Genomic DNA, 114282 nt, shown 5'->3' with positions numbered 1-114282 from the left:
CTCTCCGTGCTGCGGAAGCTGTCCATCCGGGTGCTGCCGAACACCGCCGGCTGCTACACCGCCGGGGAGGCCGTGCTCACCGCCCGGCTGGCCCGTGAGGCGCTGGGCACGGACTGGGTGAAGCTGGAGGTGGTGGCCGACGAGCGGACGCTGCTGCCCGACCCGGTCGAGCTGCTGGACGCCGCCGAGATCCTGGTGGACGACGGCTTCACCGTGCTGCCGTACACCAACGACGACCCGGTCCTGGCCCGGAAGCTGGAGGACGTGGGGTGCGCGGCGGTCATGCCGCTCGGCTCCCCCATCGGCTCGGGCCTGGGCATCCGCAACCCGCACAACTTCCAGCTGATCGCCGAGCATGCCGGCGTCCCGGTGATCCTGGACGCCGGCGCCGGGACCGCCTCGGACGCGGCGCTCGCGATGGAGCTCGGCTGCTCGGCCGTGATGCTCGCCTCGGCGGTGACCCGGGCCCAGGAGCCCGAGCTGATGGCCGCCGCGATGCGGCACGCGGTGGAGGGCGGGCGGTTCGCGTACCGGGCCGGGCGCATCCCGCGCCGCCACTTCGCGGAGGCGTCCTCGCCGACGGCCGGGCGGGCGGTGCTCGATCCGGAGCGGCCGGCTTTCTGACACGCGCCTGTCACGGCTCGGCTGCAGTACTGCCCCGGGTTCGCTCCGCCGCGGCGGGCCTGTCCGCGGCGGCTCGTAGACTCGCATGGTGGATACGACCCTCCAGGACCCCCTCGTCGGGCAGCTGCTCGACGGCCGATACCGCGTCGATGCCCGCATCGCCGTGGGCGGCATGGCCACGGTCTACCGGGCCATGGACATGCGGCTCGACCGGGTGCTCGCCCTCAAGGTGATGCACCTGGCGCTGGCGACCGACGCCTCGTTCGTCGAGCGCTTCATCCGCGAGGCCAAGTCGGTGGCGCACCTCGCCCACCCCAATGTGGTCGGGGTCTTCGACCAGGGCGCCCAGGGTCAGTACGTCTACCTCGCCATGGAGTACGTCGCCGGGTGCACCCTGCGCGACGTGCTGAGCGAGCGCGGCGCGCTCGCGCCGCGGGCCGCGCTGGACATCCTGGAATCGGTCCTCGCCGCCCTCGGTGCGGCGCACCGGGCGGGCTTCGTGCACCGCGACATGAAGCCGGAGAACGTGCTGATCGGGGACGACGGCCGGGTCAAGGTCGCCGACTTCGGTCTGGTCCGGGCCGTGGGCTCGGTGACGAACACCACCGGGACGATCCTCGGCACCGTCTCGTACCTCGCCCCGGAGCAGATCGAGCACGGCACGGCGAACACCCGCGCCGATGTGTACGCCTGCGGGGTCGTGCTGTACGAGATGCTGACCGGCGACAAGCCGCGGGACGGGGAGTCCCCCGCCCAGGTCATCTACCAGCATCTGCACGAGGACGTGCCGCCCCCGTCCGCCGCCGTCCCCGGGCTGGCGCCCGAGCTGGACGCGCTGGTGGCGGGCGCGACCGCCCGGGACCCGGAGGCCCGCCCGTTCGACGCGGTGGCGCTCCTCGCCATGGCCCGCCGGGCGCGCGCCGCCCTCACGGACGCGCAGCTCGACGCCGTACCGCCGCAGGCCCGGCCGGAGGCCGCCCCGGGCGGTGGGGCGGAGGGGTCCGACGCGCGGACGACCGTGATCCCCCGGGTGCTGCCGAAGGACCTGGGCACCGCCCACCACACCAGCCGGCTGGAGATGCCCCCGCCCGCGCCGCCGCGGCATCCGCTGCCGCCGCGCCGGAGGGGGCCGCTCGGCGGTCCCCGGCGCGGGCTGCTGGCGGCGGTCCTGGCGGTGCTCGTCGTCCTGGGCGTCGGCGGCGGTGTCTGGTACATCAACTCCGGGCAGTTCACGAAGGTCCCCTCACTGCTCGGCCAGACCGAGAAGACGGCCGGGAAGCGGCTCTCCGACGCGGGCCTGGAGCTGAAGGGGGTGCGGCGGGCCTTCAGCGACACCGTCGACCGGGGCAAGGTGATCAGCAGCGCCCCCGAGTCCGGCGCGCGGATCAGGGGCAACGGCTCGGTCTCGCTCGTCGTCTCCCGCGGCCCCGAGATCATCAAGGTGCCCGATGTCGCGGGCGACCGGCTCGCCGCCGCCAAGCAGCGGCTGACGAAGGCGGGCCTGCTCCCCGGCCTCGTCACCAAGGAGTTCAACGACGACGTGGCGGCCGGTGAGGTGGTGCGCACGGACCCCGAGGCGGGCACCGAGCGCCACCCGGACTCGGCGGTCGCGATCGTCGTCTCCAAGGGCAGCCCCGTCGACGTCCCCGATGTCACCGGGCTCTCCGTCGACGACGCCACCGACACGCTGGCCGACGAGGGCCTGAAGGTGAAGGTGAAGCCCGGCCGGGTGCACTCGCCCGAGGACGAGGGCGACGTCGCCGCGCAGTCACCGGAGGAGGGCGACGAGGCGGCCGAGGGCGACACCGTGACGGTGACGGTCTCCGCGGGGCCGCGCATGATCGACGTGCCGGACGTGGTCGGCAAGGACGTGGGCGACGCCGAGGACGAGCTGAAGGCCGCGGGTTTCGAGGTCAAGGTCGACCGCGGGTTCCTCTCCTTCAGCGACAAGGTCTCCAGCCAGTCCGTGGACGGCGGCGACCGGGCCCCCGAGGGCAGCACCATCACCATCAAGACCAAGGGACTGTAGAGATCCGTATGCGCAACCCAGTCGGCGGCCACGTGCCGGTGGCCGGCGGCCTCGCCAAGGTCGGCCTCCCCTACGCCCGCGAGATGGGCGCCGAGGCCGTCCAGGTCTTCGTGGCCAACCCGCGCGGCTGGGCCACCCCGGCCGGGAATCCGGCGCAGGACGAGCTGTTCCGCGAGCAGTGCGCCGCCGAATCGGTACCGGCGTACGTGCACGCCCCGTATCTGATCAACTTCGGCTCGCACACCCCGGCGACGGTGGAGCGGTCCGTGGAGTCGCTGCGCCACTCGCTGCGCCGGGCCCGGGAGATCGGGGCGCTGGGCCTCGTGGTGCACACGGGGTCGGCGACCGGCGGACGGCCCCGCGAGGAGGCGCTGGCCCAGGTGCGGACGCACATGCGGCCGCTGCTGGACGAGCTGACGCACGACGACGACCCGTTCCTGCTGCTGGAGTCCACCGCCGGGCAGGGGTCCTCGCTCTGCTCACGGACCTGGGACTTCGGCCCGTACTTCGAGGCACTGGACGCCCATCCGAAGCTCGGGGTCTGCCTGGACACCTGCCACATCTTCGCGGCGGGGCACGACCTGGCCGGGCCCGGCGGGATGAAGGAGACGCTGGACCTGCTGGTGGGGACGGTCGGTGAGGGCCGGCTGAAGCTCATCCACGCCAATGACTCCAAGGACGTCTCCGGCGCCCACAAGGACCGGCACGAGAACATCGGCTCGGGCCACATCGGCGAGGAGCCGTTCCGCGAGCTGTTCGCGCACCCGGCCACCGAGGGCGTGCCGCTGGTCATCGAGACCCCTGGCGGCAAGGAGGGTCACGCGGCGGACGTGGCCCGGCTCCAGGCGCTGCGCGACGGCGGCTGATCCGGGTCCGGGTGCCGGTTCAGAGTTCCGGGCCGTCCCCTGGCTCCTCCTGGTAGGAGTAGCGCTGTTCCTTCCAGGGGTCGCCGATGTTGTGATAGCCGCGCTCCTCCCAGAAGCCGCGGCGGTCGGCGGTCATGTATTCGATGCCCCGGACCCACTTGGGCCCTTTCCAGGCGTACAGATGGGGAACGACGAGCCGGAGCGGGAAGCCGTGTTCGGCGGTGAGCAGTTCGCCGCCCTTGTGGGTGGCGAACAGGGTCCGGTCGGAGAGGAAGTCGTCCAGCCTGAGGTTGGAGCTGAAGCCGTATTCGGCCCAGACCATCACATGCGTGACCTGGGGGGCGGGCGGCGCGAGGGCGATCACGTCGCGGGCGAGCACACCGCCCCACTCGGCACCCAGCATGCTGAATTTGGTGACGCAGTGGAGATCGGCGACGACCGAGGAGAACGGCAGTGCCGAGAATTCCTCGTGGTTCCAGCAGCGCTTCTCACCGTCGGCGGTCGCGCCGAAGACACGGAATTCCCAGCGTTCCGGTTTGAACTTGGGGACGGGCCCGTAGTGGGTCACCGGCCACCCGCGCTGCAGCCTTTGGCCCGGCGGAAGCTCGGACTCCTCTGACGCGCGGTGTTCCCGGCTTTCCGGCTGACCCATGACTCCATGGTGACAGACAGGCGGGGGTGGTCGTGACCAGGGCGGAGCCCATTCGGGCAACTCATACTAAGCATGCACTTACTGGACGGTCACCGGGTCCGGTGCGAGGATGCCGCCAACGTGCCCGGTTCACCGTTGGAAGGAGCCTCTGCGATGCAGGGCGACCCCGAGGTCATCGAGTTCCTGAATGAACAGCTGACCGCCGAATTGACTGCGATCAACCAGTACTTCCTGCACGCGAAGATGCAGGACAACTTCGGCTGGACCAAGCTGGCGAAATACACGCGTGCCGAGTCCTTCGACGAGATGAAGCACGCCGAGATCCTGACCGACCGCATTCTCTTCCTCGACGGTCTGCCGAACTACCAGCGGCTGTTCCACGTACGGGTCGGCCAGACGGTCACCGAGATGTTCCAGGCCGACCGGCAGGTCGAGGTCGAGGCGATCGACCGCCTCAAGCGCGGGATCGAGCTGATGCGCAACAAGGGCGACATCACGTCGGCGAACATCTTCGAGTCGATCCTCGCGGACGAGGAGCACCACATCGACTATCTCGACACCCAGCTGGATCTGGTCGAGAAGCTCGGGGAGCCGCTGTACATCGCCCAGCTCATCGAGCAGCCGGAGAGCTGACCGCGCTCAGGCGGCTTCAGGAAGTCCTTCCACCGGGGCGGCCGCGGTGGCGGGCGTCTGCTTCCGCTCCAGGAGGTCGCGGCGCGGGCAGGCACCCCGGCCGAGCATCGCCTGGATGGTACGGACGCAGCCGCCGCAGTCCGTGCCGGCCTTGGAGGCGGAGGCGATCTGGCGGGGCGTGCAGGCCCCGGCCGCCGCATGATCCTTGACCTGCTGCTCCGTAACGCCGAAGCACGAGCAGACGTACATGCGGTTCACCTCCCGGGCGGGGACAGGTCGTGACGCCGCCCCGATGATCGGTGAGGCTAACCTAACCTTACCCGCCGCGGGTGGGTGGCAAAAGCCCGGAACGCCCTGTGGGGCACGGATCACATCGATCCGTGCCCCACAGTCGTACGGTGCGCCTGCCGCGGCCCCTACTGGTCGCGGTACATCTCGGCGACGAGGAAGGCCAGGTCGAGCGACTGGCTGCGGTTGAGCCGGGGGTCGCAGGCCGTCTCGTAACGCTGGTGGAGGTCGTCCACGAAGATCTCGTGGCCGCCGCCGACGCACTCGGTGACGTCGTCGCCGGTCAGCTCGACGTGGATGCCGCCGGGGTGCGTGCCGAGGCCCTTGTGCACCTCGAAGAAGCCCTTGACCTCGTCCAGGACGTCGTCGAAGCGGCGCGTCTTGTGGCCGGAGGCCGCCTCGAAGGTGTTGCCGTGCATCGGGTCGGTCACCCAGGCGACGGTGGCGCCGGAGGCGGTGACCTTCTCGACCAGCTCGGGCAGCTTGTCCCGGACCTTGTCGGCGCCCATGCGGACGATGAACGTCAGCCGGCCGGGCTCGCGCTCGGGGTCGAGGCGCTCGATGTAGCCCAGGGCCTCGTCGACGGTGGTCGTCGGGCCCAGCTTGATCCCGATCGGGTTGCGGACCTTGGAGGCGAACTCGATGTGCGCCCCGTCCATCTGGCGGGTGCGCTCACCGATCCACACCATGTGGCCCGAGGTGTCGTACAGGTGGCCGGTGCGGGAGTCGGTGCGGGTCAGCGCGGTCTCGTAGTCGAGGAGCAGGGCCTCGTGCGAGGCGTAGAACTCGACGGCCTTGAACTCGGCCGGGTCGGTCCCGCACGCCTTCATGAAGTTCAGCGCGTTGTCGATCTCGCGGGCCAGGGCCTCGTAGCGCTGGCCGGACGGGGACGACTTCACGAAGTCCTGGTTCCACGCGTGCACCTGGCGCAGGTCGGCGTAACCGCCGGTGGTGAAGGCGCGCACCAGGTTCAGCGTGGAGGCGGACGCGTGGTACATCCGCTTCAGGCGCTCCGGGTCGGGAACGCGGTCGGCCTCGGTGAAGGCGAAGCCGTTGACGGAGTCGCCGCGGTAGGTCGGCAGGGTCACGCCGTCGCGGGTCTCGGTCGGCTTGGAGCGCGGCTTGGAGTACTGGCCGGCGATCCGGCCGACCTTGACGACGGGCACGGAGGCCGCGTACGTGAGGACGGCGCTCATCTGGAGCAGCGTCTTGAGCTTGGCGCGGATGTGCTCGGCCGAGACGGCGTCGAATGCCTCGGCGCAGTCTCCGCCCTGCAAGAGGAACGCCTCGCCCTTGGCGACGGCTCCCATACGGGCACGCAGCTGGTCGCACTCGCCCGCGAAGACGAGCGGGGGATACGACGCGAGGTCCGCGAGTGCATCGCGCAGGGCCTCGGAGTCGGGGTACTCGGGCTGCTGCGCCGCGGGAAGGTCTCGCCAGGTGTTGCCACCGGCGACGGAGGTATTGGCGTTCACGGTCACGGCGTCCACACTACGGGGTCGCGCGCGCTCACATTCCCGGTTGCCCAGTCACTGAGACGGACGTCTCGGCACGGCCGGTGCGGGGGCTGTCCGGGCGGCCTGCTAACCTCGCGACTTTCGGCGTTGCACAACGTTGGACAAGTGGATATCGAGGGTGGGGACTTGAAGCGGAATCACCGTAGGGACCTCAAGAAGAAACGGCTGCTGTTCGGGGCCGGTGCCGCCGTGGTCGCGACCGCGACGATCGGCACCCTGGCCATGGCCTCGCAGGACCCGGACCCGGGCAACGCCACGGCCGCCTCGCCGTCCGCCGTGCTCCAGGCCCAGTTCGAGGACGCGGCCCGTGAGTTCGACGTACCGCAGAGCGTGCTGATGGCGGTCTCGTACCGGCAGACGCGGTGGGAGAGCCACGACGGCGAGCCGAGCACGAGCGGCGCGTACAACGTCATGGGGCTCACCAGCGTGGCGGCCGGGGACGTGGAGCAGCCGACGGACGCGGAGCGGCTGGCGCACCTCAACATGAGCGGCGACCCGGCCGTCATGAAGCACTTCGACGCCAAGCGGGCGCTGCGGGAGCTGCCGAAGAAGGTGGACACCGACGCCCCCGAGCTCCACACGCTCGACGAGGCGGCGGAGCTCATCGACAAGCCGGCCGGCTCCGTGCAGGAGGACACCGCGCAGAGCATCCGCGCGGGCGCCGCGCTGCTCGCGAAGTACCAGAAGGAAGCGACCGGCTCCCTCTCCGAGGACGCGGGCAAGTGGTACCCCGCGGTGGCGCGCTTCAGCCAGGCGTCGGACACCAAGGGCGCCACGCTCTTCGCCAACCGGGTCTTCGAGTCGGTCAGGAGCGGTGAGAGCGGCGTCACGGCGGACGGCCAGCAGCTGTCGCTGCCCGCGGACCCGTCGGTGACCCCGGTCAAGCCCGCGAAGATGCCGCTGGCGGCGACGAACGCGAGCACCGCCGCGACCCCCACGCCGGAGTGCCCCTCCGGACTGAACTGCGACTTCAGGCCGGCCGGGTACAAGCAGAACAGCACGACCCCGGACGACTTCGGCAATTACAACGAGGCGGACCGCCCGGGCAGCGGCGAGGACATCCGCTACATCGTCATCCACGACACGGAGGGCGGCTACGACGGTTCGCTCGCCACCTTCCAGAACCCGGCCTCCTACGCCAGCGCCCACTATCTGATCCGGGCCAAGGACGGCCTGGTCACCCAGATGGTGCAGACGAAGGACGAGGCGTGGCACGCGGCGAACAAGACCGTGAACATGCACTCGATCGGGATCGAGCACGAGGGCTACGCGATCAAGTCGGGCAGCTGGTACACGGAGCCCCAGTACGAGTCCTCCGCGACGCTCGTGAAGTTCCTCGCCGCCAAGTTCGACATCCCGCTGGACCGTGAGCACATCATCGGCCACGACGAGGTGCCGGGCGTCCTGGACGCCAATGTCGCGTCCCAGCACTGGGACCCGGGCCCCTTCTGGGACTGGAACCACTACATGTCCCTGATCGGTGCTCCGACCGGTGACAGCGGCGCCGGCGGTCCGGTCAGGGCCGGCGAGCTGGTCCGGGTCGTGCCCCCGTTCACCTCGGCCAACCAGCCGGCTCTGACGTACGGCGGCAGCGCGGTCGCCAAGCAGCCCGCGAACTTCGGTTATCTCTACACCTCGGCCTCCACGTCCGCGTCGAAGATCGTCGACCCGTACATGCCGAACGTGAAGGACACCGACGGCCCGAACTGGGGCAACAAGGTGGTCGCCGGCGGCGCGTACGTGGTCGCCGAGTCGAAGGGCGACTGGACCGCGATCTGGTACGGCGGCAAGAAGGCCTGGTTCCAGAATCCGGGCGGCCAGTACACCAGGGCGGTCGCCAAGACCCCGCAGCCGGTGCTGAAGCCCAGGGCCGGCGCGACGTCCATCCCGGTGTACGGGCGTGCCTACCCCGAGGACGCGGCCTACGAGGGCACGGGCGTGCCGGTGCAGACCAAGAACAACGACTCGCTGACGAAGTACAGCATCCCGGCCGGCCAGGCGTACTCCAAGGCCGGTCCGGCGCAGGCGGGCGACTACTGGTTCGCCGGGACGTTCGCGGGCACGGAGGACAACGACCGCACGCTGGTGAAGGGGACCACGAACCTCTTCTACCCGATCCGCTACAACCACCGCATCGCCTGGGTCAAGGCGAGCGACGTGCAGGAGGCGAGCAGTACCGCCCCCGCCTCCGCCACCGACCGCTACAACATGATCGGCCGCGACAGCGCCGGCCGGATCTGGCAGTACCAGGGCACCGGCAGCGCCTCCTCGCCGTACTACCGCCGCTACCAGGCGGGCTACGGCTGGGGCAGCTACACCGCGATGACCGCCATGACCGCGCTGCGCGCGGACGGCACGGGCGACTTCGTGGCCCGCGACAAGGACGGCGTCCTCTGGTACTACCGGGGCAGCGGCAACCCGGACAAGCCGTACATGGCCCGGCTCAAGGTCGGCAGCGGCTGGAACCAGTACTCCAGCCTCAACGGCATGCGGGACCTGGACGGTGACGGCAAGGCCGACATGATCGCCCGCAACACCGCCGGGGACATCTACTTCTACAAGGGCACCGGCACCCCGGAGAAGCCCTTCGCCCCCAAGGCGAAGATCGGGTACGGCTGGCAGATCTACGACCAGATCGTCTCCACCGGCGACCTCAACGGCGACGGCAAGGCCGACTTCGTGGCCCGGGACAAGTCCGGGACGCTGTGGATCTACACGGGCACCGGCTCGGCCTCCGCTCCGTACGACAAGCGGGTCAAGATCGGTACCGGCTGGGGCAAGTACAAGCTCCTGCTCGGCCCGAGCGACCTGGACCGTGACGGCCGGGGCGACCTGGTCGGCGTGGACTCGGCCGGGGATTTCTGGTTCTACCACTCCACCGGCAGCGTGACGACCCCGTTCGCGACGAAGTCGCAGGTCGGGAACGGCTGGCAGATCTACGACATGCTGTTCTAGGCGACAGCGGCTCCCGCACACGGGGCCCTTTCCCATCCGGCCGGGTGGGAAAGGGCCCCGTCGTCGTCAGGCGTGGGCTAGGGTACGGGGCATGTTCGCGCACTCGACCCGTAACTGGTGGTGGACCGCTCATCCGGCGGCCCACTGATCGCGCGTACACACTGACGCAGAGGCCGCCCGAGGGGCGGCCTCTTCCGTGTTCACGGGCCGTTCCTCCCAGCTGATTCCCTGGAAGGAACCCGACCCATGAGCTTCGACCGACTCCTGCGCGACGACTGCCCGCCGTTCGCCCTGCTGCGCCGCCGCACCCCCGGCCACGACCACGACACCGTCGAGGTGCTGATCGGCCGGGTGCACGAGGCGGACCGCCTGGCCGACATCCCCGTGGGCGACCGCCCGTCGCTGGCGCTGGTGCCGTTCCGGCAGATCGCGGAACGCGGCTTCGACGTACGCGACGACGGCACCCCGCTGTCGGTCCTCGTCGCGGACGAGACGTACACGATGTCCCTGGACGAGGCGCTGGACGCGCTCCCCCGCCATGAAGTCCGGGTGGAAGACGGGGAGTTCGACGTCAGCGACGAGGCGTACGCCGACACCGTGCGGCGCGTGATCGAGGACGAGATCGGCCGGGGCGAGGGCGCGAACTTCGTGATCCGGCGGACGTTCCGGGGCCGGATCGACGGCTTCGGCCGGGCGGACGCGCTGGCCCTGTTCCGGCGGCTGCTGGCGGGCGAGCGGGGCGCGTACTGGACGTTCGTCGTGCACACCGGGGATCGCGTGCTGGTCGGTGCCAGTCCCGAGGTGCATGTGCGGATGTCCGGCGGGACCGTCGTGATGAACCCCATCAGCGGCACCTACCGCTACCCCGCCGAGGGGCCCACCCCCGAGAGCCTGCTCGCCTTCCTCGGCGACCGCAAGGAGACCGAGGAGCTCTCCATGGTGGTCGACGAGGAGCTGAAGATGATGTGCACGGTCGGCGACATGGGCGGTGTGGTGATCGGCCCGCGCCTCAAGGAGATGGCCCATCTCGCGCACACCGAATACGAGTTGCGCGGACGCTCCTCGCTGGACGTACGGGAGGTGCTGAAGGAGACCATGTTCGCGGCGACCGTCACCGGCTCCCCCGTGCAGAACGCCTGCCGGGTCATCGAGCGGTACGAGGACGGCGGGCGCGGCTACTACGCGGGCGCGCTGGCCCTGCTGCGCCGGGAGGCCGACGGCAGCCAGACCCTGGACTCGCCGATCCTGATCCGGACCGCCGACATCGACGCGGACGGCACGCTGCGGGTGCCGGTCGGGGCCACCCTGGTCCGCCACTCCGAGCCGGAGAGCGAGGTCGCCGAGACCCACGCCAAGGCGGCCGGTGTCCTCGCCGCCCTCGGTGTCCGCCCGGCCCGCCCCGAGGCGGAGCGGGAGCGGCCCCGGCTGGCCGCCGACCCCCGGGTGCGGGAGGCCCTGGACGCCCGGCGGGACGGGCTCGCCCCGTTCTGGCTGCGGATGCAGGAGCGCGCCGCCGACCGCACCGGCCACGCCCTGGTGGTGGACGGCGAGGACACGTTCACCGCGATGCTCGGGCACCTGCTGCGCGCCTCCGGGCTCGACGTCACCGTGCGTCGCTACGACGAGCCGGGGCTGCGCGAGGCGGTGCGGGCGCACGAGGGCCCCGTGGTGCTCGGTCCCGGCCCGGGGAATCCGGCGGACGCGGCCGACCCGAAGATGCGGCTTCTGCGCGCGATGGCCGCCGAGCTGGTCCGGGACCACCGGCACGGGCTGCTCGGGGTGTGCCTGGGCCATGAGCTGATCGCGGCCGAACTGGGCCTGGAGATCGTCCGCAAGGCGGTGCCGTACCAGGGGGCGCAGACCCGTATCGACCTCTTCGGGCGGCCCGAGACGGTCGGCTTCTACAACAGCTTCACCGCGCGCTGCGACGACTCCGGGGCGGCGGAGCTGGCGGCGCACGGCATCGAGGCGAGCCGGGACGAGGTCTCCGGGGAGCTGCACGCGCTGCGCGGGGCCGGGTTCGCCTCGGTGCAGTTCCACCCGGAGTCGGTGCTGACGCTGCGCGGTGCGGCGATCGTGTCCGAGCTGCTGGCGGGGCTCCCGGTGCGCGGCTAGGCCCTGTCGTCACGTTGCCGTCGTCCGCCCGGCGGACGGGAATGTGACGACAGGCCCAGGGCAGCCGGCGGATCAGGTCCCGGGGCGGGCCGGGACCAGGACGTTGTCGCTGTGGCGGCCGGCCAGGTAGTCGCCGACGTTCTTCACGGTGGTGTCGATGATCTGGCCGACCGCGTCCTCGGTGTAGTACGCCTGGTGCGAGGTGACGATGACGTTCGGGAAAGTCACCAGCCGGGCCAGGGTGTCGTCGTCCACGCCCTCCAGGGACTTGTCCAGGAAGAACAGCCCGGCCTCCGCCTCGTACACGTCGAGTCCGACGCCGAGGAAGCGGCCCGCCCGCAACTCGCCGACCAGGGCCGAGGTGTCGATGAGGCCGCCCCGGCTGGAGTTGACCAGGATCGCGTCGTCCTTCATCAGGGCGAGGGCGTCCTTGTCGATGAGGTGCTGGGTCGCCGGGAGCAGCGGCACGTGCAGGCTGACCAGGTCGGCCTCCGCGAGCAACTGCTCCTTGTCGACGTAGCGCATGCCCAGCTCGACGCAGGCCGGGTTCTCGGCGACGTCCCAGCCGAGCAGCTTCATGCCGAAGCCGTGGGCGATCCGGGTGAACGCCTCGCCGATCTTGCCGGTGCCGACGACACCCACGGTGCGGCCGTGCATGTCGCGGCCGAGGAGCCCGTCGAGCCGGAAGTCGAAATCGCGGGTGCGGCTCGCGGCCCGGATCACCCGGCGGTTGACCGCCATGGCCAGGGTCCAGGCGAACTCAGCGACCGAGTACGGCGAGTAGTACGAGACCCGGGCGACGCGCAGCGCCAGGCGCTCGGCGACGTCCAGGTCGATGTTGTTGAACCCGGTGGAGCGCTGGGCGATCATCTGGGTGCCGCCGGCCGCGAGGGTCTGCAGGACCGCGCCGCCCAGGTCGGCGTTGACGCTGGTGGAGATGACCTCGTAGCCCGCCGCGATGGGGGCGGTGTCCCGGTTGAGGAAGACGTCCAGGCAGCGGACGTCGTGCTTCCCGGCGAACGCCTTCTCGATCAGCGGCTTCTCGTCGGACTGCACTCCGAAGGCCAGGATCTCCACGACGTCTCCCCTGTCTGCGTGCTGGGCGCGGCCGGTCATCGCGAATATACGGCGGCGTACCCCGCCCCGCCGCTCAGGGCCTAAACGTCGTCGAGCCCGCGCTCTATGGCGTAGCGCACCAGCTCGACCCGGTTGTGCAGCTGGAGCTTGCCCAGGGTGTTCTGGACGTGGTTCTGCACGGTCCGGTGCGAGATGACGAGCCGCTCCGCGATCTGCTTGTACGAGAGCCCCTTGGCCACGAGCCGCAGCACCTCGGTCTCCCGGTCGGTCAGCTCCGGGGCCTTCGGCTCGTCGGACGCGGCCGGTGCGGGCTCCGAGGCCAGCCTGCGGTACTCGCCGAGGACCAGTCCGGCCAGCCCCGGGGTGAAGACGGCGTCGCCGGCAGCGGTGCGGCGGACGGCCTCGGTCAGCTCCTGGGTGCTCGCCGACTTCATCAGGTAGCCGGTGGCGCCGGACTTGACCGCCTCCAGGACGTCGGCGTGCTCGCCGCTGGCGGAGAGCACGAGCACCCGCAGCCCGGGCTGGCTGCCGACGAGCTCCTTGCAGACCTGCACCCCGGGCATGCCGGGCAGATTGAGGTCGAGGACCAGGACGTCCGGGGTGACGGCCCCGGCCCGGCGGACCGCCTGGGGCCCGTCGCCCGCGGTGGCCACCACGTCGAAGCCGGCCTCCGTGAGGTCGCGGGCCACGGCGTCGCGCCACATCGGGTGGTCGTCCACCACCATCACTCTGATCGCCGGCTGCCCGGTGCCCTCTTCGTGTGTCGCGCTCATCGGACCGATCCCGCCTTCCCCCGTGAAACCTTAGGAACCTTCAATTCGACCTCGGTGCCCTGTCCCGGCACCGAGATCAGCTCTGCCGTGCCGCCCAGGTCGCGCAGCCGGCCGCGGATCGACAGGGCGACCCCGAGCCGCCCCTCCCCCTCGGCCTGCGCGAGCCGCCCCTCGGGGATGCCGGGGCCGTCGTCCCGGACCGTGACGGCGACCTCGTCCGGCCAGTCCTCCAGCAGGATCCACGCCCGGGCGCCCTCGCCCGCGTGCACCCGGACATTGTCCAGGGCGGCGCCGACCGCGGCCGCCAGCTCCGCCGCCGCGGCGGACGGCAGCAGCACCGGGGCGCCGGGCTCCGCGAAGCTGGTCCTGGACCCGGCGTGCGGGGCGAGGAGCGTCCGCAGATCGGTCTCGCCGCCGTCGCCCGGTTCGTCCTCGTCCGTCTCGACGGTCCGGACGACGGCGCCCTCGGAGGCGTCCTCGGAGAGCCGGGTGGGCGGCACCAGGCCGCTGGAGACCAGGGTGCGCAGGGCGACCTCCTGCTCCCCGGCCATCCGGCCGAGCTCCGCCGCCTCACCGCCGAGCGCGGCGCCGCGCCGCTGGACCATCGCGAGGACCTGGAGCACGCCGTCGTGGATGTCCCGGGCGAGGCGTTCCCGTTCGCGGGTGGCGGCCTCGATCTCCAGGGCGCGGGCGAGGGTGCGCTCACTGGCCCGGGCGACCTCCACCACGTAACCGATGGCGATGGAGGCGACCCAGACCAGCATCACGTTGTGCAGGGTGTCGCGGCTGGGCTCGCCGCGCTCGATGAGGTTGGCGACGGCGACCAGGCTGGAGGCGAAGCCCGCCCAGCGCCAGCCGCCCTTGATCGCGAAGGCCAGCACGGACCCCGCGGTCCAGATGGACGGCAGGGTCGGCCCGTCGACGTGCTGGGCCTGGAAGTCGGCGAGCGGGGTGACCACGATCCCGATGAGGGCGATGGCCAGGTCCGCGCCCAGGAAGCGCTTGGTGCAGGCGGCGGCGCTGCCCACCTTCGGCAGGGTGGCGAGCGTCCAGACGGCCATCAGCGACAGGAAGGCGATCGCTATCCAGGGCCGCTCGTAGTCGTGCCGGGCGAAGGCGGCGAGCAGGACCGCGTAGAGCATCGTCAGCACGCGGTATGCCGTCAGGGCGCGCCACAGCGGCTGTTCCACGGACATCCGGACCACGCGTACGCGTTTGACCATGCTGTTCTCCCCCGTCCCCCGTCGACCGCCGCGCCGTCAGGGCGCGCTGTCGCCGTCCGTCTTCTTCGCGGCCTCGGACCGGCGCTTGGCCTCGTCGGCGATCTGCCGCTTGGCGGCGGTCGCGTAGATGTCGACGTACTCCTGGCCGGAGAGCTTCATGATCTCGTACATCACCTCGTCGGTGACCGAGCGCAGGATGAAGCGGTCGCCGTCCATGCCGTGGTAGCGGCTGAAGTCGAGCGGCTTGCCGATCCGGATGCCGGGCCGCATCAGCTTGGGGATCACCTGGCCGGGCGGCTGGATCTTCTCCGTGTCGATCATCGCGACGGGGATGACCGGCGCCCCGGTGGCCAGCGCGACCCGGGCCAGGCCGCCGGGCTTGCCCCGGTAGAGCCGGCCGTCGGGCGACCGGGTGCCCTCGGGGTAGATGCCGAAGAGGCCGCCGCTCTCGACGACCTGGATGCCCGCCCGGATCGCCGCCTCACCGGCGCCGCGCGCGCCGGAGCGGTCGACGGGGAGCTGACCGACGCCCTTGAAGAACGCGGCGGTGAGCTTGCCCTTCACCCCGGGGGCCGTGAAGTACTCGGCCTTCGCGATGAAGGTCACCTTCCGGTCCAGGACGGCCGGCAGGAAGAAGGAGTCGGAGAACGACAGGTGGTTGCTGGCGAGGATCGCGGGCCCGCGCGCGGGGATGTTCTCCAGGCCCTCCACCCACGGCCTGAAGGCGAGCTTCAGCGACCCGCCGATGGAGAACTTCATAGCGCCGTAGATCAACTCGGATGCCTCCTGTGTGCTGTCCGACAGACCTTAACCCGCCGTGTCCCCCTTCCTCCCGCCTGGCACGGGCGGGTGTCCGCGGCCCGGGCCGCGACGGCCCTGGTCGGTGTCGGCCCGGTCGCGTACGGTGAAGTAATCCTCGCGCATCCCGTACATCTTTCCGAACTCCCTTCCGCTCCCCGCTCGCTCCTCCGCGAGCCTCATGAACAGGAGACCCCGGTGCCGGTCCTTCCCGGAGCCGAGCCGTTCCGCCACGACGGCGGAGAGGTCGGCGTCCTCCTCTGTCACGGATTCACCGGTTCCCCGCAGTCGCTGCGCCCCTGGGCCGACTATCTGGCGGAGCGCGGCCTGACGGTGTCGCTGCCGCTGCTCCCCGGGCACGGCACGCGCTGGCAGGACATGCAGGTCACCGGCTGGCAGGACTGGTACGCGGAGGTGGACCGGGAGCTCCGCGGGCTGCTGGAGCGCTGTGCGCGGGTGTTCGTCTTCGGGCTCTCGATGGGCGGTGCGCTGGCGCTGCGGCTGGCCGCGAAGCACGGGGACGCGGTGAGCGGTCTGGTGCTCGTCAATCCGGCCAACAAGGTGCACGGCCTCGCGGCGCACGCGCTGCCGGTGGTCCGCCATCTGGTGCCGACGACGAAGGGCCTGGTCAGCGACATCGCCCTGGAGGGTGTCGCGGAAGTGGGCTACGACCGGGTGCCGCTGCACGCGGCGCACTCCGTGCGCCGGTTCTTCCGGCTGGTCGACGGCGAGCTGCCGCAGGTCACCCAGCCGCTCCTGCTGCTGCACAGCCCGCAGGACCATGTCGTGCCGCCCGCCGACTCGGCCCGCATCCTGAGCCGGGTCTCCTCGACGGATGTCCGGGAGGTCCTGCTGGAACAGAGCTATCACGTGGCGACGTTGGACCATGATGCGAAGCGGATTTTCGACGAGAGTCATGCGTTCATCGGCCGCCTCGCTCCGAGCGGGATGAATCAGGAGGGGGGTACGTCCGGTGGCTGAGCACGACGCGGAGCGCGCGGGCAGCGAGGAGGAGCGCGAGCCGTTCCCCGTGGAGGGGGCGGCCGTCGCCGACGACGACGGCAAGGGCGCACCGCCCGAAGCACCGGCCGGTGCGGGGGACGGACCGCTGGACGAGGAGGCCGTCTGGCGGGCCATCGTGGAGGGTTACGGGGAGGAGCCGCCGGACCCGCCGGGCGCGCGGCCCTTCCGGTCGGTCGAGGACCTGGCGCTGCCGGACGACGGTCCGCTGACCGCCCCGGCCGCGGACAAGGGGCTCGGCAAGCGGCCGCCCAGGCCGAAGCCGGAGGAGGACCGGCCGCTCGGTGGCTCCGTGGTCTTCGCCCCGGGCGTGGGTCCGCGCGACTACGAGCCGGCCGACCCCGACGCGGCCGCCCCGGGCGGCGGGGACGACGACGAGGGGCACTTCGTGCCGCCGGAGCCGCCGCCGCTGCCGGAGGCCGATGTCACGGCGAAGTTCGCCTGGCTCGCGGTGGTCGGCGGGCCGGTGCTGATGCTCCTCGCGGTGCTGCTGTCCTGGGAGATGACCTGGTGGCTGACGACGGTGTGCGTCGGCGGCTTCCTGGGCGGTTTCGTGACGCTGGTGGCCCGGATGGACTCCGACGAGGACGGCGACGACGACCCGGGCCGGGGCGCGGTGGTCTAGGGGGTGTCTTGTCGATCAGGGCCGACCCGGCCATGATCGGCAAGACGCCCCCTAGGATCTGTCGGCGGGCACCCTCAGCGCGGCCAGCACCGGGCGGTGGTCGGTCGCCGCCCGCAGGTCGGCCTCGCGCACCCCGGTCAGCCCGTCCGGGACCCCGCAGCCGAGGACCTCGACCCCGCCGGTGGCGAAGACGGCGTCGATCCGGCGGCGCGGCTCGTGCGCCGGGAAGGTGTACTCGCCGCCCCGCGGCTCGGTCTCCCAGCAGTCCTGGTAGCGCCCGGCCAGCCGCCGGAAGGCCCGCCCGCTCGGTACGTCGTTGAGGTCACCGGCGATGACGGCGTGCTCCACGCCCAGCGCGTCCACGGTCTCCGTCAGCCGGTCCGTCTGCGCCAGCCGCTCCTGCCGCTGGAGGCTGAGGTGGCAGCTGACCACCCCGACCCGGGCGCCCGCGAACCGGACGACGGCGGTGGCGAAGCCCCGGCGGTGCAGCCCCGGGGTGCGCGGCAGCAGGATGTCCTCGGTGCGCTCGACCGTGGCCCGCAGCGAGCACAGCAGCATCGGCCCGGCGGCGGTGGCGCCCCCGCCGAGGATCACCAGGTCGGTGGCGGCGGCCAGCCGGGCGGCGTACTTGCGCCAGCGGAAGAAGCGCGGCGCCTCCTGGACGAGGACCAGATCGGGGGCGCAGGCGCGGATGACCCGGGCGAGGGCACCGCGGTCGTCGCGCATCGAGCGGATGTTGTAGCTGAGCACGCGGATGACGGCCGAACCGTCCGGCTCGGTGCACGAATCGGGCAGCGACATCGTGGCCATGCCCTCACGATACGGCGGACGCCCGCCGCTCCAGGTCGTGTCCGCGAAGTGTCGTCCGGCCTGCGGGCGGACGACGCCACTTCGCGGACGCTCCCGGGGTGCGACGGGCGTCCGGCGTGCGGATGCGCGGGTGGCTCAGCCCTGGCGGGCCAGGTCCGCGGCCCCCACGAGCCCTGCCTTGCCGCCGAGTTGCGCGGCGAGCACCTGGGCGTGCGGGCGCCACTCGCCACCGATCAGCCAGCGCCGGAACGACTTGCGGATCGGGTCGAGGACGAGCTCGCCCTCGTCCGAGACGCCGCCGCCGACGATGAAGGCCGACGGATCGAACAGCGAGGCCAGGTCGGCGAGTCCGGCGCCGGCCCAGCGGGCCAGCTCGCGGAACGAGTCGATGGCCACCGGGCAGCCCTGGCGGGCGGCCTCGCTGATGTGCTTGCCTTCGATGCCGTCCACCGTGCCGTCGCCGAGCGCCAGCAGGATCGTGGCGTTCTCCGGGGTGGCGTTGGCACGCTGCTTCGCGTACCGCACGAGGGCGCGGCCGGAGGCGTACTGCTCCCAGCAGCCCTGGCTGCCGCAGCCGCAGAGCAGACCGTCCGGGACGACCCGGATGTGGCCGAACTCCGCGGCCACGCCGAAGCGTCCGCGACGCAGCTTGTTGCCGATGATGATGCCGCCGCCGAGGCCGGTGCCCAGCGTGATGCAGATGACGTCGTCGTGACCCTGGCCGGCACCGAAGCGGTATTCGCCCCAGGCGGCGGCGTTGGCGTCGTTCTCCACGACGACGGGCAGGCCGACGCGCTGCTCGACCTTGTCCTTGAGCGGCTCGTGGCGCCAGTTGATGTTGGGCGCGAACAGCACGGTGGCACGCTTGTCGTCCACGTATCCGGCCGCGCCGATGCCGACGGCGTCGACCTGGTGCCCCGCGCTCGCGCCGGAGACCGCCGCCGCGATCGCGTCCACGATGGCTTCGGCCGTCGGCGGGGTCGGCACCTTGAAGGTCGAGAGGATGTGGCCCTCTTCGTCGACCACTCCAGCTGCGATCTTCGTGCCGCCGATATCGACGCCGATGGTGAGTCCCATGAATCCCTCAGTTCCGGTCGAGCCCCGCTGAGGCAACCGTACCCGAGGCCGGGGGCCGCCCTGTCCGGCGCCGGTCAGTCGAGGTCGATGTGTTCGCCGGCGCCGGACCCCTCGTCCCGGGGGCCTTCGGGGCCTTCCGCCTTCTTTTCGGTGCCCGCGGGGTCCCCCGCACCCCGGGTCCAGCGGCCTTCCTGGCCCTGGACCGCAGAGCGGTAGGCGGCGAGCAGTTCGTTGCCGGCCGCCGCGATGTGGTCGAAAACGTCCGGATTGCGCTCGATGACGGGCTCGACGGCCGCCTTGGCCTGCTGGATGACCTGCTGCACGGCTCCCTGGGCGGCCATGCCGAGCAGCGGTGCCTGGAACGAGCCGAGCTTGTCGGCCACCGCGTCGACCAGCTTGCGCAGCTCCTCGGCGGCGGAGCCGGGCGGCGGCCCGTAGGCGGCGCGGCGGCGGGCCTGCTCGGCGGCGAGGTCCTCGGCGCACGCGTCGGCCCAGGCGTCCTCGTCGGCGGGGCGATCGGTGGCTTCGCTCATGACGGACTCCAGGGGCAGCATCGTGGCCGGCGGCCCGGCATACCGGACACGTACCTTCGACGGTACCCGAACGGTGGTACGCCGTTCAGCCCGTCCGGGGCCAGAGCGCGGGATCGGGCGTGAAGCGGACCCGGAGCACGCCGTCGGTGAGGGCGGCGCCGGAGACGGTGCAGCGGCGCAGCGCGGGCTCCAGGGGCACGATGCGGTGGAACGGGCCGACGGTCAGGAGGAGTTCGCCGCCGCGCCGGACGAGCTGGAGGTCCTTCTTGACGGCACCGGGGAGCCGCAGGCACCAGACGAGTATCCCGTCGCCGTCCGGCCCGCCGGCCTCCTCGGTCCACCAGGGGTCCGGGGCCCGGCCGCCCTCCGTGCCGGTGCCGGACACGGCGAGCGCGTTGCCCGCACCCTCCGCGCCGTCCTCGCCGGCCAGGGCCAGGAGGTCGTCGGGGCCCTGCGGATCGCGGCCGAGGTGGGCGATGCGGACCGGGGCCGCCCCCTCGTCCGCCCAGTGGCCGAGGGACTTCTCCTGCTGGGCGGCGAGCGCGGCGAAGAACGGGTCCGGGGAGTGGCCGGGCAGCAGCCGGTTGGCGACCGGCGCCTCGGCGCGCAGCCCGTGCAGGGCGAGGCCGGTGCGGGCGGTGCGCAGGGCCTCGTCGGCGGCGGGTCCGGGCTCGGCGACAAGCCGGAGGGTGGTGGACCGGTCCTCGATCAGCGCCTGGACCTGGGCCAGTTCGGCGTCGCGCCGGGCGGCGGCCTCGTACAGCCACTGGGCGGGCATGGGCACCCCGGCCAGCTGGGCGAGCATCGGGCGCAGGGCGCGGGCGGCCTGGCGCTCCTGGGGCAGCAGCCGGCGCAGATAGCGGCGCAGCTGTTCGGGGAGGGCGAGCAGGCGGAGGGCGTCGCGCAGGGGCGGGAGGTCCACGACGAGGAGGTCGTACGCCTCGGCGGACCAGTCGCCGTGGGCGGCCCGGCGCAGCGCGTGGAGCAGGGCGAGTTCGCCGCTGCCGGGGAGTTCGGTCAGCTCCTCGCCGTCCAGCGGGTTGCCGCCGAGCAGTTCGAGGACGGACGACAACTGCTCCTGGAGGGCCAGGAGTTCGCCGCGGAAGTGGGCGCCGGAGTCGATCCGGACGGACCGCAGCCCGGCGGTGACCGGGGTGGGGGCGGGGGCGTCGGGGAAGCCGGGTATCGGGTCGGCGGAGATCAGCAGGGTGCGGGAGCCGTCGCGGGCCGCGGCGAGCGCGGTGGCCGCCGCGACGGTCGTACGGCCTGCTCCGCCGGGTCCGGTGACCAGGACCGTACGCACGCGCTCAGCCCTTCGGGACGGACTCGACGCGCTTCTTCAGGCCGGCGAGGGCTCGGTCGATGATGACCTTCTCCGCCTTGCGCTTGATCATGCCGAGCATGGGGATCTTGACGTCGACGGTCAGCCGGTAGGTGACCTCGGTGCGGTCGCCGTCGCCGAGGGGGGCGAGCGCGTAGGAGCCGTCGATGGCGCGGAGCATCTGGGACTTGACCAGGGTCCAGCTGACCTCGTAGTCGCCGATCCAGGTGTAGGCGAGGGTGTGGTCGTCCTTGATCGCACCGGCGTCCAGGACGAGCCGGACCTTCTCGGCGCGGCCGTGCTCGTCGGTGCCGAGGACCTCGGCCTCCTTGACCTCGCCGGTCCACTCCGGGTAGCGCTCGAAGTCGGCGATCACACCCATGACGTCGGCCGGCGCCGCCTCGATCGTGATGCTCGAGCTGGTGTGTTCAGCCATCGCTGTGGCCCTCCAGTGCGGTGTACCGGTCCGTCGGCAGGAGCCTGCCGCCAGAAGGCTATCGCGTGTGCCCGGCGACCCGTCCCAGGGTGGGGCGGTTCACCACTCCAGTGCCCAGGGCCGGCCGGTGGAGGCGAAGTGGCCGACGTTCACGCACTCGGTGGCGCCGATCCGCATCCGGCGGGCCAGCGGCTGGTGGACGTGGCCGAAGAGGGAGTAGCGGGGGCGGGTGCGGCGGATGGCGTCGAGCAGGGCCCGGCTGCCGCGCTCGAAGCGGCGCGCCACGGTGTCGTAGACCAGTTCGGGCACCTCGGGCGGGATGTGGGTGCAGAGCACGTCGACCTCGCCGAGCGCCTCGATCTTGGCGGCGTACTCCTCGTCGTCGATCTCGTACGGGGTGCGCATCGGCGTCCGCAGGCCGCCGCCGACGAAGCCGAAGACGCGGCCGCCGATCTCGACCCGCTCGCCGTCCAGGACGGTGGTGCCGGGGGCGGCGTACTCGGGCCAGAGGGCGGGGATGTCGACGTTGCCGTAGGTGGCGTACGTCGGGGTGGGCAGCGCGGCGAACATCTCGGCGTACTGCCGGCGCACCGCTTCGGTGATCGCGGCGTTGCGGTCCACGCCCTGCCAGAGCTGCCGGCCGAAGTCGCGGGCCTCGTCGAAGCGGCGGGCGGTGCGCAGGGCGACGATCCGGTCGGCGTTCTCGACGCCGAAGAGGTCGGGGAAGATGCCGCGCGAGTGGTCGGCGTAATCGAGGAAGAGCACCAGGTCACCGAGGCAGATCAGGGCGTCGGCACCGTCCCCGGCGCGGGCCAGCGCCTCGGTGTTGCCGTGCACGTCGCTGACCACATGGACGCGGGTGTTCGCTCCTGCTCGCATGAAAACAGCCTAGGGCCTGCGCAGAGGCCCCGGACCTGCGGTTACTTCCTGGTGCGTGGATGGGTGGACTACTGTGCGCGAAAGGACGTCCCGATATGTGTGACGCATAAGACATCTGGCCGGGACCCCCTATCCGGAACCGAGTACTGGTGGGTAACGTCCGGGCAGTCCAGTCGTGCTCACCCCACTGAGCACCCGCCATCTTGGACCGCGCCGGTGCGTCACACAGAGCCGTGGCACCGGAGCCCGATGAGGAGCAGCAGTCTTGCGCGAGTTCAGCCTTCCGGCCCTGTACGAGGTCCCCTCGGACGGCAACCTGACGGATCTCATCCGCCGCAATGCCGCTCAGCATCCCGATGTCGCGGTGATGAGCCGCAAAGTGGCGGGCGTCTGGACGGACGTCACCGCCACGCAGTTCCTGGCCGAGGTCCGGTCGGCCGCCAAGGGCCTGATCGCCGCGGGTGTCGAGCCCGGCGACCGGGTCGCCCTGATGTCGCGCACCCGGTACGAGTGGGTGCTGCTGGACTTCGCGATCTGGAGCGCGGGCGCGGTCACCGTGCCGGTGTACGAGACCAGCTCGCCCGAGCAGGTGCAGTGGATCCTCGGTGACTCGGGGGCCGTCGCGGTCCTCGTGGAGAGCGACGTCCACGCCGCCGCCGTGGCCTCCGTGCGCGACCGGCTCCCCGGGCTGCGCCACGTCTGGCAGATCGAGAAGGGCGCCGTCGACACCCTCCGGGCCGGGGGCGAGGGGGTCTCCGAGGAGACCGTGGACCTGCGCAGCGCGGCGGCCCGGGCGGACGACCCGGCCACCATCGTCTACACCTCGGGCACCACGGGCCGCCCCAAGGGCTGCGTCCTGACGCACCGCAGCTTCTTCGCGGAGTGCGGGAACGTGGTGGAGCGCCTGAAACCCCTCTTCCGTACCGGCGAGTGCTCGGTCCTGCTCTTCCTGCCCGCCGCCCATGTCTTCGGGCGGCTGGTCGAGGTCGCCTCGGTGATGGCACCGATCAAGCTCGGCTGCGTCCCGGACATCAAGAACCTCACCGACGAGCTGTCCGCGTTCCGCCCGACGCTGATCCTCGGCGTGCCGCGCGTCTTCGAGAAGGTCTACAACGCCGCGCGCGCCAAGGCGCAGGCCGACGGCAAGGGCAAGATCTTCGACAAGGCCGCCGACACGGCGATCGCCTACAGCCGCGCGCTGGGCACCCCGCAGGGCCCCTCGCTGGGCCTGAAGTTCCGGCACAAGGTCTTCGACCGCCTGGTCTACGGCAAGCTGCGCGCGGTCCTCGGCGGGCGCGGCGAGCACGCGATCTCCGGCGGCGCCCCGCTCGGCGAGCGGCTGGGCCACTTCTACCGGGGCATCGGCTTCACCGTCCTGGAGGGCTACGGCCTGACCGAGTCCTGCGCGGCCACCGCCTTCAACCCGTGGGACCGCCAGAAGATCGGCACGGTCGGCCAGCCGCTCCCCGGTTCCGTGGTGCGCATCGCGGACGACGGCGAGGTGCTGCTCCACGGCGAGCACCTGTTCTCCGGCTACTGGAACAACGAGGCGGCGACGGCCGAGGCGCTGGCGGACGGCTGGTTCCACACCGGGGACATCGGCACGCTGGACGAGGACGGCTACCTCGCGATCACCGGCCGCAAGAAGGAGATCATCGTCACGGCCGGCGGCAAGAACGTCGCGCCCGCCGTCATCGAGGACCGCATCCGCGGCCACGCCCTGGTGGCGGAGTGCATGGTGGTCGGCGACGGGCGGCCCTTCGTGGGGGCGCTGGTGACGCTGGACGAGGAGTTCCTGGGCCACTGGGCCGAGGAGCACGGCAAGCCGGCCGGCTCGACCGCGCTGTCGCTGCGCGACGACCCGGAGCTGAACGCCGAGATCCAGCGCGCGGTGGACGACGGCAACGCGGCGGTCTCCAAGGCCGAGTCCGTACGCAAGTTCCGCATCCTGGGCGCCCAGTTCACCGAGGAGGCGGGCCACATCACGCCCTCGCTGAAGCTGAAGCGGAACGTCGTGGCGAAGGACTTCGCGGACGAGGTGGAGTCGATCTACCGCTCGTGAGGCGTACGTGGACGAGGGGGCCCCGCACCACACCGGTGCCGGGCCCCCTCGTCCACGTATCAGAGCAGTTCCCTCAGCCGCTCCGCGAGCAGGTCCCAGCGCCACTTCTCCTCGACCCAGGCCCGGCCCCGCTCCCCCATGCGCCGCCGCAGCTCCGCGTCGCCCAGCAGCGCGTTGATCCGCTCCGCCGCCGCACCGGGCTCGCCGCCGCGCACCACCCAGCCGGTCTCGCCGTCCAGCACCGCGTCCGGGGCGCCGCCCGAGTCGCCGGCCACCACCGGCAGCCCGGTCGCGGACGCCTCCAGGTACACGATGCCCAGGCCCTCCACGTCGAGGCCGCCGCGCCGGGTCCGGCAGGGCATCGCGAAGACGTCCCCGGCCCCGTAGTGCGCGGGCAGCTCCGACCAGGGCACCGGTCCGGTGAACCGCACGGAGTCGGCCACCCCGGTGCGGGCGGCGAGCCTGCGCAGGTCGTCCTCGTAGGGCCCGCCGCCCACGATCAGCAGGACCGCGTCCGGCTGGGCGGCCAGGATCGCGGGCAGCGCGAGGATCAGGGTGTCCTGGCCCTTGCGGGGCACCAGCCGGGACACGCAGACCACGACCGGCCGTTCGGTGAGCCCGAGCCGGGCCCGGACCCCGTCGCCGCCGGAGTCCGGGCGGAACGTCTTCTCGTCCACCCCGGGGGGCAGCTGCACCATGCGGCCGGCGGCGGCCGGGCTCAGCGCGGCGGCGATCCGGGAGCGGGTGTACTCGCCGAGGTAGGTCAGCGTGTCGGTGCCCTCGCCGATCCGGCGCAGCAGCTGCCGGGACGCGGGCAGCTGTGCCCAGGCCGCCTCGTGGCCGTGCGTCGTGGCGACGAGCCGCCGGGCGCCCGCCTCGCGCAGCGCCGGGCCCATCAGGCCGAGCGGGGCGGCGGCGCCGAACCAGACGGACGAGCAGCCGTGCGCGCGCAGCAGCTCCGTGGCGCGCCGGGTCACGCGCGGGGTCGGCAGCAGCATCGTCGTACGGTCGCGGACGACGGTGAAGGGCTGCTCGGCGTCGAAGGCGGCGGTGGCGGCCGTGCCCTCGGGCCCGCGCTTCCAGGTGGAGGCGTAGACGACGACCCGGTCGGGGTCGAGCCGCAGCGCCATGTTGTGCAGGAACGCCTGGATGCCTCCCGGGCGGGGCGGGAAGTCGTTGGTCACGATCAAGGTCTTGTCCATCGCCGCCGACAGTACCGGGCCCCGGCGGCCGTGCCTGATGGCCCGCGCACAGGGCGTACGGGCATCATGGCTGTTTCGTACGCGGTACAGGACGGGTGAGGGCAGGTCATGACGGGTTCCAGCGGCACGCGTCCGGCGGCCTTCGTGGTGTGGGCGCTCAGCAGGGCGGTGCTGCTGCTCTGGGTGACCAAGGTGGTCACCCCGCCGGGGCTCGATGTGACGAGCGACGTGTCGGTGATCTACCACGGCTGGTCCGAGGTGCTGCGCTCCGGCACCTACCCGCAGTCAGACGTCACCTGGCAGTACCCGCCGGTGGCGGCCCTGGCGATCCTCTCCCCCGCCCTGCTGCCGTTCCTGGACTACGCCACCGCCTTCTTCGTGCTGGCGTTCCTGTGCGACGCGCTGGTCCTGGGGATGCTGCTGCGCGCGAGCGACGGTCCCGGCCGCCGGGCGGCCGGGGTGTGGGTGTGGGTGGCGGGTGTTCCGCTGCTCGGCACGACCGCGTACGCCCGGTACGACGTGATGGTGACGGCGGTGGCGGTGGCGGCACTGCTGGCCGGGCTGCGGCACCCACGGGTGCTGGGGGCGCTGGCCGCGTTCGGGGCGCTGCTGAAGGTGTGGCCGGCGCTGGTGCTGGCCGGGACGGCCCGGGGGCGCGCGACCCGGCTGGCCTGGGGGACGGCGGCGGCGGTGGCGGCCGGGCTGCTGCTGGTGTGCGTGGCGGCGGCGCCGGGCGCGCTGGCGTTCCTCGGCTTCCAGCGGGACCGGGGCACCGAGGTCGAGTCCCTGGGGGCGCTGGTCTTCCATGTGTGGCGGCAGTTCGGCTGGGAGGGCCGGGTGGAGCTGCACTACGGCTCGCTGGAGTTCCTGGGCCCGCACGTGCCGCTGGTGAGCACGCTGGCGCTGGGGCTGAGCGTGGCCGCGTTCGGCTGGCTGCTGCTGTGGCGGCTGCGGGCGCGGACGTTCGGGGTGAGTACGCCGGCGGACGCGGCGTTCACGGCGGTGCTGCTGTTCACCACGACGAGCCGGGTGATCAGCCCGCAGTACATGCTGTGGCTGGTCGGCCTCGCGGCGGTGTGCCTGGTGCTGCGGGAGAGCCGGATGGGGTGGCCGGCCGTGCTGGTGGTGGCGGCCACGGGGGTGACGCAGCTGGAGTTCCCGATCGGCTTCGTCCACGTGGTGACGAGCGACGCGCAGGGCCTGACGCTGATGTTCCTGCGCAACGGACTGCTGGTCGCCGCGTGTGTGCTGGCGGCCGTGCGGCTGTGGCGGGACACGGTGCGGGCCCCGGTCCGCGAGGCGGCGGAGCCCGCGCTCAGCCGAGCCGGTCGCGCAGATACACCCGCCAGCGCGCCGTGAAGTCCTGCGGGGTGGTGCCCAGCACCTCGTGCAGGGCGTCCTCGACCGCCCCGTCGCGCCCGTGGTGGGCGCCCACGGCCCGGTAGAAGGCGAACAGCTTCTCCTCGCCCCAGCGGTCGGCGACGAGCTCGCAGGCCAGCCAGCCGCCCTCGTACGCCTTCGCCAGCCGGTCCGCGTCCCCGGCGAAGGCGAAGTCCTCGTCCTCGGGCAGCCCGGCCGGCAGGTCACCGGCCCGGACCGCGTCGGCCAGCTCGGGGGCGACCTCCTCGGCGGTGCGGTCCCGGTCCCGGTAGGCCGCCCAGTCCGCGAAGCCCTCGGAGAGCCAGGTCGGGGTGGCCGACGAGGTCCGTTTGCGGGTGGCCACATGGGCGGTCTCGTGGGTGAGGACGACGCGCTGCCCGAACCCGCCGAGCAGGGCGTACGCCTCCGGGTTGACGATCACCCGGTCGGCGGGGGCCTTCCCGGTACCGCCGGTCTCGCCGGTGGTGACGGCCGCTATGCCCTTGTAGTTCGAGGCGGGCGACCCGAGCAGCCGGCCCATCTCCGTCACACTGTCGGGCACCAGCACCACCACGCGCCCCGCCCACCGCTCCGGCCAGGCGGCGGAGACCGCGGGCACCGCCTCGTCCGCCGTCGCCGCGATGGCGTCCAGCTCGTCCCGGGTGCGGCCGACGCCCAGGACCAGGCTGTGCTTCCCGCGCACCACCTCGACGTCGCCCTGCTCCCACAGCTGCCCGGCGCTGCCGTCGGCGGCCCGGTCCGCGGTGACGTACCAGCGGCCGTCCGCCGGGTCCCGGGCCAGGTCCACGACCCGGTCGACGGAGACCGGGGCGCTGTCGTAGCCCGCGATCCGGTAGCCGAGCGTGACGTCGGCGGTGACCCGGTCCGCCCCGTGCGGGGTGAGGCGGGTCAGCCGGTACGCCCAGGAGCCGAGCGGCACGTCCGCCAGCCGGGCGATCTCCCGGCGCTGGGCGGTGCGCAGTGCGGTGGCGTCCGGGTCGACGGCGGCGGCGTAGGCGGCCGGATCGTGGTGCAGGACGGCGGCGGCGCGGCGGTCCAGGGTGGCGCGGACGCCCCGGGAGGTGCTGTCGGGCGCCCGGTCGGCCTGGGCGGAGCAGCCGGCGGCGCACAGCAGCGCGGCGAGCACGGCACCCGCCGCGCGCCGCCCGCCACGTATGCGCACCTGTTCGACCACATGACGAGCGTACGGGCTGTCGCCGGGCTCAGACCCGGGTGACCGAGGAGACGGGCATCATCCCGACGGGGTCGTAGCGGACCGGGGCGCCCGGGTACGGGGCGTGGATGACCTGGCCGTTCCCGACGTACATCGCGATGTGGCTGGCGTCCGCCCGGTAGGCGACGAGGTCTCCGGGGCGGGCCTCGGAGAGCGGCACCAGGTGCCCGGCGTACCGCTGCGCCTGCGAGGTCCGGGGCAGGCTCACCCCGGCCTGCGCCCAGGCCCACTGCATCAGACCGGAGCAGTCGAACCCGGAGGGCCCGTTGGCACCCCACACATAGGGCCGGCCGAGCGCCTGCTGTGCGGCCAGGACGGCCGCGGCGGCGCGGGACGAGCCCGCGGGGAGCCCTGTCAGGAGCCCGGCGCCCGGGTCGCGGCCGGCGCGCGAGGCGCGGGACAGGGCGGCCCGCTCGGAGGCCGGCAGCGACTTCAGCAGCTGCCTGGCGCGGGCGAGCTTGCCCTCGACGGTCCGCTTGTGGCGGCTGACGGCCTCCCGGCGGCGCTCCAGGCCGGCCAGCGAGCGGGCGGCCTCGGCCCGGGTCTGGGCGAGCGCCCGCTGGGCCTTGCGCAGCTCGGCGAGGGCGGTGGCCCGGTGGGCGTCGGCCAGGGTGACGGCGGCGGCCCGGTCGAGGTAGCTGTCGGGGTCCGAGGTGAGCAGCAGGGCCAGCGAGGGGTCGATGCCGCCCGCGCGGTACTCCGCCCGGGCCGCCGAGCCCAGCTCCTCGCGCATCCGGTTGATGCGTTCCTGGCCCCGGGCGGCCCGGTCCTGGGCCCGGCTGAACTCGCCGCGCAGCCGGGTCACGTCCTCACCGGCCCTGTTGTACCGCTCGGTGGCGCGCTCGGCCTCGGCGTACAGGCGGTCGACGCGGGCCCCGGCGGACTGGGGGGTGTCCTGCGGCTCGGCGTGCGCGGTGGCGGCGCCGAGCGTCGCGGCGGCGGTCGCGGCCGCCGCCGTCAGGACGGTGGCCCGGGCACCGCGGCCGGTACCTGGCTGTGTGGAACGGCGATGGGATCCCACAGGACGCCGCACTCCCTTCCGCTGCACGCAGACGCGCGCGGCCCCTGCCGCCCGGGCGGGCGGACCGACGTACGGGAGCCGTGACAGCAGGCAGACAGTAACCGCGTGATCACGGAGCGGACAAAGACGCGCCGGACCGGCGGGGGCCACACACAGTGACGCCCCGCCGGTGACCTGTGGTCTCCGGCGGGGCGGGCGTCAGTACGGGGCGCGGTAATTCGCCCGTTCGGGCGCGGTTCAGATGCGCACGGCGGCGTAGATGCTGCCGATGGTGCTCATCGACTCGTAGCGGACGTACGCGCCGGGGTACGGGGCGTGCAGCACCTGGCCGTTGCCCGCGTAGAGACCGACGTGCTCGTTGCCGTTGAAGAAGACCAGGTCGCCGGGGGCGAGCTGGCTGACGCCGATCCGGTGCCCCTGGTTGACCTGGGTGTACGTGGTGCGGGTGATGTTGACGCCGGCCTGGGCGTACGCCCACATGGTCAGGCCCGAGCAGTCGAAGGAGTTGGGGCCGGTGGCCGCGGGCACGTACGGCTTGCCCAGGCGGGTGGCGGCGGCGTTGAGGGCGGCCTTCCCGAGACCGGAGGCGGCGACCTCGTTGCCGAGCTCGACCCGGGTGCCGGCGGCACGGCTCGCGCGGGCCTCGTCCTGGCGGAGCTTCTCGCGCTCGGCGGCGGTGAGGGAGTTGAGCAGCTGGCGCGCCTCGGCCAGCTTCTCCTGCTGCTTCTTCTTCTTCTCACCGAGCGTCTTGCGGACGGAGGCGAGGTCGCTCAGCTTGTCCTGGGCCTCCTTGCGCTGCTGCGCGAGGGCCCGCTGCTTCTCCTGGACCTTCGACAGGGCCTCGGTCTGCTTGGCCGTCAGCTGGTCGAGCGCGGACGCCTGGTCGAGGAAGCTGTCCGGGTCGGAGGAGAGGAACAGCTGCACGGAGGGGTCGATGCCTCCGGAGCGGTACTGCGCGGCGGCGAGGGAACCGAGGCCGGACCGGAGCTGGTTGAGCTCCTCCTGGCCGCGGGCCACCTTGTCCTGGATCGCGCCGATCTGCTTCTCGAGCTTCTCCTGCTTCTCCTTCGCCCCGTTGTACTGCTCGGTGGCCGCTCCGGCCTCCTCGTAGAGCTTGTCGACCTTCGCCTTGACCTCGTTCTTGGTCGGCTTGGGGTCGGCGTGGGCGGCCTGGGAGGACAGGGCGACGGCCGCGGCTGCGGTCGCGGTGAGCACGGTCACACGTGTGCGGCTCGGCTGCTTGGGACGACGGTGGGACGCCACGAAGGCGAGCTCCTTCTTCCTCGAGCCGCCTACCGGATCTGTGGGGGAGGGATCCCCGGCTCCGTGCACGTCACGGACTCGGCGGTTCCTTCGCCGCCACCCCGGGTGGGTGATCGACCGCGCGAAGGTTCGAGGCCCGACCCTAGTGACCATCTTGTGATCAGTTCAAATCCTCACAGGAAAAATCTCGTCACACTCGGCACTTCTTTACCCACACCCCACGGCGTGTAGCGGCGACTTGACGGTCCGTTCCCTGATCTCGGCCGAACTCCCCGCAAGAGGCGCTAAACCCGCGAAAGCCGCTTCAGGAGCAAGGCGGACGCAACGGGCCTGGCCCCCGCCTTCGCCACTCCGTCGGCCACCTCGCGGTCGGTGGAGACCACCACCACGGGCCGCCCCGGCGGCTCCGCGCGCGCCAGTTGGCGGATCAGCTCGTCGGCGGTGACCCCCGGCTTGCTGAACAGCACCCGCACCCCGCGCGGCGGCGCGAGCAGCACCGGGGCGGCCAGCTCCGCCCCGTCGAACACACATGTCATCTCCGCGCCCGTACGGGCCGCGAGGACCGAGAGCCCGCCCAGCAGCCGGAGCCGCTGCTTCTCCAACGGCATCTGCGGATACCCCGTCTTGGTGACGTTGTAGCCGTCCACGATCAGATGGGCCTGCGGCAGCGCCAGGAGCTGGTCGAGCAGTGCCGGGTCGGTCTCCGAAAGGGCCCTGGCCGCGATGTCCTTGGGCGACATCCGGCCGGGCTCCACCGCGTCCACGCTGTCCGCAGGGCGGATCGAGGAGGGTGGCAGCGCCAGTTCGCGCCGCAGCCCGCCGGCCGCTTCGAGCACCGTGTCGAGCAGCAGCCGCAGCCGCATGTCCTCGACCGAGCGCCCCTCCCGGGCCGCCCTGCGACTCGCCTCGACGGACGCCTCGGCCTCCCCGAGCCGCGCCCTCAGCCGCCGGGTCTCGCTCTCCGCGGCGGACACCTGGGCGGCCGTCTCGGCGCGTACGGTCTCGGTCTCGGCCTTGGACCTGCGCACCGCCGCCTCACCGCGCTTGACCTCGCTGAGGGCACTGCGCAGCTTGCGCTGGAGGGAGTCCGCCTCCTTGCGGGCGGCGTCCAGTTCGGCGCGGAGCCGTTCCGTCTCGGTCTTCGTGTGCGCCCGGGCCTCGGCCAGTTCCTCGCGCAGCCGGGCCACTTCGCGCCGGCTCTCCTCGTCGGCCCGCTCGGCGTCCGCGCGCTGGACCTCCTCGCCGGCCGCCGCGACCAGCTTCACCCAGCCGTCGGGGCGCAGCACATACGCCGCCGCCGCCACGTCCACCGGGTCGGCGGCGGCGGGCGGCGCGCCGGACTCCAGGGCGCCCGCCAGCTCCGGCTGGGCCTCCCGCAGCCGGTCACCGATGCGGTGGCGGAACTGCGCGTCGTTCGCCACGGCGGCCGCCATGGCGTTCCCGGCGAACTTGGCGCGCCTGGAGGCCGTGAAGCGGGCGTACTGCCTCAGCTGGGCGGGCAGTTCGGCGACCGTGAGACCACCGAACGCGTCGGACACCAGCGCGACGACCCGGCGCCGTACCCCTTCGGGCAGCGGGCGGTCGAGCGCCTCCACGGCGTCGTCGGCCCCGTCGGCCGACGCGGCGCCGCCCTCGGGCTGCTCCACCATCCGTCACCCCATTGTGTTGTCTCCGCACGGCCCCGTCAGGAGTCGGCACCCGGCCTGTCGACGAGCTCGATCTGGTCCACCGCGTTGCACCAACGACACCGGACCGACTCGATGGTCTCACTGACCACCTCGCGTTCCTCGACGCTCGACTCACCGGCCAGGTCGAGGTGCACGTACTCCACGACCTTCGAGGACCGCGTCACGTCGAAGCGCGTGAGGTTCCCGCAGAGCGTGCAGCGCCAGCGGGTCGTGTCGGTCGGCTGGGGAACGGTCGTCATCGTGCGTCCTCTTTCGTCGAGCCGTGAGCTGCCGGACAAGGGTCTCGCGGTGCGCCGTCGAACTGCGGATGCCCACCCGTCACCCTACGGCCTCGGTGCGTCCGCCCGGCACGGCGAGGCGGTCTGTCCCGTTCGCTCCGTTTGCGTCATGCTCTGTTCATGATCGATCGGCGGGCCGCCGCGGGCAGGCTCCTTCGGGCGGCCACTTCGGGCGGGCCGCCGGTGACGTACGCCCTCATCGCCCTGTGCTGCGCGGTCTTCGTGATCAGCCCGCTCTCCGGTTTCGTCCCGGTGCGCGGCGGGGCCGACGCGCTGCTCGCCGCGCAGGCGGGCTACTTCGAACGGTGGGGCGTGATCCCGAGCGAGCTGTGGGACGGCTCGGCGCACGCGCTGCTCACCCCGTTCACCGCGCTGTTCGTGCACGGCAGCTGGCTGCACCTGCTGGGGAACATGCTGTTCCTCTACGTCTTCGGCGCGATGGCCGAGGAGCGCATGGGGCACACCGAGTTCGCCCTGTTCTACCTGGGCTGCGGTTACCTCGCGCTGCTCGCGTACGCCGCCGCGCACGCCACGTCCGACCAGACGCTCGTCGGTGCGTCGGGGGCGATCTCCGCGGTGCTCGGGGCGTTCCTCTACCTCTTTCCCCGGGCCCGGGTGACCAGCGTCTTCCCGTTCCTGCTGTTCCTGCCGCTGCGCTTCCCCGCGTGGGTGGTGCTGATCTTCTGGTTCGTGCTCCAGTGGCTGGCCGCCGAGGGCGCGGGAAGCGGCCCCGGGGTGGCGTACCTGGCCCACGTCGTCGGCTTCGCGACCGGCTTCCTGTACGCCTGGGGCCGCTACAGGCGCGACGGCAGAGGCCCTAGAGTGAAGGCTCCAGCCACGGCCACCGAGGGAGAAACACAGCCGTGATCACCGCGATCGTGCTCATCAAAACCAGCGTGGACCGGATTCCCGAGATCGCCGAGGCCATCGCCGCGCTGGACAGTGTCAGCGAGGTCTTCTCGGTCACCGGCACCTACGACCTGATCGCCATGGTCCGGGTGGCCAAGCACGACGACCTGGCCGAGGTCATCCCCGGCCGGATCAGCAAGATCCCGGGCGTCGAGGGGACCGACACCCACGTGGCCTTCCGTACGTACTCCCAGCACGACCTGGAGGCCGCGTTCTCCATCGGCCTGGACGCGTAGGGTCGCCGCGCCGCCCGGCCCTCAGATCTGGGCGGCGCCCCGGTCCGGCACGCAACGGCCGTCCTCGGTGCGGTACTTCCAGCGCGCCCCGTCGCTCACCAGCTCCCGGACCGCGCGCAGGAAGCGCTCGACGTGCTCGTCCGGGGTCCCGGCGCCGAAGCTGACCCGGATCGCGTTCAGGGACCGCTCCCCCGGCTCCGCCTCCGGCGCGCCGCACTCCCCCGCCTCACCCGGGTCGCTGCCGAGCAGGGTGCGCACGAGCGGGTGGGCGCAGAAGAGGCCGTCGCGCACCCCGATGCCGTACTCGGCGGAGAGGGCGGCGGCGAAGTGGGAGCTGTTCCAGCCCTCCACCACGAACGAGATCACGCCGACCCTCGGCGCGTCGTCGCCGAACAGCGAGAGCACCTTCACCTCGGGGACCTCGGCCAGCCCCGTCAGGACCTCGGCGACGAGACGCTGCTCGCGGGCGACCAGCCGGTCGAACCCGGCCTCGGTGAGCGCCTTGCAGGCGGAGGCGATGGAGTAGACGCCGATGACGTTGGGCGAGCCGGCCTCGTGCCGGGCGGCCGTGGTGTGCCACTCCACGTCCACGCCGCCGTCCGTGCGCCGGGCCACCGTGCGGGACGCACCGCCGCCCGCCAGGTACGGCTCCGCCTCGCGCAGCCAGTCGGCCCGGCCGGCCAGGACGCCCGAGCCGAACGGGGCGTACAGCTTGTGCCCGGAGAAGGCGACCCAGTCGACGTCCAGCTCCGTGATGTCCACGGGGTGGTGCGGGGCGAGCTGGGCGGCGTCCAGGACGATCCGGGCGCCGTGCGCGTGTGCGGCGGCGGCCAGCTCCCGTACGGGCCACAGCTCGCCGGTCACGTTGGAGGCGCCGGTGACGCAGACCAGCGCGGGGCCGTGGGGCTCCCGGTCCGTGAGGGCCCGCTCCAGCGTGGCGACGGCCTCGGCGGGGGTGCGCGGGGCGTTCAGGTAGGTGACGCGGGCGTCGCGCCAGGGCAGCAGCGAGGCGTGGTGCTCGGTCTCGAAGACGAAGACCTGGCAGTCGGCGGGCAGCGCGGCGGCCAGCAGGTTCAGCGAGTCCGTGGTGGACCGGGTGAAGACCACCTGGTCCTCGGGGCGGCAGCCCAGGAACTCCGCCACGGTGGCCCGGCTGGACTCGAAGAGGTCCGTGGACAGCTGCGAGAGGTACCCGGCGCCGCGGTGCACGCTGCCGTAGTACGGCGCGTAGGCGGCCACGTCGTCCCAGACCCGCTTCAGCGCCGGGGCGCTCGCCGCGTAGTCCAGCGCGGCGTAGCCGACCTCCCCACCGGTGACCAGCGGGACGAGGACATCCTCGCCCAGAACCGGCAGCGGGGCACAGAGGGACTGGTCGGCGGCAACGGTGAAGACAGACATGGCGGACTCCCGTAACAGGCAGGCGAATTCCGCGTACCGGCAGAGACACGGCAGCACGGAGTGAAAGAAAGAGGGGGTGTGCGGAACAGGGCCTGAGGCCCTAACGCATTCGCTTGCTCACAAGAGGCTCCCTGAGGACCAAGGACCCCACGGGTGGACGTCACGCGACGTCGAGGGGTCCGCGCTTGCCACAGACCTCGCTGCCTGCGGCCCGGTCTTCACCCGGGGCACCCCGCCACGGACGGAGGGTTGCCGGACAGCGGGCCGGGGCCGTAGTCGCTGTCACTCATGACCTGCGCAGCATCTTGCCATACGTACGGGAGCGCGCAAGGCGCAGTCCGCGATCCGGACTGCGCCCTGCCTCACACCGACGCGCTCACGCGTTGCTGGCGACGACCCATCTCTCCAGCGCCCGCCCGGCCTCGCCCGAGTCGATGGACTCGGCGGCCTTCGCCATACCGGCCCGGATCTGCTCGGTGAGCGGCGCGTCCCCCGGGTCCAGCGCGACCAGCGCCGCCGCCGAGTTGAGCAGCACGGCGTCCCGTACCGGACCGGTCTCCCCGGCCAGCAGCCGGCGTGCCACATCCGCGTTGTACGAGGCGTCGGCGCCGCGCAGCGCCTCCACCGGGACCAGCTCGACGCCCACGTCGCGCGGGTCGAAGGTGTCCTCGCGGACCACGCCGTCCCGGGCCACCCAGACCCGCGAGGTCGCCGTGGTGGTGAGCTCGTCCAGGCCGTCGTCGCCCCGGAAGACCAGCGCGGAGTTGCCGCGCTCGGCGAGGACGCCCGCGACGATGGGGGCCATGCGCAGATCGGCGACCCCGATCGCCTGGGAGCGCACCCGGGCCGGGTTGGTGAGCGGGCCCAGGATGTTGAACGTGGTGGGCGCGCCCAGCTCCGCACGCGCCTTGGCCGCGTGGCGCAGGGCGGGGTGGAACTTCACCGCGAAGCAGAAGGTGATGCCCGCCTCCTCGGCCACCTCCACGACGCGCCGGGGGGTCAGCTCCAGGTTGACGCCGAGCTTCCCGAGCACGTCGGACGAGCCGCTGGCCGACGAGGAGGCGCGGCTGCCGTGCTTGACGACCTTCGCGCCGGTGCCGGCCACGACGATCGCGGACATCGTGGAGATGTTGACGGTCTTGGCCATGTCGCCCCCGGTGCCGACGATGTCGACGGTGCGGCCGGGGACCTCGATGGTCGTGGCGTGCTCGTACATCGCGCGGACCAGGCCGGAGACCTCGGTGACCGTCTCGCCCTTGGCACGCAGGGCGACCGCGAATCCGGCGATCTGCACATCGGTCGCCTCGCCGCTCATGATGCGGTCCATGGCCCAGGCGGTGGCGTCGGAGCCCAGGTCCTCGCCGCGCAGCAGGGGGGTCAGCACGCCGGGCCAGGAGAAGGCCGCCACGCTGTCGCCGCCGTCCGGGGTCACAACGTTCATGGTCCGCTCCTGGGGTCCACAGCCGATAAGGGATCGGCTCCACCCTATCGAGCCCCCGGGACGGCAAAGAGCCCCGTCCATCGAATGGACGGGGCTCTCGCCGTGGCGATCAGAACGGGTGATCAGTGGTGGCCGTGGCCGCTGGTGATCTCCTTGTACTCCTCGGCGGTGGGCTTGGCGATCTGGCTGCTCTCGCCGTACAGGCTCTTGCTGAGCCGCGCCCGGACCTTGGTGATCCTGGAGACCTTGCGCTCGACACCGTTCTCGTCGACCGTCGGGCCGATCTCGAGCGGCTTGTACTGCTCGTGCGCGGTGAGCGCGTACCGGGCCTCCGGCGACAGCGGCTCGTGGACCTCGACGAACTCACCGTGCGGCAGGCGCTTGATGAGACCCGACTCGCGGCCGTGCAGCACCTTCTCCTTGTCGCGGCGCTGGAGGCCGAGGCAGATCCGCCGGGTCGCGACGAACGCGATGACCGGGCCGACGAAGAAGGCGATACGGACGAACCAGCTGATCGAGTTGAGCGACAGGTGGAAGTGCGTCGCCCAGATGTCGTTGCCGCCACCGATCAGCATGACGAAGTAGATCGTCACCCAGGCGACACCGAGGGCCGTCCGGGTCGGCGCGTTGCGCGGCTTGTCCAGGATGTGGTGCTCGCGCTTGTCGCCGGTGATCCAGGACTCGATGAACGGCCACAGGGCCAGCGCACCGAGCACCACACCGAACAGAACGAGCGGGATGAAGACACCCAGGACCAGCGTGTGGCCCCAGAGGTTGATCTCCCAGCCCGGCATCACTCGGACGAAGCCCTCGGCGAAGCCCATGTACCAGTCCGGCTGGGCGCCCGTGGACACCTGGTCGGGGCGGTACGGGCCGATGGCCCAGATCGGGTTGATCGAGGCGATCGCCGCGACGATCGCGATGAAGCCGAAGACCAGGAAGAAGAACCCGCCGGCCTTCGCCATGTACACCGGCAGCAGGGGCATGCCGACGACGTTCTTGTTGGTCCGTCCGGGACCCGCGAACTGGGTGTGCTTGTGGTAGAAGACCAGGATCAGGTGGCCGACCACGAGCCCGAGCATGATGCCCGGCAGCAGCAGGATGTGGATCGAGTAGAACCTCGCGATGATGTCGCCGCCGGGGAACTCCCCGCCGAACAGGAACATCGAGATGTACGTACCGACGATCGGCGTCGACAGGATCGCGCCCTGGGTGAAGCGGACACCGGTGCCGGAGAGCAGGTCGTCCGGCAGCGAGTAACCGGTGAAGCCGGTGAACATGCCGAGGACGAACAGCAGGAAGCCGAACAGCCAGTTGATCTCGCGCGGCTTGCGGTACGCGCCGGTGAAGAAGACGCGCATCATGTGCACGAACATGCCGGCCAGGAAGATGACCGCGGCCCAGTGGTGGATCTGCCGGACCAGCAGACCACCGCGGACGTCGAAGCTGATGTTCAGCGTCGAGGCGTACGCCTCCGACATCCGGATGCCCTGCATGGGCTCGTACGGGCCGTGGTAGACGACCTCGTTCATGCTCGGGTGGAAGAACAGCGTCAGATACACACCCGTGAGGATGATGATGATGAAGCTGTAGAGGCAGATCTCACCGAGCATGAAGGACCAGTGGTCCGGGAAGATCTTGCGCATGTTGGCCTTGGCGAGGGAGTAGATCCCCAGCCGGCCGTCCGCCCAGTCGGCCACCCGCTCACCGGCGGGCGCCTTGCGGTTGCCCGGCGCGGAGGCGCCGGGTGTGTTCGTCGCAGTACTCATCCGCGCTCCCAGAATGCAGGACCGACGGGCTCTTCGAAGTCACCGAGCGCCTGGAGGTTGCCCTCGCTGTTCACGCCGATCCGCAGCTGCGGGAGGGCGTGGCCGGCCGGACCGAAGATGACGCGGGCGCCGTCGGAGAGGTCGAAGGTGGACTGGTGGCACGGGCAGAGCACGTGGTGCGTCTGCTGCTCGTACAGGCTGATCGGGCAGCCGACGTGCGTGCAGATCTTCGAGAAGGCCACGATGCCCTCGTGCGCCCACTCGCGCTCGCGCTTGTCCTTGATGTCGTCCGGCTCGATGCGGATGATCATCAGGGCGGCCTTGGCGATCTGCGTCTGGAAGTCCTCGTCGTGCTCCTCCAGGCCCTCGGGCATGGCGAAGGTCAGCGAACCGACGACCACGTCCTCGGGACGCAGCGGCTCCATCGTGTTCATGTTGACGAGCTGCTTGCCCTCGGCCCACAGGGTCTTGCGGAGCTTCTTCTCCGGCAGCGGACCCAGGTCGCGCAGCAGCATCACGCCGGAGAGCGGCACCAGGGCCAGCGCGCCGAACATGGTGTTGCGGATCAGCTTGCGACGGCCGAGCGCGGACTCCCGGGCGCCGTCCGCGAAGTCCGACAGGACCTTCGCCTTGACCTCCGGCGTCGCCTCGATGGCGTGCCGGTCGTCGGCGACCTCGACGTCGGACATCAGGGTGCGCGCCCAGTGGACGGCGCCCGCGCCGATCAGGAAGAGCGCCAGGCCCAGGGTCAGACCCAGGGAGAAGTTGAGCGCGCTGACATGACCGAACGGGAAGATGAAGACGATCTTGTCGACCGGGAAGATGACGTAGGAGGCGATGAAGCCCACCGTCGCCAGCATGGACAACAGGAACATGGTCGCGACGGTGCGCTCGGAGCGCTTCGCGGCCCGCTCGTCGATGTCCTGGATGCGCGGCCTGTGGGCCGGCAGCCCCGGGTCGGCGAACGGGTCGTCGTGCGCCGATTCTACCGCGCCGTGCGCGGCGCCCTGCTCGTCGGGCAGGTTCTCTTCTGGAATCTCTTGGCTACTCATGACTTCTTGGCCTTAGCGGTGTGGGCCGCGACCCAAATGGCAACTGCGATCAGACCGCCCAGACCGAAGATCCAGCCGAACAGGCCCTCGCTGACCGGACCCAGGCCGCCGAGAGCGAGGCCGCCGGGGGACTCGGCTTCGGAGCCGTTCACGGTCTTGACGTAGGCGATGATGTCCCGCTTCTGCTTCTCGGGCATCGTCGAGTCCGGGAAGGACGGCATGCTCTGCGGGCCGGTCAGCATGGCCTCGTAGATGTGCTTCGGGCTCACGCCGTCCAGGTCCGGCGCGTACTTGCCGTTCGTCAGCGCGCCACCCTTGCCGGTGAAGTTGTGGCACTGCGCACAGTTGGTACGGAACAGGTCGCCACCCTTGGCGATGTCCGCACCCTCAGGGCTGACCTGGCTCTTGGTCGGGACGACCGGACCGGCGCCGAGCGACGCGACGTAGGCCGCGAGCTGGTCGATCTCGGCCTGGCTGTAAATGACCTTCTTCTTCGGTACCTGGGCGCCCGGCTGCTGGGCGGGCATGCGGCCCGTACCGACCTGGAAGTCCACGGCGGCGGAGCCCACGCCGACAAGCTGCGGCCCGTCGGAGGTGCCCTGACCGCCGGTTCCGTGGCAGCTGGCGCAACCGACGGAGTACAGCTTCTTGCCCTCGTCGATGGCGAGGGACTGGGCGGTGTCGTCGGCCTGCGCCTTACTCGCGGGCGCGAACGCGGCGTACAGCCCCCCGGTGGCCGCCAGCGCGAGGAGTAGTACGACGACCGCCGCCAACGGATGGCGTCGTCGTGCGGAGAGCTTTTTCACGGATTACCCCGGTGTCAGGATCTTCTGCGTCGATGCTGGATGTGGTTCGGGCTCGGGCCCGGTTACTTGATCATGTAGATCGTGGCGAAGAGGCCGATCCACACGACATCGACGAAGTGCCAGTAATAGGACACGACGATGGCGGCGGTCGCCTGTTCATGGGTGAACCTCTTGGCCGCGTACGTCCTGCCCAGAACGAGCAGGAAGGCGATGAGACCGCCCGTCACATGCAGACCGTGGAAGCCGGTGGTCAGGTAGAACACCGAGCCGTACGGGTCGGAGGACAGCGAGAGGCCGTCCTTCTTCACCAGCTCGGTGTACTCGAAGACCTGGCCTCCGATGAAGATCGAACCCATCACGAAAGTGATCACGAACCACGCACGGAGCTTCTTCACATCGCCCCGCTCCGCGGCGAAGACGCCGAGCTGGCAGGTGAGTGAGGAGAGCACCAGGATCGTGGTGTTCGTCGCCGAGAACGGGAAGTTCAGGGCGGACGCCATTTCCTTCCAGTGTTCCGGTCCGGTCACCGATCGCAGGGTGAAGTACATCGCGAAGAGGGCCGCGAAGAACATCAGCTCGGAGCTCAACCAGATGATGGTTCCGACGCTGGTGAGGTTCGGCCGATTGACCGACGGGTGCGCGTGCCCGGTTTCTACTGTCGTTGCTGTCGCCACGACCGACATTATGTCGGTCGCTTATCCCGCCCTCACTCCGGGGGGTGCCGTTCGGTGTGTCAGAGGGGTGTGTCCTGCCCGAACGGCCCAGGGAAGGCCGGTGCGAACCGGTGCTGACACGCTGTCGGGCGGAGTACGATCCGCGCATCGGACGGCTCTCGTTCCCCGGGGGCCCCGAGTGCCCCGAAGACACGGATGTCACGGAGGAACCATGCAGCCGACCGCCACGGTCCTGGTCTACAGCGACAACGCGCACACCCGTGAGCAGGTGAGGCTGGCAGCAGGGCGCAGGCCCGCGGCGGACGTGCCGCCGGTGGAGTTCCTGGAGTGCGCGACGCTGCCCGCCGTCCTGGACGCCCTGGAGCGCGGGGGGATCGACGCCTGCGTGCTGGACGGTGAGACCGCTCCGGCGGGCGGTATGGGCGTCTGCCGGCAGATCAAGGACGAGATCTTCCGCTGCCCGCCGGTCCTGGTCCTCATCGGGCGCCCGCAGGACGCCTGGCTGGCCACCTGGAGCCGTGCGGACGCCGCGGTGACGCTGCCGGTGGAGCCCGTGGAGTTCGCGGACTCCCTGGCCGCCCTGCTGCGTACGCGGCTGTCCGTGGGGGCCTGAGCCCCCACGGACCGGTCGCACGGTCAGACCTGGGGGCGCAGCCGCGCCGCCTTGACCGTGTCGACCCGCGGCGCGGTGGTGTCGTTGTTCAACGCGCTGCCCTTCTGCCACTTGGCCCAGGACAGGTTCCAGTCGCCGTAGCCGTTGTCGAAGGGCGTCATCGTCTCGCCGTCGCTGCCGACGACGCTGACGATGTCGCCCTCGCGCACGGTGTTGAAGAACCATTCGGCCTCGCTGGTGCTCATGCCGGTGCAGCCGTGGCTGACGTTGGCGTACCCCTGCGAGCCGGTGGACCAGGGCGCCGCGTGCACGTATTCGCCGCTCCATGTCACCCGGGTGGCCCAGTAGACATCGAGGTCGTACGAGTCGGAGGACCCGGCGGCGATCCCGATGGATTCCCCGCGCATACGTACGTACTGCTCCTTCCCGAGCACGACCTTGACGCCGTTGCGCGTGTCGAACCCGGGTTTGCCCGTGGTGACTGGGATGGTGTTGATCACCTCACCGTTGCGGAGCACCGTCATGGAGTGCTCCGAGGCGTCCGTGATGGCCTCTATGCGGTCCCCCGTGGTGATTTTGAGCGCCTTGGTGGGCGCCCCGTAGAGCGAGTTGGTGACCTTTATGCCGGTCAGGTTGGAGCTCACCTCGATGCTGGCCTTCGCCGGCCAGTACTCCTTGGGCCGGTAGTGCAGCGTCTTGTCGTCGACCCAGTACCAGGAGCCGGTCACCGAGGGCGTGGAGCGGACCCGCAGGCCGCGCTCGACGGTGGCGCGTGAGGCGTTGTCCGTGACGGGGGCGCTGAGCGTGGCGACGAGGGGCTGGCCGACGCCGTAGGTGCCCGCCTGGGGGCCGAAGGCGACCTTGAGGAACTTGGTGGCCTTGGCCGTGTCGAAGGACATCGTGCGGGTGCCGGGGGCCCCGTCGTCGTCCTCCATACGGACCTTGACGGTGTAACGGGTCCCTGCGGCCAGCGGGGCGGTGGAGTGCCACCGGTGCCCGTCGGCGTCGAGTTCGCCCGCCAGATGGCGTCCTGCGGCGTCCACGGCCGATACGTCGGTGATCCGGCCGTCGTCGGCGTCGACCCGGACCTCCAGGGGCTTGTCGGGGTCGACCTTCTTGCCGCCGTCGGGCGTGTTGAAGGAGACCTCGTCGGCGGCGTCGAACGGCTGGGCCGACAGGGGGTGACCATCGGAGTCCCCGCAGGCTGCCGCCCCGGCGACCAAGGTCGCGGCCAGCAGAGTGCAGCTCACTACGGGACGGAAGCGCGGCGTCTGGTTCATGGACTCACGCTAAGAACATTCGTCCGTTTCAGCGCGCGGGACGACTGCAAACGGGGGGCCGGCCACTTCGTGTCGAAGTGTCGGCCCCCCGTCAGGTGGAGCAGTGTGTTACCGGCGTGCCGGTCTCACTGGGTCCGGTTCTCACCGCGGTAGTACTCGAATACCCAGCCGAACAGGCCGACCAGGAGGAGCGGCGCCGAGAAGAACAGCAGCCACCAGCCGAAGACGACGCCCATGAAGCCGAAGGCACCGCCGATCGCCAGCGAGAGCGGCTGCCAGCTGTGCGGGGAGAAGAACCCCACCTCGCCGGCCTCGTCCGCGACGTCGGCCTCCTTGTTGTCCTGCGCCATCGCGTCGACCCGCCGGGCCGTGAAGGCCAGGTAGAAGCCGATCATCACGCTCAGGCCGAACGCCAGGAGCAGCGCGGTGGTGCCGACCGGCTCCTTCGACCACACGCCGTACGTGATGGCCATGATCAGGATGAACAGCGCCAGACCGAGGAACATCTTGCCCTGGATCTTCACTTGCCGGCCTCCTTGCCGCCGGCGAGGGCCTTGTCACCCTCGGAGGCGTGGTCCAGCTGCTCCAGCGCGGTGATCTCCGGGTGGTGCAGGTCGAACGCCGGGGATTCGGAGCGGATACGGGGCAGCGTGAGGAAGTTGTGCCGCGGCGGCGGGCAGGAGGTCGCCCACTCCAGCGAACGGCCGTAGCCCCACGGGTCGTCCACCTCGATCTTCTTGCCGTACTTGGCGGTCTTCCAGACGTTGTAGAAGAACGGCAGGATCGACAGGCCGAGCAGGAACGACGAGATGGTCGAGATGGTGTTCAGCGCGGTGAAGCCGTCCGCGGCGAGGTAGTCCGCGTAACGCCGCGGCATGCCCTCCGCGCCCAGCCAGTGCTGCACCAGGAACGTGCCGTGGAAGCCCACGAACAGCGTCCAGAAGGTGATCTTGCCCAGCCGCTCGTCCAGCATCTTGCCGGTGAACTTCGGCCACCAGAAGTGGAATCCGGAGAACATCGCGAACACCACGGTGCCGAAGACGACGTAGTGGAAGTGCGCGACCACGAAGTACGAGTCCGAGACGTGGAAGTCCATCGGCGGCGAGGCCAGGATGACGCCGGTCAGACCACCGAAGGTGAAGGTGATCAGGAAGCCGATCGCCCAGAGCATCGGTGTCTCGAAGGACAACGAGCCCTTCCACATCGTGCCGATCCAGTTGAAGAACTTCACCCCGGTGGGCACCGCGATGAGGAACGTCATGAAGGAGAAGAACGGCAGGAGCACACCGCCGGTGACGTACATGTGGTGGGCCCACACGGTCACCGAGAGGCCGGCGATGGAGATCGTCGCGGCCACCAGGCCGATGTAACCGAACATCGGCTTGCGGCTGAACACCGGGATCACTTCGGAAATGATCCCGAAGAACGGCAAGGCGATGATGTACACCTCTGGATGGCCGAAGAACCAGAAGAGGTGTTGCCACAGCAAGGCGCCGCCGTTGGCCGCGTCGAACACATGGGCACCGAACTTGCGGTCCGCCTCCAGGGCGAACAGCGCGGCCGCCAGGACCGGGAAGGCCAGCAGGACCAGCACACCGGTCAGCAGGACGTTCCAGACGAAGATCGGCATGCGGAACATCGTCATGCCGGGCGCGCGCATGCAGATGATCGTGGTGATGAAGTTGACCGAGCCGAGGATCGTGCCGAAGCCGGAGAAGGCCAGACCCATGATCCACATGTCGGCGCCGACACCCGGCGACCGGACGGCGTCCGAGAGCGGGGAGTAGGCGAACCAGCCGAAGTCGGCAGCACCCTGCGGGGTGATGAAGCCCGCCACCGCGATGATCGAGCCGAAGAGGTACAGCCAGTACGCGAACATGTTCAGCCGCGGGAACGCCACGTCGGGCGCGCCGATCTGCAGCGGCATGATCCAGTTCGCGAAACCGGCGAACAGCGGCGTCGCGAACATCAGCAGCATGATCGTGCCGTGCATCGTGAACGCCTGGTTGAACTGCTCGTTCGACATGATCTGCGTGCCCGGCCGGGCCAGCTCGGCGCGCATGAAGAGCGCCATCAGGCCGCCGATGCAGAAGAAGGCGAACGATGTGACCAGGTACATCGTGCCGATCGTCTTGTGGTCAGTGGTGGTCAGCCACTTGATGACGACGTTTCCCGGCTGCTTGCGCCGGACCGGCAGCTCGTCCTCGTACGAGTCGTCTGCTGCCGCGGCACCCTGAGGTTCGTTGAGGATGCTCACAGTTTGTTCGTCTCCGCATTCCTGGCCGGGTCAGTCTGCTCGATGCCGGCCGGCACGTAACCCGTCTGGCCCTTCTTCGCCAGCTCCTTGAGGTGCGCCTGGTACTGCGCCGGGGAGACGACCTTGACGTTGAAGAGCATGCGGGAGTGGTCGACGCCGCAGAGCTCGGCGCACTTGCCGAGGAAGGTGCCCTCCTCGGTGGGGGTCACCTCGAAGGCGTTGGTGTGGCCCGGAATGACGTCCTGCTTCATGAGGAACGGCACCACCCAGAAGGAGTGGATGACGTCACGGGAAGTCAGGATGAAACGGACCTTCTCCCCCTTGGGCAGCCACAGGGTGGGACCCGGGTTACCGGTGTCCGGGTTCCTGTCGCCCGGGATGCCGACGTCGTAGACGCCGTCCGCACCCTTGGGGAAGTCCTTGCGGAACCTGTTCGGGATGGCGTCGAGCTCCTTGGGGACCTCGTTGCCCGTGGCGGCGGAGCCGTCCACGTTCTCGATGTAGTTGAAGCCCCAGCTCCACTGGTAGCCGACCACGTTGATGGTGTGGGCGGGCTTCGGGGAGAGCGTGAGGAGCTTCGTCTCGTCCCGGGCGGTGAAGTAGAACAGCACCGAGACGATGATCAGGGGGACCACGGTGTACAGCGCCTCGATGGGCATGTTGTACCGGGTCTGCGGAGGTACCTCCACCTTGGTGCGGCTGCGCCGGTGGAAGATGACGCTCCACAGGATCAGGCCCCAGACCAGGACGCCCGTGGCGAGCGCTGCCGCCCACGAGCCCTGCCAGAGGGAAAGGATCCGTGGGGCCTCTTCCGTTACCGGCTTGGGCATACCAAGGCGGGGGAAGTCCTTGTACGTGCAACCGGTGGCGGTCGCCAGGATCAGGCCCGCAGTCAGCACCTGCGGCAGCTTCCGCCGCATCGGGCGCCGCGACGAGCGGTCGGAGCCGTTGGGACTCACGTAGCGCCTTCCCGAGAGTCTCGCCCGCACGGTCGGCGCGGCCGTCTCGTGGTCGGTCGCCGGCCCTGTACGGGCAGGGGTTTGGATGTTTATGCGGACCAAACCCTACTGGACGCTATTTGGGGTCGCGCGGGGAGGGTGCCCAACGCGCCGCCCGACTCCCCGAAGGGGTGGAATTCGCGCCTCCGGCCGCCATCTGACGCTCCCTCCACCGGGAGGGACGGCCGGTGGCGGGCGGCGGGGGCGCTCGCGCTCCGGGCTAGCGTGACCGGGTGCCCTACTTCGACGCGGCGTCCGCCGCCCCCCTGCACCCCGTCGCCCGCCAGGCGCTGCTTGCCGCGCTGGACGAGGGCTGGGCCGATCCGGCCCGGCTGTACCGCGAGGGGCGGCGCGCCCGGCTGCTTCTCGACGCGGCCCGGGAGGCGGCGGCCGAGGGCGTCGGGTGCCGTCCCGACGAGCTCACCTTCACCTCTTCGGGAACCCGGGCGGTGCATTCCGGAATTTCCGGCGCGCTCGCCGGGCGTCGGCGTGTCGGACGCCGTCTGGTGGTGTCGGCGGTCGAACACTCGTCGGTCCTCCACGCGGCGGCGGACCACGAGGACCGGGGCGGCACCGTCCACCAGGTCCCGGTGGAGCGGACCGGCGCGGCGGACGCGGAGACGTTCGGGCGGGCGCTGACCGAGGACACCGCGCTCGCCTGCCTCCAGTCCGCCAGCCACGAGGTGGGCACCGAGCAGCCGGTGGCCGAGGTGGCCGGGCTGTGCCGGGCGGCCGGGGTGCCGCTGCTGGTGGACGCCGCGCAGTCGCTGGTCTGGGGCCCGGTGCCGGAGGGCTGGTCGCTGCTGACGGGCAGCGCGCACAAGTGGGGCGGGCCCGCCGGGGTCGGGCTGCTCGCGGTGCGCAAGGGGGTCCGGTTCGCGCCCCAGGGGCCCGCGGACGAGCGGGAGTCGGGGCGGGCGCCGGGGTTCGAGAACCTGCCGGCGATCGTCGCGGCGGCCGCGTCCCTGCGCGCGGTGCGGGCGGAGGCGGACGCCGAGGGAGCCCGGCTGCGGGCGCTGGTGGACCGGATCCGGGCCCGGGTGCCCGCACTGGTGCCCGATGTGGAGGTGGTCGGCGATCCGGTGCGGCGGCTGCCGCATCTGGTGACCTTCTCCTGTCTCTATGTCGACGGGGAGACCTTGCTCGGGGAGCTGGACCGGGCCGGTTTCTCCGTGTCGTCCGGTTCGTCCTGTACGAGCAGCACGCTGACGCCGAGCCATGTGCTCAAGGCGATGGGCGTCCTGTCCGAGGGGAACGTCCGGGTGTCGCTCCCCCGGGGCACCGCGGAGGAGGACGTCGACCGCTTCCTGGAGGTGCTGCCGGGCCTGGTCGCCGGGGTCCGCGAGAAGCTGGGCGCGCCGGTGGCCGCGGCCTCCTCCCCCGCCCCGGACGCCTCGCTGGTGGTCGACGCGCTGGGGAAGCGGTGCCCGATCCCGGTGATCGAGCTCGCAAAGGTGATCGGAGGGGTGCCGGTGGGCGCCACGGTGACGGTGCTCTCCGACGACGAGGCGGCCCGGCTGGACATCCCGGCGTGGTGCGCGATGCGCGAGCAGGAGTACGTGGGCGAGGAGCCGGCGGACCGGGGCGCGGCCTATGTGGTCCGCCGGCTCTCCTGAGCGACTGGGTGACCGAGCGACGCGTCAGGCGAGGTGCGCGTGGACCTCGGCGGCGGCCTCGTGGCCGTACGCCTTGGTGAAGCGGTCCATGAAGTGCGTGCGGTGCAGGGTGTACTCCTGGGTGCCCACGGTCTCGATGACGAGCGTGGCGAGCATGCAGCCGACCTGGGCGGCGCGCTCCAGGCCGACGCCCCAGGCGAGGCCGGAGAGGAATCCGGCGCGGAAGGCGTCGCCGACTCCGGTCGGGTCGGCCTTGACGTTCTCCTCGGGGCAGCCGACCTCGATCGGCTCCTCGCCGGCCCGCTCGATGCGCACGCCCTGGGCGCCGAGCGTGGTGACCCGGTGGCCGACCTTGCCGAGGATCTCCTCGTCGGTCCAGCCGGTCTTGGACTCGATGAGCCCCTTCTCGTACTCGTTGGAGAAGAGGTACGTGGCGCCTTCGAGGAGGATGCGGATCTCGTCGCCGTCCATGCGGGCGATCTGCTGCGAGAAGTCGGCGGCGAACGGGATGCCGCGCGTACGGCACTCCTCGGTGTGGCGGAGCATGCCCTCCGGGTCGTCGGCGCCGATGGAGACCAGGTCGAGGCCGCCCACGCGGTCGGCGACGGCCTTGAGCTCGATGAGGCGGGCCTCGCTCATGGCACCGGTGTAGAAGGAGCCGATCTGGTTGTGGTCGGCGTCCGTCGTGCAGACGAAGCGGGCGGTGTGCAGGACCTCGGAGATCCGCACCGCGCTGGTGTCCACGCCGTGCCGGTCGAGCCAGGCGCGGTACTCGTCGAAGTCGGAGCCGGCCGCGCCGACCAGGATCGGCTTGGTGCCGAGCAGGCCCATGCCGAAGCAGATGTTGGCGGCGACCCCTCCCCGGCGTACGTCCAGGTTGTCGACCAGGAAGGAGAGCGAGACCGTGTGCAGCTGGTCGGCGACCAGCTGGTCGGCGAAGCGGCCGGGGAAGGTCATGAGGTGGTCGGTGGCGATGGAGCCGGTGACTGCGATACGCACGGGGAGACGTCTCCTGCGGAGGTCGAGGGGAACGGATGTCCGCGTCCCGGGGTGACGTGACAGTTCACGCTACCCGCTCCCGCGTGCGCCGAAGCGGAAAAACTACCCGATAGTAGGGCTTTCTTCGCGGGCTCCGTGGTGCCTACGGTGCCGTTATGTCGAACCACATCGCCCCGCGCGAGTCCGAGACCGGTCTGGCCGAGCTGCGCGGAGACTGCGCACGGATGGCTCCGCACTGGGTGGTCCCCGCGAGGATCACCCCTACCCGCGTCGCACCCGCTCTGATCCACGGGGTCACCGTCCCGCCCGCCTCCGCCCGGCTGGTCGACGCGATGGAGGACCGGCCCTAGGGGGGTGTCTTGCCGATCATGGCCGGGTCCGCGACGCCTGGCACGGCACCTCGCGGCGTTGTCGAAACGCCCCAATAGCTCCTTCCCCAAGCTCTCAACTCCGTTCGAGCAGGGGAGACCCCAGCCAAGACGCTCCGGCGCCTTGCGATGCACCGCACCAGACGCCTCGGCCTGATCCGACCCTGATCGACAAGACACCCCCTAGGGAACCAGCTGCCTCGCTGATCCGTCCCAGCCCTGTCCGCCGCACACGGCGGGCCGTGCGCCGGCCGTGGCGCACGACGGCGATGCAGGCGAAGGAGCGATCCGGTGAGCACCGAGCGACCCGACAACGACGTGACCACCACCCGGCGGCGTTCCCCGCTGGTCGCGGCCTCGGTGGCGGCCGCCGTCCTGCTGGCCGGTGGCGGCGGAGCGTACTGGGCCGCGACCGCGGCGGACGGCGGCGACGACACACCGAGCACGGCGTCCGGCGGTGGCTCCACTCCCCCGCCCCTGGCCCTGGACGACGCCGCGACGCCGACCGCCCCGTCCCGCGAGGGCATCGCCCCCGGTGAGCCCGATCCGCACGGCGGCCGGCTGGTCTACCGCGCGTCCGGGAAGCTGCCGGACGGGCCGGCGAAGGCCGCCGTCCAGCGCGCCGGGGGCACGGTCACGGCCGCCGAGGTCACCCGGCTGGCGAAGGCGCTCGGCCTTTCGGGCGCCCCGCAGTCGGAGGCCACCTCCTGGAAGGTCGGCTCCGACGGGGACGGCTCGGGTCCGGTGCTGCGGGTGAACAAGCAGGCGCCGGGGAGCTGGACCTTCACCCGGTACGGCTCCGGCGGAACGGACAACTGCAAGAAGGGGGCCGTCTGCGCGGTGGCCCCGGGCGGTTCCGGGCAGCCGGTGGACGAGAAGGCCGCGAAGGCCGCCGCCGCGCCGGTGCTGAAGGCGGCGGGCCAGGACGACGCGGCGCTCGACGCGCACCAGCTCATGGGTTCGGCCCGGGTGGTCAACGCCGATCCGGTGGTGGACGGGCTCCCCACGTACGGCTGGGCGACCGGCATCCAGGTCGGCCCGGATGGCCAGGTGACCGGGGGCTCCGGAAAGCTGAAGGCCCTGGAGAAGGGCGACGCCTATCCGGTGATCGGTGCGGCCGAGGCGCTGAAGCGGCTCAACGCGGCTCAGCCGCCGGCCGGGGAGATCGGCGGGTGCGCCTCGCCGGCCCCGCTGTCGGACGGGGTGAGCTGCGGGGCGAAGACCGGTGCGGAGCGGCCCGCGACGACGGTGACGGTGGAGAAGGCTGTGTTCGGCCTGGCGGTGCACACGGCGGGCGGCAAGCAGCTGCTCGTACCGTCGTGGATCTTCTCGGTGAAGCCGCCCGGTGGCGTCGGTGCCACGGTCACGCAGGTGGCGGTGGACCCGGAGTACCTGAAGCGGGAGCCGGTGCCGGGTGAGTCCCCGGACGGCGACGGCACGACGAAGGCCCGGGCGGTCCAGTCGTACAGCGCGGACGGCCGGACGCTCGCGGTGACGTTCTGGGGCGGCGCGTGCAGTACGTACACGGCGAGCGCGCGTGAGGACGGGGACGCGGTCCGGGTGACCGTGACCGAGAAGAAGGACCCGGGCAAGGTCTGCGTGATGATCGCGAAGGAGCTGACCCGTACGGTCACGCTGGAACGGCCGCTGGACGGCCGGAAGGTCGTGGACGAGGCGTCGGGCTCGATGGTGCCGCGCGCCTGAGCCACCCTCTTACAACGGCGGCGGCCCCGGGACCGAAGTCCCGGGGCCGCCGCCTCGACGCTGTGGTGCGACTCAGCTGAAGGAGTCGCCGCAGGCGCAGGAACCCGTGGCGTTCGGGTTGTCGATGGTGAAGCCCTGCTTCTCGATGGTGTCGACGAAGTCGACCGAGGCGCCGCCCAGGTACGGGGCGCTCATGCGGTCGGTGACGACCTTCACACCGTCGAAGTCCTTGACGACGTCGCCGTCGAGGGAGCGCTCGTCGAAGAAGAGCTGGTAGCGCAGGCCCGAGCAGCCGCCGGGCTGGACGGCGACGCGCAGTGCCAGGTCGTCACGGCCTTCCTGCTCCAGCAGGGCCTTGACCTTGGCTGCGGCGGCGTCGGACAGGAGGATGCCGTCGCTCACGGTGGTGGTCTCGTCCGATACGGACATCTGCTTCTCTCCCGGGTTGTACGGAGACTGCTTGCCGACGTTGCAACCGTCGGGGCCGCGGATTCATTCCGGGCCGAGCGCTTGCCTGTTCCCTTCATGCTCGCACACCCGTCCTGCGGGCGGATGCGTCACATTGACACTTCCGGCATCGTCAAAGTGACGTGAAGCGGCTATGATAGATAACGTCAATTAGACGAAAAGGCTTTCTCCGCAGAGAAGTCCGCAGAAGAAAGGGTGCGTGACGTGACCACGGCCCACCCCGTCCAGGATCTCGATGTCCAGCCGACGCCGCTCGCCCTGCTCCTGCTGGGCCGGGAGGCCGACCCCAGGAGCGAGCGCGGTGTCGAGTGCCCCGGCGACCTGCCCTCCCCGTCCGACCCGGACCTGGTGGCACGCGCCCGCGCGGCCAAGGAGAAGCTGGGCGAGAAGGTCTTCGTCCTGGGGCACCACTACCAGCGCGACGAAGTCATCCAGTTCGCGGACGTGACCGGGGACTCCTTCAAGCTCGCCCGGGACGCCGCGGCCCGCCCGGAGGCGGAGTACATCGTCTTCTGCGGTGTGCACTTCATGGCCGAGTCGGCGGACATCCTCACCACCGACGACCAGAAGGTCGTGCTGCCCGACCTGGCGGCGGGCTGCTCGATGGCCGACATGGCCACCGCCGAGCAGGTCGCCGAGTGCTGGGACGTGCTGACCGAGGCGGGTGTCGCCGAGCAGGTCGTGCCCGTCTCGTACATGAACTCCTCCGCCGACATCAAGGCGTTCACCGGCCGGCACGGCGGCACGATCTGCACCTCGTCCAACGCCGAGCGGGCCCTGGAGTGGGCCTTCGAGCAGGGCGAGAAGGTGCTCTTCCTGCCCGACCAGCACCTGGGCCGCAACACCGCCGTGCGGGACATGGGCATGTCCCTGGAGGACTGCGTCCTCTACAACCCGCACAAGCCGAACGGCGGCCTGACCGCCGAGGAGCTGCGGAACGCGAAGATGATCCTGTGGCGCGGCCACTGCTCGGTGCACGGCCGCTTCTCGGTCGACTCCGTCAACGAGGTGCGCGAGCGCATTCCCGGCGTCAACGTGCTGGTGCACCCCGAGTGCAAGCACGAGGTCGTGGCCGCCGCGGACCACGTCGGCTCGACGGAGTACATCATCAAGGCCCTGGAGGCGGCCCCGGCCGGCTCGAAGTGGGCGATCGGCACCGAGCTGAACCTCGTCCGGCGTCTGGCGAACCGTTTCGCCCCCGAGGGCAAGGAGATCGTCTTCCTCGACAAGACGGTCTGCTTCTGCTCCACGATGAACCGCATCGACCTGCCGCACCTGGTCTGGACCCTGGAGTCCCTGGCCGAGGGCAAGGAGGTCAACCGGATCGTGGTGGACCCGGAGACGGAGAAGTACGCGAAGCTGGCGCTGGAGCGGATGCTGGCGCTGCCGTAGCGGCTCTTTACACGGAAGGTCCGGACGCGGCCGATTTTGTCCGGACCGGCCCGAACCCCCGTCCCCCGTATCTACGCTGCTGTCCTCATTCGGCGGTGTGGATACGGGGGACAGTCATATGACACAGCGCAGCAGGGCCGAGGATCTGGTGGTCGTCGTACCGGGAATCCTCGGCAGTACGCTCGCGGACGCGGACGGGCACGAGGTCTGGGCGGCCTCGGGGAAGGCCCTGGTGCGGGGCATCCGTACGTTCGGCAACTCGGTCAAGGGCCTGACGCTCCCGGCCCGCCTGGGCGACGAGCACCCCGGCGACGGTGTGCGGCCCACCGGGCTGATGTCCGATGTGCACGCGCTGCCGGGTGTGTGGAAGCCCGTGGACGGTTACAGCAGCCTGCTGAACTGGCTGGAACGGCACTTCACCCTCCAGCGCCGCCTGCCGGGCGAGGCGGCCGACGCCCCGGCCAACCTGGTCGGCTTCGCCTACGACTGGCGGCTCTCCTGCCGCTACAACGCGGAACGGCTGGCCGAGCGCGTGGACGAGGAGCTGGGCCGCTGGCGCGCCTCCCGCCCCGACCGGCGGGACGCGAAGGTGGTCTTCCTCTGCCACTCGATGGGCGGCCTCGTCACCCGGAGCTACGTCGAGCAGTGCGGGGGCGCGGAGGTCACACGCCGGGTGGTCACGCTGGGGACGCCGTACCGGGGGTCGCTGGACGCGCTGCTGTACCTGGTCAACGGGATGCGGTACGGGATCGGCCCGGTCGGCCTCGACCTCACGCCGTTCGCCCGGAGCCTCCCGTCGCTGCACCAGCTCACGCCGGACTACGCGTGCCTGGCGGCCGGGGGTCCGGCGCTGCGGTACGCGCGCGAGGTCACGGGGCTGCCCGGGGTGGACGGGGAGTTGCTGCGCCAGGCGGGGCGGTTCCATGCGGATCTGCGGGCCTCGGAGGCGGGTGCGCGGTACGGGGTGGAGTACGTCCCGGTCGGCGGGGTGCGGCAGCCGACGCCGACGACCGCCGAGGCGGAGGGCGAGACGCTGCGCGCGCTGCTCACCATCGACGGGGTGGACGAGGGGGGCGACGGACGGGTGCCCGATCTCTCCAGCCGCGCGGTGGGGTCGGGGCGGCACGCGTACACCCCGTGGGAGAAGCACGGCTCCCTCCAGAACAACAAGGGCGTCCGCCAGAGCCTCTACGCCTCGCTCACTCCGGAACCGCCGGTGCACCGGGGCTCGGAGGACGAGGATGTGCCGCTCTCGGTGGAGGCGCCGGAGATTCTGGTGGAGGGGGAGGCGTACGAGATCCGGGCCACGGTTCCTGCCGATGTGCCGGGGCACGACCGGGTCGCCGTCTTCGCCGGGGTGGAGGGCGGTCCGATGCGCACGATGACCAACCGGGGCGGCGGGGTGTACACCCTCCGGATCAACGGCCTTCCGGCTGGCGGGCATCGGGTGCGGATCGGGACGCGGGTTTCGGCCAATGTCGTGATGGCCGCGTTGGTGCTGGTTCTGGAGCGGGGCTGACGATGACGGGTGCGGCGGGGACGGCGCTTTGTGTGGTGTGCGAGGAGTACGCGGACGGGGGGAAGTTTCCCCGGCTCGTGGGGGCGGTGGCCCAGATGGACGAGATCGTGGGGCTGCTGGAGGGGCTGGGGTACGCGGCGCGGAAGGTGGGGGGTGGGAATCCGTCGGCGGATGCGTTTCGCAGGGAGAGCGAGGAGTGGTCCGAAGGCTGGGTTGCCACTGGTCACGCGAAACCGGCTCTGGTCATCTGGTCGGGCCACGGGGTGCGGGTCGACGGTCGGACGCGACTCGTGCTGTCGGACCTGAAGCCGGCCGACGACCCCGGCCAGTGGAAGGCCCGGGTGACACGGCACGGCGTCACCGCCGACGACCTGGTCAGCGAGGCCGTCGGTTCCGGCGCCGAACACGTGCTGGTGATCATCGATACCTGTTACGCGGGTGGCGGCGCGGTTCCGGCCCTGGGACTGGCTCTCGGACGCTGGGAGGAGGAGTCCGCACCACCCGGGCACACCAAGTGGCTCGGCTTCCTGGCGAGTTGCCAGAGCCATGAGACCTCGGACGGCAGCGGGCCGCTGCTGACCGCCTTGACGAAGGTCCTGAGGGAAGGTCCGGCGGGCGACGAGTACCGCTCCGCGTGGAGCGCCCACAACGCTCTCGTCAGCGGCCCGGACCTGCTGGCCGCCATCGCCACGCGGTGGGAGGGCGAGGGCCAGACACCGGTCCCCGCCACCCTCGGCGAGTGGCGCCCCGCCTTCCCCAACCCCCTCCACTCCCCCGAGGCCCCGGCCCGGCTGGTGGAGCACCTGGTGCAGGCGGCACGCGGGGTCGGCCACCGGGAGGAGGGCTGGTTCTTCACCGGCCGTACGAGGGTGCTGGGCCGGATCGTGGAGTGGCTGGACGAGGACGGGCCCGGCCTGTTCCTGGTGACCGGGCCCGCCGGTTGCGGTAAGTCCGCCGTGCTGGGCCGTATCGCCACGCTCGCGGACCCGGAGCAGCGGGAGCGGGCCGTCGCGAGCGGCGCACTGCGCGACGGTGACCCGGACCCGGGCGTCCGCGCGGAGCGGACTCTCGCGGCGGTGCACCTGCGCGACCTCACCCCGTTGCAGGCGGCGGAACGGCTGGCCCGGGCCCTGGGGTTGCCCCGGCCGCGCAGCACGGACGATTTCCGCGCGGAGGTGCGGGAGTTGTCCCCTCAGCCGGTCCTGGTCATGGACGGCCTGGACGAGGTGCCGGCCGAGCACACGCGGAGCGTGATCGAGGAGCTGGTGTTCCCGCTCAGCCGGACGGTGCCCGTGCTGCTCGGGTCGCGGGAGCGGGTGTTCCGCAGTCAGCAGGAGGGCAACGAGACCCTGCCTGAGACTCTGTCCCGTCTCATCGGGGCGGACGTGACGACCGTCGACCTCGAGGACGAACCGCATACGCGGGAGGACATCGGCGAGTACGTGCGGCGCCGGTGCGAGGCGGCCGGGATGGCGAAGGGCCCGGCCCGGGAGGCCGGTGCCGCGATCGCGGGGCGGGCCACGGACGTCGGCGGCGGCTTCCTCTTTGCCCGTCTGGTCACGAGTACGGTCCTGGCGCGGGTCGACTCAGGGACGGACGAGTCTCTGCTGACGGAGCTGCCCGACTCCATCGACGCCGCGTTCGAGAACGAGCTGCGAGCGGTGCCCGCACGGGTGCGCGACGACGGCACGGTCCTCCCCTCGGCGGCATGGGACCTGCTGACCGCGCTCGCCTGGACGGTGGGCCAGGGGATGCCGGCGGGCGGCGTGTGGGAGGCGGTGGCCGGGGCGCTGGGCGGAGGCGTCGAGTACGACGAGAGCGACGTGGACTGGGCGCTGTCCGCCTTCGGGCGCTACATCGTGGAGGACGCGGAGGAGGGGCAGGCGGTGTATCGCCTGTACCACCGGGAGTTCGTTGCGCACCTGAGGCGGCGGGAGGGGCCGGGTGGGGTGACTGCGGGTGAGGTGGTGCTGCGGACCCTGGTGGACCTGATCAAGCGGCAGGGGCGGGTGGGTGACTGGTCTGGGGTGGATCCGTATGTGACGCGGGGGCTGGTGCGGCATGCGGTGTGGTGCGGTGCGGCGGGGATGGAGGTGCTGCAAGGGGTGGCGGCTTGGGATGAGCAGAGTGGGACGCCTCACCTGGCAGAGGGTGTGCACGTGCTTTCCCTGACCCTTTCGCAGCTGGGGCTACGTGACCAGGCCCTGGTCTTCTCGGGCGAAGCGGTCGGCTTGTACCAGGAGCTCAGCGAGATGAACCCGGAAGCCTACTTGCCGGACCTTGCGGATGCCCTCAACAGCCTGGCCCTCCACCTCACCGACACCGGAGACCGCCGAGGCGCACTTGTACCGGCCCACAAGGCCGTACGCATAAGGCGCACCCTCGCTGAACAACACCCCGGGACCTTCCGCCCCGGCCTCGCCACGTCCCTCAACAACCTCGCCAACCACCTGGCGGACACCGGAGACCGCCAGGGAGCACTTGCGTCGGCCCAGGAAGCGGCCGGCCTCTACCGCACCCTCGCCGAACAACACCCCGCCACCTTCCTCCCCGACCTCGCCATGTCCTTCCACAACCTTGCCTACCACCTCGCCAACGTCGGAGACCACCAAGGCGCACTCGCGTCCGCCCGCGAAGCGGCCGACCTCTACCGCACCCTCGCCGAACAACACCCCGCCACCCACACGTCCGACCTCGCCATGTCCCTGAACAACCTCGCCAACCACCTCGCCGGCGCAGGAGACCTCCGGGGGGCACTCGCGCCCGCCCGCGAGGCAGCCGACCTCTACCGCACCCTCGCCGAACAACACCCCGCCACCCACACGCACAACCTCGCCATGTCCCTCGACACCCTGGCCAATCGACTCGCCGACACCGGAGATTTTCGAGGAGGACTCACGTCCGCCCGCGAGGCAGCCGACCTCTACCGCACCCTCGCCGAACAACACCCCGCCACCCACACCCACGACCTCGCCGGCTCGCTCAACAACCTCGCCAACCATCTGGCCGACACAGGGGACCGCCAGGGCGCACTCGCGTCCGCCCGCGAAGCGGCCGACCTCTACCGCACCCTCGCCGAACAACACCCCGCAGCCTTCCTCCCCGACCTCGCCATGTCCCTGAACAACCTCGCCAACCACCTGGCCCATGCCGGAAACCATCAGGGGGCACTCCCGCCCGCCCGCGAGGCAGCCGACCTCTACCGCACCCTCGCCGAACAACACCCCGCAGCCTTCCTCCCCAGCCTCGCCATGTCCCTGAACACACTCGCCAACCGGCTCGCCAACACCGGAAACCACCAAGACGCACTCACAGCTGCCGACACCGCGACACATCTCTGCCGCACCCTCGCCGAACAACACCCCGCCACCCACACCCCCCGCCTCGCCGGTTCCCTGAACAACCTCGCCAACCGACTCGCCAGCACAGGGGACCACCGGGCGGCACTCGCGCCCGCCCGCGAAGCAGCCGACCTCTACCGCACCCTCGCCGAACAACACCCCGCAGCCTTCCTCCCCGACCTCGCCATGTCCCTCAGCACCCTTGCCAACCGGCTCGGCAACACCGGAAACCATCAAGGAGCACTCGCACCCGCCCACGAAGCTCTGAGCATCAGGCAAGCCCTTGCCGAACAACTGCCCGCCATCTACACGCCCGACGTTGCCAGCTCCCTGAGCAACCTCGGCATCCACCTCGCCAATACCGGAAACCCCCAAGGCGCGATCGTCCAGACACGCGAAGCAGTGAACCTCTACCGCATGCTCGTCGAGCAAGATCCCGCCACCCACACGCCAGGACTGGCCACGTCTCTCAACAACCTCGCCAGCCACTTCGCCGACACCGGAGACAACCGAGGCGCACTCAGGCCCGCCCGCGAAGCTGTGGACCTGTACCGCGCGCTCACCGAGCAGCACCCCGCCGCCTATGCCCCCCGACTCGCCGGATCTCTGAACAACCTTGCCGACCACCTCGTCAACGCGGGGGATCCTCAAGGTGCAATCCAGGCATTTGAGAACGTGATCACCAGTATTCGGGGCAAGCGCCCGGCAGTCGGCAGGGGCCTGGCCCGAGAACGAGCCTCCTTCGCGATCCGCAGGCCGGAGTGTTCGACCACTGCGGGCCTGCGAGGGCTCGCTCAACTGGCAAGCACGCCGGCCGCCGAGGCTCCCGACGAGGTGACGTTCGAAGCCCGAAGCGCTCTGCGCGCATACGCGCACAAGAGCGCCGAACATCAGGCGGAAGTAATAGCTATGTGGCAAGCCGAAGTCGCCACGACGTCCCCCGCCTGGCTGACGCTCCGGCCCCAAGCACTGGAAACAGTCGCCGCATGGCTGTACACGCTCACCTGGTCCGATTCGTACGCTCGCTGGAACGAACACGCCGAATTGCTGAGGAGCCCCGAAGCGGCCGTCGCTCTCGCCGAGTTCGCGCTTCTCTACCCCGAAGTCACAGCCGACCACAAGACGCTCCGCGAAGAAATCCTCACCCAGGGCGCACGGGCCGCCTATCTCCCTCGCGTCCTCGGCGAACAGCTGTCCGACTGGATGGAGTCCACCACCTGGGAGGAGTCCGAGCAGTTTCTCCGCACCCACCCGGACCTCCTCCGCCTCACCCCTCCCCACTCCGCCCAGGCCGCCCTCCTCCACGCAGCCCGCACCCACGACATCCCCACGGCCTACGCCCTCGTACGCGACCGCACCGCCCTCCAGCGGTACGTCGACAACGCCCTCACCACCGGCGACGGCGAAGCCCTCCGCCACGCGGCCGCCATCGAGGACGAGGTGTACGACGACCAGCTCTCCGCCCGCACCCACCACCAGGCCGCCCTGCTCCTCGCGGGCACCCCCGCCGAGGCCGACCCCGACAGCCTCGCCCCCCTCGTCGCCGAGGCATCGCCCGACACACGCAACCGGCTGATCTCCGAGATCGCCGCCCTCAGCGCGGCCCACGCCTCCCAGCACTCCACGCACTGGGTGCGGATCATCCAGGCACTGGCCGCCACCGGGTGACCGCCGCCGTCGGCCTGACCGTCGCTGAAGCAGCGCGCAGCGCAACGGCCTGTCCCACACGTGCGCGTGGGACAGGCCGTTTCCTTATCACCCGGGGACCGGAAAGAGTCGAGTTTGTCCGGACCGGCACCCCGGCGTCCGATCCGTGCATACGCTGCTGTCCATTTCGACGGCTCGTGCACGGAAGGCGGAGCGCCCGATGGCGGATGAGGCGGACGTGGTGGGCGGCGAGGCCGTGGGGACCGCGTTGTGCGTGGTGTGCGAGACGTACGCCGACGAGCGGACCTTTCCGCAATTGACCGGTGCGACGGCCCAGATGGAGGGGATCGTCAACCGCCTTGAGGCGCTGGGCATCGCGACCCGTACGGCGGGCGGCGGCAACCCCTCCTGGGCGGACTTCGACCGGGACCTCACCGCCTGGAGCGCGTCCGGCGCCGGGAAGCCCGCGCTCATCGTATGGTCCGGTCACGGCGTGCTGGTGGACGACGAACTACGTCTGGCGCTCTGCGACTTGGACCTCGACGCCGAGCAGGTCGTCCGGGACGCGCGCGCCCTGCGGCACGGGGTCTCGCCCGAGACGCTGGTCAACGAGGCGGTGGCGTCGGGGGCCGACCAGATCCTGGTGCTCATCGACGCCTGCCACGCCGGGGACGCCGTGGGCCGGGGCCTGGAGAAGGCGTTGCGGCGGTGGGAGACCACCTCCGCGCCGCCCGGCCGGGTGCAGTGGTTCGGGATCATGACGAGCTGCCGGCGCGGTGAGACCTCGGACGGGGCCGGGCCGCTGCTCGACGCACTGGCCGAGGTGCTGAGGGAGGGCCCGGCCACCAGCGAGTACCGGTCGGCGTGGAGCGCCCACAACGCGTGGGTCAGCGGCCCGGACGTGCTCGCCGCGCTCGGCGAGCGGTGGCGCGGCGAGGGGCAGACGCCGGTCCCGGCCGCTCTCGGCACCGGGCGGCCGGTCTTCCCCAATCCGCGCCATGTGCCCGGGGCGCCCGCCCGCCTGGTGGAGCACCTGGTGCTCGCGGCCCGGGGCGTCGGGTTCCGCGAGGAGGGCTCGTTCTTCACGGGCCGGAAGCGGGTCCTGGGCCAAATCACCGAATGGATGGAGGCGGACGAGGCCGGGCTCTTCCTGGTGACCGGCCCGGCGGGCTGCGGCAAGTCGGCGGTGCTGGGCCGGATCGCCACGCTCACCGACCCGGAGCGGCGTGCGGAGACCGAGGCGCAGGGCGGCCTGCGGGAGGGCGACCCCGACCCCGGCCCCGGGCACCCGCTCGCGGCGGTGCACCTGCGGGGCCTCAGTCCGCTTCAGGCCGCTGCGGAGCTGGCCCGGCGGCTCGGGCTGCCGGAGCCGCGCAACCCGGACGACTTCCGGGGCGAGCTGCGCGAACTGGACCGGCGTCCGGTGCTGGTCCTGGACGGCCTGGACGAGGTGCCCGTCGAGCATCTGCAGGCCATGATCGAGGAGTTGGTCTTCCCGCTCAGCCGGGCGGTCCCGGTCCTGCTGGGTTCGCGCGAGCGGGCGTTCCGCGCCCGGCTGGCGGATGGCGGGCACCCGGACGAGACCCTGCCGGACGCGCTGGCGCGGCTGATCGGGGCGGCCGTCACCACCGCGGACCTGGAGGCGGAGCCGGGCACCGAGGAGGACATCGCCGCGTATGTGGCCCGCCGGTGCGAGGCGGGCGGCTTCCCGGCGGACCGGGCGCGGGAGGCGGGCGAGGCGGTCGCGGCGCGCGCCACGGCGGTGGGCGGCGGGTTCCTGTTCGCCCGGCTGGTGACGGGCTCGCTGCTGGCGGAGGGGCGGGACGCCGGGGACGACGCCTGGCAGGCCGGTCTGCCGGAGTCCATCGACGCCGCGTTCGAGGACGACCTGCGTTCGGGCCCGGTCCGGGTCCTGGGGGACGGCACCGAACTCCCCTCCGCCGCACGGGACCTGCTGACCGCCCTGGCCTGGACGGCCGGGCGCGGGATGCCCGCCGGGGGCGTCTGGGAGGAGGTCGCCGGAGCCCTGGGCGGCCGGGCGACGCCGTACGACGAGAGCGACGTGGACTGGGTGCTGTCCGCGTACGGGCGTTACATCGTGGAGGACGCGGAGGACGGGCAGGCGGTGTACCGGCTGTACCACCGGGAGTTCGTCTCGCATCTGGAGGCCCGGCCCGCGGCAGGCGGCGCCGAGGCCGCGGAGGTGGTGCTCGCCGCGCTCGTCGCGCATGCCGAGCGGCGCGCGGCGGACGGCGGCTGGGCGGCGGTGGACCGGTACGTGATGCGGAGGCTCGCGCGGCACGCGGGCCGGGCGGGCGCGTCGGGGATCGAGGCGCTGCGGAAGTTCGTCAAGCGGCTCGGGCCTGACGCGGTACCGGTCCTGGGCCATGCGCTGAACGGCTACTCGGAGCAGCTGGGGCAGGCAGGGAACCCGGCCGGGGCGTTGCGGGCGGCGCAGGAGGCGGCGGACCTCTTCCGGACGTTGGAGGAGGCCGCCCCCGGGTCCCGTACGACGGAACTCGTCCGCACCCTGGTCAACGTCGCCAACCGGTGCGCCGACGTCGGGGACCGCGAGGGGTCGCTCCTCCCGGCACGCGAGGCGGTCGCGCTCCTGCGGAGCCGCTCCGGGGCGGGGGACAGCGCGTCCCTGGCCGACCTCGCGCTGGCGCTCGCCACGCTCGGCAGGCGGGTCCACGAGATCGGTGACCTGGAGGGTGCGCTCGTCCTCACCGGGGACGCCGTCGTCATCTTCCGGGAGCTGTCCGAGAAGGAGCCGGCGGTCTTCCGCCCCCAGCTCGCCTCCGCGCTGAACGGCTTGGCGGTGGTGCTGATGGCGCTCGGGGAGCGGCGGGCCTCCGTCTCCCCCGCGCAGGAGGCGGTGGAGATCTTCACCGGCCTCGCCGCCGCGCGCCCGGACGAGCATCTGGGCCCCCTCACCTCCTCCCTGGCGAGCCTGGCCCACGCCCTCAGGGCCGTCGGACGTCACGCGGACGCGCTGCCGCAGGCGGAGAAGGCGGTCCAGGTCAACCGGAGGAGGGCCGAACGCCATCCGGCCGCTCTGCGGGCCTCCCTGGCGGGCTCCCTGACCAATCTGTCCGTGCACAGGGCCGACGTGGGCGACACCGCGAGGGCGCTAGCCCCCGCGAGGGAGTCCGTGGAGATCTGCCGGGAGCTCGTCGAGCGTCACCCGGACGCATTCCGGGAGCAACTGGCCACGGCACTGCACAACCTCGCGGACCGGCTCTCCGGCGTCGGGGACCACGAGGGCGCGCTCGCGTCGGCCCGGGAGGCCGCGCGGGTGTTCGCCGGGCTCGCCGACGAGCACATGGAGGTCTTCCAGCCGGATCTCGCCCGGGCCGTGACGTCCCTGGCCAACAAGACCGCCGCCGCCGGGGACCGCGCGTCGGCGGTACTGCTCGCGCGCCAGGCCCTGCAGCTCCAGCGCGATCTGGCCAAGCACCGGCCGGCGGCCTCCCTCCCCGGGCTGGCCGGGATGCTGAACAACCTCGCGATGCACCTGACCGCCGACGGGCAGCCGGCGGAGGCCCTGGCACACTCCGAGGAGGCGGCCGCGCTCTACGGGCGTCTCGCCGGGGAGGACCCGGAGGCGTTCCTCCCCGAGTACGCGCTGGTCCTCAACAACGTCGCCAATCACCGTGCGGTCCTGGGCGATCTGTCGGGGGCGCTCACGGCGGGCCGGGAGTCGGTCGCGATCCGCCGGGAACTCGCCGCGGCACAGCCTGCCGTCCACCGGCAGGAGCTGGCCGTCTCGCTCTCCAGCCTCGCCGCCCATCTGAACCCGGCCGGTGACCCGGCGGAAGGACTGTCCGTCGCGACAGAGGCCGTAGCGCTCCTGCGTGAACTCGCCCCCGACGCGCCCGTCCTGCGCTCCCCGCTCGCGAGGGCCCTCGGCGCCCTGGCCGCGAACCTCAACAGCACCGGCAGCCGGAAGGAAGCCCTGGCGGCGGCCGACGAAAGTGTCGTCCTGGTGCGCCGGCTCGTGGACGAGCACAGTGGAGCGCACCGTGCCGATCTGGCGCTCGCCCTGCGGAACCTCGGCAAGCTGCGGGGGATGAACGGGGACCTCGAGGGAGCCGTGAGTACGGCCCGGGAAGCGCTGCCCGTCTGCCGCGCCCTGGCCCTGGAGAACCCGCGCGCCTTCGAGGACGATCTGGTGCAGGCGCTCGGGGAGTTGGCCCGCGCGCTCGCCCGTACCGGCGACCACGCCTCGGCGGTCGAGGCGTACGAGGAGTGCGCGGCGGAGTTCGCCGAAGCCCACCCGCCGACCGCCCGGCGCATCGGCGTCGAACGGAGCGTCTTCCTGCTGAGCTGCCCCGATCCGCTCCCCTCGGAGGGCGTACGCGCGCTCGCGTCGTTCCTCGGGCGGGACGCCGGCCTCGAACCGGAGGACGGCCCGGACCTGGTGACCGTACGGGCGCGGCGGGCCCTGCGCGCCCACGGCGACCGGGAGGAGGTGCGCGAGGCGTGGGAGGCGGAGACCCACGGCCCCGCGCCCGACTGGCTCTCGCTCTCGGCCGCCACGCTGGAAGCCGTGGGCACCTGGATGTTCGCGCCCGACTGGACCACGTCGCGCGACCACTGGTCCCGGTACGCCGACGCGCTCGCCGGTGAGGAGGCCGCGACGGCGCTCGAAGAGCTGGCGCTCCTGGACCCGGCCACCGCACAACAGCACGCCGCGCTCCGCGAGTTCGTGCTCGACCACGGCGTGACATCCGCCTACGATCCACTGATCCTGTCGGGGCAGCTGGCCGAGTGGGTGGGCTGCGAGTCCTGGGCCGAGTCGCGGGCCTACCTCCAGGACCACCCGCGCCTCCTCCAGGTCTGGCCGTCCCCGGACACCCCGCTCTCGCACGTCGCCGTCCTGGAGGTCTCCCGTACGGAGGGGATGGACGCCGCCTACGCGCTGGTGGAGGACCGGGACGCGCTCCAGGCATACGTGGAGCGGGCGTTGGAGGCCGGTGACGGCACCTCCCTGATGCACGCGGCCGCCATCGAGGGGCAGGTCTACGAGGACCGGCTGTCCTCCTTCGCCCACGCCCAGGTGAGCATGGTCCTCTCGGGGGCCGTCCAAGGCATCGAACCGGAGGAGCTGGCCGGTCTGATCCCGCGCGCCCCGGAGGAGATCCGGGGCCGACTGCTGCGGGAGATCGCGGGCCTGAGTGTCCGGTACGCGGAGCCGTACGGGGAGCTGTGGCTCCGCATGATCAAGGCGCTCAGCGGGGCCGCCTGACGGTCACCCGTCCACGCGAAGGGGCCCGGTCCGCACAAGCGTGCGGGCCGGGCCCCTGGTGTGACCGGCTGAATCAGGCCGGGCCGGTCAGGCCCGCGTCGGCTCCGGTTCGCCGGACTCCTGCGCCTCCGCCGGGGCCGGGACGCCGGCCTTCGCGGCCCTCTTGGCGGCCTTCTTGTTCCGGCGGCGTTCCTTGCGGAGCTCCACCATCGCGTACAGCGTCGGCACCAGGAGGAGCGTCAGCAGCGTCGAGGTGATCAGACCACCGATGACGACGACGGCCAGCGGCTGCGAGATGAAGCCGCCCTCGCCGGTGACGCCGAGCGCCATCGGGAGCAGGGCGAAGATCGTCGCCAGGGCCGTCATGAGGATCGGACGCAGACGGTGGCGCCCGCCCTCCACGACCGCTTCGACCACGCCCAGGCCCTGGGCCCGGTACTGGTTGATGAGGTCGATCAGCACGATCGCGTTGGTCACCACGATGCCGATCAGCATCAGCATGCCGATCATCGCCGGGACGCCCATCGGGGTGCCGGTGGCGACGAGCAGGCCGATCGCGCCGGTGGCGGCGAACGGGATGGAGACCAGCAGGATCAGCGGCTGGATCAGCGACCGGAAGGTGGCGACCAGCAGCATGAAGACGATCGCGATGGCCGCCAGCATGGCCAGGCCCAGGTTCTTGAAGGCGTCGTCCTGGTCCTCGGAGACACCGCCGATGGTGGCGGTGGCACCCTCGGGGAGGTCCAGGGCCTTGATCTTCGTCTGGAGCGTGGTGCTGACCGCGCCGGTGTTGTCACCGGTGGGCCGGGCGGTGATGGTCGCGGCGCGCTGGCCGTCGATCCGGGTCATGGAGACCGGTCCGGGGACCAGCTTCACGTCGGCGATGGTGCCGAGCTTCACCTTGCCGAGCGGAAGGTCCTTCAGCTCCTGCATGGTGGTGGCCGGGTGGGCCGACTTCACGACGACGTCGCGCTCGGCGTCGTCCATGATCGCCTTGCCGGACGGGGTGCCCCGCACCGCTCCGGCCACGGCCGCGCCGAGCGTGGCCTGGGTGTAACCGGCATCGGCGGCCTTCGCGTTGGCCTTGACCGAGATCCGCGGGACGCTCTGCGCCAGGTCGCTCTGGACATCGGTGACGTCCTTGAGCTTGGCGACCTCGGCGCGGACCTGCTCGGACGCCTTCTTCAAAGTGTCCGCGTCGGCGGCCTTCACGACGACGCTCAGGTCCTGGCTGCCGAAGCCGTCGCCCGCGCTGATGGTGGTGTCGCCGATGCCGTCGAGCTTGGCGAGACCCTTCTCGATGCGGTCCTGGGTGGCCTCGAACTCGGCGGAGTCCTTCAGGGTGACCTGGTAGGACGCCTGGTTGGAGCCGGTGCCGCCGCCGAAGGCGGCCATGAAGCCGGACGAGCCGACGGTGACCTGGTAGTCCTTCACACCCTCGTCGTCGGCGAGGAGCTTCTCGACCTTCTTGGCCGCCTCGTCGGAGGCCGCGAGGCTGGTGCCCGGGTCGAGCTTCTGCTTGATGGACAGGACTTCCTGCTCGCCCTGGTCGAAGAAGTTCGTCTTGAGGAGGGGCGCCATGCCGAAGGTGCCGAAGAGGACGACGAGGGCGATGACGACACTGGTGATACGGCGCCGGGTGGCGAACCGCAGCACCGGGACGTAGATCCGCTGGAGGCGGCTGCGCGCCTCCTTCTCCTCGGCCTCGCGCCGCGCCTTGTCCGGGTCCTCGGCGGTGCCCTTGGGGGCGCGCAGGAACCAGTACGACAGGACGGGAACCACGGTCAGCGAGACCAGCAGCGAGGCCAGCAGGGCCGCGGTGACGGTCAGCGAGAACGAGCCGAACAGCTCGCCGACCATGCCGCCGACGAGACCGATCGGCAGGAAGACGGCGACGGTGGTGAGCGTCGACGAGGTGACCGCGCCGGCCACCTCCCTGACCGCGGTGATGATCGCCGACTGCCGCTCCTCGCCGTAGCCGAGGTGGCGCTTGATGTTCTCCAGGACGACGATCGAGTCGTCCACGACCCGGCCGATCGCGATGGTGAGCGCGCCCAGCGTCAGCATGTTGAGCGACAGGTCGCGGGTCCAGAGCACGATCAGCGCGAGGACCACGGAGAGCGGGATGGAGACCGCGGTGACCAGGGTGGAGCGCAGCGAGGCCAGGAAGACCAGGATCACGATGACCGCGAAGAGCAGGCCCAGCGCGCCCTCGGTCGTCAGGCCGGAGATCGCCTTGGAGACGGCCGGTCCCTGGTCCGAGACGACGGTCAGCTCGGCGCCGGAGCCGAGGTCCTTGCGCAGGTCCGGGAGCTTGTCCTTGACGGCGTCCGAGATGGCGACGGCGCTGCCGTCCTTGTCCATCGTCGCCATGACGGCGAGGCTCGGGCGGCCGTTGGTGCGGGTGATGGAGTCCGCGGTGGCGGCCTCCTGCTTCACGGTCGCGATGTCACCGAGGCGGACCGGCTTGCCGGGCTTGCCCGAGGCCGGGTTCTGACCGGTGACCCGCAGGTCCTCGATCTGCCGCAGCGAGGTGAAGGCGCCGCCGACCTGGATCGTGCGGCTCTTGCCGGACTCCGAGAAGGCACCGGCAGGGACGGTCGCGCCGCCCGACTGGAGCGCCTGGGAGAGCGCGGCGGCGTTGAGTCCGGCGGCGGCGAGCTTCTTGTCGTCCGGGGTGACGGAGACCTGGAGGTCGCGCACACCGTCGACGGAGACCTGGCCGACGCCGTCGATGTCCTCCAGGGCGGGGACGACGGTGCGGTCCAGCTGGTCGGCGAGCGCCTGCTGGTCCTTGTCCGAGGTGACGGCGAGGACGACGGTCGGGATGTCGTCCGTCGAGCCGGCGATGACCTGCGGGTCGACGTCCTCGGGCAGCTGGACGCGGGCCCGGTTCACGGCCTGCTGGATGTCGGCGACGAGCTGCTTGGTGCCCTCGTCACCGAAGTCGAAGGACGCCATGATGACGGCGTTGCCCTCGCTGGCGGTCGACGTGACGCCGGTGACGCCGTCGACGGCCTTGATGGTGTTCTCGAGCGGTTCGACGACCTGCTTCTCGACCACATCGGGGGACGCACCCTGGTAGGGGGCGAGCACCGACACCATCGGCAGTTCGATGGTGGGCAGCAGCTGCTGCTTGAGCTGCGGGATCGCGATCGCTCCGAAGACGAGCGCGACGATCGAGATCAGACCGATCAGGGCCCTCTGCGCGAGGCTGAATCTGGACAGCCAGGACATGGGTGGGTCTCTTTCTGTGGCTTACGCGGCAGGTGGGCGGGATGCCGGGACGTGCCCGGGGGACAGATCCCGCCCACCTATACGATCGCCGATCCCCGGGACGAAAGTCCTCGGCCCCAGGGTCGCTTTCTCATGCCGCGCATACCGCAGGTGGAGTACACCCCGGCTGCACCCTCACTCCACCCGTGGGCGCACCAGGCCCGATTCATACGCGATTACCACGAGTTGTGCCCGGTCCCGGGCGCCCAGCTTCGCCATCGCCCGGTTCACATGGGTCTTGACGGTCAGTGGGCTGACGACCAGGCGCTCCGCGATCTCGTCGTTGGACAGCCCGCCCGCGACCAGGACCAGCACTTCGCGCTCCCTCGTGGTGAGCGCCGCCAGCCGCTCCGAGTACGCGGCCGCCCCCGGCCCGTCCTCCGCCCCGCTGCCGCCCTGCGCGAGGAACGTGGCGATCAGGCCCTTGGTCGCGGCCGGCGAGAGCAGCGCCTCGCCCCCCGCCGCGATCCGGATCGCGTTGAGGAGTTCGTCCGGCTCGGCGCCCTTGCCGAGGAAGCCCGAGGCCCCGGCGCGCAGCGACTGCACCACGTACTCGTCCACCTCGAAGGTGGTGAGCATGACCACGCGGACGTCCGCGAGTTCCGGGTCGGCGCTGATCATGCGGGTGGCCGTGAGTCCGTCGGTCCCGGGCATCCGGATGTCCATCAGCACCACGTCGGGCCGCTCGGCGCGGGCCACCTGCACCGCCTGCGCCCCGTCCGCCGCCTCGCCCACCACCCGCATGTCGGGCTCCGAGTCGACCAGCACCCGGAACGCGCTGCGCAGCAGCGCCTGGTCGTCGGCGAGCAGGACCTTGATGGCCGGTGTCATGCGTTCTCCCCCGTCCGGTCCGCCGCGCCCGGCCGACCGGGCTCCTGCGCGCGGGCCTCGACGGGCAGGATCGCATGGACGCGGAACCCGCCCCCGTAGCGGGGACCTGCGGTGAGGGTGCCGCCCAGGGCGGTGACGCGTTCCCGCATCCCGAGCAGGCCGTGCCCGCCGCCGGAGCCCGAATCGGTGTCAGTGGCGTTCCCGCGGCCGTTGTCCAGGACCATGACCTCGGCCGTGGCTCCGACCCGTACGACGCTCACCTCCGCCCTGGCTCCCGGGCCCGCGTGCTTGCGGACGTTGGTCAGCGCCTCCTGGATCACCCGGTACGCGGCCAGGTCGACGGCCGAGGGCAGCGGCGGATCGCCCTCGGCGGCGCAGGCCACCTCGACGGGCAGCCCGGCCTGGCGCACGCTCTCCACGAGCTGGCCGAGGAGCGCGAGGCCGGGGGCCGGTTCGGTCGGCGCCTCCGGGTCGCCGGACTGGCGGAGCAGGCCGACGGTGGCCCGTAGCTCGTTGAGCGCGGACCGGCTCGCCTCGCGGACATGGGCGAGGGCCTGTTTCGCCTGGTCGGGGCGTTTGTCCATGACGTGGGCGGCGACTCCGGCCTGCACGTTGACCAGGGCGATGTGGTGGGCGACGACGTCGTGCAGATCGCGGGCGATGCGCAGCCGTTCCTCGGCGACCCGGCGGCGGGCCTCCTCCTCACGGGTCCGTTCGGCCCGTTCGGCGCGCTCCCGGATCGCGCCGACGAACGCGCGCCGGGAGCGGACCGCGTCGCCCCCGGCCGCGGCCATCCCGGTCCAGGCGAAGACGCCCAGGTTCTCCTGGCTGTACCAGGGCGGCGAGCCGAAGAGCATGGCGGCGGCGGTGAGCGCGGCCATGGTGAGCAGCCCGACCCGCCAGGTGGTGGGCCGGTCGGTGCGGGCGGCGACGGTGCACAGCGCGATGACGGCGCTCATCACGACGGGGGCGGGCGGGTCCGCGGTGACCAGCTCCACGACGGTCAGCGCCCCGGTGGCGGCGAGCACCGCCATGGGTTCGCGGCGCCGCCGGATCAGGGCCAGCGCGCTGAGCAGCATCAGCAGCAGGCTGCTCGCGGCCGGGGTGCGGGCGCCGAAGGTGGGCCCGTCGTGCCCGCCGGGGTCCACGAACGACGCGAAGACCATCGCCATGAGCACGCCCAGGGCGAGCGCGCCGTCCAGCGCGAGGGGATGGGCGCGCAGCCACTTGCGGACGCGCGGGACCCCGGTTCCGAGGGTGGTCACGTCGGGCTACGTTACGGTGTGCCGCGCACTGCCCGGTCCGGCCGGGAGCGGCGGCCCCGGACGCACCCGTGCCCCGCGTCCGTCGGGCGGGCGCGGGGCACGGGGTGCGGGTGCTGGAGAGCGGTCGGCGTCAGCCGGGGATCAGGCCGTCGTCGCTGAGCATGGCGCGTACCTCTTCGAGGGTCGCGTCCGGCGCCGGCAGGATCAGCTCGGACGGTTCCAGGGAGTCGTCGGGCAAGGGTGCGCCGAGTTCGCGCACCCGGGCCAGGAGCGCGTGGAGCGTGGTGCGGAAGCCGGGTCCGTCACCGCGTTCCATCTCGGCCAGCAGGGCGTCGTCGAGCTTGTCGAGCTCGGCGAGATGGCTGTCGGCCAGGACCACCTGGCCCTCCCCCATGATCCGTACGATCATGACGCCGCCTCAGTTCTTGTCGAATTTGTGCGACTGGCTGTTCTGCTGCTGGGCGTCCTGCGGGCCGCCCTCGATCGCCTGCTGCGAGGAGGAGCCGCCGGCCAGCTCGGCCTTCATGCGCTGAAGCTCCAGCTCCACATCCGTACCACCGGAGATCCGGTCCAGCTCGGCGGCGATGTCGTCCTTCGCCGTGCCGGTCGGGTCGTCGAGGGCGCCGGAGGCCAGCAGCTCGTCGATGGCACCGGCGCGGGCCTGGAGCTGCTGCGTCTTGTCCTCGGCCCGCTGGATCGCCAGGCCGACGTCGCCCATCTCCTCGGAGATGCCGGAGAACGCCTCGCCGATCCGGGTCTGCGCCTGGGCGGCCGTGTAGGTGGCCTTGATGGTCTCCTTCTTCGTCCGGAAGGCGTCCACCTTGGCCTGAAGCCGCTGGGCCGCGAGAGTGAGCTTCTCCTCCTCGCCCTGGAGCGTGGTGTGCTGCGTCTCCAGGTCGGTGACCTGCTGCTGGAGGGCGGCGCGGCGCGACAGCGCCTCGCGGGCCAGGTCCTCGCGGCCGAGCGCGAGCGCCTTGCGTCCCTGGTCCTCCAGCTTCGAGGACTGGCCCTGCAGCTGGTTCAGCTGCAGCTCCAGCCGCTTGCGCGAGGTCGCCACGTCGGCGACTCCGCGGCGCACCTTCTGAAGCAGCTCAAGCTGCTTCTGGTACGAGTAATCAAGGGTCTCGCGCGGATCCTCGGCCCGGTCAAGGGCCTTGTTTGCCTTCGCGCGGAAGATCATCCCCATACGCTTCATGACACCGCTCATGGGCTTCGCGCGCCCCCTTCTGACTCAACTGGGCTCCAGCACTCCAACAGAACCCACAGTACGGGCCCTGTCTCTATTACCGCACTGTTCGGACGTGGATGGGCTCCTCCCCAAGGACGACTGTGCGTCCGGTCCGCTCCGGCCCAGGGAGTAGGTGAGGCCCGTACCGCCCGCCCGCACACCGTCGAGGACGCAGGCCGTTGCCGGATCGTTCCCGGGCGGCCTGCGGGGATCCGTGAGCGACCCCGTACCCTTGGGCCTTGTGTTCCGTAGCCGCTCCAAGGAAGAGAAGGCCCCCACCGACAAGGTGACGGCGGACCTCTCCAAGACGCCCCGCGACCCGCAGGCTCCCAAGGGTCGCCCCACCCCCAAGCGCAGCGAGGCCCAGACGCAGCGCCGTCGCGCCTCCAGTGGTGCGCCGCTCGACCGCAAGGAGGCCGCCAAGCGGCAGCGCGAGGCGCGCCGCGTGGACATGGCCAAGCAGCGGGAGGCGCTCGCCAGTGGTGACGAGCGCTATCTGCCCGCGCGCGACAAGGGGCCGGTGCGCCGCTTCGTCCGCGACTTCGTGGACTCCCGCTTCTGCATCGCGGAGTACTTCCTGCCGCTCGCCGTGGTCATCCTGATCCTCAGCGTGATCCAGGTGCAGGGCATCCAGAACATCTCGCTGCTGCTCTGGCTGATCGTGATCGTGCTGATCGTGATCGACTCGGTCGGGCTCGCGTTCCGTCTGCGCAAGCAGCTGAACACGCGGTTCCCGGACACCCCGAAGCGCGGCGCGGTCGCCTACGGGCTGATGCGTACGCTCCAGATGCGGCGGCTGCGGCTGCCGAAGCCGCAGGTCAAGCGCGGGGAGAGGCCCTGAGCACCGAGCCGTCCGGCCCGGTCGGCGGAGTGTCCGCCGACCGGCCGGCCGTCTCCGGCTTCGCCGGGGCCTCGGCAGCCTGGACCAAGGGCCTGACCGGCCTGCGCAACACCGTGCGGCAGGAGCTGGTCGCCCGGCAGCTGGACGAGCAGATCGCGGCCCGCTTCCCGGTCGGGCAGCGGCTGCGCATCCTGGACGTCGGCATGGGCCAGGGCACGCAGGCGCTGCGGCTGGCCCGGGCCGGGCACACCGTGACCGGTCTCGAATCAGACGCGGAGATGCTGCGGGTCGCCCGTGAGGCGCTGGGCGGCGAACCCGCCGGCATCCGCGAGCGGGTGCGGCTGATCGAGGGCAACGGCCAGGACACCGGGGTTCATTTCCTGCCCGGCAGCTTCGACGTGGTCCTCTGCCACGGGGTCCTGATGTACGTCCAGGAGCCGGACGCCATGCTGGCGGGCCTGGCCCGGATGCTGGCGCCGGGCGGGCTGCTGTCCCTGCTCGTACGGAACGCCGACGCGCTGGCGATGCGGCCGGGGATGGCCGGGGACTTCGCCGGGGCGCTGGCCGCGTTCGACTCCGACCGGTACACGAACCGGCTCGGCCTGTCCGTACGCGCGGACCGGCTGGAGGCGCTGACGGCGACGCTGGCCTCGATCGCCGCGCCGCTGCACGCCTGGTACGGGGTGCGGCTCTTCACGGACCTCGTGAGCAACGAGGTGGAGCTGCCGCCGGTCGCGGAGCTGGAGCGGGTGCTCGCGGCGGAGGACCGGGCGGGGCGGACGGATCCGTATCGCGGGGTCGCGGCGCTGCTGCATCTGTGTGGCGTACGGGGCTGAGGCCCGGGCTCGTCCGGGCGGGCGTCCTGTCCTCAAACGCCGGACGGGCTGAAAGATCGCCCTCAAACGCCGGACGGGCTGAAAGATCGCCCTCAAACGCCGGACGGGCTGAAAGATCGCCCTCAATCGCCGGGCGGGCTTGATGTCCGGCCGCCCGGCGCTGTCACGTGCGGCGCGTGCCCGCTTGAGTTCCGCCGTCCGGCGCTGCCCCATGTGCCTCTTCACCTCTTGGATGCGCTCAGCAGGCCGCCCGTCAGGGCAAAAGCAATAATCCGGACATGGATGCCATTCACTCCCGCCGCCGTGCGCGGCGGCTGTTGCTGCCCCTGTCCGCGGGTGTCTGCGCGATCGCGCTGGTGAGCGGTTGCTCCGGGGCGGATGCCCCGGCCGCGGGGCCGGACGCGACGGCGTCCGGTTCGGCGCAGGCCGGGCCGGCCGCGAAGGCCGACGGGGATCTGCAGAGCGAGTACCAGTCCACCATCAACGACGTGCTGCCGTCGGTCGTGCAGATCGACGCCTCCGAGAGCCTGGGCTCCGGTGTCGTCTACGACGCCCAGGGCCACATCGTCACCAACGCGCACGTCGTCGGCGACGAGAAGTCGTTCAAGGTCACCGTGGCCACCGGCGAGAAGGTGCTGAAGGCGTCGCTGGTCGCCGCCTACCCCCAGCAGGACCTGGCCGTCATCAAGCTGGACGACGTGCCCGACGGGCTGCGGCCCGCGAAGTTCGGCGACTCGGAGAAGGTCGCGGTCGGACAGATCGTGCTGGCGATGGGCTCGCCGCTCGGCCTGTCCAGCAGCGTCACCCAGGGCATCGTCTCGGCACTCGGCCGGACCGTGAGCGAGAGCCGCTCGGGCGGCGGCACCGGGGCGACCATCGCCAACATGGTGCAGACCTCGGCGGCGATCAACCCGGGCAACAGCGGCGGGGCCCTGGTGAACCTGGACAGCCAGGTCATCGGCATCCCGACGCTCGCCGCCTCCGACCCCCAGATGGGCGACAGCGCCGCGCCCGGGATCGGCTTCGCCATCCCGGCCTCGATGGTGCGGACGGTCGCGGACCAGATCATCAAGAACGGCAAGGTGACCGACTCGGGCCGGGCGGCCCTCGACATCACCGGCCGCACGGTCGTCAACGACGACTACCGCCCCGCGGGCGTCGCGATCGTCAGCGTGCAGAACGGCGGCGCGGCCGACAAGGCCGGGCTGCGGGCCGGCGACATCATCGTGAAGGTGGACGACTCGAAGGTCACCACGATCACCTCGCTCTCCGAGGCGCTGGCCGGCCACAAGCCGGGCCAGAAGGCGAAGGTGACGTACACGCGCGGGAGCGCGCAGAAGACGGCCGAGGTCACCCTCGGCGAGATCTGAGCGTACGCAGACGCTGCCGCCGGGCGAGTCCGCGAGGGCCCGCCCGGCGGCAGCCGTGCGCCGTCAGCCGGCCGCGTCCGCCTGAAGGCTCATCGGGCCGTAGATCTTCGTCCCGTCGTCGAAGAGCGTGACCTGGTCCGCCCCGCCGTCCAGGAGTTCCTTCCAGTACTCACCGATCCACGACTCCGCGTCGCCCTGGGTCGTGAACTCCTCCGGCTGCAGGGCCGGCTCCGTCTCCGTACCGTCGGACTTCTCGAACCGCCACGTCCACGCCATGTGCGCCTCCCGGGTAAGTCGTTCCGGTCGGCAGCCTAGAGGCTGCGCGGCTGATCTTCGAGGGCCCACGTCGCGCATCGCGTGCGGCGACGCGGCAGGATCGGAGCGTGGAACTGACTCTGCTCGGCACCGGAGCCCCCGACGGGCTGCCGCGGCCCGACTGCCCCTGCGCCGCCTGCGCCCTCGCCCGCGGCACCGGCGGCCGGGCCGCGACCGCCCTCCTGGTCGACGACGCGCTGCTCCTCGACCTCACGCCCGGAGCGGTGTTCGCCGCCGCCCGCGCCGGCCGCTCGCTCACCGGCGTACGCCAGGTCCTCCTGACCCACCCGCACGACGGACCCGCCGTCGAGCTGCCCGTCGGGCTGCCTCCGGCGGGCCGGGTCCCGGACGGGAGGGTGCTGACGCTGATCAGCGGGCACCGGGTGCGGGCCGTGCCGATGGACGCGCCCGGCACGGGGTACGAGGTGACCTCGCCGGAGGGCGCCCGGCTGCTGTACCTCCCGCCGGGCGGCGCGCCGGCCGGGCTGACGGGCCCGGTGGCGCAGCCCTACGACCTGGTCGCCGGGGACGTCGTCGGGCGGCCCGACGCGGTGGCGCGGCTGCGGGCCGTCGAGGCGATCGGGTCCGCCACCGAGCTGATCGCCGTCCACCTGGACCACGACGCGCCGCCCGCGCCCGAGCTGGAACGCCGGCTCGCCGCCGCCGGGGCCCGGGCGGTGCCGGACGGCACGACGCTGACGGTCGGCGGCTTCCGCACCCCGGCCGCGGCCCCGCGGCGCACCCTGGTCACCGGCGGCGCCCGTTCCGGGAAGTCCGTCGAGGCGGAACGGCGCCTGGAGACGTATCCGGAGGTCGTGTACGTGGCGACGGGCGGCACCCGGGACGGGGACGGGGACTGGGCGGCCCGGGTGGGGCTGCACCGGGAGCGCCGGCCGGCCGCCTGGCGCACCGAGGAGAGCTGCGAGCTCGCGGAGCTGCTGTCGTCGGACGGGCCGCCGCTGCTCATCGACTGCCTGTCCCTGTGGCTGACGGACGCGATGGACCGGGTGGACGCCTGGGACGACGCGGCATGGGCGGAGGGCGGCGAGCGGGCGCTGCGGGCCAGGACGGCGGAGCTGGTCGCGGCGGTGCGCGGGACGCGGCGCACGGTGGTCCTGGTGACCAACGAGACCGGCTCCGGGGTGGTGCCGGGGACGGCGGCCGGGCGACGCTTCCGGGACGAGCTGGGCCGGCTGAACGCGGCGGTGGCCGAGGAGTGCGAGCAGGTGCTGCTGGTGGTGGCGGGCCAGGTGCTGGTGCTGCGCGGCTGAGGGATGCGGGGGCCGCGGGCACGGGGCCGTACCGGGCGGGCCCGGAAAACGTGGCGGGTACTGTTCCGCAGGGAGCCCGCCGCCGGGCTCCCCGGACCACTCCCCGTATCGACCCGCGAGGCAGACCCCCGTGAATCTGGACGACTTCTCCGACCTGATCGAACGCCCCGACGGGGGCGTACGGCGCGATGCCGAGGAACGCCGGGAACGGCTCATCGTGCCCCCGGGCGCCCTGGGCCGGCTGGACGAGCTGGGCGAGTGGCTGTCGACCGCGCAGCAGGCCGCGCCGGTGCGGACGATCGCACAGCCGCGCGTGGTGCTGTTCGCGGGTGACCACGGGGTCGCCGAACTCGATGTGTCCGGCCGCGCGGCCTCCACCGCGCACGAGCTGGTGCGGGCCACGCTGGACGGCTCGACCCCGCTGGCGGTCCTGGCCCGCCGGTTCTCCGTGCCGGTGCGGATCGTGGACGCCGGTCTGGACTGCGACCCGGAGCTGCTGCCGGAGGCCGTCGTACGGACCCGGGTGCGGCGCGGCAGCGGCCGTATCGACGTCGAGGACGCGCTGACGGCCGAAGAGGCCGAGGCCGCGGTGCGGCTCGGGATCGCGGTGGCCGACGAGGAGGCCGATTCGGGCACCGACCTGGTGCTGCTCGGCGACCTGAGCGTGGGCGGCACGACGGCGGCGGCCACGCTGATCGCCGCGCTCTGCGGCACGGACGCCTCGGTGGTGACCGGGCGCGGCGGCGCGGGGATCGACGACCTGGCGTGGATGCGCAAGTGCGCGGCGATCCGTGACGCCCTGCGCCGGGCCCGGCCGGTCCTGGGCGACCAGCTGGAGCTGCTGGCCACCGTGGGCGGCGCCGATCTGGCGGCGATGACCGGCTTCCTGCTCCAGTGCGCGGTGCGGCGGCTGCCCGTGGTCCTGGACGGGGTGGTCGGCGCGGCGGCGGCGCTGGTCGGCCAGCGGGCCGCGTTCCGGGCGCCGGACTGGTGGCTGGCGGGCCAGCTGAGCGGGGAGCCCGCGCAGGCGAAGGCGTTCGACCGGATGGCGCTCAACCCGCTGCTCGACCACGGCGTCATCGTGGGCGAGGGATGCGGGGCACTGCTCGCCCTTCCCTTCGTCCAGGCCGCCGCCGCGCTGGCCGCGGAGCTGCCCGAGCGGGAGCCGGAGCCGGCGGAGGGCGGCGCGGACGACGAGAAGGACGGGCCGACGGACTGACACCGGCCCCGCTCCGCGCCCGGCCGACACCGGCCGCGGAGCGCCCCCTCATGCGGCGCGATGCCCCATATGATCGCTTTTCATGGGAGAGGTCGGTATGGCCGTCGAGGAATCCGGGCGGGGTACCGGCCGCAGGGCCGGCACTCCGCGCTCCAGGCGCGGCGCCGCGTTCGCGATCTGGTACCTGCGCCTGGTGTCGTTCCTCAACTTCCTCAGCGCGGTCTGGGTGACCTTCGGCCAGGACCTGCGCCGCCACAACACGGACGACTACTTCACTCCGTATCTGCTCACGGCGGGCTTCTCCTCGGGGGTGGTGGCGCTCTTCCTGGCCGTGACGATGCGCCGCCGGAAACGGGCCGCGTGGATCGTCAACCTGGTGCTCAGCGGGCTGACTCTGCTGCTGTCCACCGCCCTGATCGTCTTCCCGGAGGTCCGCCGCTATCCGCAGAACTGGATCTCGCTGACGCTCTCCGCGGGCTTCGTGCTCGCTCTGTCGCTCGGCAGGCGCGAGTTCTACGCGAAGGGCGACCGGTCCAATCCGAAGCTGGCCGCGCTGGTGGCGGTTGGCGGGCTGCTGGTCACCTCGCTGATCGCGGCGGGCCTGGTCACGGCCACCAACACCGCGCACGACGAGTACCGCGCGACCTTCCTGGACCGCTGGGCGTACGGGGCGCTGCGGCTGGTGTCCGTCGCCGCTTCGGACTCGCGGTTCCCCGGGATCACCGCGCCGGGCTGGGTGAACGTCGTCATCAACATCCTGTCCACGCTGCTGCTGGTCGCGGTCGTCTGGGCGGCCTTCCGTTCCCGCCGGGCGGTCGACCCGATCACCCCGGAGGACGAGGAGGCGCTGCGGGCGCTGCTCGGCAGGCACGGTGAGCGGGACTCGCTGGGCTACTTCGCGCTGCGCCGCGAGAAGAGCGCGGTGTGGTCGCCGACCCGGAAGGCGGCCGTCGCCTACCGGGTGGTCGGCGGGGTGTCGCTGGCGTCCGGCGACCCGATCGGCGATCCGGAGGCCTGGCCGGGGGCGATCGTGCCCTGGCTGGCCGAGGCCCGCGAGCACGGCTGGATCCCGGCGGTGATGGGTGCGAGCGAGGAGGCGGGCACGGTCTACGCGCGGCACGGCCTGGACGCCCTGGAGCTGGGCGACGAGGCGATCGTGGAGACGGCCGACTTCACCCTGGAGGGCCGCGCCATGCGGACCGTGCGCCAGGCGTACAACCGGGTGCGGCGGGCGGGTTACGAGGTGACGGTGCGCCGGCACGCGGAGATCCCGGAGGCCGAGATGGCGGAGCTGGTGCGCCGGGCGGACGACTGGCGCGACGGGGCGACGGAACGCGGTTTCTCGATGGCGCTGGGCCGGCTCGGCGACCCGGCCGACGGGCGGTGCGTGATGCTGGAGTGCCGTGACGCCCCGTCCGGTGACGGCATCCCGGGCGAGCTGCGGGCCCTGCTGAGCTTCGTGCCGTGGGGCCCGAACGGGCTCTCGCTGGACCTGATGCGGCGTGACCGGGACGCCGAGAACGGGCTGATGGAGTTCATGGTCATCGAACTCCTGCAGCGGGCCGGGAAGCTGGGCGTGACGCAGGTGTCGCTGAACTTCGCGATGTTCCGCTCGGTCTTCGAGCGCGGGTCGCGGCTGGGCGCCGGTCCGGTGCTCCGGATGTGGCGGTCGCTGCTCAGCTTCTTCTCGCGGTGGTGGCAGATCGAGTCGCTGTACCGGGCCAACGCGAAGTACCGCCCGATCTGGGAGCCCAGGTTCCTGCTCTTCGAGAAGAGCGCGGACCTGCTGCGCATCGGCGTCGCGGCCGGCCGGGCGGAAGGTTTCCTGGAGGCGCCGGGGCTGCCCAAGTGGCTGCACCGTTCGCGGCTGGCCCGGGGCCGTGCCGTACCGCCCGGACCGCGTGGATGACAGCCGTACGCGCCCTGCGCCGGGCGGCCCGCCGGGAGTGGGGCCCGCTCGGGTCGGCCGTACGGGCCCCGCTCGCCGCGCGCGGCCCGCGGGCCGTGCCCCTGACCCTGGCGTCGGTGGCCCTGACGGGGCTGCTCCAGGTGGTGCAGAACCGGCCCTGGGGCTACGGCCCGGTGCAGACGCTGGGCGCGGTCCGGGCCGACGATCCGCTCTGGGCGGCCCTGCTGCGTACCCCGTTGTCGCTGTTCGTACCCGCGCTGGACCTGCCGGTGTGGGGGGCGCTGGCGCAGATGCTGGTGGTGTTCGGGGCCGCGGAGGTCTGCCTCGGCCGGTGGCGGACGCTGCTGATCGCGTACGCGGCGACCCTGGCCGGGACCCTGTACGCGCGGATCGGCATCGCGGCCGGGCCGGACGGCTTCCTCGGGCTGCCCGCGTCCGACGCGCGGATCGTGGACACCGGGCCCTCGGCGGCGGTCGTCGCACTGGCGGTCTGCGTCTGCTGTGCGTACCGGGCGCGGATCACCGGGGCGGTGGTGATCGTCGCGATGGTGGCCGAAGCGGTGCTGAAGGACAACCTCGCGGGCCGGGAACACCTGGCGGCCATCGTGGCGGCGCTCGCCCTGTGCGCGGCCCGGGCGCTGCGCGGGCGGCGACGGCGGGGCGGTCAGGTCTTGGAGGGCGGGAGGGGGGCCCGGTCCGGTGCCCCGCCGATCAGGTCCTGGAACTTGCGGCGCGGGCCGACCCAGCGCACGTCGTGGTGGTAGGCCCGCAGCACCGCGCGGGAACGGGCCCGGTGCCGGTTGCGGTAGAACCGCCGCGCCCACAGCGAGGTCGGCCGGGCCAGCCGTACCGCGCCGATCAGGGCCACGAAGGGCACCAGCGTGCCGACCACCGCCATACGCGCCTTGCCCTTGAAGAGGGTGATCAGCACGAAGCAGAAGTTGACGACCACGGTGAGCACGGCCCCGAGCCGGCCCTGCTGCTGATCGTCGCTCAGGTCGTTGACGCCCAGCGGCGAGAACCCGCCGAGCACCAGCAGCACCAGGGCCGCCGTGAGCACGACGACCTCCACGCTCTGGCGCCCCTCCTCGGTCCAGTACACGTCGTCCAGGTGCAGGATCAGGGCGAACTCGTCCAGCACCAGACCGGCGCCCACGCCGAAGACGACCGCGCAGACCGACGCCGTGACGCCGTGCCGCCCGCTGCCCACCGCGCCGAAGCCGCCGACGACGCTCAGCACCACTCCGGGCACCACGTGGTGGATGTGGACGCCGCCGGGTGTGATGTTGCGGAACGGTCCTTTCCCGGCCCGGATCATCCGGGTGATGAAGCGGGTGATCGCGAACGTCAGCACGAAGGCGGTCAGGGCCAGGAGCAGGGGCAGCTTGCCCGGCTCCACGAAGTTCTGATTGAGCCAGTGACCCATGCCACGCACTCCCACTCGTCCACCGATGCCCCGTTATGCGGCATTCGGTCAATCTAGCGGCCGCCCCCACCGATTAGCCTGCGCGCCGTGACCTCCCTGAACAGCCACGGCCTGCGTTTCGCCTTCGGCACCCTGACCGTGCTCCCCGTCCGCGTCACCCGCTGGGACCGGGAGACCGCCCGGGCCGGGATGCTGTGCGCGCCCCTGGCCGGGCTGCTCGTCGGTGTCCTCGCGGCGGTCCCGGGCGCCCTGCTGCTGGGGGGCGGGGCGGGCCCGCTGCTCGCCGCCGTGGCCTCGGCCGCCGTGCCCGCAGCGCTCACCCGGGGTCTCCATCTGGACGGTCTCGCGGACACCGCCGACGGCCTGGGCAGCGGCAAGCCGGCCGACGACGCGCTGCGGATCATGAAGCAGTCGGACATCGGCCCGTTCGGCGTGATCACCCTGCTCTTCACGCTGCTGGCCCAGGTGGCGGCCCTTCAGCGGCTGTACGCGGACGGCTGGGCGCAGGGCGCGGTGGCGGCCGTCGCCTCCGCCGTCGTGGCCCGGCTCGCGCTCACCCTGGCCTCCCGGCGCGGCGTCCCGGCGGCCCGCCCGGAGGGCCTGGGCGCGGCCGTCGCCGGTACGGTCCCGGCGGCCGGTGCCTGGGCGGCCGGGCTCGTGGCGGTGGCGGGGTGCGCGGGGGCGGGGGCGCTGCTGGGCGGGTACGGGGCGCTGCGGTACACCCTGGCCGCCGTGGCCGCGCCGGTGGCGGCCGGGCTGTTGCTGCGGCACTGCGTGCGGCGGTTCGGCGGGGTGACCGGGGACGTGTTCGGGGCGCTGGCGGAGACCGCGGCGACGGTGACGCTGGTGTGCCTGGCGCTGGGCTGAGGCGGCGTCAGGCGCAGCTCTCGCGCTCGACGCCCAGCTCGTACTCCTTGCGCAGCGAGCTGAGCCCCAGCTTCCTGGACCGTGCGCAGAACTCCGCCGCCGGCAGCTCGTACTCCACGTGGAAGACCGCCTTGCCCGCCTTCACGAACGGGGTCAGCTCCTCGCACTCCCCGTACTGCGCGCACTGCTCGTTGACCGCGAAGTCGAAGTCGCCGACCAGCTCCGGGATCTGCGGCAGGTCGTTCTTGAGGCCGACGGACATGCCGTGGCGGTGGACCAGTCGGGCGATCAGTCGGTTGTAGCGCAGCTGGTCGGCGGCGGTGAGCGGGAAGCCGCTGCTGTTGCGGTAGCCGTCCATGTTGTCCGGTTCGACCGCGTCGAAACCCTTCTTCGCGCACATCGCGATCCGGGGCTCCATCAGCGGTTCCAGGACCTCGGTGCGCCGGATGTCGAGCCAGCGCTCGCCCTTCCAGCCGTTGCTTTTCCCGAGCACGGCGGTGGGGAAACGGGCCGCGTCCGGGCGGAAGTCCTCCCAGGCGCCGGTGGACAGGTAGCAGATGACCTTGCGGCCCTCGCGGTGCAGCGCGGCGACCTGGGCCGCCGTCCGGTCGAAGCCGTCGACGTCGTACACCGGGGCGTCCACCGAGGTGTCGAGCTTCCCCGACAGCTGCCACTGCCAGTCGGTGCCGGGCTCCGGCTGCCAGCGCGCCTGCGAGGGCCGCGCGGCGGCGGTCTCCTTCCCCGCCGGGGCCTGTCCGCGCTCCGAGGAGCAGCCCGTCAGCGTCGTGAGCAGCATCAGTGCGGCGGCGGCGAGAACGCCGCGCGCCCCGCTCGTCCGTGCGGCCGTCCGGTCGCGCATCGTCCCCCCAGGTCCGCCGGGACGATCTTCCCGGGAGCACCACCGTACGACGGCTACGGCTTGCCGCCGTGAGAGGGCAGCAAAGGCGCGCGTAGGCTCATTCCCGGCACATTGCGGCCGCGTCTACGATGCGCCGGGCACGGTCGGCCCACCCACTCGACCGAAAAGAACTCAACGGAAGCGAGATTTCACCACCGTGACTGCTCTCACTCTCAGCACTGCCGGTGCGGCGACGCTGCGCGCCGACGCCCTTGTCGTGGGCGTCGCCAAGGGCGCTGGATCCAAGCCTGGGGACCTGGTCCTCGCACCGGGCGCCGAGGCCGTGGACAAGGCGTTCGGCGGGAAGCTCGCCGCCGTCCTGGCGACCCTGGGCGCCTCGGGTGCCGAGGGCGAGCTGACGAAGGTCCCGGCCCCCGAGGGCCTGAAGGTCCCCGTCGTCATCGCGGCCGGCCTCGGCAAGGCCCCGGAGAAGGACGGCGCGTACGACGCCGAGACGCTGCGCCGCGCCGCCGGTGCCGCCGCCCGCGCGCTGGCCGGCGCGAAGAAGGCCGGCTTCGCGCTGCCCGTCGGCTCCGTCGAGGACGCCGAGGCGATCGCCGAGGGCGCCCTGCTCGGCGCGTACGCCTTCACCGCCTACCAGGCCGGTGAGAACAAGCTGGCCCCCAAGGACGCGAAGCCCGCCGGCGCCAAGCAGGCGCTGGCCGAGGTCGCCCTGCTCGGTGCCAAGCCGCGGGACAAGGCGTTCAAGGCCGCCGCCGAGCGCGCGATCGCCCTCGCCGAGGAGATCAACCGCGCCCGCGACCTGGTCAACACCCCGCCCAACGACCTCTACCCCGAGTCCTTCGCCGCCGTGGCCAGCGCCGCCGGCAAGGAGCACGGCATCAAGGTGCAGGTGCTGGACGAGAAGGCGCTCGTCAAGGGCGGCTACGGCGGCATCCTGGGCGTCGGCCAGGGCGCGGAGCGCGGCCCGCGCCTGGTGAAGCTCGCCTACACGCACCCGAAGGCGGAGAAGACCCTGGCCCTCGTCGGCAAGGGCATCACCTACGACTCGGGCGGCATCTCGCTGAAGCCGGCCGGTCACAACGAGACGATGAAGTGCGACATGGCCGGCGCGGCCGCCGTGTTCGCGACCGTCGTCTCGGCCGCCCGTCTGGGCCTGCGCGTCAACGTCACCGCCTGGCTGGCGCTCGCCGAGAACATGCCGTCGGGCAGCGCCACCCGCCCGGGTGACGTCCTGCGCATGTACAGCGGCAAGACCGTCGAGGTCCTGAACACCGACGCCGAGGGCCGGCTCGTCATGGCCGACGCGCTGACCCGCGCCTCGGAGGAGAAGCCGGACGCGATCGTCGACGTGGCGACCCTGACCGGCGCGATGGTGCTGGCCCTGGGCAACCGCACCTTCGGCATCATGTCCAACGACGACGCCTTCCGTACCTCGATCCACGAGATCGCGGACGAGGTCGGCGAGGCGTCCTGGCCGATGCCGCTCCCGGCCGACCTGCGCAAGGGCATGGACTCCTCGACCGCCGACATCGCCAACATGGGCGAGCGGATGGGCGGCGGCCTGGTGGCCGGTCTGTTCCTGAAGGAGTTCGTGGGCGAGGGCATCGCCTGGGCCCACCTGGACATCGCGGGCCCCGCCTTCCACGAGGGCGCCCCCTACGGCTACACGCCCAAGGGCGGCACCGGCTCCGCCATCCGTACGCTGGTGAAGCTGGCGGAGCGCACCGCCGCCGGCGACCTCGGCTGACCGGTCGCGGCACGCCCCGTACGGCCCCGGGCATACGTCCGGGGCCGTAGGTGTTTGACCCCGGGAGGGACGATCGACCGTCCCGGACACGGGCCCCGCGTCCCGCCCACCGTCAACAAGTGCGAAGATGGGTTCTCGGCAGGACAGGGCCCCCACCACAGGGCCGAAGACAAAGCGGCCGCACACCAGCCGACCGGCCGGTAACACCCCGAGGACGGGGCCCGGCGTACGGCGCACATGCATGGAGGACGTGACGTGGCGAACGACGCCAGCACCGTTTTCGACCTAGTGATCCTCGGCGGTGGCAGCGGCGGGTACGCCGCGGCCCTGCGCGGAGCGCAGCTGGGCCTGGACGTCGCTCTGATCGAGAAGGGCAAGGTCGGCGGCACCTGCCTGCACAACGGCTGCATCCCCACGAAGGCCCTGCTGCACGCCGGCGAGATCGCGGACCAGGCTCGCGAGTCCGCGCAGTTCGGCGTCAAGGCCACCTTCGAGGGCATCGACATGGCGGCCGTCCACAAGTACAAGGACGACGTGATCTCCGGCCTCTACAAGGGTCTGCAGGGTCTCGTCGCCTCCCGCAAGGTGCACTACATCGAGGGTGAGGGCCGGCTCTCCTCCCCCACCTCGGTGGACGTGAACGGCCAGCGCATCCAGGGCCGCCACGTGCTCCTGGCGACCGGCTCCGTGCCGAAGTCGCTGCCGGGCCTGGAGATCGACGGCAACCGCATCATCTCCTCGGACCACGCGCTGAAGCTGGACCGCGTCCCGAAGTCCGCGATCGTGCTGGGCGGCGGCGTCATCGGCGTCGAGTTCGCCTCGGCGTGGACCTCCTTCGGCTCCGAAGTGACGATCATCGAGGGCCTGAAGCACCTCGTCCCGGTCGAGGACGAGAACAGCTCGAAGCTTCTTGAGCGCGCCTTCCGCAAGCGCGGCATCAAGTTCAACCTCGGCACGTTCTTCCAGAGCGCCGAGTACACGCAGGACGGCGTCCGCGTGACCCTCGCCGACGGCAAGACCTTCGAGGCGGAGGTGCTGCTGGTCGCGATCGGCCGCGGCCCGGTCTCGCAGGGCCTCGGTTACGAGGAGGCCGGGGTCAACATGGACCGCGGCTACGTCCTGGTCGACGAGTACATGCGCACCAACGTTCCGACGATCTCGGCCGTGGGCGACCTGGTCCCGACGCTCCAGCTGGCGCACGTCGGCTTCGCCGAGGGCATCCTCGTCGCGGAGCGGCTGGCCGGTCTCAAGACCGTCCCGATCGACTACGACGGTGTCCCCCGGGTCACGTACTGCCACCCCGAGGTCGCCTCCGTCGGCATCACCGAGGCCAAGGCCAAGGAGCTCTACGGCGCGGACAAGGTCGTCGCGCTGAAGTACAACCTCGCGGGCAACGGCAAGAGCAAGATCCTCAAGACCGCGGGCGAGATCAAGCTCGTCCAGGTCAAGGACGGTGCCGTGGTCGGCGTCCACATGGTCGGTGACCGTATGGGCGAGCAGGTCGGCGAAGCCCAGCTGATCTACAACTGGGAAGCGCTGCCGGCCGAGGTCGCCCAGCTCATCCACGCCCACCCGACGCAGAACGAGGCGATGGGCGAGGCCCACCTGGCGCTCGCCGGCAAGCCGCTTCACTCCCACGACTGACCAGTCGACCGGGCGCGACGACCGACCACTTCCGCATTTTCGTAAGGAGCAACTGAAACCATGTCGGTTTCCGTAACCCTTCCGGCGCTCGGCGAGAGCGTCACCGAGGGCACTGTCACCCGCTGGCTGAAGGCCGAGGGCGAGCGCGTCGAGGCCGACGAGCCGTTGCTCGAGGTCTCGACCGACAAGGTCGACACCGAGATCCCCGCCCCCGCCTCCGGCGTCCTGTCGTCCATCAAGGTCGCCGAGGACGAGACCGTCGAGGTCGGCGCCGAGCTGGCCATCATCGACGACGGCTCGGGCGCCCCGGCCGCCGAGGCCGCCCCGGCCGCCGAGGCCGCCCCGGCCGCCGAGCCGGCCGAGGCCCCCGCCGCCGAGGCCCCCGCCACCCCGGCCCCCGCCGCCGAGGCTCCCGCCGCCCCGGCCGGTGGCGCCTCCGGCACCGACGTCACCCTGCCGGCGCTCGGCGAGAGCGTCACCGAGGGCACCGTCACCCGCTGGCTCAAGGAGGTCGGCGAGGAGGTCGCGGAGGACGAGCCCCTGCTCGAGGTCTCCACGGACAAGGTCGACACCGAGATCCCCGCCCCGGTCGCCGGTGTGCTGCTGGAGATCGTGGTCGGCGAGGACGAGACCGCCGAGGTCGGCGCCAAGCTCGCCGTCATCGGCGCGCCCGGTGCCGCTCCGGCCGAGGCCCCGGCCCCGGCTCAGCCCGCCCCGGCCCAGGAGGCCCCGGCCCCCGCACCGGCTCCGGCCCAGGAGGCTCCGGCCCCCGCCGCGCCCGCCCCGGCTCCGGCGCCCGCCGCCCAGGCACCGGCCGCTCCGGCGCCCGCCGCCCAGGCCCCGGCTCCGGCGGCTCCCGCCCCGGCCCCGGCCGCCCCGGCACAGGCTCCGGCCGCCGCCCCGGCCGCGACCTCCGGTGACGACGGCGCGTACGTCACGCCGCTGGTCCGCAAGCTCGCCGCCGAGAACGGCGTCGACCTGGGCTCGGTCAAGGGCACCGGCGTCGGTGGCCGCATCCGCAAGCAGGACGTCGTCGCCGCGGCGGAGGCCGCCAAGGCCGCCGCCGCTGCCCCGGCTCCCGCCGCCGCCGCTCCGACGGCCGCCTCCAAGGCGCCGAAGCTGGAGGCCAGCCCGCTGCGCGGCCAGACCGTCAAGATGACCCGCATGCGCAAGGTCATCGGCGACAACATGATGAAGGCGCTGCACTCGCAGGCCCAGCTGACCTCGGTCGTCGAGGTCGACGTCACCAAGCTGATGAAGCTGCGCGCCAAGGCGAAGGACGGCTTCGCGGCCCGTGAGGGCGTCAAGCTCTCCCCGATGCCGTTCTACGTGAAGGCCGCCGCCCAGGCGCTGAAGGCCCACCCGGTCATCAACGCCCGGATCAACGAGGACGAAGGCACCATCACGTACTTCGACTCGGAGAACATCGGCATCGCCGTGGACGCCGAGAAGGGCCTGATGACCCCGGTCATCAAGGGCGCGGGCGACCTCAACATCGCCGGTATCTCGAAGAAGACCGCCGAGCTGGCCGGCAAGGCCCGCGGTGGCGGCCTGACCCCGGACGACATGTCCGGTGCCACCTTCACCATCAGCAACACCGGCTCGCGCGGCGCGCTGTTCGACACCGTCATCGTGCCGCCGAACCAGGCAGCCATCCTGGGCATCGGCGCCACCGTGAAGCGTCCCGCGGTCATCGAGACCGAGGAGGGCACCGTGATCGGTGTCCGCGACATGACGTACCTGTCGCTCTCCTACGACCACCGTCTGGTGGACGGCGCGGACGCCGCCCGCTACCTGACCGCGGTCAAGGCGATCCTGGAGGCCGGCGAGTTCGAGGTCGAGCTCGGCCTGTAACCAGCCTCACGATCGGCGCCCCCGTCCGGAACCCTTCCGGGCGGGGGCGCCGCCGTATTGTCTAGACACCACCGGTCGCCCCGGCCACCGTGCCCGGTGCAGGCGTACCGGTCTGTCCGAAGGAGCCCGTCATGACCCCGCCCGTCGTCCACTCGCTGCGCGAACAGATCCGCGAGCACATCGTGGAGGGGATCGTCAGCGGGCGCTGGAAGCCGGGCGAGCGGATCGTGGAGCGGCGCATCGCGACCGAGCTGGAGGTCAGCCAGACGCCCGTGCGCGAGGCGCTGCGGGAGCTGGAGACGCTGCGGCTGATCGAGTCGGCGCCCAACAAGGGCGTCCGGGTCCGCAACCTCACGGCCGCCGACCTGGAGGAGAGCTATCCCGTACGGGCGGGCCTGGAGCAGATCGCGGCCGAGCTGGCGGCCCCCGGGCTCGGCGAGGACTGCTCGCTGCTGGCGCCGCACGTGGCGGCGCTGTACGAGGCGGACCGGCTGGCGGACGGTGAGGCGCAGGTCAGGCACACGGTCGGCTTCCACCGCGAGATGGTGCGGGCGGCGGGGAACGCGGTGCTGCTGCATACCTGGGAGGGGCTGGGCATCGAGGTGTTCACGGCCCTGTCGATCCGCTGGCTGGGGACGGTCCAGAAGTCGTACGCGGAGGAGCACGAGGCCCTCATCGACGCGTTCCTGCGGCAGGACCCGGAGATCGGGACCCTGGTCAAGGCACACGTCCTGGGGTGCGCGCCGCGCGCCTGAGCTGCTGCGCAAGTGTCGGGCCCGCCGCTCTTCCGTGCAGGTCAGCGCCCGTTTTGACGGGTAAATCCCGTCACCCGGTGCCCCATTTCATGGCACCGCATGCCACTTTCTTCATATCGAGAAGTTTTGCCGTTCATCCTTTGATCGATCATCGATCGGCGATTTACAGTTCATCTCGCGGGCCCACCGGCCCCATCGCCCTGTCCTGCCAGTCAGGGACTTCTCCACCCCCCTCCTCACCGGAAGGCGGCGATCATGACCGACCCCGTAGGAAAGCTTCCGAGCGAGCTCGACCAGCTCCCGGACCGCGACCCGGAGGAGACCGCTGAATGGGCGGCCTCCCTGGATGCCGTCACCAAGGCCGCGGGCCCGCACCGTGCCGCGTACCTGATGCGGCGCTCGCTCCAGCATGCCGAGGGCGCCGGTCTCGCGCTGCCCAAGCTGCTGGAGACCGATTACGTCAACTCCATCCCGACCGCCGCGGAGCCCGACTTCGACGGTGACCTGGAGATGGAGTCGAAGATCACCGCGTGGAACCGCTGGAACGCGGCCGCGATGGTCACCCGTGGCGCGCGCTTCGGCGTCGGCGGCCACATCGCCACCTTCGCCTCGGCGGCCTGGCTGTACGAGACCGGCTTCAACCACTTCTTCCGCGGCAAGGAGGGGGACGGCTCCGGCGACCAGCTGTACGTGCAGGGCCACGCCTCCCCCGGCATCTACGCCCGCGCCTACCTCGACGGCCGGCTCAGCGAGCAGCAGCTCGACAACTTCCGCCAGGAGTCGGGCGGCAACGGCCTGCCCTCCTACCCGCACCCGCGCCGGCTGCCCTGGCTGTGGGAGTTCCCCACGGTCTCCATGGGCCTCGGCCCGCTCTCGGCGATCTACCAGGCGCGCTTCAACCGCTACCTCGCCAACCGCAACATCAAGGACACGTCGAACTCGCACGTCTGGGCCTTCCTGGGCGACGGCGAGATGGACGAGCCCGAGTCGACCGCCGCCCTCGCCCTCGCGGCCCGCGAGCAGCTCGACAACCTGACCTTCGTCATCAACTGCAACCTGCAGCGCCTCGACGGTCCGGTCCGCGCCAACTTCCGCGTCGTGCAGGAGCTGGAGGGCGCCTTCCGGGGCGCCGGCTGGAACGTCATCAAGACCCTCTGGGGCAACGCCTGGGACGAGCTGTTCCAGCTCGACACCACGGGCGCGCTGGTCCGTCGCCTCCGCGAGGTCCCGGACGCGCAGTTCCAGACGTACGCCACCCGTGACGTCGCGTACATCCGCGAGCACTTCTTCGGTGCCGAGCCCGCCCTCGCCGAGCTGGCGAAACTGCTCACCGACGCGAAGATCGCCGAGTGCTTCTACACCTCCCGCGGCGGCCACGAGGCCCGCAAGGTGTACGCGGCGTACCGCGCGGCCGTCGAGCACAAGGGTGCGCCGACCGTGATCCTCGCCCAGACGGTGAAGGGCTACACGCTCGGCAAGGGCTTCGAGTCCAAGAACGCCAACCACCAGATGAAGAAGCTGACGATCGACGAGTTCAAGGGCATGCGCGAGCTGCTCGGCCTGCCGATCCCGGACAGCGCCTTCGACGACGGCCTGGTGCCCTACGGCCACCCGGGCGCCGACTCCCCCGAGGTCCGCTACCTCCAGGAGCGCCGTGCCGCCCTCGGCGGCCCCGCCCCGGCCCGCCGGGTGCACGCGGTGGCGCTGCCGCAGCCCGAGGAGCGCGCGTTCGCCGCGCTCAAGAAGGGCTCCGGCAAGCAGGAGATGGCCACCACCATGGCCTTCGTCCGCCTGGTCAAGGACCTGATGCGGGACAAGCAGACCGGCAAGCGCTGGGTGCCGATCGTCCCGGACGAGGCCCGCACCTTCGGCATGGAGTCGCTGTTCCCCTCCGCCGGCATCTACTCGCCGCTGGGCCAGACGTACGAGCCGGTCGACCGCGACCAGCTGATGTACTACAAGGAGGCCAAGGACGGCCAGATCCTCAACGAGGGGATCACCGAGGCCGGCGCCATGGCCGACTTCATCGCCGCCGCCACGTCGTACGCGACGCACGGCGAGACGATGATCCCGTTCTACATCTTCTACTCGATGTTCGGCTGGCAGCGGACCGGCGACCAGTTCTGGCAGCTCGCCGACCAGCTCGGCAAGGGCTTCATCGTCGGCGCGACCGCCGGCCGTACGACCCTGACGGGCGAGGGCCTCCAGCACGCGGACGGCCACTCGCACCTGATCGCCGCCACGAACCCGGCGTCGCTCAACTACGACCCGGCGTTCGCGTACGAGATCGCGGTGATCGTCAAGGACGGTCTGCGGCGGATGTACGGCCCCGATGCCGAGGACGTCTTCTACTACCTGACGGTCTACAACGAGCCGAAGCCGCAGCCCGCGATGCCGGAAGGCGTCGAGGAGGGCATCGTCAAGGGCCTGTACCGCTTCAAGGAGGGCGCGCCCGCCGCGGCGGACGCGCCGCGCGCCCAGCTGCTGGCCTCCGGCACGGCGATCCACTGGGCCCTGGAGGCCCAGGAGATGCTGGCCGCCGACTGGGGTGTCACGGCCGACGTCTGGTCCGCCACCTCCTGGGGCGAGCTGCGCCGCGAGGCGCTGGAGTGCGACGAGGCGCTGCTCCGCGGTGAGCAGCGGGTGCCGTACGTGACGCAGGCGCTGGAGGGCGCTCCGGGTCCGGTCGTCGCGGTCAGCGACTGGATGCGCGCGGTACCGGACCAGATCAGCCAGTGGGTCGAGCAGGACTACACCTCGCTCGGCACGGACGGCTTCGGCCTCTCCGACACGCGTGACGCGGCCCGCCGCCACTTCGGTGTCGACGCCCCGTCCGTCGTGGTCGCCACGCTGGCCCAGCTGGCCCGGCGCGGCGAGGTGCCGGCGACCGCCGTCAAGGAGGCGCGGGACCGGTACGGTCTCTGACATCCGATCGCGCCCGTCCGGCTCGAGGCCTTGTCCTCGAGCCGGACGGGCTTGGTTTTGCCGCGCCGTATTCCAGCCACAATGGCCGCATGCGTGCTGCCCGGCTGATTCGAATGGTGCTGCTCCTCCAGGCCCGCCCCGGCATGACCGCCGCCGAGCTGTCCCGGGAGCTGGAGGTGTCCGAGCGGACCGTCACCCGGGACGCCCAGGCCCTCTCCGAGGCCGGTGTCCCGGTCTACGCGGAGCGCGGCCGGGCCGGCGGCTACCGGCTCACCGGCGGCTACCGCACCGGGCTGACCGGTCTCGCCCGCGACGAGGCGGAGGCGCTGTTCCTGTCCGGGCTGCCCTCGGCCCTGCGCGAGATGGGCCTCGCGGACGCCGCGTCGGCCGCCCGGCTGAAGGTGTCGGCGGCCCTGACACCCGCGCTGCGGGACGCCCCGGCGGGGGCGGGCCGGCGCTTCCACCTGGACGCGCCCGGCTGGTACCAGGAGCCGGTCACCCCGGAGCTGCTGCCCGCCGTGGCCGAGGCCGTGTGGCGCGACCGGCTGCTCCTGACCCGGTACCGGCGGGCCGGCCGGGACACCGATGTCGAACGGGAGCTGGCCCCGTACGGGCTCGTCCTGAAGGCGGGCGTCTGGTATCTGTGCGCCCGCGCGGGCGCGGACACCCGGGTGTACCGCATCGACCGGTTCACCGCCGCCACCGTTTCGGCCACCCCGTTCGTCCGGGACGAGGGTTTCGACCTGCCCGCCTTCTGGGAAGAGCGGTCCGCCGCCTTCGCCCGTTCCCTGCTGCGTACGGAGGTGACGCTGCGGCTCTCGGAGGCGGCGGCGCACCGGCTGCCGCACGTCGTGGACCGGGCCGCCGCCACGGAGGCCCTGGAGGCGGCCGGGCCGCCCGACGGGGAGGGCAGGGTCACGGTCACCCTGGCGGTGGAGTCCCCGGACGTCGCCTACGGCCAGCTGCTGGGCCTCGGACCGGAGTTGGAGGTCCTGGCCCCGGCCGGGCTGCGGGAGAGGTTCCGGGCGGCGGCCGCCGGGCTGCACGCGCTCTACGGGGACACGCCCTGACGGCTTCGTTCAGATGTCTGGGCGTGCGTCGGCCGCTCCGAGGGCAGATGCTGGACCCGTGATGGACGAGACCGAGTTCTGGGAGCTGATCGACAGCACGCGCGAGGCCGCCGACGGCGACCCCGAGGACCACGCCGATCTGCTGGTCGACAAGCTGGTGCTGCTCGACCCCGAAGCGGTGCTGGACTTCGCCCGGCATTTCGAGGCCCGCTTCAACCGGGCCTACCGCTGGGACCTGTGGGGCGCCGCCGCCATCCTGCTCGGCGGTGCGAGCGACGACGCCTTCGACTACTTCCGCTGCTGGCTGATCGGCCGGGGCCGGGAGGTCTTCGAGGGCGCCGTGCACGACCCGGACGACCTGGCCGAACTGCTCGACTCCTTCGACGAGGAGCTGGACGGCGACGGCGAGGACCTGGGGTACGCGGCCGACGAGGCGTACGAACAGCTCACCGGCGTCGTCGCGCCCGACCTCGGTCTGCCCCCGCAGCCCGACGAGCCGGAGGGCGCCGAACTGGACCCGGACGACGACGCGGCCCTCGCGGCCCGGCTGCCCGCGCTCTGGGAGCGGTTCGGCGGCTGAGCGCACCCGTCACGGGGCGAGCGGTTCGGCGGCTGGGCGCGCCGTCACGGGGCGAGCGGGCGGCCCATCATCACGTCGTCCACGTACCGCCCGTTCAGGAAGAACTCGCCCGGCAGCACGCCCTCGACGGTGAAGCCCTCCGCCTCGTACAGCGCGCGGGCGGGCACGTTGTGGCCGAGGACCCGCAGGGTGATCCGGTTCGCCCCCTCGCCGCGTGCCGCCGCGCAGGCCGCGCGGATCAGGGCGCGGCCGACGCCCCGGCCGCGCGCCCAGTGGGCCACGGCGAGGCCCTGGATCTGCCGGACGTGCGCGTTGCAGGCCAGCGGGGTCGGCGGCACGACGCGTATGTAGCCGGCCGGTGCCCGCTCCCCCGCCTCGTTCACCGCCTCCGCCACCAGGATGTCCCGGGGCGGATGCCGCTCGTCGAAGAACGGCTCGTACGGCGGCTGCGGGGGCGGCTGCACCGCGTGCAGCGTCGACCAGGTGGCGCGGTCCAGCTCACCGAGCGCGGACTCGTCCGCGAGGACGGCGCGGCGGACGAGGGGGGCGGCGGATCCGGTGGAATCGGTCATGGCCGCCACTGTGCCACGGCCGTGTACGGCGGCCCCGGTGGGGCAGGATGGACGCCATGCCGCACTCCCGTATCGCCGTCAGCGGATCGACCGGACTCATCGGAGCGGCGCTGGTGCGCTCGCTGCGGGCCGACGGGCACGAGGTGGTGCGCCTGGTGCGCCACGCCGCCCGCGCCGGTGACGAGGTGGAGTGGGACCCGAAGCGGGGCTACGTGGACGTGGCCGGGCTCGTGGGCTGCGACGCGGTCGTCCATCTCGCCGGGGCGGGGGTCGGCGACCACCGCTGGACCGAGGCGTACAAGCAGGAGATCCGGGACAGCCGGGTGCTGGGCACCGCCGCCGTCGCGGACGCCGTCGCCTCGCTCGACTCCCCGCCCGCCGTGCTGCTGTCCGGCTCCGCGATCGGCTTCTACGGGGACACCGGCGACCGCCCGGTCGACGAGGAGGCGCCGCCCGGGGACGGGTTCCTGCCGTCGGTCTGCGTGGAGTGGGAGGAGGCCACGGCGGCGGCCGAGGAGGCCGGGGTGCGTACGGTGCACGCCCGCACCGGCCTGGTGGTCGCCCGGGAGGGAGGCGCCTGGGGGCGGCTCTTCCCGCTGTTCCGGGCGGGGCTCGGCGGCCGGATGGGCGACGGGCGGCAGTACTGGAGCTACATCGCCCTGCACGACCACATCGCGGCGCTGCGGCACATCCTGGACACCCCGGAGTTGTCCGGGCCGGTGAACCTGACCGCTCCGACACCCGTCACCAACGCCGAGGTGACCGCCGCGATGGGCAGGGTGCTGCGGCGGCCGACCCTCTTCACGGCGCCCGCTCCGGCCCTGCGGCTCGCACTCGGCGAATTCGCCGGGGACGTGCTGGGCAGTCAGCGGGTGCTGCCCGCGCGGCTGCTGGGCTCCGGCTTCTCCTTCGCCTTCCCCTCCGTCGACGCCGCCATCCGCGCCGCCCTGCGCTGACGGACCGTCCGGGCAGCCCGGTTTTTTTCGGACGGGCGTGCGACCCCGTGCATCGGTGCTCCGGTCCGCGCGCGACTGCGCACGATCGGGCCACTCTCCTAGCCTCCTGACGAACTCACGCATTCCGGTGGGCGGTTGAGGGCATGAGCCCCCCACCACTAGCGCCGAACCGGGGAGGGCACGTGCTCAGCACGGCACACCACGCGGACGTCGTCATCATCGGGGCCGGGATCGCCGGCCTGTCGGCGGCCCACCGACTGACCAGCGCCGGGGTCAGCGTCAGCGTCCTGGAGGCCGGCCCCGACGTCGGCGGCCGGATGGCCACCGACGAGGTGGACGGGTTCCGCCTCGACCGGACCGGCCCGCTGCTCAACACCGCGTATCCGGAGCTCCGCACCACACCGGGGCTCGACGGACTCGTCCTGCGCCCCTTCGACCCCGGGGTCCTCCTGCACAGCGAGGGCCGCCGCCACCGGACCGGCGAGACCCGCCGCGTGCCGGGCGCACGCGGCGCACGGGGCGCGCTCAAGGCGGCGCGCGCCCTCGCGCACGCCCCCCGGCCGGCGCGCACGGGCGCCCTCACCGGTGCCATGGGCGACGCGATCGACCACGCCCGGCTCGGCGTGGCCCTGGCCCGGCTCGCCGCGACACCCCCGGCCCGCCTCCTCGCCCGGCCCGAACGCGCCGCCATCGACGCCCTGGCCGGCCGGCTCTCCTCCCGCACGCTGGGCGGCTTCGTACGCCCGCTGCTCACGGCGCTGCTCAGCGACCCGGACCTCACCACGTCCAGCCGGTGCGCCGACCTCGCCCTGCGGACGTACGCGAGCGGACGGCTGTGCGTACCCGAGGGCGGGGCGGGCACCCTGCCGGCGCTCCTCGCCGCTTCCCTGCCGCCGGGCACCGTACGCACCGGAGTGCACGTCACCTCCGCCGACATCACCTCCGTACGCACCAAGGAGCACGGGGAACTGGGCTGCCGGTCCCTGCTGGTGGCCACCGGAGCGAGCGCCGCCGCCGAGCTGCTGCCGGGCCTGCGGCTGCCGTCCTTCCACCCCGTGACGGTGCTCCATCACACCGCGCCCGCTCCCCCGCCCACCGGCGCCTCGCTGCTCCTGGACGCCGACCGGTCGGGCCCCGTGTCCCACACCGCCGTAATGAGCGAGGTCGACCCGGCCCGCGCCCCGGAGGGCCGGACCCTGATCAGCTCGACGGTCCTGGGCACCCCGCCGGACGACCTGGACCGCACGGTCCGCGCCCACCTCGCCGCGCTCTACGGCGTGCCCACCGACGACTGGGAGCTGCTGGCCGCCCACCACGACCCGGAGGCCGTCCCCGCGATGCCCGCCCCGCACGACCCGCACCGCCCGGTCCGGGTCCTCGCGGGCCTCTATGTGTGCGGCGACCACCGCGACACCGGCACCGTCCAGGGCGCCCTGGCCTCGGGCGCCCGCGCCGCCGCGTCGATCCTCCACGACCTCGGCATCCGCCCGGCCGCCGGGGACGCTCCCGCACTCCCCGAGGCGGCCTGAGACGAGGCGGCCCAGCAGATCTCACCCCAGTGCGGCGACCCGCTCCCGGTAGCCGCGCACGGCGGCGGCGTCACGGTAGGGCTCCAGCCGCCGCTCGAAGTCCCGTACGTACTCCGTGGCCCGCGCCGAGCGCATCTCGGCCGCCTGCTGGGCGGCCTCCGCGCCCAGCCGGCACGCCTGGTCCAGCTCGCCGAGCCCGAGCCGGGCGGACGCCAGCACCACCCGGCAGAAAAGCCTGCTCCGCGCGTACGCGGGGGCGCGCAGCTGGAGCGCGCGCTCCGCGTACTGCGCGGCGGACCGGTACTGCTGAAGGTCGCGGTGGCAGTGCCCGAACTCGTCGGCGAGCTGCGCCTCGTCGAAGTGGCGCGCCCAGTGCGGGACCTCGTCGCCGGGGCGGGCCGCCTCCAGGGCGCGTTCCGCGCGGGCGAGCGAGGCCGTGCACGCCTTGGAGTCCCCGAGCACCGCGTGCCCGCGCGCCTCGACCGCGTGCAGCAGGGCCATGACGGTGTGGGGCGCGGCCGAGCCGATGCCCTGCTGGGCGACGCGGGCCAGCTGGACCGCTTCCCGGCCGTGGGCGAGATAGACCGCCTGGCGGCTCATGGTGATCAGCACATAGCTGCCGTAGGCCCGGTCGCCGGCCGCCTGGGAGAGGCGGAGCGCCTGCACGAAGTAGCGCTGGGCGAGCCCGTGCGCCGCGATGTCGTACGAGGTCCAGCCGGCCAGCCTGGTCAGGTCGGCGGCGGCCGCGAAGAGCCGGCGGCCGGTCGCCTCGCCGTACGTGCCGCGCAGCATCGGCTCCGTCTCGTGCTCCAGGTACCGCACGAGGGCCTGGCGGGCGTGGCCGCCGCCGTAGGCGTGGTCGAGCGTACGGAAGAGCTCGGCCACCGAGCGCAGCGCGGCGACGTCCCCCTCGCCGACCCGGAGCCCCGAGCCCCGCTCGGTCTGCCGCTGCCGGGGCACCCCGGGGCCGCCCGCCGCGCCGCCCGTCGCGCCGCCGGCCGGGGCGCCTGGGGGTGCGGGCGCCCCGCCGGGCCGCGAGGGCACCGGTCCGCGCACGCTGTGCCGCCCGCCCTGCTCGGGCACGGCGGTCAGGGCTCCGGCGGCGGGGAGCTGGGCGCCGGCCGCCCGCACGGCGCCGGCCCTGGCGGGCACCGGCCGGCCGACCCACTCGTCGGCCCGGCCGATCAGCCAGTCCCGGCTGGGCACGACGAGACCGGCCGGAGTGAAGGCGATCTTCCGCAGCTCGGTGTGGCTGCCGGAGTCCTTGCGCCAGAGCCCGCTGACGATGTCGACGGCCTCGGCGGGCGTGGCGGCGAACTCCAGACCCGCGTAGACCGGGGCGCAGGCGTCGAGGCCGAGGTCCTGCGCGGAGAGCCGGCGGCCGAGCCGCCGGGTGAAGACCTCGGCGATGAGCGCGGGGGTGGTGCCCCGGGGCTGCTGGCCGCGCAGCCAGCGGGTCACGGAGGTCTTGTCGTACCTCAGGTCGAGTCCGTGTTCGAGGCCGAGCTGGTCCACCCGGCGGGCGAGGCCGGCGTTGGAGAACCCGGCCTCGGTGATGAGCGAGGCGAGCCGGCGGTTGGGCGTGCGCTGCGGAGGTCGTTCCGACATCAGCTCTAGGGTCTCCTGCCTTCGGGGCCGGGCAGCCCTCTGACGAACGGCGCGAATTTAACTGTCTGCGGGGCGGCCTCAGCACCCTTCGCTCCACATTCATCCGATCGTGTGAGGATTGTGGGCGGCGCTGACGGGAAGACCTGCCCGGCCCACGCGCCGACGCCGGTCGTACAGTGGCTTGGGTCTTTCGTTCTGATCCGGCCTGATCCGAACGAGAGGCCCTTGGCGCGATTCGTGCAGGGTGACGCGGTCCGGGGACACCCCCCGGCTCCCGGCACCGCGAGGAGAGAGGCTGCCGCCGTGAGTGAGCTCCGGTTCGTCCGTATGGGATTCGGCGAGAACGCCGTCGACTACCAGGAGGCGTGGCAGAAGCAGCGCGAGGTGCACGCGGCACGGTTCGAGGACACCGTCCCGGACACCTGCCTGCTCCTGGAACACCCGCCCGTCTACACCGCGGGCAGGCGCACGGCGGACAGCGAGCGCCCCCTCGACGGCACCCCCGTCATCGACGTGGACCGCGGCGGCAAGATCACCTGGCACGGCCCGGGCCAGCTCGTCGGCTACCCGATCCAGAAGCTGCCGCGCCCCGTGGACGTCGTCGCCCATGTGCGCCGCCTGGAGGAGGCGCTGATCCGCACCGCCGCCGAGTTCGGCGTCGAGACCAGCCGGGTCGAGGGCCGCAGCGGCGTCTGGGTCCTGGGCGACCCGGTCGAGCAGCGCCCCGCGCCCGGCGGCCTCACGCTCGACTTCGACCCGCGCCTGGCGGACGAGGAGTTCGACCCCCGGCTCAACGGTCCGCAGTACGCCCCGTCCAACGCCGGGCAGCGCCGCGAGGACCGCAAGCTCGCCGCGATCGGCATCCGCGTCGCCAAGGGCGTCACGATGCACGGCTTCTCGTTCAACGTGAACCCGGACAACACCTGGTTCGACCGCATCGTGCCCTGCGGCATCCGGGACGCCGGTGTCACCTCGCTCAGCTACGAACTGGGCCGCGACATCACCATCGACGAGGTCCTGCCCGTCGTCGAGAAGCACCTGCGGGACATCCTGGAGAACGCCGAGCTCGCCCCCCGTACGATCGAGCGCACCGGCGACGCCATGGCCACGGCGTGACCCACGGAACGCGGTTCCGGGAATAGGCCCCGCCTGCCCCAGGTTGGGCAGACGTACAACCGAATGAACTACGGGCGTACCCTGGTGTTCGCCGAAGAATCCAATGCAGTGAAAGCAAAGGGGAGTGCCGGAGTGTCTGTCGCACCCGACGGGCGCAAGATGCTGCGCCTTGAGGTCCGGAACAGCCAGACCCCCATCGAGCGCAAGCCCGAGTGGATCAAGACCCGGGCGAAGATGGGCCCCGAGTACAACCAGCTGCAGAAACTCGTCAAGAGCGAGGGCCTGCACACGGTGTGCCAGGAGGCCGGCTGCCCCAACATCTTCGAGTGCTGGGAGGACCGCGAGGCCACGTTCCTCATCGGCGGTGACCAGTGCACCCGGCGCTGTGACTTCTGCCAGATCGACACGGGCAAGCCGCAGGCGCTGGACCGGGACGAACCCCGCCGCGTCGGCGAGTCCGTCGTCACGATGGACCTGAACTACGCCACCATCACCGGCGTCGCCCGCGACGACCTGGAGGACGGCGGCGCCTGGCTGTACGCGGAGACCGTCCGCCAGATCCACGCGCAGACGGCGGACCGGGAGGCCGGCCGCACCAAGGTCGAGCTGCTGATCCCCGACTTCAACGCCGAGCCCGCCCAGCTCGCGGAGGTCTTCTCCTCGCGCCCCGAGGTGCTCGCGCACAACGTGGAGACGGTGCCGCGCATCTTCAAGCGCATCCGCCCGGGCTTCCGCTACGAGCGGTCCCTGGAGGTCATCACCCGCGCCCGCGAGGCCGGCCTGGTGACCAAGTCCAACCTGATCCTCGGCATGGGCGAGACCCGCGAAGAGGTCAGCGAGGCGCTCCAGGACCTGTACGACGCGGGCTGCGAGCTCATCACGATCACGCAGTACCTGCGGCCTTCGGTGCGCCACCACCCCGTCGAGCGCTGGGTGAAGCCGCACGAGTTCGTGGAGCTGAAGGACGAGGCCGACGCCATCGGGTACTCCGGCGTCATGTCCGGACCGCTCGTCCGCTCCTCGTACCGCGCGGGCCGCCTCTTCCAGCAGGCGATGGACCGGCGCGAGGCCGAGGCCCCGCTGCCGTCCGCGTAATCCGTCACACGCCCGACGCGGTCCGTCCCGTCCCGGCAGGCCCGCGAGGCCGGGGCGCGGACGGACCGCGTCGGCGTGCGCGGGGCCCGTATCAAGGTTTCATTGGTGTTTGACCGACCGGTCACGCGCTGGTAACACCGAACGGTGACCCTGGATACACGAGCGGCGCGGTGACACCACCGCCACCCGTCTCCAGTCCGCGCAGCACACGTACATCGTTTCCGAGGGGACTTGCCACGATGCAGGCCGCGCCGGTACGCGCCAACGTCATTCCGACCGTCACCAACACCCTCCGCGCCGTGGAATCGCTGTTGCTCAGCAGCGGTCAGCGCACCGCCCGCCGCAATGCCTGGACGGCCGTCCTGGAGGACCGCCGCCGGGCGAAGGACCGGGCCGCCTCCGGCTACGTGCCGGAACGGGAGGCCGTGGCCGCCCGTCGTTCGAAGGCCACGTAAACTTCATTGCATGGCGAGGAAGGCAAACACCACTGAAGGCGCGGACAGCGCCGAGAACGCGGGGCGGCTCAAGCAGATCGCTCTGACCTACAAGATGACCAAGCGGACCGACTCCAAGATCGGTCTTGTGGTCGCGGGTGTGGGAATCGTCACCTTCGGTGTCATCCTCGCGATCGGTTTTCTGATCGATCACCCGGTCTACCTGGGCATCCTGGGCTTCGTGCTCGCGCTCCTCGCGATGGCGATCGTCTTCGGGCGCCGCGCCGAGCGGGCCGCCTTCGGGCAGATGGAGGGCCAGCCGGGCGCCGCTGCCGCGGTCCTGGACCGCGTGGGCCGGGGCTGGACGACGACCCCGGCGGTCGCGATGAACCGCAGCCAGGACGTCGTGCACCGCGCCGTCGGCAAGGCGGGCATCGTGCTGGTCGCCGAGGGCAACCCGAACCGGGTGAAGAGCCTGCTCGCGGCCGAGAAGAAGAAGATGGCCCGCATCGTGGTGGACGTCCCCGTCCACGACATCATCGTCGGCAACGGCGAGGGCCAGGTGCCCCTGAAGAAGGTCCGCACCAAGATGCTGAAGCTCCCCCGCGTCCTGACCGGCCCCCAGGTGACGGCCGCCAACGACCGGCTCCGCGCGATGGGCGACCTGATGAGCAACATGCCGCTGCCGAAGGGGCCCCTCCCCGGCCGTGGCGGCGCCGGCCGCCCGCCTCGCGCGCGCTAGTCCCCACTCTCAGCGAGAACCACTCCAGGCAGTACCTCGCCTGTCATCTGCATCTTGGGAATCCTGTGACGGGGCGCCGGCGGCGCCCCGTCACAGTGCTTCATAACCTCCATGACGCGCTCCCAGCGGCCATGTCCGCTCCATCGCTTCCAGTGGCCGATGAGCCCCCTGAAGCCGGTCTCGGCCTCCATAGCGGCCCACGGAGCGCCAGTGAGTGCCTTTTCCAGGAAGATCTGAAGAACGGCCCTCGGAGCCGGTCCACCCGCCTGGCGAGGGACCATGCCTCCGCCGGGAAATCCTTCCGCTTCCACGATCCGCCGCCACACCGCATCGGACAGAGCAGGCACATTCCGGTCGCGGGCCCGAAACCAGTCTCCGATCGGGCACTCCGGTCCCCGACGCATAGCCGGGGGGTTTTCCAGCACCCTCACCGTGATACCCAGCAGACCGAGCCATGCGCTCTGCTGTTCTTTGGTGCACTTCTCCAAGCCGCCCGACGCTGAGGCGCGGAGTGAGTCGGCTTCCCGCTCGGCCTTCTGGGACTCCGACTGCCAGAGCGAAAGCTCCTCACTCTCGCTGCGGAGTTGCTCCAGATCGGCGCGTAGGGGCCGGAGCCTGCTCTCCACGAGCGCTTCAGCGGCGCCGCCGACAAGCCCCTGGCGCGACGCGTGCTGTGCGGTGACACCTGCCACCAGGTCGATGATCTCGAACTGCTCGGCAATCCTCCGGGTCAGCGACACAAGGCGGGCAGAATAGTCGACCCGTGCTGGGGCCGCGGCGTGCACCGGCTGCTCCCAATTGCCCGACAGCGCGCAGACGTTCCCCCACACCCATTCCTCGACTCCCTGAGCGTAGATCTGGGAACAGGAACATGTTGCGGCACCGGCATACTCCTGTCTCTTGCCGTTGCAGACGTAGTGCGCGCTCTCTTTCGCATCGGGACTGCTGCCCACGTAACGCTGACCACAAGGGCTGAGCAGCCGACCAGAAAGGGGGATACACCCGCTGCCGAGTCGGAGACTTGCGGTATGTCCTGCCCGTTGTGGCGCGCAGCTCCGCAACTTCCTTCGACGTGAACATGGGCTGCATGGGAAGGGTGACCGACTCACCCCAGACCGGACGGCCGTCCGAGTCGATCTGCGTGCCGTTCCTCTCTCCTCGAAAGACGAAACAAGCGTTCAACAGGTTCTGGTCCGTGAGACGCCCTCTGATATTGGGACCGCTCCATGGCTTCCCGGAGCGGGTGAAGAACCCCTCAGAGTTCAGATGAAGCGCCACCTTTTCCCAGTTCTTCTTGAATCGCACAGCCGCACCGCGCGCGGCCCGCAGTACGTCGGCCTCGTGAACGGTTTGGCACGGGTCGGTGCCGCTGCACGCCGTTCCCCCGTCGCAGACGTCGAGCACGAGTCGCTGTTCGCCCTTCATGCCCTTGTTGGCGATGCGGTAGCCGTAGCGGGCTTGCCCGCCGGGGAAACCCCCGGTCTCCGCCTTTTCCTGAATACCGCCCTGGGCGCGCTTCCGAAGCCTGGACAGTTCGTTGAACGCTACGCGGGCCTCATCACGCATGCGCGACTCGCCCTCCTCGGTTGTGTTGTCGATGTCCTCGTCAACGACCGCGACGAAGACGCCGAGATCCTGGAGTTGCCAGACCCAATCCCAGAACACTCGCCTCTCGCGACCGATGGCGCGTGTTTCATAGACACAGACCACATCGAAGGCACGTGGTTTTTGCGCCGCGATCTCCATGATCCGCGCCGCGCCCGCGCGCAGCGGCCAGGGGATGGTCCCCGACACACCTTCATCAGCGAAGGTCCCTGCGTGAAGCCAGCCCTTGCGCGCGATGTGGGCTGCGTTCCGCTTTCCGGTGTATGCAATCCCGTAGCCCTTTGTCTGCTGTTCGGTCGAGACGCGCAGATAGTCGACGGCTCGAAGCCGAGCCGGGCCTGCGCTGCTGATAGCAGACATGACAGACTCACCCATGTCAGTCCTCCCGTGACTGGCAGGACCCCCAGGAGCGTTTCTCAGGCCCTCCCGGGGGTCCACCCATGTGGAACGCCCACATTACGGCAGCTCCACCACCTCACTCACGAACAAGAGTGCGAACATACGTCGGAGAATTCCCTCACACGGATGCGCAGAACGCAGCGGTGGCCCGACAACGCGAAGAGGGCGGGCCGTGAACCTTGGGGTTCACGGCCCGCCCTCTTCGCGTTCTCTGCGGCTCAGACGCGGATCTGCACCGCGCGGGCCAGGCGGTCGTGGAGGCCGCGGCCGTCGCGGTCCCAGACGAGGGCCGGAATCGCCAGGCAGAGCAGGACGCTGCGGACGAGGACCCGGACGAGTCCGAGGCGGCCGCCCTCCTCGGCGACGACCCGGGTACCCATGAGGCGCTTGCCGGGGGTGCAGCCGATCGTGCCGACGGTGAGCACGCTCATGACGAGGAAGATGCCGAGCGCCCAGTTCCCGGACGCCTGCTGGTCACCGCGAGCGAACAGCCCGTATGCGATCAGCATGCACAGGGCCCAGTCGATGAAGAGGGCCCCGAAGCGCCGGCCGAGCGGGGCGATGGCCCCGGGGCCCTGCTCGGGGAGGCCCAGCCGCTTGCCCCGGTAGCCGAAGTCGGCGCCCATGTCCTCGGCGGCCGCACGCGGCCCGGAGAGCCACGATCCGATTGCTTGCCTGTTGTCCACCCGACCACGGTACTGCGCCCGGCCTCGCGCCTTCCCCCGCGGGTGCCGTCCCCTGCGTCGTCCCACTCCTCGGACACCCTTCTGATACGGCCGTGAGGCCCGTGAGCCCACGCCAGAGGGGCGGTCCGGGGGCCGCACGACCGCTCCTCACAGCCGCGCCGGTTAACTTCGGCGAAACAAATGGGTCATGCTTGAGAAATCCGGTCTGCCTATGGTCGGGTCCAGCGTGTGCCACCGCACTGGCCACAACGAGCTGCAACCCCGTCCCTCCCGGGCCGGGAGTAGGAGGAGTTGGATGTTCCAGAACGCCGACGACGCGAAGAAGTTCATCGCCGACAATGACGTCAAGTTCATCGATGTCCGGTTCTGTGACCTGCCCGGCGTGATGCAGCACGTCACCGTCCCGGCGGCGACCTTCAACCCGGCCGACGAGCTTGCCTTCGACGGCTCGTCGATCCGCGGCTTCCAGGCCATCCACGAGTCCGACATGTCGCTCCGCGCGGACCTGTCGACCGCCCGTGTCGACCCCTTCCGCCGTGACAAGACCGTCAACATCAACTTCTTCATCCACGACCCGATCACCGGCGAGCAGTACAGCCGTGACCCGCGCAACGTGGCCAAGAAGGCCGAGGCGTACCTCGCCTCCACCGGCATCGCCGACACCGCGTACTTCGGCCCCGAGGCCGAGTTCTACGTCTTCGACAACGTCCGCTTCCAGACGTCGGCGAACGAGAGCTTCTACCACATCGACTCCGAGGCCGCCGCCTGGAACACCGGTGCGATCGAGAACAACCGCGGTTACAAGGTCCGCTACAAGGGCGGCTACTTCCCGGTCTCCCCGGTCGACCACCACGCGGACCTGCGCGCCGAGATGTCCCTGGAGCTGCAGAAGAGCGGCCTGGAGATCGAGCGCCAGCACCACGAGGTCGGCACCGGCGGCCAGGCGGAGATCAACTACAAGTTCAACACGCTGCTCGCCGCGGCCGACGACCTGATGCTCTTCAAGTACATCGTGAAGAACGTCGCCTGGCGCAACGGCAAGACCGCGACCTTCATGCCGAAGCCGATCTTCGGCGACAACGGCTCGGGCATGCACGTCCACCAGTCCCTGTGGTCCGGCGGCGACCCGCTGTTCTACGACGAGCAGGGCTACGCGGGCCTCTCGGACACCGCCCGCTACTACATCGGCGGCATCCTGAAGCACGCCCCGTCGCTGCTGGCCTTCACCAACCCGACGGTGAACTCCTACCACCGCCTGGTCCCGGGCTTCGAGGCCCCGGTCAACATGGTGTACTCGCAGCGCAACCGCTCCGCCGCGATGCGCATCCCGATCACGGGCTCCAACCCGAAGGCGAAGCGCGTCGAGTTCCGCGCCCCGGACCCGTCGTCCAACCCGTACCTGGCCTTCTCGGCGCTCCTGATGGCCGGTCTGGACGGCATCAAGAACAAGATCGAGCCGGCCGAGCCGATCGACAAGGACCTGTACGAGCTGGCCCCCGAGGAGCACGCCAACGTCCAGCAGGTCCCGACGTCCCTCCCGGCCGTCCTGGACGCCCTTGAGGCCGACAACGAGTACCTCCAGGCCGGCGGCGTCTTCACGTCCGACCTGATCGAGACGTGGATCGACTACAAGCGCACCCACGAGATCGCCCCGATCCAGCTGCGCCCGCACCCGCACGAGTTCGAGCTGTACTTCGACCTCTAGATCGCGGCTGCGCCGGATCAGGAGCCCTGTCACTCTCCACGGAGAGCGACAGGGCTCTCCGGCGTTCTCGGGCTGCTCATGGACCGCCCCTGACCGCGAGCGGAGTGAGTCCTCACTCATTGACGGAGTGAGCACTCACTCCGTATGGTCGAGGCATGACCGAGTCCAAGAAGAACCCGACCACCCGCCGCCGCGCCCCCGCCATGTCGCCGGAGCAGCGGCGCGCGATGATCATTCAGACGGCCATCCCGCTGATCGCCGAGTACGGTGCCGCCGTGACGACCGCGAAGATCGCCCGGGCCGCGGGCATCGGGGAGGGCACGATCTTCCGGGTCTTCGCCGACAAGGACGAACTGATGCAGGCGTGTGTGTCCGAGGCGCTGTCCCCCGAGCACGCGATCCGTGAGCTCGACGCGATCGACCTGGCCCAGCCGCTGCCCGACCGGCTCGTGGAGGCGGCCGACGCGCTCCAGGCGCACCTGGCCAGGATGGGCGCCATCCTCGGGTCGCTGGGGCACGGGGGCGGCAAGCATCCCGGGCCGGTGCGCGGTGCGGGGCGCAATGAGTCGACGGCCCGGCTCCGGGCGGCCGTGGCGGAGTTGCTGGAGCCCGACCGGGCTGCCCTGCGCCGGGCCCCGGAGCAGGTCGCGGCGCTCTTCTTCGGGCTGCTGTTCACGCAGCCGCGTACGGAGGACGAGCCGGACCTGACCCCGCGCGAGCTGGTCGACGTCTTCCTGCACGGGGCCGTCGCGGGGTAACCGGGCGCAGCCGCCCCGCTCAGTGCCCGCCCGTCAGTTCGCCGCTCAGCGTGCGGTGCAGGGCCGCGCTCGGCTCGTTGAGGCCCACGATCTCGACCGTCTTGCCACGCCCGGCGTACTTCGTCTCGATCGCGTCCAGGGCCGCGACCGTTGAGGCGTCCCAGATGTGGGTGGCCGTGAGGTCGATGACGATCCTGTTGGGGTCGGTGGCGTACGCGAAGCGGGTGACCAGGTCGTTGGAGGAGGCGAAGAAGAGCTCGCCGGTGACGGAGTAGACGACCTGGCCGCCGTCCGGGTCCACGACCGCGGTGACGTCGGCCAGGTGCGCGACGCGGCGGGCGAAGATCACCATCGCGGTCACCGAGCCGACGACGACGCCGATCGCCAGGTTGGACGTGGCGACGACGATGGCGACGGTGATGACCATGACCGCCGTCTCGCCCACCGGCATGCGGCGCAGGGTCTTCGGGGCGATGGAGTGCCAGTCGAACGTGGCGAAGGAGACCATCACCATCACCGCGACCAGCGCCGCCATCGGGATGTCGGATACGACCGGGCCGAAGACGATGCAGAGGACCATCAGGAACGAGCCCGCGAGGAACGTGGACAGGCGGGTGCGGGCTCCCGAGACGCGGACGTTGATCATCGTCTGGCCGATCATCGCGCAGCCGCCCATGCCGCCGAAGAAGCCGGTGACGATGTTGGCGATGCCCTGACCGACCGATTCGCGGGTCTTGTCGGAGCGGGTGTCCGTGATGTCGTCGACCAGCTGCGCGGTCATCAGGGACTCCATCAGCCCGACCAGCGCCATCGCCAGGGCGTACGGGGCGATGGTGGTCAGGGTGTCCAGCGTGAACGGCACGTCGGGCAGGCCGGGCACGGGGAGCGAGGAGGGCAGTTCGCCCTTGTCGCCGACGGCCGGGACCGCGATCCCCGCCGCCAGGGTGATCGTGGTGAGGACGACGATGGAGACCAGGGGCGCCGGGACCACCCGGGTGACCTTCGGGAAGAACACCATCAGCAGCAGGCCCCCGGCGAGCAGCGGATAGACCTCCCACGGCACGTCGTGCATCTCGGGCACCTGGGCCATGAAGATCAGGATCGCCAGGGCGTTGACGAAGCCGGTCATCACGGAGCGCGGCACGAACCGCATCAGCCTGGCGACCCCCAGGGCCCCCAGCACGATCTGGAAGAGGCCCGCCAGGATCACGGTGGCGACCAGGTAGCCGAAGCCGTGCTCGCGGTTGACCGGGGCGATCACCAGGGCGACCGCGCCGGTCGCGGCGGAGATCATCGCGCGGCGTCCGCCGACGACGGAGATCGTGACCGCCATCGTGAACGAGGCGAAGAGCCCGATCGCGGGGTCCACCCCGGCGATGACCGAGAACGAGATCGCCTCGGGGATGAGGGCCAGCGCGACGACGAGCCCGGCGAGCACCTCCGTACGCCACACCTTCGGGTCGGAGATCCAGTCGGGCCTGAGGGCGCGCAGGCGGGGCGCGAAAGCGGGCGGGGTGAGGGACAAGACGGTGTACCTGTCGGTCGGGCGCGCCCGGTCGCGGAGCGCGGGCGTGCGGGGCTGGACAGCGGGGGAAGGCGGGGCGGCACGGACCTGTCCGGTGGATCAGGGCCGGGAGGGGGAGCCGGACGGGCGTGCCCGGCCCCGGTCAGGGGCGGGCAGCGGCACGGCTCAGGGGTTACGGGTCACGGCGGGCAGGCGGCGGTGCGGGGCGTCGTCATGCGCATCCGCTCGCTCGCTCTCTCATCCGCCGGGCACTCCGGTGCGCCTCGGTCTCCGCCGTATGGGCGTGGACCCCGCACGCGCGTACGCGCGGCGTTGGGCGACAAACCACTGTACCTTCCCGGTCGGCCCCCTTAGGGTCGTGCCCGTGAACACCGGACCGGCGATACGCCATGCACGGAACGGCTACCCGGTGGTGGGCTGAGCCCCCGCCGGATGTGCCCCGCCGGGTGTTCCGTATGTCTGGCGCGGGGGCCTCCCCCGGCTCGTACACCGTACGAAATCACTGTGTCGAGCCGAAGAGATCACGAGGTCGTCAGCCATGTCCGTTTCGTTCAACCACACCATCGTCGCCGCCGTGGACCGCCATGCGTCCGCGCGGTTCTTCCGGGAGCTGCTGGAGCTGGACGAAGCCCCGTCCTGGGGGCCGTTCGTCAACATCCAGCTGGCGGACGGCGTACTGCTCCAGTTCGCGGAGCCGCCGGTGGAGATCCAGATGCAGCATTACGCGTTCCTCGTGGACGAGGAGCTGTTCGACCGGGCCTACGGGCGGCTGGTCGGGGGAGGGGTCGAGCACTGGGCCGATCCGCAGATGAAGCGGCCCGGGGAGACCAACACCGAGCACGGCGGGCGGGGGGTCTATTTCAAGGACCCGGCCGGGCACGCGATCGAGCTGATCACCCGGCCGTATCTGTAGCCGGGCAGCCGGACGGACCCCGAGGGGTCGCGGTGCGGGGCCGGAGCGCGGAGGGTGGGGGGATGAGTGAGCAGGCTCCGCCCGGCGGTCCGGTCCCGCCGCCTCCGCGGCGGCGGATGTGGCCGTGGGTGCTGCTGCTGGTCGCCGTCGTGCTGGCCCTCGCCGCGGGGGCGGTCATGGCGGTGCTGTCGGACGTCCTCCACGCGGAGGGCTCGCGGAAGGTGCACATCCGGTACGAGGTGACGGGGACCGCGCGCGACGTGGTGCTGACCTACAGCACCTGGCGGGGCGAGGAGCTGTCGACCGGGCGGCTGGCGCTGCGGTCGCTGCCGTGGGCCGGGGAGCTGGACTCGAAGGGCTTCATGAGCGGCGGCTCGTTCGTGGTGAGCGTGGGCCGGGGCGGCGGCGACGTGTCGTGCTCGGTGACCGTGGACGACGGCACGCGGCGTACGGACTCGGCCTCGGGTGCGTACGCGACGGCGTACTGCGACGGGTACTGAGAGGGCGGGCCCCGGAGGATTCCGGGGCCCGCCCCGCGTCGGTCGGTCGGTCAGCGGCCGTAGCGGATCAGCGCGCGGACCATGCGGCAGGTGATGTCGGACGGCGGGTGGATGCCGAGGCGCGCCGCGGTCGTGCGTATGCGGGCGTTGTTCGCGCCGGACGGGAGGTAGACGCCGGTGTCGAGCAGGGCGATGGCGAGGCGCATCGCCTTCAGCCGGCGGTTGTGGGAGACGTACCACTCACGGGGGCGGCCGGCGGGGAGCGGCTTCTTGGTCAGGGGCTGGTGCAGGGGCTTGTCGAGCGGCTTGGTCGTGACTGCGGCAACGGCCATGGGCAACCTCCTGGCACGGTGGCGGAACTCTTCGGGAACCCTCACGAACTGACTCCCATTCTACCGGCCCGCACTGACAATCGCCCCTGGCCAGAGGGGTTTTCGGGCCTCCTGAGGAAGCCCGTCCCGTACCTTTGGCCCCATGGAGATCTGGATCAATCCCGCGTGTTCCAAGTGCCGCAGCGCGGTGCGGCTGCTCGACGCCGAAGGGGCCGACTACACGGTCCGCCGCTACCTGGAGGACGTGCCGTCGCCGGACGAGATCCGGGCGGTACTCGACCGGCTCGGCCTCGAACCGTGGGACATCACGCGGACCCAGGAGGCGGACGCGAAGGAGCTGGGCCTGAAGGACTGGCCGCGTGCGGCGGACGACCGGGAGCGCTGGATCACCGCGCTCACCGAGCACCCGAAGCTGATCCAGCGGCCGATCATCACGGCGGAGGACGGTACGGCGGTCGTGGGCCGCACGGAGGAGGCGGTCCGGGACGCGCTGGGGCGTCACGCCTAGGCCAGGAACTCGTCCATCCTGCGGTTGAGTTCCGGGGCCGTCGGCGCGTGCAGGGGCAGGGCGTGGTGGGAGACGCCCGGGAGGACGGCCGTCTCCGCCCCCGGCAGCAGCCGGTGCGCGGCGACGGCCGCCCTGTCGGCGTCGTGGGCGCGGCTGTCGCCGGCGAACAGGATCAGCGTCGGTACGGCGAGGGCGCGCACGGCCTCCGGCTTCGGGCGGGGACCGGTGACCGGGCGGGCGGCGGGGAAGCCGGCCGTCGCCTCCCGCAGCCGCAGCCAGTGGGGTTCGAGCGCGGCGCCGCCGGTCTCCCAGGCCAGGAAGGCGCGGGTGCGGGCGGCGTTCGGGCGGAGCAGCATCGGCAGGGCGTGCAGCAGATAGCCCGGGCGGAAGCCGCTGAAGCAGCCGGTGGGGTCGAGGAGGATCAGCTTCCGGAGGCGTTCGGGCGCGTGCAGGGCGTAGTGGAGGGCGATCCAGCCGCCGTACGAGTGGCCGGCGAGGGCGACCGGTCCGGTGGCGCCGAGACCGTCTAGCAGCGCGTCGAGCCAGCCGCACAGGTCTTCGACGCTGCGGACGGGGCGCTCCCCCACGGTGCTGCGGCCCGGTTCGCCGATGAGGTCGGCGGCGTGGACGCGACGGGTGCGGCCGAGATCGGCGGCCTGGGCGTACCAGGCGGTGGAGGTCGCCGCGCCGCCCGGGAGCAGCACCACGGGCGGGGCGTCCTCGGGGCCGTAGCTGTTGAGGTGGGTGGTGCCGTACGGGGTGGGGACCGTGGTCGGCGTCGTGCCGGGCGGCCAGGTCGCGGCGACGGTGTCGTCATAGGCGGTGAGGAACGCCGTGTGCGCGGGCGGGGTGGGTGTCATGGGTGCTCCCTGGACTCGTACGCCTGGATATTATCTCGCTGAGCGAGACAATAGTGGGAGGTGCCGGGAATGAGTGAGCAGGGGCCGGAGCTGGAGATCGTCCATCTGCTGCGGAAGGTGGCGTCGGAATTCGCCCTGCGCCAGGCCGAGTTCGCGGCCCGGAACGGGATGCATCCCACGGATGTACGCGCCCTGGTGTGCCTGCTCGACGCGGAGCGCGAGGGGTCCGGGGTCACCGCCGGTCGGCTGGGGGCGGAGCTGGGGCTCAACTCGGCGGGCACCACGTCGCTCATCGACCGGCTGGAACGGCTGGGGCATCTGACGCGGACGCGGGACGAGCGGGACCGGCGGCGGGTGCTGCTACGGGTGACGCCGCAGGCGGTGGAGCTGGGCTGGGCGGCGTTCGGCCCGGCGATCGGGAGCGCGGTGGCGCTGCTGCGGGAGTTCGACGCGGCGGAGGTCGCGGCGGTGCGGCGGTTCCTGGGCGGGTTCCTGGGGGCGATGTCGGAGGGCGGCGAGGCGGGGGCTACCGGCTAGGCGGAAGCGCCCGGTGAGGCGGGGAACACCGGCCGGGGCGGAGGCCGTCCGCCGGTCCCCGCCCCGGCCGGACGGGCGCCGCCCGGTCCCCGCCCCGACCCGCCGTCACGCCCCGTGGACCTGGGCCTCCGCCTCCGCCAGGAGCTCCGTCAGGCGGAGGCCGAACCGTACGTCGCAGGGGTGGGCCTCGCCCGTGCGCACCGAGCTGATCAGCGCGTCCACGGCCGCCGCGAAGGCGTCCACCGCGCCGTCCCACCTGGGCAGTTCGGCCACGCCGTGCTCGCCCCGGAGGACGACCTCGACCCCGGCGGCGGCCGCCGGTGCGCCCAGGGTCAGGGTGACCGTGCTGGACGCCCCCGAAGTGTGGCGCAGGACGAGGTGGTGGGCGTCGGCGGGGCCACCGGCTGCGGTCAGCTCGGTGACGTCGCCCAGGACCGGGAGCAGGACCGAGAGGGCGTGCGGGCCGACGTCCCAGAGGCCGCCGCGCTCCCGGCGCCAGGGGGACGCGGCGTAGTCGCTGTCGGTGCCGGGGGCCCAGAGCGCGGCGATCCACTCGGCGCGGGCGGTGAACCAGTCGCCCTTCGCGGCCTGTTCGGCGATCCAGGCGGCCGGCCGCGGGGCGAACCTGAGCGTGCAGAACACGACGGAGGCGACCCGGGCCTGCTCGGCGGCCTCGGCGACCTCGCGGGCCCCGGCGACCGTGGTGGCGACCGGCTTGTCCAGGATCAGGTGGCAGCCGGCCGCGGCGGCGCGGGCGGCCAGCGGGGCCTGCACGTCCGGCGGCAGCGCGAAGGCGACGGCGTCGCTGGTGGCGAACAGCTCGTCGAGCCCCGCGTCACCGGAGAACGCCGGGGCACCGTGCGCGGCGGCCAGCTCACCGGCCGCCTCGGCCCGGCGGCCCCACACACCGCTGAGCACGACGCCGGGGTGTGCGGCGAGGGCGGGGGCCTGGGTGTTGCGGGCCCAGGGTCCGGTGCCGGCCAGGCCGATGCGCAGGGGGGTCTCGGGTGTCGTCATGGGTCCAGTGTGCCGGGTGGGGGCGGTGGGGCCGCAACGCCCGGACAGCCGGTCCCGGTGGACCGGCTGCTCCGGGCGCGGTGGAGTTCGGCCAGCAGGGCGCCGGTTTCCCGGTCGGCCGGGAGGAACGCCTCAAGCCGTAGCTCGGCGACGGTGACGTCGGTGGCGGTGCCGAAGTGGGTGAGCGTGGTGATCAGCGTGAGTTCGCGGTCGTCGGCCGGATCGGGGGGCCGCAGGCGCAGGGGTACGGCGAAGCCGATGTGGTGCGGTGAGTCGCGCGGGCGGGGCGGGACGAGGCCGGTGAGCTCGGCGGCCAGGCTTCGGAGCCGGTCGTCCGGGTTGCGCATGCTCTCGGCGTGGACGCGGTCGATGATGTGCCGGGCCCACGCGTCGAGGTTGACGATGCGTGGCGCGAGGCCCTGCGGGTGCAGCAGGACCCGGGGGACGCTCACCGGGGGTGCCAGCAGGTGCGGGGCCACCCCTGCGGTGAGGGCGTGGAAGGCTGCGTTGGCCAGGACGAGGTCGCCGTGGCGGTCCACCACGACGGCCGGGTAGGGCAGGTGGCCGTCCAGGATGCGTGCGAGGGCGGTGCGGATCGGTTCGAGCCGGGGGTCGTCCAGGTCCGTGCGCGGGTAGACCGGTGCGAATCCGGCCGCGAGGAGCAGGTCGTTGCGCTCGCGGATCGGCACCTCCAGGGACTCGGCGAGCCGGATGATCAGCGACCGCCCGGGGGTCGAGCGCCCGCTCTCGATGAAGCTGAGGTGCCGCTGCGTGGTCCCGGCACGCGTGGCCAGTTCCAGCTGGCTGACGCGTCGCCGGGTGCGCCACCCGCGTAACGCTCCGGCGAGGCCGTCTCCGGCCGGTTCGGTGATCACCCCTCCTGTGTATACCGCCCGGGCGCCGGGCGGCGATTCCCTGCGGGGAATTGCCGCCCCCGCACCGGTGGCAGCAGGGTCGTCGCCACACAGCGTTCAGCCGCAGACCGAGGGGAACCGCCCATGACCGGCATCGACGTGCACGAGCTCACCGACCGCTATGTCGCCGTCTGGAACGAGCCCGACGCGGAGCGCCGCCGCGCCGCCGTCCGCGAGCTGTGGTCCGCCGACGCCGTCCACGTACTGCGGCCTCCCCAGGAGATCCGGGAGGCCGCCGAGGGACTGGGCTTCGGCCGTCTCCTGCTGGAGGCGCGCGGGTACGACGCGCTGGACTTCCGGGTGACGCGTGCCCACGAGGAGTTCGTCGCGCCCGGCACCTTCGTCTTCCGGTCGCGCGGCGACGCCGACCGGCTCCACGACGTCGTCAAGTTCACCTGGGAGATGGCGCCACGGGACGGGGGCGAGGCCGCCGGCGTCGGGCTGGAGGTCCTTGTGCTGGGCCCCGACGGCCGCATCGTGAGCGACTACCAGTTCATCGGGGGATGACCGCGACACGCCGGGGTCGCCGGGGAAACCTCGGTAACACGGGGTTCACACGAGGGCAACGGTCGGGAAATCGCGGCTTGCGAAGCTGCGGCGCATAGACCGCAGCACCCGCAAAGGATGGCTTCCGTGACGTTCAAGGCTGAGTACATCTGGATCGACGGCACCGAGCCGACCGCCAAGCTCCGTTCCAAGACGAAGATCATGTCCGGCAGCCCGTCGTCCGACGTGGCCTCGCTGCCCATCTGGGGCTTCGACGGATCGAGCACCAACCAGGCCGAGGGCCACGCCTCGGACCGGGTGCTGAAGCCGGTCTTCACCTGCCCGGACCCGATCCGCGGCGGTGACGACGTCCTGGTCCTGTGCGAGGTCTTCGACATCGACATGACCCCGCACGCGTCGAACACGCGGGCACTGCTGCGTCCGGTCGCCGAGCAGTTCGCCGGGCAGGAGGCGATCTTCGGCATCGAGCAGGAGTACACCTTCTTCGACGGCCACCGTCCGCTCGGCTTCCCCGAGGGCGGCTTCCCGGCCGCGCAGGGCGGCTACTACTGCGGCGTCGGCTCGGACGAGATCTTCGGCCGCGAGATCGTGGAGAAGCACCTCGACAACTGCCTGAAGGCGGGTCTGGGCATCTCCGGCATCAACGCCGAGGTCATGCCCGGCCAGTGGGAGTTCCAGGTGGGCCCGCTGTCCCCGCTGGAGGTCTCCGACCAGCTGTGGATCGCCCGCTGGCTGCTCTACCGCACCGCCGAGGACTTCAACGTCTCCGCGACCCTCGACCCGAAGCCGGTCAAGGGCGACTGGAACGGCGCGGGCGCCCACACCAACTTCTCCACGAAGGCGATGCGCGAGGGCTACGACGCGATCATCACGGCCTGCGAGTCGCTGGGCGAGGGCTCGAAGCCGATGGACCACGTCAAGAACTACGGCGCCGGCATCGACGACCGCCTGACCGGTCTGCACGAGACCGCCCCGTGGAACGAGTACAGCTACGGCGTCTCCGACCGCGGCGCCTCGGTGCGCATCCCGTGGCAGGTCGAGCAGGACCGCAAGGGCTACATCGAGGACCGCCGCCCGAACGCCAACGTCGACCCGTACGTCGTCACGCGGCTGATCGTGGACACCTGCTGCTCAGCCCTGGAGAAGGCCGGCCAGGCCTGATCCGCTCCGGCACTGACAGCGAGGGGCGGGCCCCCCCCGGGGGGGGGGGGGCCCCCCCGGGGCGTGCCCGGGGGCCACCCGGGGCCACTCACCCCCGGCAGGGGGGGACCCCGGAA

General features: G+C 71.9%; 98 protein-coding genes, 1 pseudogene and 1 riboswitch (1 of these 100 running past the window's edge). Of the genes and pseudogenes, 50 read left to right on the top strand and 49 right to left on the bottom strand.

The genetic code is table 11. The features are described 5' to 3' along the window. The 3 genes from ACFZAT_RS06270 to ACFZAT_RS06260 all read left to right on the top strand — a co-directional run. Positions 1-624, top strand: the 3' portion of a protein-coding gene (locus ACFZAT_RS06270) for a thiazole synthase (RefSeq protein WP_391260885.1). It extends 171 nt beyond the left edge of the window; the window shows 624 of its 795 coding nt (coding positions 172-795); the start codon falls outside the window, past its left edge; it ends in the stop codon at positions 622-624. 88 nt (positions 625-712) lie between these two features. Continuing rightward, the gene (pknB, locus tag ACFZAT_RS06265) at positions 713-2653 is read left to right on the top strand and encodes a Stk1 family PASTA domain-containing Ser/Thr kinase (protein ID WP_391260883.1); all 1941 of its coding nucleotides are present in this window, start codon (positions 713-715) and stop codon (positions 2651-2653) included. A gap of 8 nt (positions 2654-2661) precedes the next feature. After that, positions 2662-3519 carry a deoxyribonuclease IV gene (locus ACFZAT_RS06260; protein ID WP_391260880.1) on the top strand — a complete coding sequence of 286 codons (858 nt, stop codon included), beginning with the start codon at positions 2662-2664 and terminating at the stop codon, positions 3517-3519. A gap of 19 nt (positions 3520-3538) precedes the next feature. Here the strand turns inward: ACFZAT_RS06260 and ACFZAT_RS06255 are convergent, their stop codons facing one another. Next, positions 3539-4171 carry a molybdopterin-dependent oxidoreductase gene (locus ACFZAT_RS06255; protein ID WP_391260878.1) on the bottom strand — a complete coding sequence of 211 codons (633 nt, stop codon included), beginning with the start codon at positions 4169-4171 and terminating at the stop codon, positions 3539-3541. 153 nt (positions 4172-4324) lie between these two features. On the opposite strand from ACFZAT_RS06255, the gene bfr reads away from it, so the two are divergent. Continuing rightward, positions 4325-4804 carry a bacterioferritin gene (bfr, locus tag ACFZAT_RS06250; protein ID WP_093709197.1) on the top strand — a complete coding sequence of 160 codons (480 nt, stop codon included), beginning with the start codon at positions 4325-4327 and terminating at the stop codon, positions 4802-4804. A gap of 6 nt (positions 4805-4810) precedes the next feature. Here the strand turns inward: bfr and ACFZAT_RS06245 are convergent, their stop codons facing one another. Continuing rightward, positions 4811-5053 (bottom strand): (2Fe-2S)-binding protein, encoded by a 243-nt coding sequence (locus tag ACFZAT_RS06245; RefSeq protein WP_391260873.1) that lies wholly within the window; start codon positions 5051-5053, stop codon positions 4811-4813. 167 nt (positions 5054-5220) lie between these two features. Further along, positions 5221-6567, bottom strand: coding sequence for a class II 3-deoxy-7-phosphoheptulonate synthase (locus tag ACFZAT_RS06240; RefSeq protein WP_391261674.1), 1347 nt, complete (start codon positions 6565-6567; stop codon positions 5221-5223). A 168-nt stretch (positions 6568-6735) separates the two neighbouring features. Here ACFZAT_RS06240 and ACFZAT_RS06235 point away from each other — a divergent pair, with 168 nt between their 5' ends. The 3 genes from ACFZAT_RS06235 to ACFZAT_RS06225 all read left to right on the top strand — a co-directional run bounded on the left by ACFZAT_RS06235 (position 6736) and on the right by ACFZAT_RS06225 (position 11679). Continuing rightward, the gene (locus tag ACFZAT_RS06235; RefSeq protein ID WP_391260870.1) at positions 6736-9564 is read left to right on the top strand and encodes an N-acetylmuramoyl-L-alanine amidase; all 2829 of its coding nucleotides are present in this window, start codon (positions 6736-6738) and stop codon (positions 9562-9564) included. A gap of 91 nt (positions 9565-9655) precedes the next feature. After that, a complete protein-coding gene (locus ACFZAT_RS06230; protein WP_073735655.1) occupies positions 9656-9712 on the top strand; it encodes a trp operon leader peptide in 57 nt (18 codons plus the stop codon). Between the two features lie 98 nt (positions 9713-9810). Further along, a complete protein-coding gene (locus ACFZAT_RS06225) occupies positions 9811-11679 on the top strand; it encodes a chorismate-binding protein (protein ID WP_391260867.1) in 1869 nt (622 codons plus the stop codon). Between the two features lie 72 nt (positions 11680-11751). Here ACFZAT_RS06225 and ACFZAT_RS06220 read toward each other — a convergent pair whose 3' ends face one another. The 4 genes from ACFZAT_RS06220 to ACFZAT_RS06205 form a co-directional block, all read right to left on the bottom strand. Continuing rightward, a complete protein-coding gene (locus tag ACFZAT_RS06220) occupies positions 11752-12756 on the bottom strand; it encodes an NAD(P)-dependent oxidoreductase (protein ID WP_391261671.1) in 1005 nt (334 codons plus the stop codon). Positions 12757-12836: 80 nt separating this feature from the next. Further along, entirely contained in the window at positions 12837-13529 is a 693-nt protein-coding gene (locus ACFZAT_RS06215) for a response regulator (RefSeq protein ID WP_391260864.1), read from the bottom strand. Continuing rightward, positions 13526-14752, bottom strand: coding sequence for a MacS family sensor histidine kinase (gene macS, locus ACFZAT_RS06210; protein ID WP_391260861.1), 1227 nt, complete (start codon positions 14750-14752; stop codon positions 13526-13528). Before macS ends, ACFZAT_RS06215 begins: the two co-directional genes overlap by 4 nt. A gap of 36 nt (positions 14753-14788) precedes the next feature. Beyond that, entirely contained in the window at positions 14789-15526 is a 738-nt protein-coding gene (locus tag ACFZAT_RS06205) for a 1-acyl-sn-glycerol-3-phosphate acyltransferase (RefSeq protein ID WP_391260858.1), read from the bottom strand. A 222-nt stretch (positions 15527-15748) separates the two neighbouring features. Here ACFZAT_RS06205 and ACFZAT_RS06200 point away from each other — a divergent pair, with 222 nt between their 5' ends. Next, complete coding sequence (locus ACFZAT_RS06200) at positions 15749-16531, top strand: alpha/beta fold hydrolase (RefSeq protein WP_391260855.1); 783 nt, start codon at positions 15749-15751, stop codon at positions 16529-16531. Further along, positions 16524-17195: a hypothetical protein gene (locus ACFZAT_RS06195; RefSeq protein ID WP_391260853.1), complete on the top strand. Its 672-nt coding sequence runs from the start codon at positions 16524-16526 to the stop codon at positions 17193-17195. Before ACFZAT_RS06200 ends, ACFZAT_RS06195 begins: the two co-directional genes overlap by 8 nt. Before the next feature lie 51 nt (positions 17196-17246). On the opposite strand, the gene ACFZAT_RS06190 is transcribed toward ACFZAT_RS06195, so the two are convergent. The 6 genes from ACFZAT_RS06190 to ACFZAT_RS06165 form a co-directional block, all read right to left on the bottom strand. Further along, positions 17247-18005 (bottom strand): endonuclease/exonuclease/phosphatase family protein, encoded by a 759-nt coding sequence (locus tag ACFZAT_RS06190; RefSeq protein WP_391260850.1) that lies wholly within the window; start codon positions 18003-18005, stop codon positions 17247-17249. Between the two features lie 135 nt (positions 18006-18140). Then, positions 18141-19082 (bottom strand): ROK family glucokinase, encoded by a 942-nt coding sequence (locus tag ACFZAT_RS06185; RefSeq protein WP_365685210.1) that lies wholly within the window; start codon positions 19080-19082, stop codon positions 18141-18143. A gap of 74 nt (positions 19083-19156) precedes the next feature. Continuing rightward, positions 19157-19615, bottom strand: coding sequence for a DUF5304 family protein (locus tag ACFZAT_RS06180; RefSeq protein WP_391260846.1), 459 nt, complete (start codon positions 19613-19615; stop codon positions 19157-19159). A gap of 85 nt (positions 19616-19700) precedes the next feature. Further along, positions 19701-20918, bottom strand: coding sequence for an ArsA-related P-loop ATPase (locus ACFZAT_RS06175; RefSeq protein WP_391260843.1), 1218 nt, complete (start codon positions 20916-20918; stop codon positions 19701-19703). Positions 20919-20922: 4 nt separating this feature from the next. After that, on the bottom strand, positions 20923-21372 hold the full coding sequence (locus ACFZAT_RS06170; protein WP_018104407.1) for an SRPBCC family protein: 450 nt from the start codon (positions 21370-21372) through the stop codon (positions 20923-20925). A gap of 99 nt (positions 21373-21471) precedes the next feature. Beyond that, the gene (locus tag ACFZAT_RS06165; protein WP_391260840.1) at positions 21472-22251 is read right to left on the bottom strand and encodes a metallophosphoesterase; all 780 of its coding nucleotides are present in this window, start codon (positions 22249-22251) and stop codon (positions 21472-21474) included. A 265-nt stretch (positions 22252-22516) separates the two neighbouring features. On the opposite strand from ACFZAT_RS06165, the gene ACFZAT_RS06160 reads away from it, so the two are divergent. After that, the gene (locus ACFZAT_RS06160; protein WP_391260837.1) at positions 22517-24313 is read left to right on the top strand and encodes an AMP-binding protein; all 1797 of its coding nucleotides are present in this window, start codon (positions 22517-22519) and stop codon (positions 24311-24313) included. Positions 24314-24372: 59 nt separating this feature from the next. Here the strand turns inward: ACFZAT_RS06160 and ACFZAT_RS06155 are convergent, their stop codons facing one another. Next, entirely contained in the window at positions 24373-25515 is a 1143-nt protein-coding gene (locus ACFZAT_RS06155) for a glycosyltransferase (protein WP_391260833.1), read from the bottom strand. A 108-nt stretch (positions 25516-25623) separates the two neighbouring features. Between ACFZAT_RS06155 and ACFZAT_RS06150 the strand changes: the two genes are divergently transcribed. Continuing rightward, positions 25624-26874 carry a glycosyltransferase 87 family protein gene (locus tag ACFZAT_RS06150; RefSeq protein WP_391260830.1) on the top strand — a complete coding sequence of 417 codons (1251 nt, stop codon included), beginning with the start codon at positions 25624-25626 and terminating at the stop codon, positions 26872-26874. On the opposite strand, the gene ACFZAT_RS06145 is transcribed toward ACFZAT_RS06150, so the two are convergent. From ACFZAT_RS06145 to ACFZAT_RS06125, 5 genes are all read right to left on the bottom strand, one after another. Next, positions 26831-28069: a hypothetical protein gene (locus tag ACFZAT_RS06145; RefSeq protein ID WP_391260827.1), complete on the bottom strand. Its 1239-nt coding sequence runs from the start codon at positions 28067-28069 to the stop codon at positions 26831-26833. The two genes, ACFZAT_RS06150 and ACFZAT_RS06145, sit on opposite strands and share 44 nt — an antisense overlap. A 28-nt stretch (positions 28070-28097) precedes the next feature. Further along, entirely contained in the window at positions 28098-29129 is a 1032-nt protein-coding gene (locus ACFZAT_RS06140) for an NlpC/P60 family protein (protein WP_391260824.1), read from the bottom strand. Between the two features lie 237 nt (positions 29130-29366). Continuing rightward, positions 29367-30392, bottom strand: coding sequence for an NlpC/P60 family protein (locus ACFZAT_RS06135; protein ID WP_391260822.1), 1026 nt, complete (start codon positions 30390-30392; stop codon positions 29367-29369). Positions 30393-30676: 284 nt separating this feature from the next. Further along, a complete protein-coding gene (locus ACFZAT_RS06130; RefSeq protein ID WP_391260819.1) occupies positions 30677-32041 on the bottom strand; it encodes an NYN domain-containing protein in 1365 nt (454 codons plus the stop codon). Positions 32042-32076: 35 nt separating this feature from the next. Then, the gene (locus tag ACFZAT_RS06125; protein WP_018104398.1) at positions 32077-32319 is read right to left on the bottom strand and encodes a hypothetical protein; all 243 of its coding nucleotides are present in this window, start codon (positions 32317-32319) and stop codon (positions 32077-32079) included. A 159-nt stretch (positions 32320-32478) separates the two neighbouring features. Here ACFZAT_RS06125 and ACFZAT_RS06120 point away from each other — a divergent pair, with 159 nt between their 5' ends. Further along, positions 32479-33225, top strand: coding sequence for a rhomboid family intramembrane serine protease (locus ACFZAT_RS06120; RefSeq protein ID WP_391260814.1), 747 nt, complete (start codon positions 32479-32481; stop codon positions 33223-33225). After that, positions 33222-33503, top strand: coding sequence for an Lrp/AsnC family transcriptional regulator (locus ACFZAT_RS06115; protein WP_018104396.1), 282 nt, complete (start codon positions 33222-33224; stop codon positions 33501-33503). The genes ACFZAT_RS06120 and ACFZAT_RS06115 overlap by 4 nt, the downstream gene beginning before the upstream one ends. Positions 33504-33524: 21 nt before the next feature. On the opposite strand, the gene ACFZAT_RS06110 is transcribed toward ACFZAT_RS06115, so the two are convergent. The 6 genes from ACFZAT_RS06110 to ACFZAT_RS06085 all read right to left on the bottom strand — a co-directional run bounded on the left by ACFZAT_RS06110 (position 33525) and on the right by ACFZAT_RS06085 (position 40652). Next, positions 33525-34901: an aminotransferase class V-fold PLP-dependent enzyme gene (locus ACFZAT_RS06110; protein ID WP_391260811.1), complete on the bottom strand. Its 1377-nt coding sequence runs from the start codon at positions 34899-34901 to the stop codon at positions 33525-33527. Positions 34902-35077: 176 nt separating this feature from the next. Further along, positions 35078-35195: riboswitch (SAM riboswitch) on the bottom strand. Positions 35196-35277: 82 nt separating this feature from the next. After that, entirely contained in the window at positions 35278-36342 is a 1065-nt protein-coding gene (trpD, locus tag ACFZAT_RS06105; RefSeq protein WP_391260808.1) for an anthranilate phosphoribosyltransferase, read from the bottom strand. 122 nt (positions 36343-36464) lie between these two features. Further along, entirely contained in the window at positions 36465-38111 is a 1647-nt protein-coding gene (locus tag ACFZAT_RS06100) for a cytochrome b N-terminal domain-containing protein (protein ID WP_391260807.1), read from the bottom strand. Then, entirely contained in the window at positions 38108-39163 is a 1056-nt protein-coding gene (locus ACFZAT_RS06095; RefSeq protein WP_391260804.1) for a Rieske 2Fe-2S domain-containing protein, read from the bottom strand. The genes ACFZAT_RS06100 and ACFZAT_RS06095 overlap by 4 nt, the downstream gene beginning before the upstream one ends. Then, positions 39160-39969 carry a c-type cytochrome gene (locus tag ACFZAT_RS06090; protein ID WP_391260801.1) on the bottom strand — a complete coding sequence of 270 codons (810 nt, stop codon included), beginning with the start codon at positions 39967-39969 and terminating at the stop codon, positions 39160-39162. Before ACFZAT_RS06090 ends, ACFZAT_RS06095 begins: the two co-directional genes overlap by 4 nt. Positions 39970-40031: 62 nt before the next feature. Continuing rightward, entirely contained in the window at positions 40032-40652 is a 621-nt protein-coding gene (locus ACFZAT_RS06085; RefSeq protein WP_026171689.1) for a heme-copper oxidase subunit III, read from the bottom strand. Between the two features lie 202 nt (positions 40653-40854). Between ACFZAT_RS06085 and ACFZAT_RS06080 the strand changes: the two genes are divergently transcribed. Then, positions 40855-41256 (top strand): hypothetical protein, encoded by a 402-nt coding sequence (locus ACFZAT_RS06080; protein ID WP_391260798.1) that lies wholly within the window; start codon positions 40855-40857, stop codon positions 41254-41256. 23 nt (positions 41257-41279) lie between these two features. Here the strand turns inward: ACFZAT_RS06080 and ACFZAT_RS06075 are convergent, their stop codons facing one another. The 4 genes from ACFZAT_RS06075 to coxB form a co-directional block, all read right to left on the bottom strand. Then, complete coding sequence (locus ACFZAT_RS06075; RefSeq protein WP_391260795.1) at positions 41280-42536, bottom strand: Ig-like domain-containing protein; 1257 nt, start codon at positions 42534-42536, stop codon at positions 41280-41282. Between the two features lie 125 nt (positions 42537-42661). Continuing rightward, complete coding sequence (locus ACFZAT_RS06070) at positions 42662-43060, bottom strand: cytochrome c oxidase subunit 4 (RefSeq protein WP_391260792.1); 399 nt, start codon at positions 43058-43060, stop codon at positions 42662-42664. Continuing rightward, positions 43057-44793, bottom strand: a complete 1737-nt coding sequence (gene ctaD / locus ACFZAT_RS06065) for a cytochrome c oxidase subunit I (RefSeq protein WP_391260789.1) — start codon at positions 44791-44793, stop codon at positions 43057-43059. The genes ACFZAT_RS06070 and ctaD overlap by 4 nt, the downstream gene beginning before the upstream one ends. Continuing rightward, entirely contained in the window at positions 44790-45752 is a 963-nt protein-coding gene (coxB, locus tag ACFZAT_RS06060; RefSeq protein WP_073968134.1) for a cytochrome c oxidase subunit II, read from the bottom strand. The genes ctaD and coxB overlap by 4 nt, the downstream gene beginning before the upstream one ends. A 272-nt stretch (positions 45753-46024) precedes the next feature. Between coxB and ACFZAT_RS06055 the strand changes: the two genes are divergently transcribed. Beyond that, on the top strand, positions 46025-47407 hold the full coding sequence (locus tag ACFZAT_RS06055; protein WP_391260784.1) for an aminotransferase class V-fold PLP-dependent enzyme: 1383 nt from the start codon (positions 46025-46027) through the stop codon (positions 47405-47407). Between the two features lie 24 nt (positions 47408-47431). Here the strand turns inward: ACFZAT_RS06055 and ACFZAT_RS06050 are convergent, their stop codons facing one another. After that, a complete protein-coding gene (locus ACFZAT_RS06050; RefSeq protein ID WP_391260781.1) occupies positions 47432-48406 on the bottom strand; it encodes a PfkB family carbohydrate kinase in 975 nt (324 codons plus the stop codon). Between the two features lie 155 nt (positions 48407-48561). Here ACFZAT_RS06050 and ACFZAT_RS06045 point away from each other — a divergent pair, with 155 nt between their 5' ends. Then, positions 48562-48756, top strand: a complete 195-nt coding sequence (locus ACFZAT_RS06045; RefSeq protein ID WP_391260778.1) for a hypothetical protein — start codon at positions 48562-48564, stop codon at positions 48754-48756. Between the two features lie 309 nt (positions 48757-49065). Next, complete coding sequence (locus ACFZAT_RS06040) at positions 49066-50478, top strand: hypothetical protein (RefSeq protein ID WP_391260775.1); 1413 nt, start codon at positions 49066-49068, stop codon at positions 50476-50478. Between the two features lie 72 nt (positions 50479-50550). On the opposite strand, the gene ACFZAT_RS06035 is transcribed toward ACFZAT_RS06040, so the two are convergent. After that, the gene (locus ACFZAT_RS06035) at positions 50551-50907 is read right to left on the bottom strand and encodes an iron-sulfur cluster assembly accessory protein (protein ID WP_018103583.1); all 357 of its coding nucleotides are present in this window, start codon (positions 50905-50907) and stop codon (positions 50551-50553) included. A gap of 234 nt (positions 50908-51141) precedes the next feature. Between ACFZAT_RS06035 and nadA the strand changes: the two genes are divergently transcribed. The 4 genes from nadA (at position 51142) to ACFZAT_RS06015 (ending at position 64096) form a co-directional block, all read left to right on the top strand. Then, positions 51142-52338, top strand: coding sequence for a quinolinate synthase NadA (nadA, locus tag ACFZAT_RS06030; RefSeq protein WP_391260772.1), 1197 nt, complete (start codon positions 51142-51144; stop codon positions 52336-52338). 118 nt (positions 52339-52456) lie between these two features. Continuing rightward, positions 52457-53857, top strand: a complete 1401-nt coding sequence (locus ACFZAT_RS06025; RefSeq protein WP_391260769.1) for a hypothetical protein — start codon at positions 52457-52459, stop codon at positions 53855-53857. A 2-nt stretch (positions 53858-53859) separates the two neighbouring features. Next, on the top strand, positions 53860-58866 hold the full coding sequence (locus ACFZAT_RS06020; protein ID WP_391260766.1) for a tetratricopeptide repeat protein: 5007 nt from the start codon (positions 53860-53862) through the stop codon (positions 58864-58866). Between the two features lie 199 nt (positions 58867-59065). Beyond that, on the top strand, positions 59066-64096 hold the full coding sequence (locus ACFZAT_RS06015) for a tetratricopeptide repeat protein (RefSeq protein WP_391260763.1): 5031 nt from the start codon (positions 59066-59068) through the stop codon (positions 64094-64096). A gap of 87 nt (positions 64097-64183) precedes the next feature. Here ACFZAT_RS06015 and ACFZAT_RS06010 read toward each other — a convergent pair whose 3' ends face one another. From ACFZAT_RS06010 to ACFZAT_RS05990, 5 genes are all read right to left on the bottom strand, one after another. Then, positions 64184-67333, bottom strand: a complete 3150-nt coding sequence (locus ACFZAT_RS06010) for an efflux RND transporter permease subunit (RefSeq protein ID WP_391260760.1) — start codon at positions 67331-67333, stop codon at positions 64184-64186. A 174-nt stretch (positions 67334-67507) separates the two neighbouring features. Beyond that, complete coding sequence (locus tag ACFZAT_RS06005) at positions 67508-68203, bottom strand: response regulator (RefSeq protein ID WP_391260757.1); 696 nt, start codon at positions 68201-68203, stop codon at positions 67508-67510. Beyond that, the gene (locus ACFZAT_RS06000) at positions 68200-69468 is read right to left on the bottom strand and encodes a histidine kinase (RefSeq protein WP_391260754.1); all 1269 of its coding nucleotides are present in this window, start codon (positions 69466-69468) and stop codon (positions 68200-68202) included. The genes ACFZAT_RS06005 and ACFZAT_RS06000 overlap by 4 nt, the downstream gene beginning before the upstream one ends. 130 nt (positions 69469-69598) lie before the next feature. After that, on the bottom strand, positions 69599-69877 hold the full coding sequence (locus tag ACFZAT_RS05995; protein ID WP_391260752.1) for a hypothetical protein: 279 nt from the start codon (positions 69875-69877) through the stop codon (positions 69599-69601). A 9-nt stretch (positions 69878-69886) separates the two neighbouring features. After that, complete coding sequence (locus ACFZAT_RS05990) at positions 69887-70663, bottom strand: PspA/IM30 family protein (protein WP_073965547.1); 777 nt, start codon at positions 70661-70663, stop codon at positions 69887-69889. Positions 70664-70937: 274 nt separating this feature from the next. Between ACFZAT_RS05990 and ACFZAT_RS05985 the strand changes: the two genes are divergently transcribed. The 3 genes from ACFZAT_RS05985 to ACFZAT_RS05975 all read left to right on the top strand — a co-directional run bounded on the left by ACFZAT_RS05985 (position 70938) and on the right by ACFZAT_RS05975 (position 73743). Next, a complete protein-coding gene (locus ACFZAT_RS05985) occupies positions 70938-71537 on the top strand; it encodes a DUF3043 domain-containing protein (protein ID WP_391260748.1) in 600 nt (199 codons plus the stop codon). A 101-nt stretch (positions 71538-71638) separates the two neighbouring features. After that, positions 71639-72373 carry a methyltransferase domain-containing protein gene (locus tag ACFZAT_RS05980; RefSeq protein ID WP_391261669.1) on the top strand — a complete coding sequence of 245 codons (735 nt, stop codon included), beginning with the start codon at positions 71639-71641 and terminating at the stop codon, positions 72371-72373. Between the two features lie 278 nt (positions 72374-72651). Then, on the top strand, positions 72652-73743 hold the full coding sequence (locus ACFZAT_RS05975) for a trypsin-like peptidase domain-containing protein (RefSeq protein ID WP_391260745.1): 1092 nt from the start codon (positions 72652-72654) through the stop codon (positions 73741-73743). A 63-nt stretch (positions 73744-73806) separates the two neighbouring features. Here ACFZAT_RS05975 and ACFZAT_RS05970 read toward each other — a convergent pair whose 3' ends face one another. Further along, positions 73807-74019 carry a hypothetical protein gene (locus ACFZAT_RS05970; RefSeq protein ID WP_093709157.1) on the bottom strand — a complete coding sequence of 71 codons (213 nt, stop codon included), beginning with the start codon at positions 74017-74019 and terminating at the stop codon, positions 73807-73809. Positions 74020-74126: 107 nt separating this feature from the next. On the opposite strand from ACFZAT_RS05970, the gene ACFZAT_RS05965 reads away from it, so the two are divergent. The 4 genes from ACFZAT_RS05965 (at position 74127) to ACFZAT_RS05950 (ending at position 79221) form a co-directional block, all read left to right on the top strand. Next, a complete protein-coding gene (locus tag ACFZAT_RS05965; RefSeq protein WP_391260742.1) occupies positions 74127-75329 on the top strand; it encodes a bifunctional adenosylcobinamide kinase/adenosylcobinamide-phosphate guanylyltransferase in 1203 nt (400 codons plus the stop codon). A 130-nt stretch (positions 75330-75459) separates the two neighbouring features. Beyond that, the gene (locus ACFZAT_RS05960; RefSeq protein ID WP_391260739.1) at positions 75460-76548 is read left to right on the top strand and encodes a nicotinate-nucleotide--dimethylbenzimidazole phosphoribosyltransferase; all 1089 of its coding nucleotides are present in this window, start codon (positions 75460-75462) and stop codon (positions 76546-76548) included. 82 nt (positions 76549-76630) lie between these two features. After that, a complete protein-coding gene (locus ACFZAT_RS05955; RefSeq protein ID WP_391260736.1) occupies positions 76631-78457 on the top strand; it encodes a phosphatidylglycerol lysyltransferase domain-containing protein in 1827 nt (608 codons plus the stop codon). Beyond that, positions 78454-79221 carry a hypothetical protein gene (locus tag ACFZAT_RS05950; protein WP_391260733.1) on the top strand — a complete coding sequence of 256 codons (768 nt, stop codon included), beginning with the start codon at positions 78454-78456 and terminating at the stop codon, positions 79219-79221. Before ACFZAT_RS05955 ends, ACFZAT_RS05950 begins: the two co-directional genes overlap by 4 nt. Here ACFZAT_RS05950 and ACFZAT_RS05945 read toward each other — a convergent pair. Further along, a complete protein-coding gene (locus ACFZAT_RS05945) occupies positions 79122-79883 on the bottom strand; it encodes a hypothetical protein (protein WP_391260730.1) in 762 nt (253 codons plus the stop codon). The two genes, ACFZAT_RS05950 and ACFZAT_RS05945, sit on opposite strands and share 100 nt — an antisense overlap. An 87-nt stretch (positions 79884-79970) precedes the next feature. Here ACFZAT_RS05945 and ACFZAT_RS05940 point away from each other — a divergent pair, with 87 nt between their 5' ends. Continuing rightward, complete coding sequence (locus ACFZAT_RS05940; protein ID WP_391260728.1) at positions 79971-80750, top strand: adenosylcobinamide-GDP ribazoletransferase; 780 nt, start codon at positions 79971-79973, stop codon at positions 80748-80750. A 7-nt stretch (positions 80751-80757) separates the two neighbouring features. Here ACFZAT_RS05940 and ACFZAT_RS05935 read toward each other — a convergent pair whose 3' ends face one another. Further along, a complete protein-coding gene (locus tag ACFZAT_RS05935; RefSeq protein ID WP_391260725.1) occupies positions 80758-81609 on the bottom strand; it encodes an endo alpha-1,4 polygalactosaminidase in 852 nt (283 codons plus the stop codon). A gap of 196 nt (positions 81610-81805) precedes the next feature. Here ACFZAT_RS05935 and ACFZAT_RS05930 point away from each other — a divergent pair, with 196 nt between their 5' ends. From ACFZAT_RS05930 to ACFZAT_RS05900, 7 genes are all read left to right on the top strand, one after another. Then, on the top strand, positions 81806-83359 hold the full coding sequence (locus ACFZAT_RS05930) for a leucyl aminopeptidase (protein ID WP_391260722.1): 1554 nt from the start codon (positions 81806-81808) through the stop codon (positions 83357-83359). Between the two features lie 255 nt (positions 83360-83614). Further along, on the top strand, positions 83615-85003 hold the full coding sequence (lpdA, locus tag ACFZAT_RS05925) for a dihydrolipoyl dehydrogenase (protein ID WP_391260719.1): 1389 nt from the start codon (positions 83615-83617) through the stop codon (positions 85001-85003). 60 nt (positions 85004-85063) lie between these two features. Beyond that, positions 85064-86857: a 2-oxoglutarate dehydrogenase, E2 component, dihydrolipoamide succinyltransferase gene (sucB, locus tag ACFZAT_RS05920; RefSeq protein ID WP_391260716.1), complete on the top strand. Its 1794-nt coding sequence runs from the start codon at positions 85064-85066 to the stop codon at positions 86855-86857. A gap of 131 nt (positions 86858-86988) precedes the next feature. After that, a complete protein-coding gene (locus ACFZAT_RS05915; RefSeq protein ID WP_391260713.1) occupies positions 86989-87612 on the top strand; it encodes a GntR family transcriptional regulator in 624 nt (207 codons plus the stop codon). Positions 87613-87867: 255 nt separating this feature from the next. Then, entirely contained in the window at positions 87868-90537 is a 2670-nt protein-coding gene (gene aceE / locus ACFZAT_RS05910) for a pyruvate dehydrogenase (acetyl-transferring), homodimeric type (RefSeq protein WP_391260710.1), read from the top strand. 89 nt (positions 90538-90626) lie between these two features. Further along, positions 90627-91607, top strand: a complete 981-nt coding sequence (locus ACFZAT_RS05905; protein WP_391260707.1) for a WYL domain-containing protein — start codon at positions 90627-90629, stop codon at positions 91605-91607. Between the two features lie 61 nt (positions 91608-91668). Next, the gene (locus tag ACFZAT_RS05900) at positions 91669-92187 is read left to right on the top strand and encodes a DUF4240 domain-containing protein (RefSeq protein ID WP_391261665.1); all 519 of its coding nucleotides are present in this window, start codon (positions 91669-91671) and stop codon (positions 92185-92187) included. 44 nt (positions 92188-92231) lie between these two features. On the opposite strand, the gene ACFZAT_RS05895 is transcribed toward ACFZAT_RS05900, so the two are convergent. Beyond that, a complete protein-coding gene (locus ACFZAT_RS05895) occupies positions 92232-92759 on the bottom strand; it encodes a GNAT family N-acetyltransferase (protein ID WP_391260704.1) in 528 nt (175 codons plus the stop codon). A 56-nt stretch (positions 92760-92815) separates the two neighbouring features. On the opposite strand from ACFZAT_RS05895, the gene ACFZAT_RS05890 reads away from it, so the two are divergent. Then, complete coding sequence (locus ACFZAT_RS05890; protein ID WP_391260701.1) at positions 92816-93715, top strand: TIGR01777 family oxidoreductase; 900 nt, start codon at positions 92816-92818, stop codon at positions 93713-93715. A gap of 182 nt (positions 93716-93897) precedes the next feature. Continuing rightward, positions 93898-95244, top strand: coding sequence for an FAD-dependent oxidoreductase (locus tag ACFZAT_RS05885; RefSeq protein ID WP_391260697.1), 1347 nt, complete (start codon positions 93898-93900; stop codon positions 95242-95244). 21 nt (positions 95245-95265) lie between these two features. Here ACFZAT_RS05885 and ACFZAT_RS05880 read toward each other — a convergent pair whose 3' ends face one another. Continuing rightward, positions 95266-96852 carry a regulator gene (locus ACFZAT_RS05880; protein ID WP_391260694.1) on the bottom strand — a complete coding sequence of 529 codons (1587 nt, stop codon included), beginning with the start codon at positions 96850-96852 and terminating at the stop codon, positions 95266-95268. Positions 96853-97155: 303 nt separating this feature from the next. On the opposite strand from ACFZAT_RS05880, the gene lipB reads away from it, so the two are divergent. The 4 genes from lipB to ACFZAT_RS05860 all read left to right on the top strand — a co-directional run bounded on the left by lipB (position 97156) and on the right by ACFZAT_RS05860 (position 100239). Next, positions 97156-97968, top strand: coding sequence for a lipoyl(octanoyl) transferase LipB (gene lipB, locus ACFZAT_RS05875; RefSeq protein WP_391260691.1), 813 nt, complete (start codon positions 97156-97158; stop codon positions 97966-97968). Between the two features lie 159 nt (positions 97969-98127). Then, positions 98128-99063, top strand: coding sequence for a lipoyl synthase (lipA, locus tag ACFZAT_RS05870; RefSeq protein WP_391261662.1), 936 nt, complete (start codon positions 98128-98130; stop codon positions 99061-99063). A gap of 239 nt (positions 99064-99302) precedes the next feature. Next, positions 99303-99518 (top strand): hypothetical protein, encoded by a 216-nt coding sequence (locus tag ACFZAT_RS05865; RefSeq protein WP_018103546.1) that lies wholly within the window; start codon positions 99303-99305, stop codon positions 99516-99518. A gap of 10 nt (positions 99519-99528) precedes the next feature. Next, positions 99529-100239, top strand: coding sequence for a DUF4191 family protein (locus ACFZAT_RS05860; protein WP_391260687.1), 711 nt, complete (start codon positions 99529-99531; stop codon positions 100237-100239). Here the strand turns inward: ACFZAT_RS05860 and ACFZAT_RS05855 are convergent. The 3 genes and pseudogenes from ACFZAT_RS05855 to ACFZAT_RS05845 form a co-directional block, all read right to left on the bottom strand. Further along, a complete protein-coding gene (locus ACFZAT_RS05855; RefSeq protein ID WP_391260684.1) occupies positions 100236-101192 on the bottom strand; it encodes a transposase in 957 nt (318 codons plus the stop codon). The genes ACFZAT_RS05860 and ACFZAT_RS05855 overlap by 4 nt on opposite strands. Positions 101193-101727: 535 nt before the next feature. Further along, positions 101728-102204: pseudogene (locus ACFZAT_RS05850) on the bottom strand (recombinase family protein); the annotation flags it as partial. A gap of 257 nt (positions 102205-102461) precedes the next feature. Beyond that, positions 102462-102929 (bottom strand): RDD family protein, encoded by a 468-nt coding sequence (locus tag ACFZAT_RS05845; protein WP_391260681.1) that lies wholly within the window; start codon positions 102927-102929, stop codon positions 102462-102464. Positions 102930-103224: 295 nt separating this feature from the next. Between ACFZAT_RS05845 and glnA the strand changes: the two genes are divergently transcribed. Together glnA and ACFZAT_RS05835 are read left to right on the top strand one after the other, a co-directional pair. Further along, positions 103225-104634, top strand: coding sequence for a type I glutamate--ammonia ligase (gene glnA, locus ACFZAT_RS05840; protein WP_391260678.1), 1410 nt, complete (start codon positions 103225-103227; stop codon positions 104632-104634). A gap of 155 nt (positions 104635-104789) precedes the next feature. Beyond that, positions 104790-105392 carry a TetR family transcriptional regulator gene (locus ACFZAT_RS05835; protein ID WP_391260675.1) on the top strand — a complete coding sequence of 201 codons (603 nt, stop codon included), beginning with the start codon at positions 104790-104792 and terminating at the stop codon, positions 105390-105392. 19 nt (positions 105393-105411) lie between these two features. Here the strand turns inward: ACFZAT_RS05835 and ACFZAT_RS05830 are convergent, their stop codons facing one another. Then, a complete protein-coding gene (locus ACFZAT_RS05830) occupies positions 105412-106917 on the bottom strand; it encodes a SulP family inorganic anion transporter (protein ID WP_391260672.1) in 1506 nt (501 codons plus the stop codon). 538 nt (positions 106918-107455) lie between these two features. Between ACFZAT_RS05830 and ACFZAT_RS05825 the strand changes: the two genes are divergently transcribed. Both ACFZAT_RS05825 and ACFZAT_RS05820 read left to right on the top strand, forming a co-directional pair. Continuing rightward, positions 107456-107830: a VOC family protein gene (locus ACFZAT_RS05825; protein WP_391260669.1), complete on the top strand. Its 375-nt coding sequence runs from the start codon at positions 107456-107458 to the stop codon at positions 107828-107830. A 62-nt stretch (positions 107831-107892) separates the two neighbouring features. Continuing rightward, the gene (locus ACFZAT_RS05820) at positions 107893-108330 is read left to right on the top strand and encodes a hypothetical protein (RefSeq protein WP_391260667.1); all 438 of its coding nucleotides are present in this window, start codon (positions 107893-107895) and stop codon (positions 108328-108330) included. Between the two features lie 50 nt (positions 108331-108380). Here the strand turns inward: ACFZAT_RS05820 and ACFZAT_RS05815 are convergent, their stop codons facing one another. After that, positions 108381-108662 (bottom strand): hypothetical protein, encoded by a 282-nt coding sequence (locus ACFZAT_RS05815; RefSeq protein ID WP_391260664.1) that lies wholly within the window; start codon positions 108660-108662, stop codon positions 108381-108383. A 142-nt stretch (positions 108663-108804) separates the two neighbouring features. Here ACFZAT_RS05815 and ACFZAT_RS05810 point away from each other — a divergent pair, with 142 nt between their 5' ends. After that, positions 108805-109170, top strand: coding sequence for an ArsC/Spx/MgsR family protein (locus tag ACFZAT_RS05810; protein WP_391260661.1), 366 nt, complete (start codon positions 108805-108807; stop codon positions 109168-109170). Here the strand turns inward: ACFZAT_RS05810 and ACFZAT_RS05805 are convergent. Continuing rightward, the gene (locus ACFZAT_RS05805) at positions 109167-110030 is read right to left on the bottom strand and encodes an alpha/beta fold hydrolase (protein ID WP_391260658.1); all 864 of its coding nucleotides are present in this window, start codon (positions 110028-110030) and stop codon (positions 109167-109169) included. The genes ACFZAT_RS05810 and ACFZAT_RS05805 overlap by 4 nt on opposite strands. Before the next feature lie 69 nt (positions 110031-110099). Between ACFZAT_RS05805 and ACFZAT_RS05800 the strand changes: the two genes are divergently transcribed. Then, positions 110100-110567 carry a MarR family transcriptional regulator gene (locus ACFZAT_RS05800; RefSeq protein ID WP_391260655.1) on the top strand — a complete coding sequence of 156 codons (468 nt, stop codon included), beginning with the start codon at positions 110100-110102 and terminating at the stop codon, positions 110565-110567. A gap of 105 nt (positions 110568-110672) precedes the next feature. On the opposite strand, the gene ACFZAT_RS05795 is transcribed toward ACFZAT_RS05800, so the two are convergent. Together ACFZAT_RS05795 and ACFZAT_RS05790 are read right to left on the bottom strand one after the other, a co-directional pair. Next, positions 110673-111584 (bottom strand): Gfo/Idh/MocA family oxidoreductase, encoded by a 912-nt coding sequence (locus ACFZAT_RS05795; RefSeq protein WP_391260651.1) that lies wholly within the window; start codon positions 111582-111584, stop codon positions 110673-110675. Further along, complete coding sequence (locus ACFZAT_RS05790) at positions 111581-112459, bottom strand: helix-turn-helix domain-containing protein (protein ID WP_391260647.1); 879 nt, start codon at positions 112457-112459, stop codon at positions 111581-111583. The genes ACFZAT_RS05795 and ACFZAT_RS05790 overlap by 4 nt, the downstream gene beginning before the upstream one ends. Positions 112460-112582: 123 nt before the next feature. Here ACFZAT_RS05790 and ACFZAT_RS05785 point away from each other — a divergent pair, with 123 nt between their 5' ends. Beyond that, entirely contained in the window at positions 112583-113005 is a 423-nt protein-coding gene (locus tag ACFZAT_RS05785; RefSeq protein ID WP_391260644.1) for a hypothetical protein, read from the top strand. Positions 113006-113131: 126 nt separating this feature from the next. Continuing rightward, complete coding sequence (glnII, locus tag ACFZAT_RS05780; RefSeq protein WP_391260641.1) at positions 113132-114166, top strand: glutamine synthetase; 1035 nt, start codon at positions 113132-113134, stop codon at positions 114164-114166. Positions 114167-114282 lie beyond the last annotated feature (116 nt).

This window comes from Streptomyces sp. NPDC008163 (assembly GCF_042956885.1).
Taxonomy (GTDB): Bacteria; Actinomycetota; Actinomycetes; order Streptomycetales; family Streptomycetaceae; genus Streptomyces; species Streptomyces drozdowiczii_A.
The sequence above is the reverse complement of the archived record's forward strand: the minus strand, read 5'-3'. Positions and strand labels throughout refer to the sequence as shown.

Excerpts from the sequence above, each read along its gene's own strand:
- ACFZAT_RS06045 (WP_391260778.1), top strand. The coding sequence starts at position 48,562 with ATGTCGAACCACATCGCCCCGCGCGAGTCCGAGACCGGTCTGGCCGAG.
- ACFZAT_RS05970 (WP_093709157.1), bottom strand. The coding sequence starts at position 74,019 with ATGGCGTGGACGTGGCGGTTCGAGAAGTCCGACGGTACGGAGACGGAG.
- sucB (WP_391260716.1), top strand. The coding sequence starts at position 85,064 with ATGTCGGTTTCCGTAACCCTTCCGGCGCTCGGCGAGAGCGTCACCGAG.
- ACFZAT_RS05825 (WP_391260669.1), top strand. The coding sequence starts at position 107,456 with ATGTCCGTTTCGTTCAACCACACCATCGTCGCCGCCGTGGACCGCCAT.
- bfr (WP_093709197.1), top strand. The coding sequence starts at position 4,325 with ATGCAGGGCGACCCCGAGGTCATCGAGTTCCTGAATGAACAGCTGACC.
- ACFZAT_RS05785 (WP_391260644.1), top strand. The coding sequence starts at position 112,583 with ATGACCGGCATCGACGTGCACGAGCTCACCGACCGCTATGTCGCCGTC.
- ACFZAT_RS05815 (WP_391260664.1), bottom strand. The coding sequence starts at position 108,662 with ATGGCCGTTGCCGCAGTCACGACCAAGCCGCTCGACAAGCCCCTGCAC.
- ACFZAT_RS05835 (WP_391260675.1), top strand. The coding sequence starts at position 104,790 with ATGACCGAGTCCAAGAAGAACCCGACCACCCGCCGCCGCGCCCCCGCC.
- ACFZAT_RS06225 (WP_391260867.1), top strand. The coding sequence starts at position 9,811 with ATGAGCTTCGACCGACTCCTGCGCGACGACTGCCCGCCGTTCGCCCTG.
- ACFZAT_RS05950 (WP_391260733.1), top strand. The coding sequence starts at position 78,454 with ATGACAGCCGTACGCGCCCTGCGCCGGGCGGCCCGCCGGGAGTGGGGC.
- ACFZAT_RS05915 (WP_391260713.1), top strand. The coding sequence starts at position 86,989 with ATGACCCCGCCCGTCGTCCACTCGCTGCGCGAACAGATCCGCGAGCAC.
- aceE (WP_391260710.1), top strand. The coding sequence starts at position 87,868 with ATGACCGACCCCGTAGGAAAGCTTCCGAGCGAGCTCGACCAGCTCCCG.
- ACFZAT_RS06085 (WP_026171689.1), bottom strand. The coding sequence starts at position 40,652 with ATGTCGGTCGTGGCGACAGCAACGACAGTAGAAACCGGGCACGCGCAC.
- ACFZAT_RS06150 (WP_391260830.1), top strand. The coding sequence starts at position 25,624 with ATGACGGGTTCCAGCGGCACGCGTCCGGCGGCCTTCGTGGTGTGGGCG.
- macS (WP_391260861.1), bottom strand. The coding sequence starts at position 14,752 with ATGGTCAAACGCGTACGCGTGGTCCGGATGTCCGTGGAACAGCCGCTG.
- ACFZAT_RS06190 (WP_391260850.1), bottom strand. The coding sequence starts at position 18,005 with ATGGCCACGATGTCGCTGCCCGATTCGTGCACCGAGCCGGACGGTTCG.
- ACFZAT_RS06260 (WP_391260880.1), top strand. The coding sequence starts at position 2,662 with ATGCGCAACCCAGTCGGCGGCCACGTGCCGGTGGCCGGCGGCCTCGCC.
- ACFZAT_RS05900 (WP_391261665.1), top strand. The coding sequence starts at position 91,669 with ATGGACGAGACCGAGTTCTGGGAGCTGATCGACAGCACGCGCGAGGCC.
- ACFZAT_RS05810 (WP_391260661.1), top strand. The coding sequence starts at position 108,805 with ATGGAGATCTGGATCAATCCCGCGTGTTCCAAGTGCCGCAGCGCGGTG.
- ACFZAT_RS05955 (WP_391260736.1), top strand. The coding sequence starts at position 76,631 with ATGGGAGAGGTCGGTATGGCCGTCGAGGAATCCGGGCGGGGTACCGGC.
- ACFZAT_RS06080 (WP_391260798.1), top strand. The coding sequence starts at position 40,855 with ATGCAGCCGACCGCCACGGTCCTGGTCTACAGCGACAACGCGCACACC.
- ACFZAT_RS05805 (WP_391260658.1), bottom strand. The coding sequence starts at position 110,030 with ATGACACCCACCCCGCCCGCGCACACGGCGTTCCTCACCGCCTATGAC.
- ACFZAT_RS06125 (WP_018104398.1), bottom strand. The coding sequence starts at position 32,319 with ATGACGACCGTTCCCCAGCCGACCGACACGACCCGCTGGCGCTGCACG.
- ACFZAT_RS06095 (WP_391260804.1), bottom strand. The coding sequence starts at position 39,163 with ATGAGTAGCCAAGAGATTCCAGAAGAGAACCTGCCCGACGAGCAGGGC.
- ACFZAT_RS05995 (WP_391260752.1), bottom strand. The coding sequence starts at position 69,877 with ATGATCGTACGGATCATGGGGGAGGGCCAGGTGGTCCTGGCCGACAGC.
- ACFZAT_RS05820 (WP_391260667.1), top strand. The coding sequence starts at position 107,893 with ATGAGTGAGCAGGCTCCGCCCGGCGGTCCGGTCCCGCCGCCTCCGCGG.
- ACFZAT_RS05860 (WP_391260687.1), top strand. The coding sequence starts at position 99,529 with ATGGCGAGGAAGGCAAACACCACTGAAGGCGCGGACAGCGCCGAGAAC.
- glnA (WP_391260678.1), top strand. The coding sequence starts at position 103,225 with ATGTTCCAGAACGCCGACGACGCGAAGAAGTTCATCGCCGACAATGAC.
- ACFZAT_RS06025 (WP_391260769.1), top strand. The coding sequence starts at position 52,457 with ATGACACAGCGCAGCAGGGCCGAGGATCTGGTGGTCGTCGTACCGGGA.
- ACFZAT_RS06185 (WP_365685210.1), bottom strand. The coding sequence starts at position 19,082 with ATGGGACTCACCATCGGCGTCGATATCGGCGGCACGAAGATCGCAGCT.
- ACFZAT_RS05865 (WP_018103546.1), top strand. The coding sequence starts at position 99,303 with ATGCAGGCCGCGCCGGTACGCGCCAACGTCATTCCGACCGTCACCAAC.
- ACFZAT_RS06155 (WP_391260833.1), bottom strand. The coding sequence starts at position 25,515 with ATGGACAAGACCTTGATCGTGACCAACGACTTCCCGCCCCGCCCGGGA.
- ACFZAT_RS05880 (WP_391260694.1), bottom strand. The coding sequence starts at position 96,852 with ATGTCGGAACGACCTCCGCAGCGCACGCCCAACCGCCGGCTCGCCTCG.
- ACFZAT_RS06120 (WP_391260814.1), top strand. The coding sequence starts at position 32,479 with ATGATCGATCGGCGGGCCGCCGCGGGCAGGCTCCTTCGGGCGGCCACT.
- ACFZAT_RS05795 (WP_391260651.1), bottom strand. The coding sequence starts at position 111,584 with ATGACGACACCCGAGACCCCCCTGCGCATCGGCCTGGCCGGCACCGGA.
- ACFZAT_RS06005 (WP_391260757.1), bottom strand. The coding sequence starts at position 68,203 with ATGACACCGGCCATCAAGGTCCTGCTCGCCGACGACCAGGCGCTGCTG.
- ACFZAT_RS06075 (WP_391260795.1), bottom strand. The coding sequence starts at position 42,536 with ATGAACCAGACGCCGCGCTTCCGTCCCGTAGTGAGCTGCACTCTGCTG.
- ACFZAT_RS05935 (WP_391260725.1), bottom strand. The coding sequence starts at position 81,609 with ATGCGCGACCGGACGGCCGCACGGACGAGCGGGGCGCGCGGCGTTCTC.
- ACFZAT_RS05800 (WP_391260655.1), top strand. The coding sequence starts at position 110,100 with ATGAGTGAGCAGGGGCCGGAGCTGGAGATCGTCCATCTGCTGCGGAAG.
- ACFZAT_RS06215 (WP_391260864.1), bottom strand. The coding sequence starts at position 13,529 with ATGAGCGCGACACACGAAGAGGGCACCGGGCAGCCGGCGATCAGAGTG.
- ACFZAT_RS06245 (WP_391260873.1), bottom strand. The coding sequence starts at position 5,053 with ATGTACGTCTGCTCGTGCTTCGGCGTTACGGAGCAGCAGGTCAAGGAT.
- ACFZAT_RS05890 (WP_391260701.1), top strand. The coding sequence starts at position 92,816 with ATGCCGCACTCCCGTATCGCCGTCAGCGGATCGACCGGACTCATCGGA.
- ACFZAT_RS06165 (WP_391260840.1), bottom strand. The coding sequence starts at position 22,251 with ATGCGAGCAGGAGCGAACACCCGCGTCCATGTGGTCAGCGACGTGCAC.
- ACFZAT_RS06020 (WP_391260766.1), top strand. The coding sequence starts at position 53,860 with ATGACGGGTGCGGCGGGGACGGCGCTTTGTGTGGTGTGCGAGGAGTAC.
- lipA (WP_391261662.1), top strand. The coding sequence starts at position 98,128 with ATGCTGCGCCTTGAGGTCCGGAACAGCCAGACCCCCATCGAGCGCAAG.
- ACFZAT_RS06170 (WP_018104407.1), bottom strand. The coding sequence starts at position 21,372 with ATGGCTGAACACACCAGCTCGAGCATCACGATCGAGGCGGCGCCGGCC.
- ACFZAT_RS06035 (WP_018103583.1), bottom strand. The coding sequence starts at position 50,907 with ATGTCCGTATCGGACGAGACCACCACCGTGAGCGACGGCATCCTCCTG.
- ACFZAT_RS05975 (WP_391260745.1), top strand. The coding sequence starts at position 72,652 with ATGGATGCCATTCACTCCCGCCGCCGTGCGCGGCGGCTGTTGCTGCCC.
- ACFZAT_RS05905 (WP_391260707.1), top strand. The coding sequence starts at position 90,627 with ATGCGTGCTGCCCGGCTGATTCGAATGGTGCTGCTCCTCCAGGCCCGC.
- ACFZAT_RS06255 (WP_391260878.1), bottom strand. The coding sequence starts at position 4,171 with ATGGGTCAGCCGGAAAGCCGGGAACACCGCGCGTCAGAGGAGTCCGAG.
- ACFZAT_RS05895 (WP_391260704.1), bottom strand. The coding sequence starts at position 92,759 with ATGACCGATTCCACCGGATCCGCCGCCCCCCTCGTCCGCCGCGCCGTC.
- ACFZAT_RS05990 (WP_073965547.1), bottom strand. The coding sequence starts at position 70,663 with ATGAAGCGTATGGGGATGATCTTCCGCGCGAAGGCAAACAAGGCCCTT.
- ACFZAT_RS05945 (WP_391260730.1), bottom strand. The coding sequence starts at position 79,883 with ATGGGTCACTGGCTCAATCAGAACTTCGTGGAGCCGGGCAAGCTGCCC.
- ACFZAT_RS06130 (WP_391260819.1), bottom strand. The coding sequence starts at position 32,041 with ATGGTGGAGCAGCCCGAGGGCGGCGCCGCGTCGGCCGACGGGGCCGAC.
- trpD (WP_391260808.1), bottom strand. The coding sequence starts at position 36,342 with ATGAACGTTGTGACCCCGGACGGCGGCGACAGCGTGGCGGCCTTCTCC.
- ACFZAT_RS06180 (WP_391260846.1), bottom strand. The coding sequence starts at position 19,615 with ATGAGCGAAGCCACCGATCGCCCCGCCGACGAGGACGCCTGGGCCGAC.
- ACFZAT_RS06100 (WP_391260807.1), bottom strand. The coding sequence starts at position 38,111 with ATGAGTACTGCGACGAACACACCCGGCGCCTCCGCGCCGGGCAACCGC.
- ACFZAT_RS06010 (WP_391260760.1), bottom strand. The coding sequence starts at position 67,333 with ATGTCCTGGCTGTCCAGATTCAGCCTCGCGCAGAGGGCCCTGATCGGT.
- ACFZAT_RS06015 (WP_391260763.1), top strand. The coding sequence starts at position 59,066 with ATGGCGGATGAGGCGGACGTGGTGGGCGGCGAGGCCGTGGGGACCGCG.
- ACFZAT_RS06110 (WP_391260811.1), bottom strand. The coding sequence starts at position 34,901 with ATGTCTGTCTTCACCGTTGCCGCCGACCAGTCCCTCTGTGCCCCGCTG.